Genomic DNA, 115,343 nt, shown 5'->3' on the forward strand with positions numbered 1-115,343 from the left:
AATTTAACGATTCCTAAGGCACATGCTACTGTCTGTAAAGACGCTCTTCAAGCGGGAAAACACGTTTATGTTGAGAAGCCGCTAGCTGTTACCTGCGAGGAAGGTCAGGAAATTTTAGAACTTGCTAGTGAGAAAGGGCTACGAGTGGCAAGCGCACCAGAAACCTTTCTCGGGGGCGGCATTCAAACATGTCGAAAGCTTATTGATGAGGGAGAGATTGGCACTCCGGTTTCTGTTACCGGTTTAATGCTGTGCGGCGGCCATGAACATTGGCATCCAGATCCGGAATTTTATTATGAGTTAGGCGGTGGTCCGATGTTTGATATGGGACCTTATTATTTGACGGCATTTGTTACGCTTCTCGGTCCCATTCGCCGTGTGACGGCATCAGCAGCTATTTCATACCCAGAGCGCACCATTACAAGTGAAAAGAAGTATGGAAAGAAAATATCGGTTGAAATACCTACGCATATCGCTGGAGTAATCGATTTTGAAAGCGGTGCGGTCGGTACCCTTATTACCAGCTTCGATGCAATGGCGGGTACCGTACTGCCCAACATTGAGATTCATGGCAGCAAGGGCACACTTCTTGTACCTGATCCAAATTATTTTGGGGGCACAGTTAAGCTTCGCCGTGTAGGAAGCAACGTATGGGAGGAAATTCCACTTACGCACGGATATACCGATAATAACCGAGGAATCGGCGTTGCGGACCTCGCACGAGCCATTACAGAAGGTGATGATCATAGAGCTCATGGAGATATGGCGTATCATGTTTTGGAAGCGATGCAAGGTTTCCATAATGCATCTCTTGAAAGTAAACATTATTTAATGCAAAGTACATGCAGACGCCCTGCAGCAATGCCGCGACAAAATGTAGAGATTAAGGGAGTTCGATGACAGCCTACATTGAAGAGATACTGTATTTTAATGAAGCGGCGATTAGGGCAGGAAATGAGTATCTGGAGATAGTTCTGGTACCTAAATGGGGAAGTAACCTTATTTCTTTAAAATGGAAAAAGGAAAACTGAGAACTATAAAGAACTCCCTCCACAAAAGAGGAATACACTTTCGCCAACATTAACTGGATTTAAGGTATTGTCCCAGGAGAACGTTTAACGTTTAAAAGCAAAATTTCAATATCAAAAAAGAGCTCAGGAGTTCATAGTGCATGACTCTGATATATCCTTGAACTTAATAACAATACCACCTTTCCTTCTCATCCGTTGGAAAGGTTTTTGTGTTGTTACCATCCAACATGAACCGCCATATGTAGATGGAAGCGGTGGTACGCTGCGCTATTCACGCCTTCAAAAGATGCGGTAAGCTAATGTTGTTCAGCAAAGAACTTGTTTTAGGCGTTCTCCGTCCTTGATAGCGTTGATTCCATCGACAATAATAAGAAGAACATCACGTTCCTTAATGGTTAGGATAAAAGAAACGATTTTTGGAATGCATTCCACCCTGAACGACTCTCCGTTTTTTTTATATAGGTAAATGTCACTATCAATTGCTTTGGATAGTCGATAAAAGTCTACAATTTTCAAGATCGTAAATGCAGAAGCGGATACCTTGAAAGATAAAATGTTCATAATTCCTACTCTCCCTTCTCCTGAAGACTACACTGTTCTCTTGATTTCATTGTTGCACAATACAGTTATACCAAGTAGAGGGTTATTTTGTCATAAAACCACTTGTTTTGTTGAAGGAAAATAATAGATTTTTTCTACTCACCATTTTGACTATCCAGGCGGCATGAAATCGATAGCTTCTGTTTTTTTCTTACAATTCTGAATAAAATTCATGTATCCTTACCATTCATGTAATAAACCACTTGTATACTTTAATGGAATACATACAAAGGAGAATGTTTATGTTGTCCTATTAAGTTCTGTCATCGCTATTTGCTCTTTTCTTATGAGTGATTTTAGAGCGGCAGCAAATGAAAACCCGCAAAAAGCAACGGTGCTGAATTCTAATCGCATAAAATAAGTCCAGTTGTGAATCAATACGGAGATCGCGCTGGTGTTGCGAGACTTAAAACAGTTATTGATCGTGTTCGAGAAGAGAACCAAAAGACAATTGTGACATTCGGCGGAGATCTCGGGGGCGGAACGGTATTTTGCGGTGTGTTTCAAGGGTTTCCAATGGTACGAGCTTTTTATTGCGTAAATATATAAATATGAGAGGGGAATCATCAATGTCAATAAAACCAGGAAAACCAGGCATGGCACAAAAAATCGTTACAAAGACGAGGGGCGAAGAGGATTGAGAATAATAGCTTATATAAGTTATTGACACTTCGAAATTAATCAAGACAGGGCAGGTCACCAAGACCTGTTTTTTAATTTGCTCAGTGATACGTCTGAACGAAGTAACATAAACTCTGATGTCCAAAGTGGAACCGATTGTTTGGAAATGGCAAAACATGGGTTTGCTTTTTATCTTAGAAATGGGGATTTCATTCCTTGCAGTATTCTTGATTTTCAATTAATGGGTATAGCACTTTACAGGTTAAGAGAACCGTCTCCTTAATAAGACGGTTTTCTCATTACTGGAGAATCTTGTTCTCTATGAAACTAAACTGTTTTATAACAGATAATACCCTGCTCACCTTTTCACGGCAAACAGGGTATCAGGAGTTGCATAAATTATTCATGGACGATCACCTATGCTTCATGTTGTCCCATGCATCTCTCACATTCATAAACGTATGACTCATGCTGTTCCTCAATCGTTTTTCCGCATTCCCGGCATTGCTTCTTTGGCAAATTACGATAAAATTCCAACGTCAACATTCAGCATTACCTCCTGTTTTTTAATTAAATTCATTGTATTATAACAGATGAGAATCGTCAACAACTGTTATAGAATTATTTTAAAATACTACTAAACTCCTAGATTTTCCTTAAACGCTTATTTGTAAGTTCTGTTTTATATAGGCCAGCAAGTGCTAATTTGAATTAAAGGGCAGATCTAACTTAAGGAAGTAATGACCGAACGTGAAGGAACACTTGAGAATATACGCTCACAAAAAGAGTTTGTCATTAACGTGGTATCATCTGAATTAGGTAATCAAATGCAGAAAACAGCTGAAAATTCTACCCGTCATGTTAATGAATTTGAGGAGGCGCAGTTAACTCCCATTCTTAGTGACTTAGTGAAGCCCTTGTGTGTAAAGGAAGCTCCGATCGAGATGGAAAGCCTGCTAGAGAATTTAAAAACAAGAAAAAACACCAGGGGATGAAGCGTTTAAGGGACTATAATAATTTTTTTGCAAATTTGATCAGAAAGTGACAAAATTGCAGGAATATCCACCTTTCTTATCGAAATAGAAAGTCTTACAAGCTAAAATTACTTTAGTGGAGTTGCAGTGTCTCATGAGTTTTGGAGAGAATCTGCCAGCTATCCTGTCACTTTTTTGATCGAAGGGCCAAAAAGGCAAGGTAAATATTTTTAATAGAAAAGGATGGACTTCATGAATATTAATCGATTAGGCGGATTTGTCTATTGGATAACCGAATGGATCATGAGACTTGCCTATGTCCAATTCCTCTGGATTGTTTTTATAATCCTTGGTTTAGGAGTCTTTGGTTTTTTTCCCTCAACAGCCGCTATGTTTTCTGTAACTCGTAAATGGGTGTCGGGGGAAGGAGATATCCCCATTTTTATAACATTTTGGCAGAGTTATAAGAAGGAATTTTTTAAGGTTAATACTCTAGGCTGGATCCTTCTAGCAATGGCTTATTTCTTATATTCTGACTTTAAGTTCTTTACATTTGGTGAGAGTACCATTTTTTCAATCTTCAAAATTATTATTTCCATTGTATTTTATTTATTTTTGACAATGTGTATTTACTTTTTCCCGATATATGTCCACTTCCAGTATAAGTTTTTAAACTATATTAAATACAGCTTTCTCTATAGTTTCGTTTCGCCAATGAAGACAGTGGGCTTATTCCTTGTAACGATTGGTATGTATTACTTATTTCTTAAAATGCCTGTTTTATTTTTATTTTTCAGTGGAAGCACGATTAGTTTTGTTTGGATGTCTGTTGTTTACAAGGTGTTGGAAAAGGGGACAGCGAAAAGTGAACTTTCAAAAAATTCAAAATCGATTGACAAAGTATAATAACCAGGATAATATAAAACAAGAATTAAATATTCTATAATGATTTGGGAACGGTCCCGATTCTAAAAGGAATTTCTGTCGAAAGGGATTGAAACCATAGGTCTTCATCAAAGTTCTTTTATGCTAAAAGGCTATGGTTTAGTCAATTTTGAAAACGTTCCCACTTTCTTTTTTGGGAACGGTCCCGATTTTTCAAGGAGATGTGTGAAATAAATGAACCCAACCATTCGAGATGTAGCTAAATTAGCAAACACGTCAAAAAGTACAGTTTCCCGTTTTTTGAATGGCCAGAAAATAAAAAAAGAAACAGAAGAGGCGCTGAAGCAAGCGATCAAAGATTTAAACTATCATCGGAATGAAAATGCTCGAAGGTTAGTCATGAATAAAACGCAGACGATAGGCGTAGTTGTTGATAACATTTCGAATGTTTTCTATTCCACAATTTTCGGTGGTATTGAAAAAGTGGCAATGGAAAAAGGCTTTAATTGTGTGTTCTACAGTTCCACTTCCAATTTTTATACTGAAGGTTCGTTCCTTGACCTTTTTTATGAAGGACAGGTTGATGGGATTATTCTTGTTAGCTTCAGCAAAAGAATGGAAGCCGATCTGAAAAGAATAGCCGAAGTGAATTACCCAATTGTACTGGTCGGTGATTCTGGAAATACAGCAGGTATATGTTCGGTTGATGTCGATAATTTTTTTGGTATATCAGAAACCGTTAAGTATTTACATAGAATTGGCCATGAAAACATTGCGTATATTTCCGGACCGGAAAATGCATCAGCAACAGGTTACAGACTAAATGGATATCTGCAAACGATGAGGGAATTAGGTCTAGAAATTAGGGGCGATTTACTCGTTCATTCTGATTGGTCGAATCATGGCGGATATAATGCGATGAACCAATTGCTAAACGTCAGTGACTTCACAGCTGTGATTGCTTCCAATGATGAAACTGCAATTGGGGCATTAAGGGCGATTCATGAGCGTGGTTATGATGTACCGAATCATCTGTCTATTACAGGTTTTGATGATATTGCACTAGCTAGTTGGGTTTATCCATCATTAACGACGGTGAAACAACCCTTTATGGAAATGGGAGAAAAAGCAGCAGGAGAATTATTTGCAAGGTTAGAGAGTGGGAATGAAAGTTCAAATTTCCTGAAACGGCATCTGCTAAAACCTAAACTCGTCATCCGGGATTCATGCAGAAAAAGGAGCCGTTCCCAAACGCAATAAGACGTAAAGAAATGACAATAATTTAGTGATTTGTAATCGCTTACGTATTTTAGAGTTTTGAAAATAAAAACTGTAAAAGGCTGTGACAATATGAGGAACGCTATTAATAAATCACGCTATGGCTATTATTTCGTTGCCCCGTTTTTCATCACCTTTCTTATCTTTGGTCTCGCACCGATCATCTATTCACTTTACTTAAGCTTCACCAATTGGGATGGCTTTACTGACCCTGTAAATATTGGATTTGCCAATTATGAACGTCTCATTCACGATTCATTTTTTTTCAAATCGATCTTCAATACATTCATTATCTGGATACTTTCAGTTATCCCTCAAGTCTCTCTTGCACTGGCTTTAGCCATTATCCTGAATGAGCGATTTATACGTGGCAAACACTTTTTTAGAGCAGTCTTCTATTTCCCGCATATTGTAACGCCGGTGACTTTAGGGGTGTTATTCTTTTTAATCTTTGATTGGCAGACCGGGAGTGTTAATAAAGTATTAATGGAATTGGGAATTATCCATGCTCCCGTAAACTGGTTTAACAGTCCCTGGCTTTCAAGAATTATTGTCGCCATGGTTACCATGTGGCAGTACTTTGGTTTAAACATGCTCATCTTTATTGCAGGCCTTCAAGCCATCCCAAATGAATTATATGAAGCGGCTGAAATCGATGGTGCTTCCCGATGGAAAATCATCACCAAAATTACGCTTCCATTATTGAAGCCGGTATTAATGTTCACGTTTATTACTTCGATTATCGGAGGTCTGCAATTATTTGATGGACCACTAATGATCGGAAATGGTCCCGATAATTCAACCACCACAATGGTTATGTATCTCTATCAAACCGCATTTAAGAACTTTAACTATGGATATGGTGCGGCTGTCGCCTATGCGATATTTTTCATCATCTTGATTTTCTCCTTGATCTCTATAAAATTTTCAAAACTGAACAAAGTTGAACAATAATTTTGAAAAGGGGTACTTCTATGGAAATTCAAGGTAACAAGCAATTGACGTTACACATGAATGGAAGACGGAAAATCTTTAAGTTCAAACCAACGCTCGGCAAAATATTAATCTATTTCATTCTTATCTTGATCGCCGTTATTTGTTTATTACCGTTCTACAGTATGATGATAACATCTACCCATACAAATTCCGAGATTTCCAGAAAGCTATTGCTTACACCGGGAACGGAATTTATGAACAACTATGAACGATTAATACACACTGTTCCTATATGGAGAGGTTTTATTAATAGTTTGTTTATTACGATTACATCTACTGCGTTAAACCTGTATTTCTCTGCCCTTGCAGGATACGGATTTTCTAAGTTCGATTTCAAGGGGAGAAACATTCTCTTCCTATGTGTCCTCGGCACGATGATGATTCCCAGCCAATTAGGAATCATTGGATTTTTTAAACTGATGAATAGCTTCCATATGCTTAACACGTACTGGCCTATCATTCTACCATCGATTTCAAATGCATTTGGTATTTTCTTTATGAAACAAATGGCAGATTCCAGTGTGCCAAAAGAAATTCTTGAAGCTGGAAGAATCGATGGGTGCAGCGAAGTCGGAATCTTTCATAAATTAGTCCTTCCTATGTTAATGCCTGCAGTCGCAACGCTTGGAATCTTTTCCTTCATTGGAAAATGGAATGATTTTTTAACCCCGATGATTATCTTGTTTGATAACGATTTGCAACCGCTTCCGGTTATGATTGCGAGCGTCAAATCTCAATTTTCAACTGACTTTGGCGCCATGTATGTGGGGATCGTGATTTCTGTCATTCCTATATTAATCTTTTTCTCTATTATCTCGAAAAAGATTATTAGCGGGGTTACCACTGGTGCTCTTAAAGGCTGATGCTTCTAAAGTTAAAATGGGGGGATGCCTAAAACAGCAACGGTATGTGCAAGGGAATTCTGTTTTAATCACATATAAAAAGGAGTTGTTCTCATGAAAAAGTGGTTGGCTATGATCCTTTCGGTAATTCTCATGGTTGGTGTAATTTCGGGCTGTTCCAGTAATGAATCAACATCAAGTAATGCTAACAAAGGAAACAAGGAAGTAGAAGGTAAATTAGTGATCTGGACGTTCTTTGGACAAGTGAAAGACATGGCGAAGGAGTTTGAAAAAAAATACCCTAAGGCAAAAGTTGAGGTAAAAGTATTTCCTGGAGACCAATATAAAACAAAATTGCTTACTGCCTTACAGTCAGGTCAAAACGTCCCAGATATATTCGATCTAGAAAGAGGCTATATTGGTCAATTTGTAAATTCTAATTTTGCAGCCAATCTTTCCGACATGGGCGGAGAAAAATTGGTTAAAGATTATGTGCCTTACGTTCAAGAATTAGGAAGAGATCAAAAAGGGGATTTAAAAGCGATTTCTGATCATTCCTCGCCTGGCGGTTTCTGGTACATAAAATCAAATGCAAAAAAATGGCTAGGCACGGATGACCCGGAGAAAATTGGTGAAATGGTGAACTCCTGGGATAAAATTATCGATTTAGGCAAGAAGGTTTCAAAAGAGAGCAACGGTAAAACACATCTAATCTCAAGCTATGGCGATGTTTATAATATCGAAGCATATCATATGGACCCATGGGTTAAAGATGGGAAATTGAATATCGACCCTAGATGGAAAAAAGCATATAAGACTCAAAAAGAAATCTTCAACAACAATGTAGACGCGAAACTTGATTTCTTCTCAGCTGGCTGGGGAAATGCAATCAACGATGGAAGTGTAGTCTTAACAGCAATGCCGGCTTGGGCTGGGTTTATGGTTGACAATAAAGGTAATAAATCCAATGGGAAATATGGAATCGCTAAGACACCCACAGGTTTATACATGGGAGGTACGTATCGCGCGATTTATGAAAAATCACCCAATAAAGACCTGGCAAATCAATTCATTAAGTTTATTGCAAGTAAAGAGTGGCAAGAGCACAACCTGAAAACAACAGGCAACATGCCGGCTTTAGAGACGGTATATAAAGATAACTTAGACAGTTATACATCTCCGTTATTTGGAAATCAAAACATCTTAAAACCTTATTATGACTTAGTAAAAGACATTCCAGCTCAAAAAGCAGACAAATACGGTGAAGAAATTCTTTCATTATGGAGAAAAGTCGCCGGCCAAGGCATCAAGGATAATGCCAATGTCGATAAAGTCATTTCAAAATTTAAGAAGGAAGTTAAAAACGCCTTCCCAGAACTTCAAGTTGATTAACGGATGAAAAGAAAAAATGCGATTGTCTTGAGAACGGTCGCATTTTTCTTTGGAAGGAGCAGTAGGATGTACGATATTCATGAAGCAATCGATAGGATTCGAATCATAGATGGCCACGAGCATTTGGATATGCATGGTATTAGAAAAAAAAATAAAGTGGATTTTTTTGGGCTCCTTCACTATTTGGATTCTGATCTGATAAGTGCCGGGATGGAGAGGGAAGTATTGAGTCGATCTTCCCCTATAAGTGATGAAGAAAAGGCGGAACAGTTTGTATCATTCTGGAATAAAACAAAGAACACAACATATGCGCGTATGTTAAAAATCTCAGTATCCGATTTATATGGAATGGATGATTGGTCCGTTCATGGAATATTGCAGTTGAATGAGAAAGTTAAAGCCGCCACAAATGATGATCAATGGTATACGAAAGTGTTAAAAGAAAAATCAGGCATCGATATGGTTTTTACTTTAGTCCAAAACATGAACGTTGATTTTTCACTTTTTCGACCCATTATGTTCTTAGACTATTCGTTTAAATTACGGACACGCAAGGATATACAGCCTGTCGAAAAGCAATCAGGCGTTTCCATACATACCTTCCAGCATTATTTGGACGCCATTGATGCTATAATAACTAAATTTGCTGAAGGAGGGATGGTTGCAACCAAGCTAGGGCATGCGTACTGGAGAACTCTCAAAACGGCAAAACCCACCTTTTTTGAAGCGGAACAATGTTTTAATCGACTTTTATCATCGTTTTTAGAGGAACCTATGTCCCAACCGGAATCGGTCGTCTTGCAAGATTATTTAATCCATCATGTTATCCAATGTTCAATAAAGAACGAGCTGCCGATTCAGATTCATACAGGCCATCATGAAACGAGTGTTTCGAGCAGCGGTAATATGATTACAAATTCGAAAGTAACCGATTTACTGCCACTTTTAGCGGAGTATCAAGATGCCAACTTTGTCCTTTTACATTGTGGTTTCCCTTATCATCAAGAATATTTGTCTATTTTGAAGAATTACTCCAATGCTTATGCAGATTTTACCTGGATTTATATCCTTTCACCAACTATCGCAAAACAGCTGATGCATCAAATGATCGAAATGGTTCCGCAGAATAAAATCTTTGGTTTTGGCGGGGATTACAACTTTATTGAAGGCACCTATGCTCATCAAAAACTTGCTCGTAAACTAGTAAGTGATGTTCTAGTAGAGAAAGTCCAACACCATATGCTTACAGAAAATGAAGCGGTTGAGTTTGCCCAACGAATATTCAGAGATAACTTAATTGATTTCTACAAACTAAAGGTGTGAGGCATTTGAGTACATTTATCAAACCGAAAGAAAAAGATACGAATTCCCACGAAATACAAATTTATTCTTCAGACCGTAAAAGTCGAAATGCCTATTTACGATTGACTTCACTACTTCATGTGTACAACGAGAATGGAAGCATAGAGGAAATACCAATCGATGAGTTACTCGAAACAGAGGGTAGTTTAAGAGCAGCTGGGAGAGGAGATCTATTTTCTGTTCATTCAGAGTGGAATTCGATTCATGATCAGTGTGACTATATTCAGGTTGATTTAGAGGTCAGTTATAACCAAGAAGCTTCTGGAGAATTCGGCTTTGAATTTAATTGTGCTCTTATTGGCAACGGGAAGCCGACATGGATGATTCCCGGAGCCTTTTATAAGGAAAACCGGTTTGAACATAATGAGCGCAAATATCCTCGTTATGATTTTAATGATGGTAATCATGATGAAATGGTATCAGACCATTGGGCATTTCGTTCTGACAGGGCAGCGCTTCCTGCCGTGTTCGCATGGAACGACGAGATAAGCGGAGCCTTATGTGTTGAAGAAATGTCGGACGTCGGCTTGACCGGGATCGGTTTTAGGGGGAACCGCTCACATTCAGAAATATGGGTAAACTTCCCCTACAGAGAAGAGCCTGTAACCTTTGTAGGAGATCCGACCCCGCAGTCTGCAGATATTTCATTATATTCGTTTGAAGCAGGTGAAAAGGTTCATTTACAATTAAAAATTTATACTTCATCGCCTGATCTTCATTCTTATAACCCGTTCGTACGGCAAATGTACAGGCTTCATCAGCAGGAACATCCTCTAAATCCATGGATGGGACTTGATGAAGCTGCTGAATTAACCGCTGACGGGTTATACCGTTGGCATTATATGCCCGAGCACCGAATTTTAAGTGAAACCGCTGCATTCGATAGAGAATTAAACAACAATGTGAAAGGGCTAGGCGACCGTCCCCATATGCATGTCGGCTGGGTAAGCGGCGTCCCATATGCCTACGCCCTGTTAACGTACGGCAGAAAAAAAGGCATACAACCATATGTGGATGCGGCGATTAATGTGCTGGATCATATTGCTTCCGCCCTTGCTCCAAACGGAACATTTTGGGCTTCCTGGGTTTTAGGCAAGGGCTGGGGGACAGGCTGGAATCCTAAATCCACTTGGCTTCAAGCAAGGACCATATCGGAAGCCACCTTGTTTTTAATACGTGCCTTATCTTTCGAGAAAAAAGAAGGGTTCCTTCACCGTAATTGGGAAAAAGCCGTCTTATCGAATTTGAATTTTGCTGTCAGCCGCCAACGTTCTGATGGGAATTTGGGATCTTATTACCATTGTGAAACAGGTAACGTTCAAGAATGGGATGGAGCTGGCGGTGTTTTATGGACCGCTTCCCTTATAGAGGGAGGTGCGTTTTTTAAAGAGGAAAAAGAGGTGTTTCAGGAAACTGCCATTAAAGCGGGTCACTATTACGAGCGGTTTGTCTTAGACGAGTACATATACGGAGCACCTGAAGACGTCCATTTGACACCTACTTCAGAAGATGCATATAACGCGGTGGTTTCGTACGTTTTGTTATATGAGCACGATCAAAATGACAAATGGCTGCAGCTGGCAAAACGGTCGGCAGACTGGTTAATGACATTCCGCTGGACTTATAATATTGCTTTTCCAGAGCACACATTTTTACACCAATACGATTTCCGTTCTCGTGGTGCTGATCAAGCATCACCGTCCAATCAGCACTTGCATAATTATGGACTGTTTTGTGTTCCAGAGATGCTGAGGTTATGGACCTATACGGGTGATCAATACTACCTGGATCGTACCAGGGACCATATCTCATGCTTTCTTCAATTCATAGCGAGAAAAGATGGAGATTTTAACGCATATAAAGGAATGGTGACAGAGCGGTATTACAATACGAACTGCTTCCAGCCGAAAGGGATGATGTTGACCCTTTCTCATTCCTGGTGTGTCGGTCTTATTCTCTATGCCACCCAAGAAGCTTTATCCTATGGTGAGGTTTTAAAGCTGAACGGATAAAAAAGGAAACGGAAGTTTATGAAGGAGGAAACGGATAGTGAAAAAGAAGCTTGCCATTATTCATACGACACCTGTTACCATTGAGCCGCTAAAAGAATTAGCGTTAAACCTTATCGATGATTGTGAAATTATGAATTTTATGGATGACACCATTTTACCTCAATTAATGAATAATGGCGGGGACATTGAAGAGGTTGCCCACCGCTGGGCCAACTACGCGCGAACCGCAGAACAACTTGGAGCCGACTGTATCTTAAGTGGATGCTCTTCGGTCGGAGGGCTTGTTCCGATGGTTCAGCCTCAGGTGAATATACCGATTATAAGAATCGATGAAGCGATGGCCGAGTATGCGGTTCATTCAGCAGAACGAATTGGAGTCGCTGCCACAATGGAAACGACCTTAAAACCGACGATTGACCTGTTAAAACAAAAAGCCGCCGAAAACCGGAGGACTGTACAGATTGAATCGATTCTCGTAGCTTCTGCCTATGAAAAATTGATGGCAAACGATAAACAAGGACACGATCATGATTTATCTGCAGCGTTGCGTAACTTGGTCAAGAAAACAGATCTCGTGGTTCTTGCCCAGGCTTCTATGGCTCGAGTGATCGCTACATTCTCTCCCGAAGAACAAAGACCTTTTGTAACAAGCCCGCAGTTAGGTATGGAATGTGTAAAAAAGACATTCCAAACGACTACAAGATAAAGGGGATGACAAAATGCCGCAAAAAACGAAACGCCCGAACGTTATTACACTGAAAAAAATCTTGGAGATGTCCGAAAAGCATAAGTATGCAACTGGATCATTTTCACCACGATATACACCCATGATTGTGCCTGTCCTATTAGCAGGGCAAAAAACTTCCTCGCCTCTTATTGTACAAATCTCGCAAAAAGAATTAGAGCGTTATGGCATAACACCCTATGAGTTTGCTGATGAATTTTACAGACAGATTGAAGAGTTATCGATCACCGTTCCTGTCGTTTTGCATCTGGATCATACGAAAACGTTGAAAACCATTCACGAAGCCATCGATGCCGGGTTTACTTCCGTCATGATTGATGCTTCTGAAAAGTCCTTTGAAGAAAATGTGAAAATCACGAAACAAGTGGTGGAATTTGCCCATGCCAATGGGGTGTCGGTCGAAGCGGAGCTAGGCATGATCGGCACAACGGATTTTATTGAAACAGATAAAGACGAGGAATTATATACGGATCCAAACGAGGCAGAAGCATTTGTTAAACAAACAGGTGTTGATGCTCTTGCTGTATCTTGTGGAACGGCACATGGTGTTTACATGGTACGCGAACCGAAAATTGACTATCAGAGATTAGCTGCGATCCGTGAATTAACCAACGTCCATTTAGTGCTTCATGGCGGCTCTGGTGTACCCATTGAAATGATGCAGAACGCCTTCCAATTGCCTGGGGGCGGAGTAAGCAAGGTGAACATTGCTACGGACCTCGAACTTTCTTTGCTACACGCCATTGGCCGGGAAGAAAGTATGACGGACATTGAATGTAAAGGTTTGTCGGCAGAAGTAATCCAAGAAGGCAGAGTTGCGGTTGAGAGGACCGTAACAGAAAAAATCACACAATTTTTGCTAAGTGATCATAAAGCAAACCACTTTCAGGTAAGTGCACAAGAATAATGACAAGGGGTGGAAAGCAGTGAAGACCGAAACATTTCATATGATCGGCAATGCTCATTTAGATCCCGTCTGGCTTTGGCAATGGCAGGAAGGTTTTCAAGAAACAAAAGCAACGTTTCGTTCGGTTTTGGACCGTATGAACGAATATGATGATTTTATTTTTACGTCTAGTTCAGCTGCCATGTATGAATGGGTGGAAGAGAACAACCCTGAAATGTTTGAAGAAATTAGGCAGCGAATCAAGGAAGGACGTTGGCGAATTGTCGGTGGCTGGTGGATTCAGCCGGATTGCAATATTCCGGGCGGAGAATCATTTGTTCGCCAGGGACTGTATGGACAGCGATACTTCCAAGAAAAGTTTGGAGTTACTGCCAAAGTTGGATATAACGTTGACAGTTTTGGGCACCACGGGATGCTGCCGCAGATCTTAAAGAAAAGCGGAATGGACGCGTATGTATTTATGCGGCCGATGCCGAATGAAAAAGGGCTGCCTGGCAGACTGTTCTGGTGGGAATCCGATGATGGAAGCAGAGTATTGGCTTTCAGGATTATGTATGAATATTTGTCATGGGGAAAAGAATTAGAGCGATATGTGCAAAGGTGCAAAAGTGAATTTAAGGGATCCGTTGATGAATTAATGCTTTTCTATGGGGTTGGAAACCATGGCGGCGGACCAACAAAGGAAAACATTGAAAGTATTTATAAATTAAAACAAGATCCAAACATTGCTGATTTAGTTTTTTCAACACCTGAAACGTATTTTGAAAAAATGAAAGACAAAGAGAACCTGCCAGTCGTGCATGATGATCTCCAACATCATGCCAGCGGATGCTATGCGGCCCATTCGAGCGTGAAGCAATGGAATCGTCAAGCAGAAAATCGGCTTATTGCCGCTGAAAAATATTCTGCGCTTGCGTCCTGGGTCACAGGACAGCCTTATCCGGCTGATTTTAACCGTGCCTGGAAAGACGTTTTATTTAACCAATTCCATGATATTTTAGCAGGCACAAGCATTGAGCCGGCCTATGAAGATGCAAGAAATCTTTATGGGGAAGCGCTGACCATTGCTGACCGGGCGTTAAATCATGCGGTTCAATCCATCTCATGGAACATTGATATCGAACAAGATGAAAGAATGAAACCCATCGTCGTCTTTAATCCGCATGCTTGGGAAAGCAGAGTAAATGTAGAAGTGGAGATTGGCGGGATTAAGGATACGTCTGTTCTTGTTGATGAAAACAGACAAGCCATTCCATTCCAGACCGTACAGTCTCAAGCAACAGCTAACGGGCGATTCAGATTGAGTTTCATGGCAGAGTTGCCGCCGATGGGATACCGAGTTTATAAGCTGTATTCTGAACTAAATAGTGTTAAGCGCGTCGGACAGCCCATAAAAGCCACCCAGCTGACCATGGAAAATGACCGATTCAGAATTGAGTTCAACGCAGAGACAGGCTGGATCAATAGTTTGTACGATAAACATGCGGAGCATGAAGTCTTCTCAAATCAAGCAGCAAAACCGATTGTGATAAACGATAAAACCGATACCTGGAGCCATGAAGTCCTTCATTTTAATGAAGTGGTCGGAACCTTTAAAGCGAAGAAGGTGTATCTTGCCGAACACGGACCTGTGAAATCGGTGATTAGAGTTGTAAGTGAATACGGCAAATCTACCCTTGTCCAAGATTTTATGATGTACCCGGGAAGTGACCAGATTGATGTCAAGGTTTCTGTTGACTGGCGAGAAACGTTTAAAATGTTAAAACTTTTATTTCCTGTAAACGCGATCTTTACAAAACAGACGTATGAAATTCCTTATGGGACTATTGAACGGGAACATAACGGTGAGGAGGAACCCGGTCAAAGCTGGGTCGATGTAACCGGCCTGATGCCAAACCATAAAGTGGTTTACGGTGTTAGCCTAATGAATGACGCAAAATACAGTTACAGTATTCATAATAAAGAGCTTGCATTGACCGTGTTGCGCAGTCCCATTTATGCACATCACGACCCGCTTGTTCCAGATGAAGATTGTGATTATACGTTTATCGATCAAGGAATCCAGCGTTTTCACTATTCGCTGCTACCACATGAGGGCAGCTGGGAAGAGGCTGGGACGACGAAACGTGCAGCTGAGTTAAACTGTATGCCCATTTCAATCATAGAAACGTATCATAAAGGTCCATTACCGCAAATCGACTCCTATGTCAAAGTTGACGCGGAGAATATCATCGTCAGTGCTCTTAAAAAAGCGGAGGATAATGATGACCTCATTATTCGCCTTTACGAGACAAATAGAATAGAAACGGAAGTTGAAATTCACTTGCCAAAACTGGGTCGTTCGTTTAGAACAAGATTTAAATCATGTGAAATTAAGACCTTCCGAATTCCAAAAGACTCAAACGTAGACGTTAAGGAAACCAACTTAATTGAATGGGATGAAGAATAATGTCATCTAAACGGCATGAATTAAAACGACAATTACAAGAAACAGGCAAGTACATGATGGACAATGGCTTAGCTTGGGGTAACTCAGGAAACATTAGTGCCCGAACGGAAGAGAACACTTTTCTAATCACCGCAAGCGGCACCTATTTAGGAGATTTAGGCGAAGAAGACTTTTCGGAATGTTCTGTCTATGGTGATTTGAAAGCTACTATTGGTAAAAAACCTTCGAAAGAAGTTCCTATGCATCGGGCAATCTATGAATCTCGTCCGGAAATTGGAGCGGTTCTGCACGCTTCCCCTATATATAGCACCATCATTGCATGTTCAACAGCAGAGGTGCCATCTGGATGGTTTGTTGAAAGCATGTACTATCTCGAACGAATCGAACGGGTTCCATATGCTCATCCGGGTTCAATCGAACTCGGTGATCGGGTGAGGGAAAACGCAAAGAAAACAAACATTTTACTCTTAGAGAATCACGGAGTTCTCGTCTATGATACGACTTTAAAGGAAGCGAAGATGGCGCTTCAAACTTTAGAAACCGCTTGTCAAATGGTCCTGCTCTCTCGGAACACTGGAATGACCCTTCACACATTACCTGAAAAAACCGTTTCAGACTTCCTTTTAAACTCAGGCTATAAAGAACGAAGGAAGTGGGAGAAATGATCGGAATCATCGCAGACGATATAACCGGTGCAAATGATATAGGCATCATGTACGCAAAGCATGACTGGCCAACCGACGTGTATCCATATCCGTTTGAATATTCTTTCGATAAAGGCGCTTTACCTGATGCTTTGATCATAGACACTAATTCTAGGCTTGATTCGGGTCAAACGGCCTATGAAAAGGTATTTAACAGTGTCAAAACTTTAGATTCAATCGGGTGTGATCAATTTTTTAATAAAACATGTTCTGTATTTAGAGGGAATATTGGCGCCGAATTTGATGCGATGCTTGATGCGCTGAGCAGCGAGTTTGCCATCGTGGTGCTGGGCTTCCCTAAGAATGGCAGAACGACAATGCATGGCCATCATTATGTTCATGGCAAAAAACTGGAGGAGTCTGAGTTTTATTCTGATCCAGTACACCCAATGAAGCGATCGGATTTAGCAGGAATCTTACAATCTCAGACCAACCGGACAGTAGATTCATTGGACATTGATGTGATCGAACAAGGCAGTGAAAAAATAAAAGAGGCGATTGAGAGCAAGAGAGAGCATTGTAACTACTTGATACTCGACGTAAAGGATCAATCCTCATTAAAGGCGATCGCTGTGGCCATCAAGACCGAGAAAATCATCTGCGGGGCATCAGGAATCGCGGAAGAGTTAGCTTGCGTACAAAGACAGCAATCGAGCCATGGTCGGGATTTATCGATACCGCCATCCAGCACAGGGGTATTGTGTGCCGCAGGAAGTCTGATGCCCCAAACTTACAACCAAATTAAAGAAATCCAGAAACGGCAGGTTCCAGTAGTTGAAATGAAGTCGCTTCTGTTGTTTTCCCCTGAAAAAGAAGAACATTTGAAAGATGTAATCGAGCAAACCATTACAACATTACGATCCGGTGCCGATGTACTTGTATATTCTTCAAACGAACCAGCAATTGTTAAGGAAACAAAAAGCAGAGGTAGAGAATTCGGTTATACAAATACTCAAATCTCAAGGCTGGTATCGGAGACGTTAGCTTTCGTCGTGAGTGAGGTTGTCAGGAAATCAGGCGTTAATCGCCTCCTTTTGGCAGGGGGCGAAACCTCAGCTTCCATCTGTAAGAAGATTGGAATCAAGGGTCTATCTGTATGGAAAGAGATTGAACCAGGGCTTCCTTCTTGTATTAGTTTGGATCCACATGCAAGAAAGCTTGTGCTCAAATCAGGAAGCTTTGGAAGTGATGATTTTTTTGTAAAAGCTATCCAACATTTGAAAGAGTAAATCTATTCATAATAGGAGTTGACACTCGTGAGTTCAATCGCTGTGAATGCCATTTCACAAAACCTGGTCCAAAAATATCCGGAATTAGTAGAATGTCAATCAAGCATTGAAGAATGCTTTGAGGTATTAAAACGATCATTTGAATCCGGTGGAAAACTGCTCCTTGCTGGAAATGGAGGAAGTGCATCAGACTGTGAGCACGTCGTTGGTGAATTGATGAAAGGGTTTATGCGTCAACGAGCACTGCCAGCAGAAATGAAGAAGAAAATAAAGGAAGTGGCCGGCGGAGATGATTACATTGCCGATCATTTACAAGGAGCCCTTCCGGCCATTTCGCTTGTAAGCCAGACCTCCCTTATGACAGCTTTTGCGAATGATATTGCAGCAGACATGATTTTTGCCCAGCAAGTGTTTGGATACGGAAAAGCGAACGATGTGTTTATCGGTTTCAGTACGTCTGGTCATTCAAAAAATATTATTCATGCGGCACAAGTGGCAAGAGCATTGGATATGGTAACTATTGGTTTCACAGGGAGAGACGGTGGAGCCCTCAAAACAATATGTGATATAACCATTTCTGTACCCTTTGATGCGACGCCAGATATTCAAGAAAGACATCTTCCTGTCTATCATGCCCTTTGCATGATGCTTGAGGAGGTTTTCTTTTTATGATACCGGTTTTAGCTGGTTTAGACATAGGGGGAACAAAGTGTGCAGTTGTGCTTGCAAAGGAGAATGGTGAAGACTTAGAGTTAATCGCCAAAGAAAGCTTTCCTACCCCGGGTACACCGGAGGAGGCGATGTCACAAATGACCGAAACGTTAGCAGAATTATTGTTGATTGAAAGTAACCTGTCCCTGCAAGCGATCGGTATTAGCTGCGGAGGTCCTCTCGACAGTAAAAGGGGACTTATCTTATCACCGCCAAATTTACCGAATTGGGACCATATTGACGTCATTACTCCTGTACAGGAATGTTTCAACGTTCCTGTTGCGGTTCAAAACGATGCTAATGCCTGTGCATTAGCTGAATGGAAGTGGGGAGCGGGCAGGGGAACGAACAATATGATTTTTCTAACCTTCGGGACAGGCATGGGTGCTGGTTTCATTTTGAACGGCAGCCTGTACACCGGGACAAATGATTTTGCCGGTGAAGTAGGGCATGTCAGGCTCGAAAACGATGGACCGATCGGTTTTCATAAGGCCGGTTCCTTTGAAGGTTTTTGCAGCGGGGGAGGAATAGCCCAATTGGCTCAAAGTATGGCTAAGGATTGGTTATCTCAGGGGAATACAACCTCCATTTGTACATCATTGGATCATCTATCAAGTATTACCGCAAAGAAAGTAGGACAGGAAGCGCAGTTGGGAGATGAACTAGCGATACAAATATATAAGGTTGTTGGAACAAAACTTGGACGAGGGCTGGCGATGCTTATAGATATTCTTAATCCGGAGAAAATCGTCATTGGGAGTATTTATTTACGTCAAGAGAAGCTATTGAAGCCATTTGTTATGGATGAATTGCAAAAAGAAGCACTTTCTTATGCGCTGGAGGTTTGTTCGGTGGTGCCGTCCGGATTAAAGGAAAATGTCGGTGATTTCGCATCTCTTTCCGTAGCAAACTATGCATTGGAAAATAAATAGAGGCAAAGGAGCACAAATGTTTCAATTTCAGTTCAAACAAGATCAATTCCAATGTTTCTCCAACGGTGAGGCACTTATGTCTGGCATTCAAGTGTCAATCAACGTTGATTCAGAAAGGGATCAACGTTTGCCTTTTACAAAAATGGAAGAGGTAACTGGGGAAGATCATCTCGGTGAGTTTCACGAGTACCATTGTTTTTTTAATGAAGAAACATTGGCCGTTCAGGCAGTTCTCAGATTTCGAGCATATCCTTCATTTGTCCTGGCATTTGTAGATGCAACGATCGAAAATGAGCAAACCTTCAAGAAACAGACTTACTTTTCAGCAAAGGATGCCATAAAAATTACAATGGAGGAATGGCCGGAAAAATACAAATTAATGGCCAATTACCAGCATAAAGATTGGTGGACGAGACCCTATTTTGGTACTGATATCCGAAAATTACCTGATCGGACACAATCATTATTGCTAAAAAGCGCTCAAAGGTATTATCATATGCTGCCGGTATGTGATGACGTTTGCCGTACAGATCTTCAGGGAGCGGAACAAGGGCTTAAAGTCATCGTCTCACCGTTTCAAGGCGGATTCGATCGTATCCATGCGTTCGCCTTTATTTTAGGGACAGGCGATGATCCCTTTAAACTAGCTGAAGACCTTGCGGTGACAGCATTAACGGTTTGCGGGCAGCATGCACTGCCAAGACTTCAAAAGAAATATCCAGAAATATTAGACTACTTGGGATGGTGCAGCTGGGACGCTTTTTACCATGGCGTGAATGAAAAAGGGATCCTAACGAAAGCAGAAGAGCTGCAGCATCAAGGAGTTCCGGTTAAGTGGATGATGATTGATGATGGATGGTCAGAAGTTAGTAATAATCGACTGCAAGCCTTTCATGCAGACAAACAGAAATTCCCAAATGGTTTACGGAATGCCGTACGAGCACTAAAAGAAGACTATAATGTTAAATGGGTAGGTGTCTGGCATACGATTGCCGGTTACTGGGAAGGAATTGCGCCAAACAGCCAGCTTGCTGACTCATTTAATCAATATCTATACAAAACCAAAAACGGCAGCCTGATCCCCTCACCAAATGCAGAGGAAGGATTTGGCTTTTGGAATGCCTGGCACTCCCAATTAAGGCAAGAAGGAATTGATTTTGTCAAAGTCGACAGCCAGAGTGCCATCAACAATTTTATGGCGAATCATCAGCCGGTTGGCGAAGCTGCAAGAGGGGTGCATACTGCCCTTGAAGCCTCAACCTCGCTGTACTTTGGAAACTGCGTGATTAATTGCATGGGGATGGCCCAGGAGAATATTTGGCACCGGCCACAATCCGCCATCTCGCGAAATAGTGACGATTTTGTCCCTCAAGAAAAAGGCAGCTTCAGAGAGCATGCCTTGCAAAACGTCTATAACTCAATTTACCATGGCGCCTTCTATTGGGGCGATTGGGATATGTATTGGACGAACAATCACGATGATATGCAAAATATAGTATTGCGGGCGGTCTCGGGTGGTCCTATTTATTTTAGTGACCCGGTGAACGAAACGAACCCAGAAAAGATTTGGCCGCTCATTTATAAAAATGGCCGTATTATTCGCTGTGAGCAGCCAGGTTTGCCAACAGAGGACAGTCTGTTCGTTGATCCGATGAAAACTCCTCATCTGCTTAAGATCTGGAATAGAAGTAAAGGGGCAGGCGTAATCGCAGCTTTTAATATATATGAAGGAAATAAAACGGTAGTGGGTGACATCAGTCCGATGGATGTACCCGGTTTACAGGGTGATTCATTTCTTGTTTACGATGTGATAGGCAAAAACGTTTGGAAAGTGAACAAGGATGAACGCATTCATATCGAATCAGCGATAAACGATGTTTCATTATTTATCATTGTTCCGATTCAGTACACAGTTGTTCCTATTGGATTAATCAATAAACTGATTACTTATGATGGAATCCAGCAGATTTGGAAAAGTGAACAAGGCATAAAATTGACGGTAAAAGAAGGGGGAGTGTTGGCATTCTATTCAGAACACGAACCGGTTAAGGCAGTTGTTAATGGCAGACCGGTATCCATACAGCAAGCTTCAGTATATGATTCACTTTATACAATTGACTGTAATGATGTATCCGGTGAAGTGTTGGTTGAAGTAGAGGTTAGATCTAAATCATAGCGAAGTAGAAAAGGGAGGCCGCCATTTGCGTATTGAACAACTGCCAGCTCAAGCCATTCCTGTTTTGGATGAAGTGGACGCCGTGATTTTCGGCGGTACATTTGCGGGTATGCTGAGTTGTTCCATCCCACTGAAGAGGATTTTAAAGGTCCATGCTTGGGGATTTTCTACTATGTCCATGCGGTTTGCATTGGTGCTGAACGTCTGGGGGCACGGGAGGCCATCCCTGTTTTAGAGCGTATACACCAAAATCCATATTTACACAAAACTGCAAGAGGCAAGCACGCAAAACTTTAGAAAGCAAAAGGAACGTTGGCTGAATGGCTGGCACATGAAAACAAATGCTTTACAGCCATGCCCACATAAAGAACGTCCGATCTGGTTTATGATAACGAAACCGTTTTAAGAAAGAGGGTACCTCGTGAAAATATCTTTTATCGGTGATACAGAAGATCTTAGTCAAGGGTTGGATATTCTTTGTCAGGAAATGAACATTGTTCGAAGCGATGATGGTTTTCCGATAAATGTGAAGCAAGCAACGGGACCGATTGAAGTAAGCTGCGGCCTGGGTGCCGGAAAAATCCGTTTTGATCAAAAATTTCATTTTTTTAGGGCCTTAGGCTTATGGATTCAAGAGTTTGAGAAGCATAAAGAGTTTCAGCTGCGGGAAGAACCGCAATTTACGATGAACGGCGTCATGCTTGATACCTCTCGCAACGCTGTAATGAAAGTAGAGGGCATTCAAACCTTACTCCGGACTCCGGAAAATGGCACTAAGGGGATTAAACGTCCTGATGATGTATACCGAAGATACGTTTACGGTCGAAAAATATCCCTATTTCGGCTATATGCGCGGAAGATATAGTGAAGAGGAATTACGGTTATGCGACAGGTATGCCGATCATCTCGGGATCGAAATGTTTCCTTGTATTCAAACACTGGCTCATCTAACCGAGGCATTGAAATGGAATTTTGCTGCAAATATAAGAGATACGGCCGATATTTTGCTGGCAGGCAGAGATGAAACGTATGAGTTTATTGAAGAGTTACTGAAGGCTGCAACACGTCCTTATCGTTCCGATCGGATTCATATTGGCATGGATGAAGCTCACCAGCTTGGATTAGGAAAATATTTAGAGCTTAACGGGTATCACAAACGCTTCGACATTATGAACCAGCATTTGCAAAAGGTCGCTTCCATTGCTGAAAAGCTACATTTAAAACCGATGTTATGGAGTGATATGTATTTTAGGCTCGGTTCGGAAACGGGCAGTTACTACGATTTAGAAGCCGATATTCCTGAAGATGTGATGGAGGCCATGCCAAAAAATGTTCAGCTTGTTTACTGGGATTATTACCATTCAGATGAGAATTTTTATCGGGAAATGATTCAAAAACATAAAACGTTTGGGTCTGATCCAATATTTGCAGGAGGAGTTTGGACGTGGAATGGGATTGCGCCAAACTATGGCAAGACCTTTGTGACGACGGATGCAGCACTAACCGTGTGTAAAGAAGAAGGGCTCCATGAAGTATTTGCCACCATGTGGGGTGATAACGGAGCTGAAACCCACCCGTTTTCTGGTTTAGCCGGTTTGCAGCTGTTTGCTGAACATGGATACGCCAAAGAGGTAGATCGGGAGCGGTTAGCTGAGCGATTCTCATTTTGCGTAGGAGGCAGGTTAGATGATTTTCTGCTGCTCACTGAATTGGACGAGACGCCTGGTGTTTCAAAAAACAATTTAAATGAAACACACCCTTCTAAATTCCTGTTATGGCAGGACGTATTGATGGGCTTGTACGATGAAAATATCCGTTCATTGCCTATGAATAAACATTATTTAAAACTGGTTGGGCCACTTGAGCAGGCGAAGAAACGAAACAGTCAGTGGGCCGATTTGTTTGGTTTTTATGTGCAACTGGCCCTTGTTTTAAGTGTAAAAGCAGAATTTGGCCTGAATTTAAAAGCTGCTTACGATCGAAACGACAAACCCGAAATCCTCAGCTTGAAACAGCAGCTGCCAGGTCTGTATGCAAATATTGATAAACTTCGTAAAAGGCATCGGACAATATGGCTTTCGACGAATAAGCCGTTTGGCTGGGAAGTGCTTGATATTCGGTATGGGGGCATTCTTTCCAGGCTTGAATCGGCTGAACATCGCTTACAGGAATGGATTGACGGAAAGATAGACAGGATAGAGGAATTACAAGAAGCGCGTCTTTATCATGATGCTCCTTGGCCGATGCCTAATGGGGCATTAGGAAGAAATTCTTATCACCGGATTGTTACAGCAGGTGCCTTTTCTGGATAAGGAGTGAACCAGCATGATCATAGCTATTGATATTGGTACTACCAATCTTAAAGTTGGACTTTATGGGGAGGATGGTTCGATGGTGACATCATTGATCTCACCGATGAAACCATTCCTTCACAAAGACCAATTTACCTATTTTGACCCTGAAGTACTGTGGAAAAAGACTGCAGACCAAATCCTTGAGGTCGTCCGGCAAGCCGGGGACACCACTGTATACGCAATAGGAATTACGAGCATGGCGGAAAGCGGATTACTAGTAAACCGTAAGACAGGTAAACCTTGCTCGTATATTATTCCCTGGTTTGAATCATGCTCGCTCCAACAGGCTAATTTTATTCAAGACAATATTGATCCTAAAGAGCACTTTTATAAAACGGGTCTTCATTTGTCGTATAAATTTGGAATGTCAAAACTTCTCTGGCTGAGGGAAAGAGAACCTGAAATCATCGATGAACATGTGGTTTGGATGTCGGTTTCCTCTTATATCGCGTATTGCTTAACAGGTAAAATCGCAGAAGAACGTACGCTCGCTGCCCGTACATTTGCCTACCGCATGGATAAACAGGAATGGGACAACCCCTTTTTACGAAATTTTGGTTTGCGTTCTGAATTATTCCCGCAGGTAACTCATTGTCTGGAACCAGTGGGGTCAGTTACAACGGAAGTTTCCAATCTGGGGATTCACCAAAATATAAATGTATACCTTGCCGGGCATGATCACATATGTGCATCTCTAGCAGCCGGAGTAGCAGCCTCGGGTAAAGTATACAATTCTATGGGTACAGCGGAAACATTAGTGGGTACGTTCGAACAGCGACGGTTACAACCATTAGACTATGATTCTAAGTTGTCGTTTGGCTTGCATCCTATCGACCGTTTATATTTCTGGATGGGCGGACATTCGGCATCAGGCGGTTCTGTTGAGTGGATGCGGCAAATCCTTGGAGAGGGAAAGCTAACCTATGAAGAGGTCAATAGCCTATTAAAAAAAGCTCCTAATGATCCCACCGGTATTATTTATTTTCCTTATTTATCGGGCAGCGGTGCGCCATATCCGAATCCAGATATGACAGCCGCTTTTATAGGCCTAATGAGGAAACATAACAAGTCTGATCTTTTAAAAGCGGTGTTAGAAGGCAATGCCTATCAAATGGAGATGATCCGTGAGGCAGCTGAAATCGCGACGGAAACACTGGTGAATGAAATGGTTGTGATTGGCGGTGGAGTTCATAATTCTCACTGGATTCAAGTGAAAGCGGATATATCAGGGATCGGCCTTATCCTTCCTGAGATACCTGAAGCGGCAATGAGGGGAGCAGCTTTGGTAGCGGCTACTGGGGAAGGGATTTATTCCTCATTAGAAGATGCGGTGTCACAAGCAAGGACTGACTTAAAACGTACCATCCAGCCCAATGATACACAGCATCTCATTTATGGCGCCCTTTATGAAAACAAATATAAGCCGTTGCGGAGAATGTTAGAAAACGGTTGAATTCCAGGATCCAACTATCGTTTTAAGAGGAAAGGACTCTACGAAAGTTTCTTGCCATTTAATTACCGAAATGCAAGGGTGGGCAGTGGCAATCCCCTATGAGAGGGGTTGATATTGTCTGTCTTATTTAGGTTAGCTCAATATTAGAACTATTTTTTGTTATACAAACAGTTGCGTTTATTAAATAAGCGAATAAAACAGGAAGAATAAAAAACGGACCAAAATCTCGAACAAAATAATTTAAAAAGATATGAAATATTTTAAAAACCAATAAAGTAAAAAAGTCGATTTAATAGTATTTCATACATATTTTAATAAAGACAAAAAGGATGAGATATGTTCCGCACACATGTCCAACAACGAGAATGAAAATAAATGAGCAGCAAATATTTATGGCTGCTCATATTTATGTTATTTGATTAGATCATAAACTGACCTTTTTGAATTATAGTTTTTGATATGAGTTTTGGAAAACAAATTATATAAAACTAAATGAAAAAGAAACTATCATTTTTCGTTTCTTATGAACGGTGGTTTTTGGTAGAAACTGCTGTTAAATCACGTCTTTTTCTGCTTTTATAGAGTTCTCTTGTAAATAGCTGGATGACGTGGAAGGGATCGGCTGCCATCTTTGTATTCGGGCCAGACTACCCTGAGCCTTGGAATATACAAGAACATTTGTAGCTGAACCACTATTAAACCCCATAAAAATTAATACCCAGCGGTTCAGTATCATAAAGAGTTGTTAAAGAAATAATCTGTTTTGTTTGTATCCTGGTCTTTTAGATCAGGTTTTTTGCGCTCTATAGGACAAATGGGATAGGTGAAATGATGCGTGCAAATTTAACAAGCATAAAATAACAGTTGTCCTTAATGAAAAGTATAGAAAGTGCTAATGAAGGTAAAAAATCTCCAGAGACTAATAATTGTCAGAAAATTATAATAGATACCAGTTGGAAAGTTTTCATTCTTAATCACGTATTGAAAAGAGGGATCATTCCATGCAGCGTTCAAAACGATTTGAAATCTTGGAACAAAGACCTGTGAATAATGATGGATTTGTTACAGAATGGCCCGAGATGGGGTTTGTTGCGATGTCCAGCCCAAATGATCCAAAGCCTTCAGTGAAAGTAATGAATGGCAGGATTGTAGAGTTGGATGGGAAACAGCGTGAAGAGTTCGATATGCTGGACCAATTTATCGCTGATTACACGATTGATGCGAGTGTGACTGAAAAAGTTGTGGCTATGGATAGTGTAGAAATTGCCCGTAAGCTTGTCGACATCAATGTGTCCCGGGGAGAGGTTCTGGATTTGACCAGGGGAATGAGCCCTGCAAAAGTGCTCGAAGTTCTCAACCATATGAATGTTGTGGAAATGATGATGGCCCTGCAGAAAATGAGGGCAAGGAAAACACCAGCAAATCAATGCCATGTAACCAATGTAAGGGATAACCCTGTCCTGATGGCCGCAGATGCGGCGGAAGCGGGGATTTATGGATTTGATGAGCAGGAAACAACAGTCGGGGTTGTAAGGTACGCACCGTTTAATGCTTTGGCTCTGCTTGTAGGATCTCAAACTGCCAGGATGGGAATCTTAACCCAGGATTCATTGGAGGAAGCGACGGAGCTGAGACTGGCAATGCTTGGGCTGACTTCGTACGCGGAAACGATTTCTATTTACGGCACAGAGCCTGTTTTCATTGACGGAGATGATACACCGTGGTCTAAATCATTTTTAGCATCTGCATACGCATCCCGCGGAGCCAAGATGCGGTTTACCTCCGGAACCGGGTCAGAGGTGCAGATGGCCGGGGCTGAAGGAAAGTCCATGCTTTACTTGGAAATTCGCTGCATCATGATGGCAAAAGGGGCAGGCGTTCAGGGACTGCAAAACGGTTCCATCAGCTGTATCGGAATTCCGGCGTCCGTGCCGAGCGGGCTTCGCGCGGTTTTGGCGGAAAATCTTGCTACGACCTTGTTTGACATGGAAGTTGCTTCCGGGAATGACCAAACCTTTTCACATTCAGAAATCAGGCGGAGTGCAAAAATGCTTACGCAAATGCTGCCTGGTACAGATTTTATTTTCTCCGGATTTAGTGCCGTGCCAAATAACGAAGATATGTTTGCGGGATCGAATATGGATTCCAGCGACCTCGATGATTATTTGATTATTCAGCGGGACATGATGGTCGACGGCGGCTTAAAGCCGGTGGATGAAGAAACCGTTATCGAAGCACGTTATCAGGCAGCCAAAGCGATGCAGGCCATTTTTGAAGAATTGGGATTCCCCGTGATTACAGATGAAGAGGTTGAAGCGGCTACTTATGCAAATAGCAGTGATGATATGCCGCAGCGGAATGTGGTGGAAGATTTAAAGGCTGCCGAACGGATCATACGCGATGGCATTTCCGGTTTTGATGTCGCAATGATTTTGGCCAAACGTGGATACCGCCAGACGTCTGAACGGATCTTTAATATGCTGAAGCAACGGGTGGCAGGTGATTATTTGCATACATCCGCCATAATAAACGGTGACAATGAAGTGATAAGCGCGGTAAATGATGAGAACGATTACATGGGACCTGGCACAGGCTACCGGTTAAGCGAAAAAAGATGGGAAGAAATTAAAGGAATCCGCCAAGCCATCAGCCCGAAGGATTTTGATTAGAGGAGAGGAGTCCATATGACGACAGCAGCTTTTTCAATAGAAATGAAACTGGCAGAAATCGGTCCCGCCACAAAAGGAACGAATCCAAGAGAAGTGGTTGTGGCCATAGCTCCTGCTTTTGGAAAAGAAATGAACAAAACGATTGTAAAGGTGGATCACGCCTTGGTCCTTCGCGAAATCCTTTCCGGAATTGAAGAGCAGGGAGCCGTCCCACGGGTCATCCGAAGCTTGCGCACGGCAGATTTGGCATTCATGGCCCATGGGGCAGCCAAAATGAGCGGGTCAGGAATCGGTATTGGCCTCCAGTCCAGGGGAACGACAGTCATCCATCAAAGGGATTTGGATCCATTGAGTAATCTGGAGCTATTTCCCCAATCCCCGTTAATTACTTTGGAAACATACCGGGCGATTGGAAGGAATGCTGCGATGTACGCCCTGGGAGAAAGCCCGAGCCCAGTACCTGTAGTAAATGATCAAATGGCCAGGCCGAAATACCAGGCTGCTGCGGCGCTGCTTTATTTGAAGGAGTGCCAGTCGCGTGTGGCGGAGGCGAAGCCGGTCGAACTGAAAGCAGAATTTATCATAAAAGACTAGGAGGGTAAAACCGATGGAAAAGTCGATTCAAGAAAGGAAATTAACCAAAAAAGATTATCCGCTTGGTTCAAAGAGTCCTGATTTATTGTATACTCCTACCCAGAAGTCTTATAACAACTTAACATTGGATGCTGCTTTAAATGGAGAAGTGACCGGGGCAGATTTACGGATTAGCCCCAAAACCCTTGAAATGCATGCCGATATCAGTGAAAGCCTGGGAAGAAATCAATTATCGAAAAACTTCCGCCGCGCAGCTGAAATGATCAACATCTCGGATGCTCGCATTTTGGAAATCTACAACGCGCTCCGCCCGAACCGTTCCACGAAGGATGAGCTTTTGGCGATAGCCGATGAATTGGAAAACGAGTATGGCGCAACAGAGAATGCCGGTCTGATTCGGGAAGCTGCGGATGTATATGAACGGCGCGGTAGATTGAAACAAATTGAGGAATGAAAATGGCAACCAAAATTCTGGCTGGAGTGGACATAGGCAATTCATCGACCGAGGTAGCGATTGCTAAAGTTGTAGATGAGAAGGCAAACTTTCTGTCCGAGCATTTAGTAAAAACAACAGGCATAAAAGGGACGGTTGATAATGTCAAGGGAATCGGAATGGCATTGAGGGAAGCCGCCAAAAAAGCGGACATCCAGATACTGGATATAGACATCATCAGATTGAATGACGCCGTCCCGGTTATCGGCGACCTGGCAATGGATTTAATCAGCGAAACGATCATTACCGAGTCTTCAATGATCGGACATAATCCCGATACACCGGGAGGAGCAGGGTTAGGTGTCGGCATTACCGTTTTAGTCGATCAAATGTTTGATGCAGCTGTCCGTGGGCTGGATTATATTGTCGTAATCCCTAAACCATTCGATTATGAGTGGGCTGCCCACTGGATCAATAAGGCTGAAAAGGATGGAATATCGATTACCGGCGCAATTGTGCAAAAAGATGATGGTGTGTTGATTCATAACCGCCTGCACAAACCAATCCCCATTGTCGATGAGGTTTCTTTAATTGAAAAAGTCCCTCTCGGTAAAATGGCCGCGATTGAAGTCGCTTTACCGGGGCATGTCATTCGAACCCTTAGCAATCCATACGGCCTGTCCACCGTATTTCAACTAAATCCTGAACAGACCAAACAAATTGCCCTGGTAGCGAAGGCATTGGTCGGCAATCGTTCAGCCGTTGTGATCCGGACACCGCAGGGAGAGGTTGTTGAACGGAAAATTGAAGCCGGCCGGATTAAATTGGCAGGAACCAATAACAAGCAGCTCGAAGTTTCCATTAATGATGGAGCAGGAGAGATTATGAGGACCTATGATAATTTGGGGGATCTTCTTGACGTGAAAGGGGAAACAGGCACGAATGTCGGGGGTATGTTTAACGGGCTGCGCCATGATTTAGCCGAGCTTACAGGCCAATCGCCAAATGAAATAAAAATCTCTGATTTTTTGGCTGTTGACGCCATTATACCAACCTCCATAAGCGGGTCGATGGCTGGTGAGCTTTCCATGGAAAGCGGGGTAGCCTTGGCTTCCATGGTGAAAACAAATAAAGTCCCGGTTCAGAAAGTCGCCGCTTTATTGGAACAGGAACTTGGCGTGCGGGTTGAGATTGGTGGAATTGAAGCGGAAATGGCGATCCTCGGCTCCCTGACAACTCCTGGTACGAGAAAGCCAATCGTCATTCTCGATATGGGCGGTGGTTCAACCGATGCGGCAATGATGAATGAAACGGGAAAAATCACCTCCAGCCATTTAGCGGGAGCCGGGGACATGGTAACGATGCTGATCAATTCAGAGCTTGCGTTAGGGGACAAGGAACTCGCGGAAAGAATAAAAAAGAATCCCCTGGGGAAAGTGATGAGTTTATTTCATATGCAGTTGGAGGATGGAACCATTTTATTTTCTGAAACACCTTTCCCTCCTCATACTTTTGGGAAGGTAGTCATCCGGGAAGAAAGCGGTTTAACCCCTTTAACCATCAAAGCGTCCATGGACAAAATCAGGGATATCCGCCGCAGTGCCAAGCGAAGGGTATTTGTTACAAATGTGCTTCGGGCGCTTAAGCGCGTAGTTCCAACAGGCAATTTAAAACACTTATCCTTTGTTGTTATGGTGGGAGGTTCAGCTCTTGACTTTGAAATCCCGCAAATGCTCACTGAAGAACTTGGCAAATACGGAATTGTCGCCGGTTTTGCCAATATCCGTGGAACGGAAGGGCCAAGAAATGCAGTGGCCACCGGGCTGGTCCTGTCTTCGGTAAAAGAAGAGGTTTTAAAATGAGTATACGGGCCATTTACATTCCGATTTTATATAACAGCCATCTTGACCCTATAAAGCTTAGGGTCGTTTGCTGCGGGTTGGAAGAAGAAGGGGTCCCATTTTTACTTCAAGGGAGGGAAGATCAGAAAAACTATATTGAATTGGGTGCAGATGCAGCGGCCATGTCCCCGTTACAGGTTGGAATTGGCATTGATCAAGAAGGAAAGGTGTGTGTTCATCACGAAAAGTTAAAACAAGAAACGCCGTATTTGGAGGATACTCTACAAAACGCCAGGAGTATGGGCCAGAATGCAGCCCGGTTGGTAAAAGGATTGCCGTTATCTTTATAAATGGAAGGGATGGACGAGATGGGGAAAATCAATTTGGAATTAGCGAAAACTCTGATTGAAAGTGCCGAAAAGAAAGCCAGGGAAATCCAAGTGCCTATGGTCATCAGCATCGTCGATAAAGGCGGGAATTTCGTTGCATGCCACAGAATGGACGAGGCCTTGCTGGTTAGTGTGGATATCGCCCAAAACAAAGCTTGGACATCGGTTGCCATGAAAATGCCAACCGCCAATCTGGCGGAAGCGGCAGGGGTCGGAAAAAGCCTTTATGGAATTAATACCACGAATAATGGCCGGGTGGTCGTGTTTGGCGGGGGAATCCCTTTGCGCCAAAACGGGGAAATCATTGGCGCAATCGGAGTAAGCGGCGGTTCGGTTAAAGAAGATATCCAAGTGGCCCAGGCAGGTGTTGACAGTTTAGTAAATTCAGCATTAACCGTAAGCAATACTTGAAGAAATTCATAGAGTTGAAACACTAACTATCCCTTGGTACCAGACTTTAATTGTTAAAGGGTTCCAGGGGGTTCTATTTTAAAAAAAGAATACAATTCCCACAATTGAAATTTGATGATTTTCTACGATGGTCCTTTCTGGTTCAAAAGACAGGCTGTTTTTCGATAAGGGAATCGGCTATAATATTCAAATAAAACTGAAATTTTAAGGGACGGAGGGAAACATGACTATATTTACTTTGCGTAATATAGTAAATGTTACTGTTTTACAGGAAATCCAGGAACGATTTTCAGAGGCTACAGGCTTTGCGGTCATCATCGCTGATGAGCTGGGTATACCTGTCACGAAACCCTCTAATTTCACCAGCTTTTGCACAAACATCCGTTCATCCGAACAGGGTTCCAAATGCTGCATCTTGTCTGACCGGAAAGTGGGGCAACTGGCGGCACAACATGGGAAACCAATTGTCCATCATTGCCATGCCGGACTGGTGGATATTGCAGCACCCCTCGTCCTTGATGGCAGGCACTTGGGATCCGTTTTATGCGGACAAGTTTTAGTGGACGGACACGATGAACAGAGAATCGAACACATTCGTGACAATTTTAAGCAATTGCTGATTGATCAGGATTTTCTTCAGAAATATTTTGATGAAATCAAGTTTGTCAGTAAGAGGCGGATTGAAGCTGCAGCGGAAATGCTTCAGCTGGTTGCCAATTACATTATTGAAATAGGTGCCAATCATATGGCCGAACAAGAGCTGAATGAAAGAAACCTGAAGCTGGCCCAGGAGCAGCAACTTCGGACGCAATTGGAAAAACTCCTGCAGGAAACACAACTAAAGGTCTTGCAATCACAGATCAATCCCCATTTTTTATTCAATACACTAAACACCATTTCCCGCCTTGCTTACCTTGAAAATGCAGAACAAACCCAGAATGTTACCTACTCCCTGGCAAAAATCATGAGGTATAGCTTACGCAATAACGATCAGATGGTCACATTGAAAGAAGAATTGGACTATATCCAAAACTACGTAAACATACAACAATCCCGTTTCCGCAATCGAATCCATTATCATGAAAACATTGAAGTGAATGCCGAAGAAATCAGAATTCCTATTTTTACAATTCAACCCATAATTGAAAACGCTATCATTCACGGGTTTGAATCCCATGAAAATGATATTGTGATTACTCTTCATTGTTTTCTAAAGGATCATCAGGTCCAAATTGATATATATGATACGGGGATAGGAATGTCTGAAGAAACATTAGCTTCATTATTTTCAAGACAAGGCAGGGAAAGGAACAGCCACACGACAGGGATTGGAATGAATAACGTCCAAAAACGGCTGCAATATTATTTCGGGGAAGACAATGGTATTACAGGTGTTGAAAGCAAAATTGGGGCAGGTACAATTGTCCGGATTTCCATTCCCCATCCTGGAGGTGTTATAATTTGAAGCTCATGATTGTAGATGATGAACCTCTTGAAAGGGAAGTCTTGATAATGATCATTAGAAAAGAACAACTTGGTGTAACCCAATTATTTGAGGCCCAAAACGGTTTGGACGCTGTAACGATTGCCAAGCAAAAACAAACGGATATCGTTCTAATGGATATAAAAATGCCGGTAATGGATGGAATGGAAGCTGCCGGTATCATAAAAAATGAGGTCCCGGATTGCCGGGTCATTTTTCTTACTGCCTATGATGAACAGGAACTGTACGGTCGGAATTTAACATCGCGGGCGGATGATTATTTATTAAAACCTGCTCATCCAAATGAAATTAAACAAACATTAGTTAAATATATACCAGAAGTAAAAAATTCAAATCCGGGTACTTTGGAAACCATAGAAGTCTCTGGGAATGAAGATATTGATAAGGTGATGAAGTATATTAGGAACCATCTTCATTTGGATTTACATTTGGATACTTTGGCTGAACTGGTGTATTTAAGCGGGCAATATCTCAGCCGGCTTTTTAAGCAGAAGACAGGATACACGATCACGCAGTACATAACAGCCTGCCGATTGGAAAGGGCTAAGCATTTCCTGATTTACAGCCAAAAAAATGTGATGGAAATCAGTGAAGAATGCGGTTTCTACGATTCGAATTATTTCGCCCGGGTATTTAAAAAATATGAAGGAATTTCGCCGACACAATTTCAACAGCAATCCCTCCTGTCAAAAAAGAAAAGAATGAACACATTTAGTAATTTTGTCATGTAAAGTCCCAGCAATTCCTCCTTGTGGTTCTTTACACCTTTATTAACTATGAAGGACGTATATCCAGAACTGATATAAACAAATACGTATCAACAGGATTATGTGAGTAGAAAAAAGTTCTTGCTGCCGGCAAGAACTTTTTTGACAGATTGATGGTTAGCTGGTTGTATAATTAAATGGAACTAGGAAGTAAGAACAAAAATTAGTGAAAAGCGATTGAATAAGGCGGATCCGTAGTTCCACATTCATACCGTGACGAACGAGTAAATAGGTTTTTAGATCATTCATTGAAGGAGGTGCAACGGCTACAATGTCTTTTTTTCCACCTTTCTGAGAACATGAATCCGGTTATCCTCAAAAACCAAGTCAAGAAGCCTTAAATTTGATAATTCTTTTACTCGGATTCCAAACTATGTTCTAGGCTATAAATTATTTTATGGAGGGTTAGATTCATTATTTACATAGCGTGAGCTTCGCAAGATCTGAGATAAGTAAGCTTTTCTTTCCTAAAAAAGGGGAAAGTGTATCCTTTTAAAAAGACAGCGGGACAGAACGAGACAAAAAGAGACAACCGTCTCGTTTTGTCTCTTTTTTTTGTTTTTCAAATCAACAAATGCCCTTTTCTCAGGTTTTATAGGTTGGCATGAATCTTGCTACATAATAAAGTGCAGTTTTTAAAACAAGAAAAGACAGGAGGATGACTTATGGAAGCGACGCAAAGTCAAAACAAAGAGTCATTGACACGGGACAAAGCGCAGTGGATTTATCAAAAGATGCTGGAGATCCGAAAGTTTGAAGACAGGGTACATGAATTGTTCTCGCTCGGGAAATTGCCTGGATTCGTTCACCTTTATGCCGGGGAGGAAGCGGTGGCAGCGGGTGTTTGTGCGCACCTGTCAGACCATGACAGCATTACGAGTACACACCGGGGGCACGGCCATTGTATTGCCAAGGAATGCGGATTAAACGGCATGATGGCTGAGATTTTTGGAAAAGTAACTGGGCTCTGCAAAGGAAAGGGCGGATCCATGCATATTGCTGATTTTGATAAGGGCATGCTTGGAGCCAATGGAATTGTTGGCGGTGGCTTTCCATTAGCCTGCGGAGCAGCTCTGACAGCCAAGTACAAAAAGACCAATAATGTAAGCGTTTGCTTTTTCGGTGATGGGGCCAACAACCAGGGAACGTTTCATGAGGGCATTAATTTAGCCGCAGTCTGGAAACTGCCGGTCGTTTTTGTGGCAGAAAACAATGGCTATGGTGAAGCCACACCCTTCTCCTATGCCTCAAGCTGCAAAACCATCGCAGACCGTGCGGCAGGCTACAACATTCCTGGTATTACCGTGGATGGAAAAGATGTTCTGGCTGTATACAAAGCGGCAGAAGAAGCAGTGGAACGGGCGCGGCGTGGCGAGGGACCAACATTAATTGAGTGTGTGACCTACCGCAATTATGGCCACTTTGAAGGAGATGCACAAACCTACAAGATCGAGCAGGACAAGAAAGAACACAAAGAAACAAAAGATGCGATTGTCCAATTTAGAAAACATGTGCTGGAAAACGGCTTGTTTGCTGAAAATGAGCTGGCGGAAATGGAGAATGCGGTGGATCTGGCGATTGAAGAAGCGGTAAATTTCAGCGAAGGCAGTGAATACCCGGATGCATCCGATTTATTGAATGATGTATACGTAAGCTATTAAACAAAAAGGAGGCGACGAGAATGGGAAGAACAATCAGTATGTCCGATGCAATTAATGAGGCGATGAAACTCGCGATGAGAAAAGATGAAAATGTACTGCTGCTTGGAGAAGACGTTGCCGGCGGTGCACAAGTAGACCATCTGCAGGATGATGAAGCCTGGGGCGGTGTGCTTGGAGTAACCAAAGGGCTCGTACAGGAATTTGGAAGAGAGCGGGTGCTGGATACACCGATTACAGAGGCCGGCTATGTCGGTGCAGCGATGGCTGCCGCATCGACTGGCCTTCGTCCGATTGCCGAGCTGATGTTTAACGACTTTATCGGCACATGCCTGGATCAGGTGCTCAATCAGGGGGCGAAGTTCCGCTACATGTTTGGCGGGAAAGCAAAGGTACCGATTACCATACGGACGACACACGGAGCAGGCTTTCGGGCAGCAGCCCAGCATTCCCAAAGCCTGTATGCGTTGTTTACAGCCATTCCCGGTATTAAAGTGGTGGTTCCTTCCACTCCTTATGATGCGAAAGGACTGCTCCTGAAGGCCATTGAAGATGATGATCCGGTCATCTTTTTTGAAGACAAGACGCTTTATAACATGACAGGAGACGTGCCGGAAGATTACTATACCATTCCATTCGGTGAGGCGGATATTAAACGAGAAGGAACCGACCTTACCATTGTGGCGATCGGCAAAATGGTTCAGGTCGCGCTGACAGCAGCTGACCAACTGGCATCAAAAGGAATACAGGCTGAGGTTGTGGATCCAAGGAGTCTATCGCCTCTTGATGAAAACACTATACTCGGATCCGTAGCCAAAACAAACCGCTTGGTGGTCATTGATGAAGCGAATCCGCGCTGCAGCATGGCAACAGACATTGCGGCACTCATTGCCGATAAAGGATTTGATTCACTGGATGCTCCGATCAAGCGTGTCACGGCTCCTCATACACCGGTTCCATTTTCCCCTCCGCTGGAAGACCTTTACCTTCCGACACCGGAAAAAGTGGTGGCAGTGGTATCAGAATTACTGGGAGAAAACGCACTCAGCGTGTAACGATCAAGGAAGGGAGAGGAACGAACATGGCCATAAATGTTATCATGCCAAAGCTCGGTATGGCGATGAAAGAAGGAACCGTTTCCGTCTGGAACAAAAAAGTAGGCGATTCGGTACAAAAAGGAGAATTGATCGCCAGCATCAATTCTGAAAAAATAGAAAAGGAAATTGAGTCGCCTGGAGAAGGAGTCCTTCTGGAGATTGCGGTAGAAGAGGGACAGGGCGTGCCACCTGGAACTCCGATCGCCTATATCGGGCAGCCGAATGAAACGATCGTAAAAAAAGAGGCCAGGGAAGAGGCCGCAGCCAGTATCTCCGCAGAGCCAAAGAGGCAAAACCCGGAGATAAAGCGGCAAGAAAAGGCAGATTCTCCTGCCACGTTACCCGCTGCCGTTGAAAAGGTCAGAATTTCGCCTGTTGCCAGAAAAATGGCTGCCCAGGCCAATCTGGACATTCAAAACCTGACGGGAACAGGGCCGGGAGGAAGGATTACAAAAGAAGATGTGCAAAAGGCACTGGAGACAAAATCGCAAATTTCGCGCCAAGAGCCGGCTGTTCTTACACAATACGAATCGCCAGCTTTGACGGAACAGCCATCAAGGCCATTGTCGGGTATGCGCAAGGTCATTGCCGAACGGATGCACAGAAGTCTTCTGAATACTGCCCAGCTGACCATCAACATGAAGGCGGATATTACCGAATTGAAAACGCTCCAGGCTCAAAGCGCTCAATCTGTGCAACGCAGGATTGGAGCGAAACTCACGTTGACTGATTTTATTGCCCGGGCGGTTGTATTATCGTTGCAAGAACACCCGGTGATGAATAGCACTTTACTGGAAAATTCCATCCGCGAAAGTGAAAACGTCCATCTTGGCATGGCGGTAGCACTTGAAAATGGTCTCGTTGTTCCGGTGATTAAACATGCGGAGTCACTTTCTCTGTCGCAGTTGTCCGCAGCCATCCGGACGGTGGCAGACCGAGCAAGAGAAGGGAAGCTCAGCAGTGAAGAGATGAAAGGTTCAACCTTTACGGTAACCAACCTTGGAGCGTATGGAGTAGAGCATTTTACCCCAATCCTGAACCCTCCGGAAAGCGGGATTCTAGGCATTGGAGCTACGGAAGACCAGCCAGTGTATAAAGGAGAACAGCTTGAACGCCGCACCATTCTGCCGCTGAGCCTGACTTTTGATCACCGAATTGTGGATGGAGCGCCTGCTGCCGCTTTTTTAAAGACAATTAAACAGTATTTGGAAGATCCGTTTGCAATTCTTGTATAGAAAGAAGGTGGACTTGATGGAAACAATCGCAGTGATCGGAGGCGGGCCTGCCGGGTACGTTGCTGCAATCACCGCAGCACAGCAGGGGAAAGAGGTTATTCTGATCGATCAAGCAGCCTTGGGAGGTACCTGCTTAAATAAAGGCTGCATGCCAACAAAAACACTCCTGCAAAGCGCGGAAGTACTTGGGAAAATTCAGCATGCGGAAGAATTTGGCGTTTCAGTTTCCTCTGCAGAACCTGTGATTAACTGGGAGAAGGTACAGCAGCGCAAGAACTCGATTAAAGATCAACTAGTTTCGGGCATTCAATATTTGATGAAAAAGAACCAGGTGACCGTGATTTCTGGAAATGCCAGGTTTCTAACAGCGAACACGCTGCGGATCGATGAAAACAGCGGCTCTGAACGATTCATAGACTTTGAATCTTGCATCATAGCCGCAGGGGCGGAGCCAGCGGAGCTTCCTTTTGCGCAGTTTGATGGGGAATGGTTGCTTCACAGCGGCCAGGCGATGGAGCTCAAAACTATTCCCAAAACGCTCCTCATTGTTGGCGGGGGAGTGATAGGCTGCGAGTTTGCCAGCATTTACAGTCGGTTTGGAACAAAGGTAACGATGATCGAGATGGCAGATCAGCTGCTGCCAGGTGAAGACACAGACATTGCCGCTGTTCTTGAGGAACGGCTGAGAACGGACGGTGTAGAAGTACATACGTCTGCCTCCTTAAAAAAGCTTGAGGCACATACGAAGACCGCCATTTATGAGGTTGATGGACAGCGGGTCGACATGAGTCCTGAAAAAGTGTTGGTTTCTGTGGGAAGGAAACCTCGTGTAACCGGTCTGGGCCTTGATGATATAGGCATAGTCACTGAAAAAGCCCGAATTCAGGCCAATGAGTACATGCAGACGAACCTGCCGCACATTTTTGCTGCAGGAGACGTAACAGGAGGAATTCAGCTTGCTCATGTGGCCTTTCATGAAGGGAAAGTGGCTGCATTGAATGCCTGCGGTCGTAACAGGAAAGTGAATTACAAAGCGGCACCACGATGTATTTATACCTCTCCGGAAATTGCCAGTGTCGGCTTGACACAGAGACAGGCAGAACAACAGTACGGGGACGTGCTAACAGGGGAGTTCTCTTTTGGTGCCAACGGAAAAGCACTGATTCTCAATGAGCCATTCGGAAAGGTAAAAGTAGTGATTGATCCGCAGTACAATGAAGTGCTCGGCATTTCCATTGTCGGTCCGCGGGCGACTGAACTGATTGGGCAGGGAACGCTCATGCTTCACGGCGAGTTAACCGTGGACGTTCTTGAGGATTTTATCGCTGCCCATCCCACTCTGTCTGAGGCCATTTCAGAGGCGATTGCCAGTACGGTTGGCCAGGCGGTTCATGCTTGATTTAAAACGGAAGAGAGGAAGAAAAGCATGAAGGAATTAAAAACAGCGATCGTTACAGGATCCGGCCAGGGCATTGGGCGAGCCATTGCATTACGTCTGGCAAGTGACGGGTTTAACGTAGTAATCAATGATGTTGACCAGGTGAAGGCAGAAAGCGTCTCAGGGGAAATTGAGCGTCTTGGGAGAAAAAGTCTCGCCGTTAAAGCGGATGTCAGCAACAGGGACGAAGTATTCGAAATCGTATCACAGGCTCAAGAGGCGTTCGGCAGTGTGGATGTCATGGTTTCTAATGCAGGGATCGCCCAGGTCAAGCCCCTGCTCGAGGTAACCAAAGAAGATTTGGAGCGCATTTTTAATGTGAATGTGTTTGGTGTGCTGTACGGATTGCAGGCAGCCGCAGAGCAGATGAAAAAACAACAGAGCGGCAAAATTATCAGCGCCTGCAGCATCGCCGGTTATAAAGGGTTTAGCCTCCTCGGTGTGTATTCAGCCACCAAATTTGCGGTCAGGGGACTGACACAAGCGGCTGCTCAAGAACTGGCACAGTTTGGGATTACGGTAAACGCGTATTGTCCCGGCATTGTCGGAACACAGATGTGGGAACATATTGATGAACGTATGGCAGAGTATATGGATTTAAAAAGAGGGGAAGCGTTCAGGCAGTTTTCTGAGGGAATTGCCCTGGGCCGTCCAGAAAAACCGGAGGATGTCGCACAATTTGTCTCTTATCTGGCCTCCGATGATTCCAACTACATGACCGGCCAATCCATCATGATTGATGGCGGTGTCGTTTTTTCCTGAAAGAAACACAAAGGATCATCAGCTTCGCTTACGGGCACGGCATTTGCGTGCCTTTTTTTATGCGGATTGTAAGCGTTTTAAATCTCCGATATAATAAGAAAAAACAGACAGAAAATTCTAAAATATGATGTTGGTTGTTGGACAAGCTTTGTTTTCCACACTCTTAATAGGATAGAGGAGGTCAAAATGCTTGCGTCTAACTGTTATTTGAGCACATGGAAGCGGTTTGTACATGAAGGAGTTCTCGATCCATCCCGGTTGAGTAAACGCATTCAGGAATCCTGGCACCGGTGCAAAGAGGTCAAAGTGGATCCTTATTTGACCAAGGGGCGCCATATTTTATCACAGGAGGAGCTGCTCCACCAAAAAAAGAAAAGTTCTTTCTTCTTAGAAGCGGCCCAGCCTCATATCGCACGAATGAAAGAGGCCATTCATGAGCTAGGAATGATGGCGCTTTTAATTGATTCCGAAGGCTATGTTTTGTCACTGACCGGCAGCCGGAAGATAGTTGCTGATGCCTCGAAAATCAATTTTGTCGAAGGGGTCAAATGGACCGAAGAAGAAGTGGGTACCAATGCTATCGGTACGGCCCTTCAAACCAAAGAGGCTGTGCTCGTCAGCGGGACAGAGCACTATTCGATCGCATCACATCAATGGAGCTGTTCTGCCGTTCCTGTGCATGATCCTGAAGGCAGAATCCTCGGTGTTCTGGATGTTTCCTGCCCGATAGATTCAGCTCATCCGTATATGCTCGGTGTTGTGGCTTCGGTTTCACAGGCCATTGAACAGGAACTGAGAGTCCAGACCTGTCAGATGGAGATGGAACTCATCCAGCTGTCCATGGACATGATTGAAGCCCATCCCCACCTGGCGATCTGCAGCCCTTCCGGTAAGATTTTAGCTATGGGGCAAGCCCTTCGCCGAAGATGTACGGATTTGGCTGGAATGAAAATCAAAGACGCCATTCACTTTGGTCTGATCAAGGAAACCCAAGTACCATTATATAATGACCACAAAAGCATCATTGGTTATTGTGTCCGTTTGGTGCCCGATCAGCAGAGTCCGCAAATACAAGTCCAGAAAACAGTCGGCAGTTCTACTTTTTCGTTCCCTGGCGAAAAGGGCAGTAGTCCTGCCTTTCAACAAACGATCGAAGGGATCAAACGGGTTGCCCCCCGTTCTCTGAGTGTCTATATTTCAGGAGAAACCGGAACAGGAAAAGAGCTGGTCGCTCGTGCAATTCATGAAAACAGTCCAAGAAAAAAAGGACCGTTCATTGCCGTAAACTGTGGAGCGCTTTCGGCAGAACTGATGGAGAGTGAACTATTCGGTTATGCACCGGGTGCATTTACAGGCGCTAAAAAACAAGGGGCCGAAGGGAAATTTAAGCAGGCGGACGGAGGAACCATCTTTCTGGATGAAATCGGGGAAATTTCACCGGCCATGCAGGTGGCTCTACTAAGAGTGCTCCAGGAGAAAAAAGTGACCCCTGTCGGAGGAACGAAGGAAATCCCGGTTGATTTCCGGGTGATCTGTGCCACTCATCAGGATCTGGGACAGCTCGTTCAGAAAGGGTCGTTTAGGAAAGATTTATTTTATCGGCTCCACGTTTATCCGCTGGTGGTTCCTGCACTCCGCGAGAGAAAGGAAGACATTCCCGATCTTATCCGGTATTATTGCGAGATAAGCGGGATTGTTCCAAACTGGCCGGATCATTTAATGGAAAAAATGATGGCCTACCACTGGCCCGGCAATATCAGAGAGCTATTTAATGTGATCGAACGGCTGCATATTTTGCCGCCGGCCACAATGGACACTGATCAACTGAACCGTCTTCTGCTGCCATTGGAACATCAGGAAGCAGAACACCAATTACCCTTAAAAGAGGAGCCATCCCTTTCCTTTCGGGATAAAGTACAGCGTGATGTGATAATGGACGCACTGAAGAAAACAAAAGGAAACGTGACGCTTGCTGCAAAACTGTGCGAAATCCCGCGAAGCACATTTTATAAAAAAATTCAAAAATTCGGGCTCTGAATAGTATTTGCAAGGATAGAAAAGAGTAAGGACCATTAACACCAGTTTTAAAGGAGGAAGTATGGCTTGAACAAATCAAAGCAAAGGCATCCATAGTTTATTTCGGATGCCTTTTTCCATTAGTTTACTTATAGTCTCATCACTGCTAAGTGTATTGATTCATCTCTCCAATAACTAGGTGTTCCTGCAGAACTATTTGTCGATTTATCTCTTCAATGGTATCTAGGGATACTGGGACTACTGAGGAAGAAAATTATCATTGAAACTGGTTGGACTGCTTGAGAGAAAAAGCCTTGCTCGACATTATTGAGAAAACGAGTGAGTCTCTTGAAAAAATAAATGATACTCAAGAAAAGATACTTTTCCGGATTGAGAACTTAGAATCCGGGTTTAACCTGATGAGAGATATTCGCGATAGATTACCGGCTTCCATCATGTCGATATTTCCTTACATTATGTCCCTTTACTAGAAGCACTAATACCGGCCGTTTGGCCCGCCTTTTAGTTTTTTACTGATTCCGATGTATTAGAAACCACAAGGTGGAATTGAAAATGGGTACCTAAGTGGCAATGAGGATAATTACCATTGATGAACTAAAGAAAATGTTAAAAGGAAAAATATAAGTACGCTCAGGTCATACGAATCAGCCTGATCACTCAGACTTCAGCTGGTCCAAAAACTTTGGCCATGCTGGCTGAAATTTTGAAAAAGAAAAAGGTAACGACCAATCCACTTCCAAAACCAAAGGTCACACCTAAACCAAAGAAGACGATTCACCGAGTGATTGGGGATAGAGAACAGATTAATGCATTTGGCGATACAGGACATCTGCTGGCTTCCGTTGAGGATTAGATCAAATCCGACGCTGAAAAAATAGAAATCGAGAGGGTGTAAGAAATGATCAATTGGAAGGCTCGTTTTAAAAATTGGTTGTGGTTGTCCCCTTTTCTGTCGCAACTTATGATTATTCTGCAGTTGCTGCTTGTTGCATGGATTGCAACTGGAGTGACAGAGTCCAATTAACTGAAGAGATTAGGGGATAGGTGTTGGCATTAAGCTAACGCTATTTTTATTGCCCTTTCAATGTAAGGTTTTGTTCACGACCCCACGTGGAGGGGATTAAAAGCCAAAGGGAGAGATCAATAGTGGTTACACATGATAATCAGGCGTTTGTTAGAACTGCAGAAAATTACGACGCGGCTGCCATTAATGATCAACTGAATGATCAACAGAGGATTACTGTGTAATTGGAGATATCGTTATGTATCGTTCAAATGTGAAGTTGATTGTGCCAGATAGCAAATAACCCTGCAGATAGGGGATGAGATGCAGGGTTATCAGCAGCATGAAATACATGATACTCCCTTATCTATATGCAACAAGAAATGGAAGGTGAAAGAGAAAAAGCCTGTCTCTTCGGAGACGGCTGTTTTTATGTTGCTTAAATAAAGAAAAACTCTGTGAATGGCCAATTTCACAGAGCGTCCATTCGAATGGAAGTCTTTGACTCGAGGAATGGCATCCTCAAAATAATATATGTAAGTAGCTATATTAAGGATTGGACGTAAAGCCTATCTCTTCGGATATAGAGATATATTTAAAGAAACATCTAAGGCAGCAATTAAAATGAGAATACAGTCTGCTTACGAACAACCAGCAGAGGTTATTGAAGAAACATATATAGATTGGATCGAACAACAATTGATGTAGTTTACCCCGGCTACCTAAAGAATAAACCATAAAAAATAAGCTAACCAGATAAACTGGTTAAGCTTATAATACGAGCGCGATTGTTAAAGAAAAAAACATCATTATGTTAACGAATTGCTTACTTGCGTTTTTTCATTGAACTCGAAGTCCCTATTGGACCCATTACATATATTAAAGTAATCCGAATAAAACTCTTTCCTTTGAACCCCGGTCATATCTGATCGGGTGCCTCTGTGTGTAAGGGAGATCATTTTAAATTATAATTTGGATCTCATAAAAGCCAAGAGACTTAAAAATGTCATTTTATAAGAAAGATATTTTTGTATCCATTTCATATAAAATATGGTAAAATTAAACTAATCTGTTTGAAAGAAAGGAACTTCAGTGACCTGTATGCCAACATCTAATCTGTAATGGATACAACTGGATTGCTTCTCAACCGTTAAAAAACATCTCGTTTTTGACCACGGGAGAAGTCTGTCTACATCCCATTACAGAGGAAATACAGCGAACTGCAGTCCGTTAAACTTTTAATTATGCGTTCTTTGCTCTCCTTGTTAAAGGGTTTTGCGTCCTGCAAGATTTTCAAATAGAAGTTGTATTCCCTCGCTATTATTTCGAGGTGAAAAAAATGCAAACAGAGCAATACTCTTTAGTGCTTCGTAAAAAACAGAAAGCCGATACAGTGAGAAAGCAATGCAAAATGTGCGGGAAAGTAACGATTTTTACAGACACTACGATTCGAAGACATAACGCGAACGGTAAAAACATCTATCAGTTTGCCATCTATAAATGTCCGAAGAATCATTCGTGGAACAAGAAGCTAGATATCTATAAATCGTTTTCTGAACATGTTGACCCAGCCAATCTTGTCGAAACAGAATTCAATCTAATCCAGGATGGTGAGAAAATTTCCCTTTTTAAATCAACTGAAACATTCTATGAAATTAACATATCTTCAGCTGAAGGCAGCTTCCGTTTAGACCGTACACTTGCAGACTATATTGAAGATTGGAGTCGAACTGAAATCGTTCAAAAGATAAAAAACGGCGAGATTCTTTTAAACAATCGTTTTACGAAACCAAGCCAAAAGCTGTCTATTCATGATAAAATTTTAATAGTTGTAAAATAATTAAATGACTTCTGAAGCCAAGAGACATAAAAAAGTCTCTTGGCTTTTATTTAAAAATTAAAATGTCGGTGCTATAACCTTCGGTTGGATTTGTTTGTTTTTCTGGTTGTTCTTGATTTTTCACTTTGTTCCTTTCTTTTGAATCTTTTTGTCGCTCATTTTGCTTCTCCTATTGTCGTTTGTTTTTTTAGATCTTGGTGCAGGGTTCTTGCTGTAGACCGCAAAGTAATCTGTCAGAAGGGAAAAATTGCTCTATAAAAGGAGACCATCACATGCCTATCAAGCTAAGAAAACAGGTCACCCCAAAACGATAAATGTTACAAAAAGTCGTTTTTGGGGGTGCATAAAATTTTAACTTGATGGGGTACCGCCAACATTTCGGAAATTTTTACGCTTGGCAAATTTCCACATAAATATAGCCAAATACCTGTATGTTAAGGGATTTGGCTTAAGTTATAGAATACACCTTTAAGATGGGAATATTAATCTTCCTGAAGAATATAAATTTGATTCAAATAGATTACCAGCTAATTCACTAAGACCTTTAAATAAAAGATGTGGGGAAGTAATTCTTCTTTTTATTAAATTCTTTTATTGCTTCACTCAAATACACAGTGTTCCAGAGCTTATTGCATTGATTAATATATTTAATGCACTAGTTCTTTGTAGTGGTCTTGTTTACCGCGCCTAATACATTTTGTTAAAAACCTTTACTAAAGGTTGAAAAGGGAGTACACTGGTAGTGACCACATTACCAATAGAGGTGAGACATGACACGAATTGATAAGACCAGCAGAATCCCCCTTTATATCCAGTTGATGGATATATTAGTTAATAAAATGGAAGATGAAATAGGAGAAAATGGGCAGTTACCGTCTGAGAGGGAAATATGCCAACAGTATGATTTATCTCGGACAACAGTTCGGCAGGCGATAAACGAACTCGAGAAAGATGGATATATCTATAAAGTGCATGGAAAAGGTACTTTTGTCTCGCCAAAAAAAGTTAATCAAGAACTGGTTAAATTTTATTCCTTCACAGAAGAGATGAAAAAGTTGGGTAAGGTTCCTGTCTCGAAAGTTTTATCGTTTGATGTTATTGAAGCCGATCGAAAGATTAGTAATAAGATTATAGTTGCTGAGGGCACTAAAATATATTGTTTTTCGAGATTACGTATTGCTGATGATATACCAATGATGCTTGAAACTTCTTTTGTACCCTATGATTTATTTCCGGGTATAACAAAAAAAGATCTAGAAAATACAGCTTTATACGATATTTTCAGAAATCGTTTTGAAACAGAAATCACAATGGCAGATGAGTTGTTTATGCCAGTAATGACAAATGAAAAAGAGGCAAAGTTGCTACAAATGCCTCCATCCCTGCCATGTTTACGTATTGAACGAATAACACATGGAATAAACCGGGTCATTGAATATACCAATACGATCGCCAGGGGTGATAAGTTTAAATACCATGTCCGCCTAGAAAATTAATCTAGGTGTACCTCGTCTGGTAGTGACGTACCTACAACCTACATGATTATGTCCTGTTGGCCGAAAGTCTGATTGATATTTCCAAATTCAAATTTGATTGGGATTTTCTCCATAGCAACCTTTCAACATTTGGAATGTTAAACAGGGTTGTGCAGGAGTTAGTATATCTCCTTTTCATCAAAAAAATGGGGGGCTAATTTCATGCCGAATAGTTTGCTAACAGCGAATCGACAAACGTTTAGGCCTTCAATCATCTGTAAAACTGATCGCTGGGGATTAATCCAATGTGGAATACGTGGATTTTCTTGAAGACGATTCGACAGGCGATCTTGAGAGAAAGCTGCTTGAGGCTTTATCAAGATTATAAGAATGTGAATCTATCGTATTCTTATGTGATTTAGCTGGTGGTTCCCCGTTTAAAACGGCCGTATCACTTACGGATGAGGAGGAGTGGTTGGCGGAACAAATCTTGCTGTGGTCATCGAAGCTGCGTTACTAAAAGACAGCCTTCAGATCAATACTGGCAAACAATCGGGAGCGCCCAAGAGTCAAAGGGCCGGGTATTTGATTTGTTGCATACACGCCTCGTTAAAGTCTTTCCTGAAAAACATATAATGTGATCGGGTATGTTCGCATTATATGTTTTTTGTATTAACGATTCAGGTAGGAAAATGAATTTGTTTACTTGTACCAACAATCCAACTTTGTATAATGCATGTAATAAATTTGTTGAGGAAAACTCGTCTTCTCAATGCAGCAATTTTTACAGCAGAATACACAAAACTGCTAGTAGAGGAGCGTGAATATGAATAAGGCAATTGGAATTGATATTGGCGGGACAAAGATTGCTGCTGGAATCATTTCGGAAACAGGGGAATTGCTGAATCGTGCGGAGACAAAAAGTGATCCCTCTAACAGAGAAAAGATGTTTACTAGAGTCGTAAAAGCGGTAGAACAAGTTCTTGAAGATTCATCTTTTACAATTGCAGATATGTATGGTATTGGTGTCGGTGTACCGGGCAAGGTAGATCGTGAACAAGGGATTGCGGTTTTTCAAAATAATTTACCATGGACCAAGTTTCCCCTTACTTCCCGTTTACGAGACCAATTCGGACTCCAGCGGATTACGATCGACAATGATGTTTACATGGCTGCCTTTGGCGAGTGGAAAGAGACCCAGGCAGAAAGCGATGAAACGTTTGTTTATGTGACAATCAGTACAGGCATTTCCTGTTCCATTATTCAAAACGGTTCATTTTTCCGGGGAGCTGGATTTGCCGGAGAACTCGGCTTGATTCCAGTCTTTTCAAAGACTGCCAAGAAATTAGAGCGACTGGAACAAGCGTCTGCGGGACCTGCGATTGAAAAATTAGCACAAAAGGAATTGCAGATGGCGGAACTATCAACTAAGGATGTCTTTGAACGCTACAAAGGCGGGGCACGTGAGTATCAGAACATCATAAACGAGGTGACAGACAATTGGGTACAAGCGCTCTATTCCATTTCCTGCTTACTGGACCCGCATAAAGTAGTTTTTGGTGGAAGTGTCATTACTAACAACCCTTTTTTGCTTGAAATTATAGTAGAAAAAATGAAATTGTACCAAATCCCTGAACAACAGCATTTATTAAGCCACATGTCGATTAGCACGATTAAGGAGAACAACGGCGTCGTTGGTGCGGGATTACGGGTATTCGAAGGGAACTAAATATTAGACGAGGAGTGTCAAAGATGTTTACGTTAAGTCGGGAAAATTTAATGCCACTAGGGGCTTCAATTACAACAGCGGAGATCAAACAACAGCCTGAATTATGGGGCGAAACATTTGCATTGTACACTAAGAAGAGTTCAAAGATTGAAGCATTTTTGAGAAATATGACGGAAAAACATGATCGTATCCGGGTTATTTTTACGGGAGCAGGAACTTCCGCTTATGTCGGTGACACTGTAACTCCATTTATTAAAGGAAAAGTGAATGAGAAACAGTGGGACTTGATGAGCGTTCCAACAACGACAATCGTATCAAACCCGTATCAATTCTTAAAAGCGGATATCCCGACATTATTAATATCTTTTGCACGAAGCGGAAACAGCCCAGAAAGTGTTGCCACTGTGGAGTTAGCAGAACAAGTGGTAACAAATATTTATCAAATTACAATCACCTGCTCTAAGGATGGGAAGTTGGCACAACGGGCAAAAGGGGATGAAAATAACCTCTTATTATTGATGCCTGAAAGATCCAATGATCAAGGCTTTGCGATGACTGGAAGCTACACCTGTATGGCCCTGACTGCACTACTCATTTTTGATACGCTATCGATCGAAGAAAAATTGAACATTGTCGAAACGATCCGCCGCATGGGTCAAAGCGTTATTAGCAGAGAAGCTGATATTAAAAAAATGATTTCTTCCGGCTTTGAACGAATTATTTATCTTGGCTCAGGCTGCTTTGAGGGCTTGGCAAGAGAGGCTCAATTAAAAATTTTGGAGTTAACTGCTGGTAAAATTGCCACTTCTTTTGATTCATCACTCGGATTCCGCCACGGTCCTAAATCATTTGTAAATGAAAAAGCAGTGGTGTTTATGTTTGTTTCCAACCATCCGTATACCCGTTGTTACGACCTCGATATGTTAAATGAATTGAGACAGGATCAAATCGCCAGTGCTATTTGTGCCATCGCAGTGGACGGGGGCAAGAATTATGTCGGTGATACGTTCTTATTCGACGATGACGCTCGTACCTTACCGGATGCTTACCTGACATTGCCTTTCCTCATGGTTGGACAAACGATCGCACTGCTGGCTTCGATTAATGTCGGGAATAAACCTGATACTCCTTCGCCAAGTGGAGCGGTTAATCGTGTCGTTAAAGGTGTAACCATCCATGAATATAAGTAAATTTCGTGAAAGGTTGCTTGGCAGCTACTTTTTCTAAACAGAGGTGCAGTGAAGGCCGCTATCAACTTGGAGAATTTCCTGTCGAAGTGAAGAACGGGGCAGCTTGATTGAAGAACGGAAGTTTAGCAGGCAGTATTTTGCAATTAAAAGACGCTGTAAAAAATTCCGTTGATTGGGGAATTACCACCCCGGAGGAAGCCATCTATATGGCAAGTACAGCACCTGCGAGAAGTATTGGAATTGATGGGGAATGCGGCATGATTTCAGCCGGTCATGATGCTGATTTTATCGTATTGACGCCGGAGCTTGATTTAAATGCGACGTATCTTGTTGGTGTTTGCCTGTTTCAAGCGAAAGATTCCATTGAGGAAGAGGGAGTACGATGATTTTAGCTGTTACGATGAATCCATCCGTTGATATATCGTATCCGATTCAGGATTTAAAACTGGATCATGTGAACCGTGTAGAAAATGTTTATAAAACAGCTGGCGGTAAAGGGTTAAATGTCGCTCGGATCGTCAAGCAAATGGGCGAAGACGTTATGGCGACAGGTGTGCTTGGCGGAACTATCGGCGATTTCATTATTCAGGAATTGAAGAAAAGCGATATTGGAAATAACTTTTTCAAAATTAATCAAGAATCAAGAAATTGTATCGCCATTCTTCATGATGGCAAGCAAACAGAAATCTTAGAATCCGGCCCGACTTTATCGGCGGAAGAAGGGGCAGCCTTTTTAGAAAAATATCGGGAACTGCTTTTTGAAATTACCCTTGTGACCATTTCGGGTAGTTTACCAAAAGGATTAGAGTCTGGATTTTACCAGATGATGGTAGAAATTGGACAGGAGAAGGGAATTCCCGTGATTGTTGATACCTCAGGAAAATCGTTAAAACAGGTTTTGAACCATAAGGTGAAACCATTTGCCATCAAGCCGAATATTGCGGAGCTGTCCCAGCTTTTTGGCATAGAAGTGGAAAGGAGTAACAGCAGCCTGAAACGAGTGTTAATCAATGAAATGTTTGATGGGATTGAATGGGTTGTCGTTTCACTGGGAGAGTCCGGTGCTTTCGTCAAACATGGTGGAGATTATTATAGAGTTACTATCCCTGCTATCGACGTGGTGAATCCTGTCGGATCCGGTGATGCCACTGTTGCCGGATTAGCGGTTGCTCTGAAACGAAAACAGTCTGTTTCAGACGTACTGAAAACCGCGATGACAACAGGCTTGCTTAATACGATAGAAGCAGGAACAGGATATATTGACATTGCGAAGTTCGGTCCATTTTTTGAATTGGTAGAGATTAAAAAAATAGATTAGCAGAGGTGATTATCGATGTTAACGAAAAATAAATTATCGGCTCTAAAACGTTTATCCGATGAGAATGGGATTATCGGAGCTTTGGCAATTGATCAGCGCGGTTCATTAAAGAAAATGATTGCTGCAGGAAGTTCAAATTTTGTCGGAGATGAGGGGATCGTCCGTTTTAAAGAATTAGTTTCAGAAGAGTTGACACCGTATGCAACATCGATTCTATTGGATCCGGAATATGGTCTGCCGGCTGCAAAAGTCCGCCATTCAGACGCAGGTTTACTTGTGGCCTATGAAAAAACAGGCTATGATGCAGCAGCGGTGGGCCGTTTGCCTGATTTATTGACAGAGTGGTCTGTTAGACGCCTGAAGGAAGCTGGTGCAGATGCGATTAAATTTTTACTGTACTACGATGTCGATGAAGATGAAAAAATTAATGACTATAAGCATGTTTATATGGAACGGGTCGGGTCTGAATGCGCAGCGGAAGACATTCCATTTTTTTTAGAGATTGTGACTTACGATGCCAAGTATGATGATGTGGCAAGCATGGAATATGCCAAAGCAAAGCCTCATAAAGTCATTGAAGCAATGAGGGAATTCTCTAAACCGCAATACAAGGTGGATGTTTTAAAGGTAGAAGTTCCAGTGGATATGAATTTTGTGGGGGGCTTCACTCAAGGCGAGACAGCCTATAGTCAGGAAGCAGCAGCAGCGTATTTTAAAGAGCAGTCTGAAGCAACGAAATTGCCATTTATCTTTTTAAGCGCTGGCGTAAGTGCAGAACTGTTCCAACAAACCTTAGCATTTGCGAAGAAATCAGGCTCTGCCTTCAACGGTGTTCTCTGCGGCCGGGCAACATGGAAAAATGGTGTTGCTCCATTTGCTGAAAATGGTGAAGAAGTAGGACGTGCTTGGTTAAAAGATACTGGTAAAAAAAATATTCAAGCGCTAAACCTTGTCTTGAAGGAAACAGCTACCTCATGGTTTAACAAGGTAACTGGATCAGCCGATGAACGGTTCTTATGTTTCAGAGATTAATGGATTATTAGAAGTAGGATCGGATATTTAAATGATTATTTGGAAAGCTTTCCAGAACTATTATATATAGCCGCGTCCTTTCCAATGTGATCCGGTTTTCCACCGAAAAAATCCCTTTTGATAAAAAGGCAAAGATCAAGCCCACGGTTCTTTGCCGAGGGCTTGATGGTTAAAATTAAGAGGAAAGATGAAATTTTTCGATTTCGCGTCAAACTCCTTACTACTTTGTTTGTACCAAAGGGTGGACGTATTGATGTCTAGATTTAATACGCTTTTCGATCTGTTCAAGAACTTTTTTATCTTCAAGCAATTCCCTTTTATTTTCAACTACTGATTCTTTAACGGAGATACTTTCTTTTTCCTCATTATAAACTGAATTTTTATAATACTCGGACATAAATATTACAATTTTCTGAAGATCGCCTCCCGAATCTTGTTGAATCTGGGCTAATGGATAAAGGCAAATAGGATTGTTCTTTTTCAAAAACGTGATAGATTAAATCAGTCCAAGATCCACCCGAAAATGTAACTCCAAGTGGCAAAGCATTGAGGAAATAATGCCTTCCTTTTTTGAGTTGTCTACTTAGGAATTTCTTTTATAAGAGTTGATACAAGGAATATGATACTTAGGTGGAACTACAAAGAGGGCCAAACTACACCATGTAATGAAAAGTATGCAGAAGATTGTTTTTATAAGTCAATGCGGAACGATTGAAGTTACATTTGCTCCATGAATATGGAGTGGTATGATGGCGATTAATGCAACTGACTTAATAGTAGCCTTCTCGTGCTTAAAGATCGAAAAGTGATTCCACGAACGATCGAGAAGGAATAAAAAACGAACATTTAATAAACTCTCAATAAAAAACATTCGTAAATAGATTGACGAATTCTGTGCCAATTTGTATAATTCCATTTAAACAGTATAAAAGTCACAGTTTTAAAAGCGTACTGGCTTTTAGCGCTGAGGCGTTAATCATTTCGTATAAATTCGGGGATATGGCCCGAAAGTTTCTACCAGGCTGCCGTAAATGGCCTGACTACGGAGGTACATGGAACATCATTTGAATTCAGTTTGTGCACATACTGACATTTTGTGATGTCTATTTCCCTGTAAGTTAGCTCAAGGTAGAGAGACCTTGAGCCTTTTTGTTTTTCCGTATTATATCGTAAGGGGATGATGATGAACACGGTACAACCTGCCGAAAATAATTTATTGCTGGGTTGACGACATCTTGTCAATTCTTACTTTGTAAATATTTTTCTTTTAGGGGATGAATGATAATGAATATCACAAATTTTTCAAATTCATTAAAGTCAGCTGAAATTGTAGAGCAAGCATGTGGTTTATATGAAGAGGCTGTGAGATTAAGAAGAATGATCCATGAAAATCCCGAGCTAGGGTTTGAAGAGTATAAAACTGCTGAAATAATTGCAAATTATTTAAAAGAGCTTGGAATTGAAGTAACAACCGAAGTAGCTAAGACAGGGGTTATTGGTATTCTTCATGGAGAAAAGGAAGGGCCTGTGCTAGCTTTTCGGGCTGATATTGATGCATTACCTATTCAGGAGAAAACAGATGTAAACTATAAATCTAAAATGCCTGGGGTTATGCATGCATGCGGACATGATATGCATACCGCAATGTTACTAGCTGCGGCTAAAGTTTTGTCTCAAAATAAGCATTATCTTTCGGGTACGATCAAATTCATTTTTCAACCTGCTGAAGAGATGAAGGGTGGAGGAAAAATGATGATTGAAGAGGGTGTATTAAGTAACCCGAACGTTGACCATGTTTTTGCTTTTCATGTTTGGCCTGAGTTACCAACTGGAATATATGGATTTAGAAATGGTGAAATTATGGCAAGTATGGATTCTTTTGATGTGGTATTAAAAGGTAAGCAAGGTCACGGGGCAGCACCTCATCAAGGAGTAGATGCTATTGTGGGTGCTGCTCAGGTTATAACGGCTCTACAAACAATTGTTAGCAGAGAAATTGATCCAGTAGATTCTGTTGTTATTACAATCGGAACAATTGAAGCGGGAGATGGCTACAATATCATTCCCGAAAAAGCTAGTTTTAAAGGAACTGTACGAACCCTAAATGCGAACACACGTACGGAAGCGAGGCAAAGTATTAAACGAATTATCCAGGGGGTCGCTTCAGCTCTTAAATTAGAAGTTGATATAAAGTTTAATTTTTCAGTTGGGTATCCGGTAACTATAAATGACCCGAAATTTAATGAACATGCCGCTGCTATTGCTTCTGATTTATTTGGAGAAAACTCAGTTCAGTGGTTGAATAAACCAAGTATGGCAAGTGAAGATTTTGCCTTCTATTTAGAAAAAGTCCCGGGTACTTTTGTTTTCTTGGGAGTAGGAGAAAACACAGAGGAACCCATCAAGCTGCATAGTGATGTCTTTCTGCCAGATGAAAAAGCGATGATTCAAGGTATTTCACTAATCGTTGCACTAGCTATAAATACTACTCAAAAAATCCAATAAGCATCAGTACTATTTTAAAAGGAGGACGAAAACGTGATAGAAAATTCTCTGCGGAATAATTGGAAAATTCATTTATTTGTTTTGATACTAGTCGGTGTAGCAGAATTTATCGGAGTAAAAAACTTTAACATTGGGATTGGAACCATTGCCTTGTTTCCAATGTTGTATGCATTAATTATTGGAGCCATTATTAGTTTACCTTCATTCAATATAGTAAAAATGAAGGAAATGAATTTGGCGGCCAATATTTTAGGTATTTCATTCATGCTTTTTGTAGCTAAATTAGGAATGCTAATGGGCCCATCATTGCCGAAGATATTTGAGGCGGGAATTTCTTTAGGATTACAAGAAGCAGGACATTTTGCAGGGACAATCCTTTTAGGTTTACCAATTGCTTTACTACTTGGAATGAAAAGAGAAGCAGTTGGAGCTACCTTTTCCATTGATAGAGAACCTAACTTAGCAATTATTGCTGAAAAGTATGGCTCTGATTCACCAGAAGGACGTGGAGCAATAGGAGTATATGTATGCGGTACCTTGTTTGGGGCTTTATATTTGTCAGTATTAGCGAGTTTTATGGCTCAGACGGGATGGTTTCACCCGATTTCACTCGCTATGGGAGCCGGAGTAGGGTCAGGGAGTATGATGGCTGCGATGTCTGGAGCATTAGCCGTTATATTTCCAGAATCCGCAAAGGATATTGCAGTTTTCGCGGGAGCTGCTAACATAATTACAACCATTTTGGGTACGTATATTTGTGTATTTTTTTCTCTTCCTTTTACAAATTATTTATACAAAAAACTGGAGCCTATTTTGGGTCGAAAGTCAAAAAAAGATCAAAATGAAACGACTAATATTGGCGGCGCTTAAGAACATAAAGGGGGAGGTACTATATGAAAGATAAAATATTTACTTTTATCACTATTGGATTAATAGCCCTTATAGGAAATTGGGTTGGATACGATGTTACACCTATTGAAGCATTACCAGGCATGATAATTATTGTTGCTGTTACGATATTGGGGTTCCTTTTCGCAAAAATCATTCCTATTAAACTGCCGATTGTTGTTTGGGTTTCTATGTTAGCTTTATTGGTTACAACTCCGATTTTTCCTGGAAATGCATCAATTGCTAAAGTAACAGAACAAGTGAATTTTATGGCTTTAGCAACACCTATATTGGCTTATGCCGGTTTATCTTTTGGAAAGGATTTGAAAGATTTTAAAAAATTAGGCTGGCGTATAGTTATGGTTTCTCTAGTCGTATATACAGGAACATTTGTACTATCAACGCTAGTTGCAGAAATCGGTTTTAGAATAACTGGTCAATTTCATTAAGTTTCATACTCAGAAAAACGGCAAAGGGACGAAAGTGATCCGAAATGAGCGACCTCAAAGCTGTCGCAGGGGAAGCGATTTACCGAGGTTTTGGCCGAAGAAGGGCATAAAATTCAAAAGCAATGGCTGCAAACAAAGGTCGTTTGCAATAAAAAGGATTCTGTTGCCTACCGATTTTGGGGAGCAGTGTCTCTGCATTGAACGATGATGATGTCCCGTATATCCTATTTACGCATTATTTAACGATGCGAATGGAAGATGCCGAACTTGCAGATTTAAATGTTGAATCACTCTACGATTTAATTGAAGAGAAAGGAGTTTCTTTAGAAAAGTTTCGTGATGAGTTTGCAGTTTCCATTGCACCTTCCGATGTAGAGGATCGGCTGACGCAAATAAAGGAACACCTCTATTAAAGCGTTCCGTTATTCCTATGATGAAACGGGTCATGTGATCGAGTACAGTGAAGGATTCTATAACACGGGGATGCAGCAATATGTTGTTAATTATGGATGGATAATTGTTAAGAAAGTCCAGCTCCCCATCGATTATATTTATTATCAGTGCCGGTGGAGGATTTAAACAAATTTTGATCGATAGCGGTGTAGGAACATCGATTGCGCAAATGTCCGATCATTTATTTCTTTCTCCGATCGTGTTAGCCTTTATGGTAGCCGGGTTGATCCGAATTGCAACAGGTTCGGCGACAGTCGCGCTTACAACGGCAGCTGGTATTGTGTCGCCAATTATTCAGCACATGTCCGGTGTGAACTTGGAACTCCTTGTTATCGCGGGGCGGGATTTCTCATGTTCTCACACGTTAATGATGCAGGTTTCTGGTTAGTTAAAGAATATCTCGGATTAACGGTTAAAGAAACGTTTAAAACATGGACGGTCTTGGAGACATTGCTTTCATTTATCGCGTTCTTTGCTGTTTTATTGATCGATATGTTTGTTTAAATAGGAGAACTCCTTCTATGTTTTGTAGAAGGAGTTTATGCTGTTTATGAAAAATATGTCCGCAGTTTTCCTAGGTAGGAGGCAAGGATTATTATGTTTGCTTAAAATACTGATTTTACGAATTAATAACTTCGGTAATAAAAACAGCACATATGCTAAATCAAAATCGAGGGAAAAATGAAAAAGACAGTACGAATTAATTACAGTTTTTTATATCTTTGCCAATTTGATTACCGTCCGAAAAAAGCAGGCTTTTTATATATGGTGGGTATTTCTTTTGTCAGAAATCATATCAAGTTCGATTTTTGCATAATAGAAATGGTAATGGGAGAAGCTGTTTTACGAAGTTTGGCACGTTCTGCAATTTTACAACATTCTTAGTTTGAATTTTCGTCTTCATTGTAAACTCATAAACTTTGATCCTATTATTGTTGTTGTTTTAATTTCTCATATTGGGCGGATAATTCAAGAAATAAAGCTTTATCTTTTGCATCTAGGGCAGCATCAATTTTCATCTCAAGAAGCTCTAGTTTTCGATTTAACAGTGCTTTTTCCAAGACACTTTCCATATACGTATCAACAATGGATAACGTTTTGTTCCTATATTTACCTTTTTCATTTTCTTCTTTCTTCAGTGAACGGTTGTGCATGGATTTCAAGATTTCATTATACGATCTCGATCTATACGGACGTGGTCGATTATTTTTCATACAGATCACCTCTGAACGTTTTTAATAATATATGACCAACATTCACAGCAATACCAACACCCACATTGTTCACTCGTTCAATATTACTGAAGGTATGAGAAGAATTCCCTGTACTGCCTCTGTCTTTTCTTCCCCCATTCAATGTTTTTGTCTTTTTCTTCTTCTCAAACATAGGATAAATACGTCTAATGTTTTACTTTTATTGGAGTTAGCAGCCAATTCCCAACGAAAAGCAAAAATGAAAAAGTTTACACAATGGTTAGATTTAACATTTTGAAAAGATCCTGAGAATCCGTTTTTTATTAGTGAGACATCAGGTTCTTTTCGCATTCAAATAGAAATTCAAGTGTAGAAAATAGCGGTGAAGTAATGAGAAAATATAAAAGTTCATTCTGTATGTCTTGTTTAAAGAGTAGGCTTAAGGTACCGCAGCATGAAGATCGCTCATAAAGCAGCAGACACAAACGATTTTCAAAGACACACGAAAATTGGCGGAGCAGGCAGTGAACATGGCAGTAGCTCTACTGAATGGCATAATGCTGGTTGATCTCCATGTCGGTCAGCAGCCTCGTACAAGGAATTTCTCCAATTGGAGTGGAAGATCTCTTTTAACAGAAGTTGAAACTGGAAGGGAAGTAGCTACAGCAGTGCAGGAATATACGCATGGAGTGATGGACAGCCATCTTCCGAATGGTACTAAGCTTGGAGAAGATTGGGCGCTGCAGCATCCAGGAGATTATATGGAAGTTTTGCAGATTACTATCCCGCAGGTCTTAAAGGAAGCTAATGTTTCCGCTGAGGATGTAATAGGAATCGGGATTGACTGGCAACAGGGTATTAAAGGATTTTTTTTACTTGCAGCTGTAGCACTGGATATATATAACAAAAACAAAGCGGCATGATTCATGAACAATACTCGCCATCTAAACTCAATAGCAAACAGTAAGGGCACTTTACACGGTACACAATTCATTTTTCAACCCAGCTTAGGCTGGGTTTTTTTACATGCTTACGAAAGTCTGGATTACGATGTATGCGATCAAGAACGTTTTAAAAGACGAAGATATATGAAAAGCTCCCGATAAAGCCGAGCTTTTCATAGGGAAGGCAATTTTTTAATTCATTCAGTTTTATTCGGGACTTTTTTTGATGAAATAAATAATTTCAGGCACCACCGGATGAAGTTTTTTAAAAATTCTGTCTTGTTTCATCTCTATGAAAGCGTTATAAAGTCCAAAAGAGAACCTCTAAACAAATTAGAGGTTCTCTTTTGTGACGTTTGTCAGTTTTAAAAGCTATGAATCCATTGAAAGTTAATGTAATTGAAACAAGATATTGCTTAAATAGTTAATTCGACACTGGAAACTTAGTAGTTAGGGTGCGGATAAAATCTTGTATAAACGCTTGATAATTGAAACCGATGACAATTCGATCAAGAGTTTCTTTGGGTTCTTCCGTCGGCTTCGCACGGAAATCAGCTACTGTCCTGCCTCTTGACAGAAGTGAAAACTCAACCCTGACTCTCCGTAATAAATATTCAAACTGTTCGGGAGCAATAACAGCAAACAGCGTCAGAACATCGTGCAGGGGGGCTCCATTAATACCTGGAACCAATTTCTTATAGGCGTTAAAATAATAATCAAAAATAGGCTTAATTAAAAACGAGAAAGGATTGGTTTGCTGCTGAGTGATCCTGTCTATTATTTCCGGTGTAACGATGGAAAAGTTAGTCACATTAAGAGGGAGTATCGTAATGTTGGATCCATTTTCAAGGACTAAATCGGAGGCAACAGGGTCACCATGAAAGTTCGCTTCAGCAACAGCTGTAACATTACCAGGAAAGTTAAAGGCTCCCCCCATCACGTAAATTTCCCGTACAGACTTCATCGACTGTTCTCCGTCAAGAAGAAATGCAATAGCCAAGGATGTGGATCGTCCTACATCCACGATCGTTAAATGATTCTTATATCTTTTGATGATTGAAAATATTTCTTGAAAGGGTTTGTGATTACCGGGGATATTTTCTGGAGGCCGAATAGGACCAAGTCCCTCTGGGCCGTGTATTTCTGGATAAAATGTGACTAACTCACCAGAAAAAGGACCCTGTGCTCCATCGATTACTGGGATATCACTTCTTCCTGCTAATTGCAATAAATAGGCAGCGTTATCGGTTGCTTGTTCTGCCGAAACATTTCCATACCCTGTCACAATACCGACTATCTCTATTTGAGGATGTAATAATGCATAAATAATGGCTAATGCATCATCAATTCCTGGATCACTAAACAACAGGACATACTTCAACTTAACCACCCCGATTAACATAGCAATTGGTGTTTTTAATAACGCAAAGTTCATTGTGTGATTAATAATATATGTAAAATTAATGAGTAGGTTCTTTATAAAAGCAGTACTGCTGCCTGCCGAAGGAAACTGGTTGTTCCATAGAGCAGCGCAGCGTAGAAGTAAACGAGATCATTGTGAGGATGAAATATTCCCGTATTTTAGTTGAGGTTGCGCTTTATGCAGAAGATGGGGCGAACCTTATGATTAATCATGGCTGGTTGGAGGAGCCCCTTCAATCCCTGACCGCCAACAATTAACCAGGAAAGAGTAAGTCAGCCCTCCATACTCACGACCGTTACAACAATGAAGTCACGAAAGAAAGGGTAGGGTATTGGGAATGATAAATGGGAACGGCTCCTTTGGAGCATTGCTTTGCCGGGAGTCGGCCAACTTTTAAACAAGGACTATACTAAATGTTTTTTATTTCTCCTTTTGGAAATGATCATTAAACCTACAGGCAAACTTTAACCAGATAATTCTTCTGAATTTTCATGGAAGAATTGAGGAAGCGATATCCGCACCCAATTTAATTGGTTGATGATTTATCCATGTTTTTATTTTTTTACCTTGTGGGATGTTTATAAAAATGCAGACCCTGCACCTTCCAAGTTTGCCTTTTTACCGATAGTATTCGTTGATTTTTCTGTACCATCGGATTAATTTATTCCCCGGTTTTAAATGTGTTTGGCGAACTGTGGGGACCGGTTTGGCTTCCTATGGTTTTTCTGCTTCCCGGCCCTGGGATTGGGTTTATCTTTCGAAGCCTCGCCTGTTGGTATATGTAAAAAAAGGAGTAAGAGCCTGAGGCTTTTACTCCTCTTATTCTGTTATCCCAGACTGTACCACTTTAATCTTTACGTTAATGTCTATTGGTACGTCGGCATACGCTTTATTCCAGCGGGAAAAATTAAAGTGGGGGGTTACATTGTTTACTTTGTGGCCCAAGCCTAAGGGATCTACGTTTAAATCCTGAAATGTATGAACAAGATTTTTCGCTTCACGGGTGATTGTCCGATCCGCCTGTTTTTCAACGGATTTTATTAATTGGTTTCCAATCAATTCTGTACTTTGAAATTCGCTGATTTTCCCTTGCAAATTAACATTTATTGTGATGTGAGGCTGATTTCCCCTATACTGCACGTCATAATCAACTTTAGAAGCAAGGTTCTCAATAGCCACATGATTTTCTTTTTTTAGCTTAAATTCATAAATTCCGCTTTTGAAATTTTCGAAAAGCAGCTTCATGATAAAACTTTTTCGATAAGGTATATAGCCTACGTATCGGTCTCCTTTAAACAATGCCATTCCTTTTATTTTAATTTCATTTCCTTTTTTTTTCAGCAAAGGCATAAAGGGATCTGCACCTTTTCCATAATACCGAAACAAAAAATCATGGATATTCGTTTTGGGGATATTTTGTAATTCGTTCTGCTCCAATAATTGTTCCATATACTTTGTGGTTACTTCAGCCCACGGATAATGAAAACTTAATAGAGGTTCCACTTTTCCATCTACTACGGCAAGCGTGAGATCACGGCCTAACTCCGGATCTCTTTGAAGAGTATTTATTAAGCTCAAAATTCCATGCTCAGCCAATGTTTTACTATAGAGAACAACAGTAGTCCTGCCGATATATAATGGTTTCGGAGATCGTGACTGCAGGATCTGACGGATATTTTTACTCGTATGCCCTATTGCAGTCAGTACCTGGTTTCCCGGAGGGGCATTCTCCACCACCGGGGTAATAGGCATGTTTATCGTTGCCTTTATTTTATCCTTTCCAGCATAATCATAACCGAACGAAGTGACCAACTGTATATCTTCTAAAATCCTTGGTTGAATACTGCAACCATTTAAAATGGATAAAAAAATAATTACAAATGCCTTTTTTATATTGTTCATTGATTTTTCCTCACTCTGTAAATCATCCATTGAATAACAAATAATAAAGGGATATAGAAGTAAATAGTGTAATATCCTAACCGTCCAACCCCAACATTTAAGAGATCAATTTGCTGCCGATTTTTAAAGATAGGTGTAAGGACGTAAAGAATGGTTAACGTGATCCATAAACTTGTTCTTTGCCGAATGGAAAAAGATTGTTTAAGCAAACGTCCTGCAGACCATACGGTAAGGCACAGGTTAGGAATCACCACGAAAACCCATATCGCTATCCCTACATATTCAAATCGTTCGATAAAAGGCAGATCGACAATTTTCCATAATGTAAGAGTTGCCCAGATCGTGTGAGTCAGTTGTTCTTTGCTAAAGTAAAAAAACGTAACAAGTGCCGTTGTGAGGTAGAGGAGAATACTGAAGATTACTCCAAAATGTGCCCATTTCTGGGATGTTTCTGCGTTTTTTATAAAAGGATAAAATAAGAATAACGGTTCAAAGCCGAGAAACCCCAGGCTCATCGTTTTCGAACCCTTTAGCAATTCCGTCAAATTATGATCTATTTTTAAAAATACGTTGGAAAAATCCGCTTGTTGTAACGGAAACCAAAAAAGCAGTATTAAAGGTAAGCCATATATGACAGATAAGAAGGAAAGACCAGTCACCACCCGGAATCCGCCAACGATGAAAGAATACATTAAAAGCAAGAAAACAGGGGTAAAGGTCCAAAGGTTCAGTTGAGGGAACACCCAGACTTGGATGACTTCCAGGTATGTTCGAAGTATGGTTATAGCAAACAGAGTGAAATAAACTACAAAGTACAAATTCATCAATCTTCCTACCGTTTTTCCGAATAAATCCATGTGTATGGCTGCCAGATCATTTTTACCTTTGTTTAAAATTTGATAAATGATCCAAATCAGCATGTTTATGGACACACCAGAGATAATGATCGAAATCCAAGCATCATAACCAGCATCTTTTGCAATATATCTCTCGAATCCAAGTATACTGACACCAATTTGTGTAGAATGAATTAAATAAAATACAAAATATGGGGATACTTTTTGATTTTCTCTAGGCAAAGGAAGCATTTAAAGATCACCCGCTTAGGATAGTTATTCATCAATATCTTGCTTTTTTTCAGCTCTTGTTTTATTAAATCGAATAGGGTCTTCAGGGAGAAGCTGCATCGGTCTTCTGCTTAGTTTTTCAAAAGGCAGCCGGTACAGAGAGTCTTTTAGATCTTTTAAGCGCAATGGGTATACAGGACCGACATAGGGCCGTCCTAACGAAGTCAGTTTCAATAAGTGGGAAAGAAAGAAACCAAAACACATGCTCACCCCTACAATGCCCCAAAACTGAGCCGCCAATAAAAAAGGAAAGCGGATAATACGAATCGTATTACTCATTTGGTAGACAGGGGTTGTAAAGGAAGCGAGTGCAGCTAAAGCTACAATGATAAGGAGGACATTACTGGTCAGTCCTGCTTCCACAGCCGCGGTTCCAATAACAATACCTCCGACGATACCAATCGTTTGTCCTACTTTTGTAGGAAGCCGGGCACCTGCCTCCCTTAAGAGCTCGATGGTTAACTCCAATATGATCGCTTCCATTATTGGCGGAAAGGGGATTCCGCTGCGTGAGGCAATTAATGGACTTAAAAGGTCTTTGGGTATCATTTGATAATGGTAGGTCAGTACTGCTACATAAATCGGTGAAGACAAGACAGAAAACATAACTGAAAACAATCGCAGCAAACGAAAGAAAGATGCAATATGCCAGGTAGTAAAATAATCCTCAAACGCCGAGAAAAATTCCGGCAATGTAGTTGGTCCTGTTAACACCTGTGGAGATCCATCCACGAATATAGCAATTTTACCCTCAGAAAGTACACTCGCTGTCCGGTCTGGACGCTCCGTATCGATCAATTGCGGAAAAGGAGAATTGTGGTTATCCGACATCAATTGTGTAATAAAGGAGCTGTCGATGATTTGATCAAATTCAATGTCTTTTATCCGTTGTAATACCGTGCTGATATTATCTTCGTTTGCAATACCTTGTATGTACATAACGACAACACGAGTTTTAGATAACTTACCGACCAAAATTTCTTTTGCATAAAGCTCTGGCAGCGGGAGCCGTTTACGGACCATATTTATATTTACATCGATGGCTTCAACAAAGGACTCTTTTGGTCCAACCACGCTGAACTCGGTTTCTGGAATGGTTACTTGTCTCTTTTCCACTGCTATGGCAGGAATGAGTGCGCACCTAGCGCTGGTTTCATTTTCATGTACTAGAATAAACCCGGATAATAATTTATCTTGTATGTCCTTGACGTCATCCGTAATCGTAACGTTTTCGACAGGTATCAGGTTTTTTAACTCATCCAGCGACTGGATCGGATGCTTCGTTATAGGAGATAACAAATCACGGTGTATAAAATCGGGATTGACTAAAGTCTTATAATAAGAGATATAAAATGAAAAAGATTTTCCCTGCCGGAACGAAATAAAATCCTTCGATTCTTTGCATTTTTCCAGAAGCTCAGAAAAGGTTGGTTCATTTTTGTCTTTATTGGACTGGCCGCCCTTTTGTCGCCTAAACCATTTCCCCAAGGATGCACATCTCCCTTATCCATTTTCCAAGATAGTGTCCCCTTAGCTTACTTGCCTTATTCAATGTGAGGAAGTAATGGAAGAAACAAAAGTTTGTTAGTCGTTTAACTGTATATGTTCGGGAACAATCAAAGTCAAGCATCATGCAGGGGGCTCCATTTAATGCCACTAATTAATTGCAGGTAGTCATAACGCCGTCAATTGATACGATTATAGCGAACCTCGAAACATGAAGAAGCTACCCGTACATCTAATTTAATTTAATAAACAACCAGCGAAATGCCATAATCCGGTGTCTTTTTTTACGTTCAAAATCCCCAAGGGAAGGAGGTTCAAAAGGTTTTGTTAATAAAAACAGCAGAAGGTTTATACTTGCGATTGAGATGAGTAATAAATTTTTATTTGCTGTACTTTTTAGGTTTATTTGCATTAATTTATTTTTCAGCAACAAATCCTTCTGGAACCTTAGAAGAAAAAATCTGTGCAAGAGTATCAGCACAATATGGGGATTGCAAAAAAATTCTTTTAAATGATACGAGTTCAGATCTAGTTTTTGCCGAAAGTGATTCTGGAATTATTCCTGTTATCATAAGTAAAGATCATTCGGAAATAAAACAGATTGTTCGTCCATTGGATTTCCAAGAGTACTCCAATTTGCACTTCCGCTTACTGTACAAAAATTAAGTTAATTTCAGTAATACTCAAAACGTATTCCTTTACACTAGGTTGTTGTTTTTATATAATTTGCATTATTCACATAAAATTGAAGTGTTTAAGGGAGGAAAAAACATGGCTCAAGCTTCAACATTGGTTAAAGTATCCGCTACCGGCAAGTGGGAATCCGGCGTTAAAACAAATCATACTGTTCGGCAATTTTCCCCTTTTTCGATGGACGAACCTGTAGAATTAGGAGGTACTGATACCTCGCCAAATCCGATTGAATATGTGGCTGCAGCTCTCAATGGTTGCAATGGTGTAATGATTCCGTTAGTAGCCCAAGAAATGGGCTTTACTTTCACTGGAATTGACTTCAAAACGAGCGGAATTTTAGATACACGAGGACTCATGGGAGAAGAAGGAGTATCACCGCATTTTCAAAAAATTCGTTTTCAACTAAATTTACAAACAGAGGAAAGCGAAGAGAGAGTTCAACAATTGAAACAAGAGGTAGAGCGCAGATGCCCGGTTTATAATCTCTTTGTAGATGCTAACATTGACATCCATACCGTTTGGAAGAAGAATTAGAATTTACAAACGTAAGGTTGATAATAGACAGTAATAAAAAACTCTTAGGTGGAACATGGCTCCGGTTTAGTTTAGGCTGGGGTCATTTTTTATTGCTGAGGCCATGTTATCTAAGGAGGTGAATACATATGGCAAATCGCAGTGGAAGTAATCGTAACCGCACGTTGGTACCGGGTGCCCAACAAGCGCTTGATCAAATGAAATATGAAGTCGCTACCGAATTCGGTGTTCAGCTGGGGCTGACACATCCCGAGCAAACGGATCAGTAGGTGGTGAAATTACTAAACGCCTTGTAGCACAAGCTCAATCCCAACTTTCTGGAATGGGTGGGGCAATGCAACCTAGATAAACAACGAATTCATCTAATTTGACTGAAGCTACCTCTTATTGTGGTTAGTTTCAGTCTTTATTTTTTTGTCTTAGTACAACTAACGCAAATTGGAGAGACCTTTCTCTTTTCTTGCATTTCTCTACCTTAGCAGTCAATTCGAGAAAGATAAACTTATAAGGAAGAGCACGTGTCATCTTAAACATGGAAGATGCTGAACGAGAAGATAGAGACATATTAGTCACCTCCTTTACGGACCCTAGCTGGACACCATTGTTTGTATCCATTAAAGGCCTAGTCACTGAAGTTGGTGGACTGATGACCCATGGAGCAGTTATCGCACGTGAATATGGCTTACCAGCAGTTCTCGGAGTGGAAAATGCTACGAATTTGATCAAGGATGGACAAAGGATCAGGGTGAATGGAGAAGAAGGGTATATAGAAATACTATAATTCATTACATTTAAATCAGAAAAGAAGAGCATTCGAATTAGGAGAAACATTGACATCTATTGTAAGAAACCAGTCACTAGGACATTTAAGGGGGGCAGTAACTGAAGATCGATATTGATGTCTGTTAAGATTATCTTGAACTTGAGTCTTCTGTTAAAGGGCGCGATTGCTGGATAAAAGTTTTCCAATAAAAAGGAGAAAACATATTAGAATGTTTATTATGTCTTCTCCTTTATTTTTTATGGCATTTGTAATTTAGGTCTTGATAACTTAATCCTGCTATATACCCTTCAAAGCATCGGGAGCAAGGCTATGGCACCACCAATAAGTCTAATACTAATTTCTTTCGTAAGTACTCTCTTACTGTTTATAACCTCCTATTTTTTAATAGGACGATAGATTGGCACTTTTTTGCCGTATTTACGGTTGGATTTGCCGTTTTTTTGGCACCAGGAAAGATTCAGAAGTTAATATTAATAAATGAAAGCGTTTTATAAGTTGGTATGGTTTTTGCATGTAAATATAGTGAATTTAAAAATTGAGAGGAGATGTTTTACATGTGTACAAACAATAAGAGAAACAGAATGATGAAAGCAGCGGTGGTGAATGAGTTTAAACAGCAATTAGAAATCAAGGAAGTCCCAGTGCCAGAATTAGAATATGGAGAAATTCTTGTCAAAATAAAAGCTTGCGGTGTTTGTCATACAGACCTCCATGCTGCTCATGGGGACTGGCCGGTAAAGCCAAATCTTCCGCTTATTCCAGGCCATGAAGGCGTTGGGATCGTTGAAGAAGTTGGTGAAGGTGTTACTTCAATAAATGCAGGAGATCGCGTTGGTATTCCATGGCTTTATTCGGCCTGTGGCGAATGTGAATACTGCTTAACAGGCCGTGAAACGTTATGTCCAGATCAATTGAATGCAGGTTATTCAGTGGATGGAGGATATGCAGAATATTGTAAAGCTCCTTCCAACTATGTTGTTAAAATTCCAGAAGGCCTTGATTTTGCTGAAGTATCTCCGATTTTCTGCGCAGGCGTTACCACATATAAAGCATTAAAAATAGCAGAAGCAAAGCCGGGAGACTGGGTAGCGATTTATGGAATCGGCGGTCTGGGGCATGTCGCGCTTCAGTATGCTAAAGCAATGGGATTTAATATCATTGCTGTTGATATTCAGGATGACAAACTTGAGTTAGCAAAGCAATTGGGTGCTGACATCACTATTAATGGATTAAAAGTAGATCCTGTTCAAGAAATTAAAGAGAGAGTAGGCGGAGTGCAATCGGCTGTGAGCGTTGCCGTAACGAAAAAAGCGTTTGAACAAGCTTACGATTCAGTAAAAAGAGGCGGCACATTAGTTGTTGTAGGTCTTCCGAATGCTGAATTGCCTATTCCCATTTTTGACACTGTGTTAAATGGTGTAACAGTAAAAGGTTCTATTGTTGGTACAAGAAAGGATTTACAGGAAGCACTTGAATTTGCGGCACAAGGAAAAGTGCGTACAAATATAGAAATTCAACCTCTTGATCGTATTAACGACGTATTTGACCGCATGGAGACAGGAAAAATTAATGGGCGTGTTGTCTTAACAATGTAATAAATTGCATCAAGGCCAATGAGAGGAACAATTGTCATTATTCCTCCTATTTAAAGACATGGGTGTAAGAACAAGTATATAAATAGATTGGGGGAGTTTTAGGATCTTGAAGAGTGTTTGGGTGAATATGAACTAAGTCGCAAATCTTATTTCAATATGAAGAGAGGCGTGTATAACGGATTGTGTAACAACGTTCCGTACACGTCTTTTTTTGTTTTAGATAAGAAATACTGGATGTCCTACTAAAGGAGTTGTATTAAACGTATCACAGGGATTTGAATAATAGATATAACGCGTATAGGTAAGGAATCAAAAACCCTATTCTAATACACACGAGATTTTTTTATAAAATTCTCTATAATAAAACAGGAATTTTTATATTTTGCAGAAAAATAATATAATATAAAACTTATGTAGGTGAAAATCATGTATATAAATAAATTTGTAACACCTGAAATTATTTTTGGTAAAAACGCAATAAAACAGGTCGGGGACGCCTGCCTGCGGCTTGGAGCGAAGAAAGTGTTGATCGTAAGTGATTGTGGCGTTGCAAAAGCTGGATGGCTGGAAAAAGTTATTGATATCTGTAAAGAATCTCACCTTCCTTTTGCAACGTTCATTAATGTAACAACGAACCCAAAAGATACAGAAGTTGTTTATGGGTGCCGTACTTTTATCGAACATGAATGCGATGCCATTATCGGCGTTGGAGGCGGCAGCGCATTAGATGCAGCCAAAGCCATCGCTATACTTGCTACTAACGGTGGAAAGATCAGTGATTATGAAGGTGTAGATAAAATCGAAAAACCCCTTCCTCCAATGATTATGATCATGACAACTGCCGGTTCAGGCTCTGAAGTATCTCAATTTTCTGTCATTGTTGACTCTAACAGAAAAAAGAAAATGACCATTATTTCTAAGACACTGGTACCTGATATTGCCATTATCGATCCTTACACACTTATTACAAAAGACAGTAGTTTAACTGCAGCAACTGGCATGGATGTTCTTACACATTCTGTTGAAGCTTATGTAAGCATCGCCGCTACACCGCTTACTGATGTCCAGGCTAAAAATGCCCTTTCCCTTGTCTCCTCCTATTTGCGTCCGTCGGTAGCTTCTAAAACAAATGAGGAGGCGAAAGAGGCAATGGCAATGGCTAGTTTGCAGGCTGGACTTGCTTTTTCAAATGCTATTTTAGGTGCTGCCCATGCGATTTCACATGCGATTGGAGGAAAGTTTCTATTGTCCCATGGAGAAATCAATGCCATTCTGCTACCTTATGTAATGGACTTTAACTTTATTGCTTCTCCCCAACGGTATACAGAAATGGCTGAATTTATGGGAATTGATACAAGAGGAATGACACAACGGGAAGCCGGAAATGCGGCAATTCAATTTGTAAAAGAATTATCACTTGATATTGGAACACCACAACGGTTGAGTGACGTAGGAATTACAGAAGAGATGATAGATTTCACAAGTCAAACAGCGCTTGAAGATACATGTATGATTACCAACCCCCGCGACATGACTCTTGAACAGGTAAAAAACTTACTAAAAAACGCATTATAAGGTGGTGAATGATCATGCTGGAGGACAAACACGAGATGATTGCGCTGTTAACCGGTGTGAAATCTTCTAAAAAAAGTTATTATACAGAATTAAAGAAAACAGTTGAGCAATTGAAAAAGAAAAACATGCAGTTAGAAATCATTAATGAAGTGATGAAAAGTATTAAGATTGATATGTCGCTGGGAGATATTTTAAATAATGTGGTGGATAAATTAAGAGTACTCGTTCACTTTGATCGTCTGAGTCTATTATCGTTACATAACGATAACCTTACTTTAACGAATATTTATCCCGAAGACAGTCATTATATTAAAATAGGTTCTGCTATACCCAACGAACATTCTCTCTACTGGTCAGCATTAAAAAATAGACAAATCATCTTCCAACGATTAAATGACTCTTATTCCAGCTTTTATGAAAAGGAATATCTGACCGTCCTTCATCTAAGAACCATTTTAGTATTGCCTATTTATAGTAAAAACAAAGGAATTGGAGTTCTAAGTATTGGCCGTCATAATGAATCCGAATGGGGTATGGATGATCTTGCTTTTCTGGAACAACTTACTGATCATCTAGCAGTTAGTATTGAAAATGCCCAATTATATAATGAAGTATTACGGGGAAAACAAGAATGGGAGGATACATTTAAAGCAGTTGATGATATGATTCTTGTTTTTGATAAAGATCTAAATGTGGTTCAATTTAATGATTCCGTAAAAGCCTTTGTTAATATTAATGAACAATCCTCTGACCTTCCCATACTGGAAGAGTCCTGCAAAAGTCTTGTTAGAGAAACGTTTTACTCCAAAAAGCCAGGATATAAAGAGATATATTTCCAAAATAATTCTACTTGTGAACTATATACATATCCAGTATATAACAATGAGCAACAGGTTTATGGGGTTATCGCCTATATCAAGGATGTAACAGAAAAAAGAAAAATGGAAGTGCAGTTGCTTCATTCAGGAAAACTGGCGGCTATAGGAGAAATGGCAGCCGGTATAGCCCATGAATTAAATAGTCCTTTAACTGCTATTTTAGGAAATTCTCAACTGTTATTAAGAAATATAACAAGTAGTGATCCATCGTTTACACTTCTAAATGACATAAAAAATTGCGGAAATCGCTGTAAACAAATTATTAAAAGTTTACTCACCTTTTCTCGACAGGATGAGTACGTTTTTGATTCTTGTTCTTTAAACGAAGCAGTAGAACAAGTGCTTAATTTACTAAAGTATCAATTAGAAAAAAAACAAATCGTAATAAAGTGCCTACTTCAAGAAAATTTACCTTTTATTGACGGAAGCCAGCCACAGATTGAGCAAATCATTATTAATTTTCTCTTAAATGCAAGGGATGCTCTTGAACTTTCATCAAGAAAAAATAAGGAAATCATAATAACAACATCATCTCTTCAATCAAATGAAGTCCACTTATCAGTTAAGGATAATGGCATTGGAATTGAAGAAAATAGATTATCTGAAATCTTTCACCCTTTTCATACGACAAAAGAAACAGAAAAAGGTACCGGATTGGGTTTATCTGTAAGTATTGGTATTGCGAAAACACACAGGGGAACAATTGAAGTTAGCAGCAAACTTAATAAAGGCAGCACTTTTACATTAAAACTGCCTCTTCAACAATCAAAAAATCGTTGAGGTGACGTAATGACAAATATATTAATTGTTGATGATGAAAAGGAAATTGGCACTTTTCTATCCCACCTTTTTACATCTAAAGGATACCGTGTCACTGTTGTGAACAGCGGTAATAATTTTTCAGCTATCGACTTTAATAAACAATGTTTCCATGCTGCAATGATTGATTTAAAGCTACCTGACATAGACGGTCTTTCCTTATTGAAACATTTAAAAAAATTGCAGCCAAGATGTAAAGCTATCATTATGACAGGATACAGTACAATTAAAACAGCCGTTGACGCTATAAAGCTAGGAGCGAGTGATTATATCGAAAAACCATTTGATGACATTGATTTACTAGAAAAACAGGTTGATAATCTATTAAATTCAAATGTTACCTCCACCCAGCAACACATTAAAGACTTGGCTAGTAAAGTCGGGCTTATCGTTGGACAAAATGAAAAGATGAATCAATTGATCCAAACTGCCTATAAAGTGGCAAAGAAAAATGTAAATGTTTTAATTGAGGGTGAAACCGGAACTGGAAAAGAAGTGTTGTCACGCTTTATTCATCAGGCAAGTCAACGCAGTGATGAATCTTTTATTGGAGTAAATTGTGGAGCAATCTCTGAATCTCTTCTAGAAAGTGAACTGTTTGGCCATGAAAAAGGAGCATTTACAGGAGCAACCCAACCACGAAAAGGTTTATTTGAAATCGCTAGCAAGGGAACTCTGTTCCTTGATGAAATCGCAGAAGCTTCACATTCCATTCAAGTAAAGCTGCTTCGTGTACTGGAAACACGTGAATTCATGCGTGTCGGAAGTGGAAGCATTTTACGTACAGATACTCGTTTAGTAGCTGCAACAAATGAAAACCTTCAAGAAGCGATTCAACAAAAGAAATTTCGAGAAGATTTATTTTATCGCTTGAATGTAGTTCACTTAAACATTCCTCCTCTTCGTGATAGAAAAGAAGATATACCTTTATTAATTGATTACTGCTTACGTTGGAATCCAAACATAGATATATCCTTTTCTGATAACGCAATCGAAGTACTACAAAACTATGATTGGCCAGGGAATATCCGTGAATTATCTAACTTTATTACAAGAATTGATACTTTAGCCGATTCAAATCATACGGTCTTTACTGCCGACGATTTACCGTTCTCCGATAACGGTGTAGCAACGTCTGTTCCTGTAAAAAAAATAAAACAATTCAATACAAAAAATCAGGAAAGTCAACTTGAAAGTTACTTGCAAAAATGGATCAATGAAATTCTTACAGCCTTCGAACAAAAAGATGAAATCAATTTAGAAGAGGTTCTTGCACAGGTTAAACAATTAGAGTTACAAGTTGGGAAAGCATTTATTTTAGAAACATTAAAAGATACGCTTGGAAATCGAAAAGAAGCAGCAAAAAGATTGCAAATTACGATGAGAAAACTTCGTTATCTCTTAAATGAAAAAAGTTTCTGTCTCGAAGATTCTGGTACAAAAAGTGTTCACTAGCAATAAAGCCATGCATTGTTCATCCCTGTCTATGTAAGCACAGAAACCTGCATAGGCTCTGACCGCGGAGAACAATGGGGATCGGGTACTATAGTTGATTTTATGTTAAGGACCGCTATGAAAGCTAAACAATCCTAGAAATAGAAACAAATCAAAAACCACCGGATAGCTTTATTTTTTCACTTAAACAAATAAGGCTTACTTTTAGATTAACCAATAGAAAAAACGTTCCTATTAAACGCGAAAGGAATAGGAACGTTTTTCTTCTAGCCCGTAATTTTGTTTGGTGGATTCAGGGTCATAATAGGTTTCGGTATTTGTTATCAAAAAGTGGCCATACAATGGTCACATTAAACTAGAAGTGGTTAGGATGTTGTTGATGGTACCTTAATCTGATGGGGTGAAGTCAAAACAAGAGATAGCTTAAACAAGATTTCTTGGCAATATAAATGAAAATAATAAGAATGAGATGATCGAAAGGGTGGAACCAAAAAGGGTCCACTTGTACTCGGGCAGCATTATGACTTCAGGGATTAATATGTTTTTCAAACGGGTGAAAGCATTTAGGGCGTACTCATCACTCTTTTATCGCACACTATCTTAACAAGATATTTAGAAAGCATTGGAATAAGTTGGGATGGGAGGAAAAATTGGACTGATCGCTGACAGAAGGATACATTCCACCTCTAATATATGTAGTCAGCTATTGCATGGGCTCCATGAAGTAATATATCTGCCGCTTTTTATCAATGGTAGGCGCAACTCTATTTCCATTGACCGTGTCAATCCCATGAAGGTTCGATTTTACTCTTCCTAGATATACCGTATACTTTTGTTTGGTCAGTGATTCTACCTTGAAATGAACAGATGGTGAGGTGTTGTTTTTCTTGTTCTTTATCTGAATCTCATTGGAAGAACGATACCAAGTATATTTTCCATTCTTTTTGCCAATATTGACGACACCTACAGCATCTCCATCGCTGACCTTCTTTTCGTAAAAGATAAAAACATCTCCTGCAATTTCAGTTCTTCCTATTATTTCATCTACCGTTATTCCTTCTTCTTTCGCTCCTTTATGGATGGCATCATTGGAAGTATCATGCCAAGTGAGATTCTCTTTCCCATTCGTGAATAAAGAACACCCTGTAAGGAGTAGTATCCCTAAAGTAACCCATAACGTTTTTGTTTTCATTCCATCTTCTCCCGTTCTTTGCTATAAAAACAAATTCGAGATGTGAGTGGAAAACACCTTGCTAATGATTTCTATTTAGTGGAAGAAAAAATACTGTAATCCCTGTTTTTAGGCAGTAACACCCAACGACACATTATTGGAGCCGTAATGTTCGATGCGTCTATGACGATTCCACAACCAGTTAGTTAAAGATTATAAATGCCTCTTTTTTATTGATGCGAATTATTCCCCGTAGCTTTCAATCAGGTTGGCCATATGGGCATAAGCACCACCTGCCAACAGAGCAGCTGCAACTAAAATAGCTTCTGATAGCTCTTCTTTTGTTGATCCTGCTCGTTGGGCAGATTTTGTATGAACGTCAATGCAGTACGGGCATTCTGTGGTATGGGCTATTGAAACTGCTATTAATTCTTTTAACTTTGCATTTAATTTTCCTTCTTTGGTTGCTTCAGTGTTGAAACGGGAATATGCCCTAAAACCATTAGGGATTAATTGATTCAAATTGGCTAACTTTTTAAGATTGGATCGGCGATAGAGGGTATCATTGGCATCTTGATCAAGGGCATTTTGCATATGAGTGCTATGAGTAACTGCTCCTCCGGCTTCAAGTGCAGCTGTTACAAACACTGCTTCTACCAATTCTTCGAGGGATGCACCCGATTTTTTAGCATTACGGGTATGCACATCAATACAATAAGGACACTCAGTTGCGTGCGCCACAGCGACAGCAATAATTTCTTTATCCTTTTTTGTAAGAACGCCTTCTTGCATTACGGTTCTACTAAAATTTTCGTACGCTTGCTGTTGGGCAGGAGCTAATTCGCCCAGCTTAGCAAGATGACGTAAGTTTTCCCTTTGATATAAGTTATTTGCCATCATTCATATTCCTCTCTATAAAACTGATTTTTTTAAATTCAAAGTCCTTCCTTTATTACTTCCTCAGATTCACCTTGGCCTGTTCCATTTTTTATACTATCCATTTTGAATAAGAGTATTCAAAGCTTGTCAAGCCGTATTTTACAAATTAAAAATCAGCAGGGCATTTTCTTGGACACAGAACCGCCTGCTTTTTCCTGCCTGGTAAGCAGCTGATACCGGTTTACAAAACTTTGCGAACAACAAAGAAAACCCCAGGTGAAAAGTGCAATTATAGGTAAACCCTTACCACACCATTTAATATAAAAATAGGAAACATTTTAGAAATTATTGCATAAAAAATAGTTTAAATTGAGATGTTATGTAAAAAAGGAGGTGAGTACATAATGGCAAATCGTAGTGGTGGTAATCGTAATCAAGTATTAGTACAAGGTGCACGACAAGCACTTGATCAAATGAAATATGAAATCGCAACTGAATTTGGTGTGCAACTTGGAGCTGACACAGCTTCTCGTGCGAACGGTTCAGTAGGTGGTGAGATAACAAAACGTCTTGTTGCTCAAGCACAATCGCAACTTTCCGGAGGTTTTGGTGGAGCATCTCGTTAATTGTAGGTAATAATGTATAAGTTTTACTTCTCTCAAACAAAACATAAATGGATCAGGCTGCCTAAAAATAGGTAGCCTTTCCGTATTTCGATTCAAAACTAGATCACTTTTTTTAAAAGAGCTAAGGGATAACACAGAGGTGGTCTACAATGGCCAAGCAGACTGATTGTTATCCCAATAATCATTAACATCAACAAAAGGATAAAAAAATATCCATTTTTTGTGTTAAATAAATGTAAATTTACTACATAACAATCGTTGGTTTGAACAAAAAATTTTAAAACTGGATTTATAAATACCGAAAAGCCTCGTCACAACTGGCATCGAGCGACCAAACAATTACTGTGGTTGGTAAGGCTCACGACAGTCGGGAATTTAGATGTACGACGATCAATTAGAATAACAACATTAAAAGACGAAGATAAAAGCAAAGCTCCCAATAGAGAAAGCTTTTTCAATGGGATCAACTAATTTTAAAATTATTTTCTGTTTCCCACAAATAATGGGCATGTGTGTCATCTACAAATGACCCGTCAAGCACAATCAAACAATTTGATGGAACCAGTGTTTTGCATTGGCGGTGTTAACCGAGCTATCCAACACCAGACTGGTTATGCTTGTGACGATGTTGAATGTTCAACTTTCCCTTTAATCTGAATTTCCATTCTAATAAAGAAGGTTATTGATGATTGAAAGCGCTTCTTATAAAATTTAGGTAGACACAAATCTATAATAAAGGCGTATCCCCCAATATTCAAGAAGGGACTTTATCACCACATATCAAAAAAAATTATATTTTTACACAAGAATCTATTATATTGGCTTGTACTAAAGAATATACAAAGAAGAGAATACCATCTTTAAGAGTTAATATCACAGTGGAATGTATGACAAAATCTGGTTGTAATAACGATTTGGATGGTATCAGAGGTACAAGAACATACAAAATCGGTAGTTAAACATAGTGGTACCAAAAAAAAACAGTAAAATGAAATTTATGGAATTAAGGAGAAAAGAGGGAAATCATGAACATAGAAATTGTTTTAAGGGAACTGATAAAGGACTTTGAGGAAAAACTTAAAAGGGAGTTACACCCAAAAGAAGTCGATTTCTTAAAAGACATTCTCTCCTATGAACGAGATGACGAAACATCCAGTTAAATCTTTTGTAATTCCTTTTTTATATTTCTTTTTTTTAATTCTTTAGCGAGTAAGTCAATAAAATCCTGGGCTAACATTAGATTTTTTGCTTCAATGTAAGCCTTCATTAGAGACTTGTTAGACATCTTGTCTAAAGTCATCTGTACCATTCCTTTCTAACCGATCAGACACTTTATGTACAATTATAATAACGTTTTTAACAAAAATTAACCCTTATTTTGTCCTATTGTTTCGACAATTTCTTTATTTTTGTTCATTTTGAACAATCACCGATTGATCGTTGTAGAAAAGCGGATACACGACGTGGTGAAAAGCTTATGTGGGTGAGATTGCAAAAAATAGAGCACGAACAGAATGAGGAAAAATTTAACTACGTATGGTAAAAATAATGATAGTGTCCTTGTTTTCTCTCATTCAAAAGGTTATTTTTTGTTTCACGTTGTAAGAATAGTTCAATCATATTAAGATAAAGAGAGTGAGTGGAAGAGGAGGGATGTTATGAACAAGTGTAACATGGATCACTCAAAAGATGATGTCAAACGTAAATACGAGGCACGGAAGGAAGAACTTCCAGAAGATATTTGTGGGTTGTTTGATGATTTTTTAAACAGGAATAACTCACAACCCACCTTAAATGAGATGTTTCATCTTCTCAAAAAATATGATTTAGCGGATGAATTGGAAAGATTAGAACGAAATAGAAAAATGAGATCGTTACTTCTTAAATAGGGATGTAATAAGCCTTCTTATTACAGGAGTGCTGACAATTCAATAGGCATTTTAGAACTTGTGTCGATCTTTCGACATAAGTTCTTTTTGATGGGGAATTTTTATGATAGGAAGAATAGAAGAAACGGTCTAAATCGTTTTTCGGAATATGCCCCTTTAAATGACTATAATTTCACGTACCTTAATTTTATCAAAAAAAAGATGAATTTTCTTTTTACTTTCTATACCCGCCCATTGTTATTAAGCGAAGGAACTGACTGCCTGCAAAAGAATGCCCTTGTGTGAGGTGAAAACGCTCACTGTGTTTCTTTTATTTTGTTTAATTCGCAATGTGAAAAGGGATGGCTGCTTGTTTGTTTTAGCTTCATGGTCCATCGTTCAGCTTTACGGCGTTTTAGAAAAGGGACATTAACACCATTATACATTCCTGGATTTGTTTTAAATTTTAAAACAGCTAGTTCTGCAGCATCTTATCTTTCACCGAATTAGTAACATAAGATTCAACTCATTACCTAAGATTCCCTGAAAACAGGTTTGAAATAGGTATGAATGCCTGTTTCATATCTAGCTCTTAATTAAAAAACCAAAGGTCGGGAGGAATTGGACATTAACCAGAAATATTTGGTCATCTTAGATATAGTTGAATCCTCTCCAACAAATAAGAAAATTCAACAAAACAAAGCTAGAAATTACATTGGAGTAAGGAGATGCTTAATTGCTTTTGCTTGCTGGTACAGTTACATCACAAGTTAGACGGGTATATGAAGTTAACCTCTTAGTCCTCCAAATTCGATTTATACACGGACTTAGGCGGCCATAAGGATGGACAAGAATGGGCTATGCGTTTATGTAAGCATTACTTTCCAGGAGGTGTTAAGGTATGGCAAAGTCAGTAGACGTAATAGTATCAATACCTAAAGGTTACACTGTAAGAAAGGTGAGTGATAAAATGCTGCGTCATGATATTGAAAAATTTGAAGATAACTTTCCAGAGGTGTTTACACACTTCCAAAGGATCCTAAGAAGGCGCGCCTAAAGGTAAAAGCTTTGGCAGAGTATTGCATGAAAAAAGGGAAGAGTCCGAAGAGCTTACAGAAGAAGAACGACAGCAGTTTCTGGAGCATTAATATGGACCAACGAAAGAAAGATCTCCTAAAAGAGATCGAGACTTTTGAAGCTGTTTTTCCAGATGGAGTTTATGCGGTTCCTCCTAAACAAGGTCAGCCAAGAATTAAGGTGCGAAATGTTTAAATACTGCAGGCAGAACGGTAAGGAATCTGAAGAGCTAACTGAGAAAGGGAACAATTCTATGATTATGAGAAGCAGCAGGGAAACCTGCCGCTTTTAATACTTCAAAAAAACTTAGGTATTGGCGTTTGATCCAAAAACTTGGAAACTTATTTACCTAAGGTTTTGTTAATAAATAAGCAGCTCCTTTTGTAAAATAGGGCTGCTTATTGCTATGTAGTATGTTGTTAATTTATTGGTGCGGAGCGTTCATGACCCCTCTGTTATAAATTCTTCTGCGTTTTACATTTCTTAATGTATGGTTATTTTTTCTTCTTCAAATCCCAGGGGTAAATAGCTGAAGATTGGCACTCCCAGTCTTAGAAAACATGGTGATGCCATCCCGGCTCCAATAACAAACAATACAATACAATTTTCTACTTTATATTGAACAATGAGTAAAAGGCAACGTATAAGCAATACTATGAAGGAAGTTTTTGAATAAAGGAGGGAATGTAATGACAAGTCGCAATGGCAGCAAAGGAAGCCAAAATCAAGGTTCACCACAAGCACAAAACAATCTAGAATTTAGCAGTGAGTTTGTGAGTGGGGATGATAATAAAGGAAAAGAATATCGTTCTAAAAAGGGTAGTAAATCAAAGAGTGATCCAAAGGAAAGCGGAGCATAAAAAATCGTGAGGTAAACGCCTCACGATTTTTAACATCATCGTCTTTGCGATTGGCGGGTGCGCAGCAGATGAAACACCTGCAGAATTCATGAGTATTCAGCGTGATTCTAAAAAGAGTGATGAAGTTCGCTATAAAAGGGGATTAAGAAAAAAAGCCCAAGTTTGCCTGCTGGAATGTAAAGCTGAAGATCCAGCCTTTTCTGGTGGTGCTGGAGGTAAGCCAATACGAGGCGGAATAATTTAACTGATTTCGCAGTTTATTGTCATAAGTTTGTGACTTATGCAAAAAGGCCAATGTGGTGTGAAATCTGCATACAGCTTTGAAAAACGCCCGTTAGTAACGCGTTTTTTAATCATACACACAAACTAAAATTGAAGGTTATTGTGACAATAGCATTCAGGCATCCAAATCAGGTGGCCTGTTTATTTTTTTGTATAAAAAGGTTTGATTACAAAGGAGAATGGGAATATTTTTATAGTTAATTTAAAAACTCTTCAAAAATAAAGGAAATTTAAAATAGGAAAAGAGATAATTTTTTTACCACTGGAAGGAGAACAGCAAATGGACAGAGTACAGCAAAGAGAAATTATTGAGTTTATCATCAGTCGGAGAGAAGAGTTTCAAAATAAGCTGTTATCCGAAGCTGTAGAAGTCGCGCCTAAAATAAATGATATTTTACAATCAGGGAATATTGATCTTTTGAAAAACGCTGAGAAGATGGTAACGTATGTGGTGGAAAGGAAAGAGAACGAACTCATTTCCTTTGCCAAGCAAGAAGGGATAGCCTGGGCAGAGCATTCTTTAACTCTTACTCTTAAGCTGGAGTGGGTACATGCGATTAGAAGGACGGTCTGGCACTACCTGTTTAAATACGATCAACTGAATACCCATGTAGTCAGTATTTCAGACTACAGAGCAATGATTTATGAGATGGAGACGCAGATCAATGACGGCATCGATAATTTTCTTAATAGCTTTTTCATTAGTTATTCATCTTATAAAGATGAATTAATCAGCTCTCAGCGAAAAATAGTTGAGCATTTATCCGCGCCAATTATACCGATCAGTCCTCATATAGCCGTCCTTCCTTTAATCGGTTTAATTGATGTGTACCGTATGGATACCATTGAGGAAAAAATATTGATGGATATTTCAAATTTAAAAATCCGAACGTTAATCATGGATCTATCAGGCATTACAGATATGGATATTGAGGTAATACACCAGTTTCAAAGAGTGATGAGCGGGGTTTCCTTGATGGGATGTGAAGCGGTCATTACCGGTCTGCGTGCAGAACTTGTCAGGAAAATGATTAATTTGGATATTTCGTTTGATGAGTATGCATCAACTAAAGGTACGCTTCAGCAAACATTAGCCGATTATTTAGATGCAAATCTGATTTAATACAGGAATGGTCAACACATTCCGTTTTTACTTTCTTTTTTGAGGGAAAGGAATACTCCTCAAAACTTATTGAACTAATAAATGGGTTTAAGAAAAAGCGATTTTTTCCGTCAAGTCAGGAAAAAAATTTTACTTTAATAAAAAATTTAGGTTTAATTTTGATAATCAACAAAGGCGGAGCATCCAAATTGGGTGCTCTTTATGATAAAGGAATATCCTGGCTTCTTGTCCAATTATTAAAGCGGAAGGAGGTTATAAAATGGATTACAGTCCTTTGTTGAATAGATTAAAAAACGCCAGTCAAAACGGTGAAACATTTACAATTTTTATAAATACAATTAGTGATAAAGAAGATGATCAAGTAATGAGGACAGCGAAGAATCTCCAAAGTGAATTGTTTATACATTTAAGAGTTTGTGAAAAACAAAAAGATGGCGTGTTGCTCTCAGGAATGATTGAGCAGCTATAAATTTTTTAGGCATCCTTTAGAGGGTGTTTTTTTGTTGCTGCTTATAGAGAAGACTTTGAGGCCATACCAGGCACTTAATGATCGGGGTGGTCGAATCAATTTGTATCCATTAATAGAAATCTCGAATTGTTGGTGTTTATGCCAAATCATTCAGGGTAAACACTATAAAAACAATAGAGCGGAGAATGAGATATGATAAGAAAACCAGAGGAATATAGACATGAACTCATTGCAGGTAATAAGAAGATTTTTTCAGGAACTGGTGAACAACTTTTGTTATTGCTATCTAATAATAAACCCATTATATCAATCGGTGACACAATTAAACTGCACGGAAATAAATTTTTTGTAAGGCGAGGTATGTTTATAAATAAAAAAAATCAAAAAAATCTTATTAGGTATTATTTAGAAACAGCCTTATAAAAATGGATGAATAAATAACGGGTCACCATAGAGTAATCTTTTTCGTAGCTATATCCCATATTAAAATTAAAAACCTTTTGTTAAGGCATGCAAAAGAAGCCTTTTAAACAGGTATTTTTAACATAATGAAAATCTATCGTTTTTTTCTTGGATCTACCCTTAATTTTATTGCAGTTTTTTCTTGATTATCGATTAAAATAGGTATAAAACCAGGAACAAAGACCAAATCAAGACCAGCGGGAGCTACGAATCCTCTTGCAATCGCAATGGCTTTAATCGCTTGATTTAATGCACCGGCTCCCAACACTTGAATTTCTACAGTACCTGTCTCCCTAACAACGCCTGCTATTGCGCCCGCAACTGAACTCGGCTTTGATTTTGATGATACTTTTAATAGATTATCCATATAGCTGGGTCCCCCTGTTATTTGATCGCATTGATTTCATTACTAGAAGGAATATATATTCATATCTAAATCAAACAGAAACTATTAAAGCGTAATACTCATGGAATGTAAGGTCATTAAAGGGCTAATTGATTTAAAAACCTTTCGCGATTTCTGTGAACAGCTGAATCTAGTTTCTTTCATTATACATCTTGTTTCTATAGAAACTATCTTTTTCGATTTGTTCTGTATATTAATAGTACTGGAATGACTTTGAACTCATCATAAAGATGATCATTTACTGTTCTTCCTTCTTTCATGTTTAATCTTTGTATCAAAGGCAAGAATAGTGCTAAAGACAAGGAGTGAATCCATTGGAACCTAATTTATCAGCAAAAGAAGTGATCATGCAGATTCAGGAGCTTGAAAACAGGGGAAATTCATTAAGCAAAAAACAAGTGAAACAAACTCATCCTGAGCTCATGCGTAGCGCTTTATATTACTATCCGAGTTGGCAACATGCACTTGATGTAAGTAGCATAAGTTGACGAGAGCCCTGTCCAACGACAGGGCTCTCGGCCGGATAAGGTGCTACGAACAAACCACCTCCACTCCAATTCATATAAATAATTCAAAAGGACTTTATTTAATGCCCTGTAATCCATCTTAGAAATTATGGTGTTGTTGCTATTTAGCAGTAGCATGATACTTTTGAGTAACCTTTTTGACTGTTAATAATTAGGACAAACTGAAGTGAATCATATGCTAACCGTCTGGAAAAGTACACGCATTTATGATGAGCTTAATAAACACTATCTAGAGCTTCATTGTTTAATTTTTGGCTATGTTAAATTACAATGTTGATATTTGATAAATTCGAACGTTTGTTCTATAACTAAGGTAACACTATCGTTCGGAGATGATTTTCCTATGGACCTAAAGGATTTGAAAAAGCGTGCTGATGTTTTAGACAACAGCGGCAAGCTGGAACTCTTCCACTTTTTGCAATCTCGTATCACGGGAATGACTACTCCTATACGTGCGATCGATGAAATCCAGGAGCTAAAAGCATAAAGCTGGTCTTGTCTGCCCACATTGCGATAGCCTCTCGGTTGTGCAATTTGGAAAATACGTGATTAAAACCCGTACTGGGGAGGTTAGACGGCAACGTTATCGCTGTAAATCCTGCCGTCAAACGTTTAACGATCTCACGAATACTCCACTTCAATGCACCAGAAGACCTCACCTTTGGGTTCGATTCATTGAATTTATGATTGAGTGTTTTTCGCTGAGGAAATGTGCCGAGTTGTTGCATGATGAGGTAACTCATGTAACCCCTATTATTGGCGGTATAAAATTCTTTCTACTCTGAAACAAATTTCAACGGAATCATTCCAAGGTATCATCGAGATGGATGAGACCTATTTCCTCTACTCTGAAAAGGGGAAAAGAAACATCTCTGAACGCAAGTCCCGTAAACGCGGCGGCAAAGCTAAATATCGGGGCATCAGCAACGACCAAATATGTGTATTGGTCGCCCGTGATCGTCAGAAGATGACTTTCTCCGGCGTTCTTGGACGTGGGCGTATTCGGACTACGAAATTGGATGAGGCTATGGCGGTCATTTATCAGAGTCGAATGTACTTTGTACCGATTCATGGCGTGCATTCAGTTCCTACGCCAATTCGAAAGGTTTAACCCATTACCGCTTCAAGTCCGACTGGAAACAGCGTGTGAAAGGGGTTTACCACACTCAGAATGTAAACAGCTACCATAGCCGTTTGAAGCGTTGGATTGACCGCTTTAATGGCGTTGCAACAAAATATTTGCAACATTATTTGGCTTGGTTTCGTTACTTAGATAGCAAGGAATAGGAGAATACTGCGTCGAATAAGAAAAATATGTTAATCACTTCTTGCCTGTTCACTGTAACAGAGACAAATACTAATCTTCGAAGGTCAGCTTTGAAAGAATACTTCAATATAACTGTCTAAATTAATCTGTGGTTTGAAAAAAATTTTACTTGAATGAGGTGTAATGTGGAAATCGTGTTGTTGCGTGACGTAATCGAAGATGACCTATTGATTTTTTTTGAACAGCAGTTGGACACGACAGCCAATTTTATGGCTGCCTTTACTTCTAAGGACCCGTCGGATAAGATTGCTTTTAAGGCACATTGGGAAAAGATTTTAAACAATGAGACGATAATAAAAAAGACGGTAATTTATAGTGGAAATGTGGCAGGACATGTCTCATGCTTTGAACAGTTCGGTGAACGGGAAGTCAGCTACTGGATCGGACGTGAATACTGGGGGAAAGGTGTCACGACCGAAGCACTCTCTCAATTTCTGGATTGTATAACCATTCGCCCCCTTTATGCTCGTGCGGCGAAGGATAACATTGCTTCCATTCGCGTATTAGAAAAGTGTGGCTTTGAGATAAAAGGAGAAGACAAGGGATACTCCAATTCACGAGCTGAGGACGTTGAAGAATATATCCTGAAGTTATCTCTATAAAAAGTCAATGTTGACTCAACTAACAAGGACACTCAGAAGGCGGTTAGCTTTATTCCCAGAATCAACACTAAAGCTTAACATAGCCTAATTTTTAAAAACAGTGTATGCTTTATTTAGATTTATATCTTGGATTTCAGTTATTATTGACTTAATGGTTTTCGAAAGTCCAGACTTATTACTAAGAAAAAGGAATGAATCCTCATGACTTTGGAAGAAGAAATCAAACTAGAGCCACTTGGTGAATTACCAACTTATTTACCATTGCGAGAGGTTGTTTATCAAACTATCAAAAAGGCAATATTAGACGGAAAGTTAAAGCCTGGGCAACAATTGAGTGAGAATTCAATTGCAAACATGCTATCAGTAAGCCGTACCCCGGTTCGTGAAGCTTTTCGAAGTTTGGAAAATGAAAACTTGGTTTCCGTACTTCCAGGCCGCAAAGTAATTGTTTCGATTCCTACATTAGAGGAAATTCAGGAAATCTATGAAATTCGAATGATTGTAGAGATGGAGGCACTCCGTAGGATCTTACCAGATAATTATACGATTATTAATCGACTTGAGGCTTATGTAAAAAAGGCAGAATTACTTCTCGAAGAGGAAAATGTTGAAGAGCTTAACCATATAAACTCTGAGTTTCATCTTACCATTATATCAGCATTACAGAATAACAAATTACAACAGTTTATTCATTCACTGCAGGATACGATATCTAGATATCGTATCTATTCTTTAAAAAACTCTAAATGGGCAAAAGGTTCTGAACAGGAGCATGTCCAGATTTTAAATCACTTAAAACAAGGGGAAACCGAATTAGCTGTTGGTATTCTAAGAAAGCATCTATTAACAGCAAAGGAAGTATTAAGAGACATGTTGTAAATAAACAATCATTTCCACAGTTTAAAAGCTTAAATTGAGTTCGGTCATTCTGATTACTTTCAGGTGGCTTTTTTTTATGCTATGAATGGATATTAAATTTTGAATATTTACAATTATATGAAAACATTTTATAATACATGTATACAAGGATACAAAGATTCGAAAAAAGGAGGAAAATTTATGTATGAAATGGATTGTGATGTATTAGTAATTGGGGGCGGGGTAACTGGAGTGGCGGCTGCTACTGCTGCAGCTAGGAATGGAGCCAAAACGATTCTAATAGAATCAAAACCTTTTGTTGGAGGAAATGCTACTACTGGACTTTGTTTGCATAACTTTATAACAAAATTGGGGCGACAGGTGGTTTTTGGGATTGCCCAAGAAATGGTTGATCGATTAGTTATGATGGGTGGAGCTGTAGGTCATATTCCATACGGAACCTTTGTACATTCCGTCACTCCTGTTGATGGAGAACTGTTTCGAGTCCTATCTACTGAATTATTAGATGAAGCAGGAGTAATCGTTTTGTTAGGCTCTAATGTTGTTGGAACTGAGTCAGAGAGAGGGAATATTAAAGGAGTTAAAGTTGCTGTAAAGGGCGGGATTCGTACTATCAGGGCGAAAGCATATATCGATGCCAGTGGAGATGCCGATGTAGCTGTTTCTGCAGGAGCGAATTATACAAAAGGTGATCAAAGTACTGGTAAAATGCAACCGGTTTCAATGGTGCTTCGTTCTTACGGAACAAATAATCAAGAAATCGCTGATGCCATAGCTGTCTCAAAACCTGCGATGGCAACTCGCTCTGATCATCCAGAGCCGTTTCCAGTATATTTTAATGGTACGTTCAGTAAGTGGAATGACATCATTCTTGAAAATAATATCTTCCCTAATAAAGATCACAAGGTCTTTTTCAATACCGTATGGCCGAACCACATTAATGTGAACACTTCAGCTGTGATAGGTGTTGATGGTACGGACCCCCTCGCATTATCCAGAGCCACCGTAGAATTAACAAAGCAAATGTACCGAATTAGCCAATTCCTAAAAGATAACGTTCCCGGATTCCAGAATGCTTATTTTGTTCCATCTGCATTTGCTGGTGTAAGAGAAACCAGGAGAATTGAAGGACTTTATGAGATCAGTGATGAAGACTGTATTGCAGGACGTAAATTTGAAGATACAATTGGGCAGGTTTGTTTCCCTGTTGACATTCACGATCCAGACACCGGTCAGGCACATTTTTATGAAATTGGAGACGATGGTGCTTTCGATATTCCTTTCCGTGCAATGGTTCCGAAGTATGTGGACAATGTTATAGTAGCAGGCAGATGTATCTCAACCACTTCCTTTGCACTGGGGGCAACTCGGAATATGGCACCATGTTTAGTAATGGGGCAGAGTGCCGGAGTTGCAGCAGCAATCGCGGCACACAACAATGAGCTTATAACTGAACTCGATATTCAGAAGCTTCAGGGCAAATTAGAGGAACAAGGTGTATTTTTAGGTGATAGCAAAAAAAAGGTGACGAATTCACCCCATTAAAGAAAATGACATCATGTGGGCTTAGAATCCAACTTAAGCCCTTGGGGAATTACAGACAATTCCTCAAGGGCAATCGTTGATTTTCAAGACTTGAGGATTGAAGGCAAAGCAACTTAATAGGAATAACAAATACCTTTTTAGAGGAGCGAGCTTTCCTTAAGTAGAAATAGTTGCTTCATAGTTTGCAAAAACAAATGCTAGTTTTTTATAAAGGGGAGGAGTAACAGATGTCATTACCCGTTCAAAAAACAGTACAGCAAAAGCGACCACAATTAGCCCGCATTCCCTCCAACTTCAAGGAATATATGATTTCGTTTGGACCAGGAATAGTAATGGTTCTAAGCTGGTTGGGCGCAGGAGATCTTGTCGATATGTCCGTTTCAGGTGCCCATTATGGTTATAATCTTATGTGGGGATTGGTTATAGCCTTACTTCTAAGATATATCTTAGTGAATGTAATTTCCAAATACGCCTTATGTAATGTCCATGGGGAAACAATTATTCAAGGTTATAATCGAATAAATAAATTTTTGCCCATGTTTTTCGGTATAGCCAGTCTTTTGCTCGCGCATTTTTATGCAGCTTATCTTGTTAAAGGTGCCGGAGAAGCATTAGTGAAACTTACTTCAGTGGGAAACACATTCATCTGGTCAATTGCCGTTGTTGTCGTGGCTCTTGTTTTAGTTGGAAATGGTATTTATAACTATGTTGAGATAACAATTAAAGGCGTTCTTATAGTAATGGTTATCAGTCTAGTGGGAAGCGCATTATGGGTCGGTCCTAACGTTGCCGATATCGCAAAAGGGACGATCGCATTTAGTGTCCCGGATAATGTGGGTGGGTTAGACACTTTGGTTTTTGTCTTTTCTTTAATCGGTGCTGTGGCCGGTTCAATGTCAAATTTGATTTATCCCTATCTGTTTAAGGAAAAGGGCTGGGAGGGTCCATCCTATCTAAAACTTCAACGCTATGATCTCTTGTTTGGGATTGCAATGATTATTCTAATCGATCTAGCAGTTTGGACACTCGGCGCTGAAATTCTCCATCCAAGGGGTTTAACAGTTGAGAGTGTGGGAGATATGGCTCAAATGTTAACTTTAACACTCGGTATACTTGGAGGTATCCTTTTCTATCTCGGGGTTTTAGGTGCTTGTGTTAAGACCGTCATCGTTTATGCACTTGGCTTTGGAACTCTTTTTGTAGATGCTATTCATACTACCTTCCCTGAAAGAGCGAAAAAATATAATCGTGAGTATACTAAAGATCCTGTTTACAAAGCCACTCTTCTTGTTACAGTAATCTCTCCCCTTATTTGGGCACTACCATCAATGCCTGGATTTGTATACTTAACTATTGTTGTTAACGCATTTCAAATCATTCTTTTACCTGCAGTTGCCATAGGATTAATGGTGTTAACGAACCGGAAAGAGCTTTTAGGTCAGTATGCCAATAATTGGTGGGAAAACATGCTATTACTATGCTTGATTGGTTTGACTCTTTGGTCAACATGGCATTTAATCGTAAGCTTATTCTAATTTGAAAAGAATAGCACCTATCTGAAATCTTCATTTTCAATTATATTGTTTGTAAGCGGTTGCATTAACGAGCTGAGTTTAGTATTGATCTTCGAGCACAAACGAATAGGGCGATGGAAGCTTTAACACAGAGTGTAATGAGAGCGGTTCAATATGCAGGAGAAGGCAATGGCGCCGAAGTACAACTTGAAATTCGGGCACAAATGGTAGCAGCAGAGAAGAACCCCCTTTTGGAATAAATCGGGATAGGCGGTTCGAGAGATGCTTGGTGTAAGGACCCTCGTCCATCCTCCGGTTACTCCAGGAGGCGAAGATTTTCATTTCTATACAATCGAAAGACCTAATATTCAAGCAACGATGGTAGGGCTAGGTACAGGCTTAGAACCTGGTCTTCATCACCCAAAGATGAAAAGTAACTTAGAAGTATGCGGAATGGCGTAGCGATTTTATTTTGACATAAAAAAGCATCATAATGATGATCATTAGCATGCAGACTCTAAAAAAAGAGTCTGCTCTTTGTTTGGTTAAAGCATGTATGCCATTACGGCCGAGACGAAGCTAAGTATCATACTTTAAAGAAATAATACCTCTGTCATCTTTCGAACTTTGTTGCATTTTGTGTAATCACTCCGACCTCATCACAGATTCCTGTGAAACAGCATAAGTTTTAAATTACAAGAAAGAATGGGCTTTAATATCATCAGCGGTACAGGATGTACCCAAGTTTAAGACACATTAGGCCCGTTGCCATGCATCTGGAAGTTTGCTTCTTCGTAAGCGAACCTTCACAAGTTTGCGTCTATCATTGCTTCCTTATTAAACAAAGAAAGGCATGTAAATTCATTTAACAATATTGACAGAATAGAGTAAGAATCTTAGAATTTAATTTGTTAACCATTTTTTTATTTTGGTTTACATTAAGGGATAGTGCGTTTGAAAATGGAATTTCAGATTAATTTTGATTTTTTTGTTTTCATTACAGAAAATCCATTAAAAACCATTGGGTTGGTAGACCGTTAATTATTGCGCGGTACAAGGATATTAAAAATGACTACGCACTTTCACTAACAAGATGTTGAAGCAAATTCTAGGGGGGAGAATAAAAGGATGCAAGAGGGAAAGTTTTATAGCGTTAGAATGAGAGCTGCAAAAAATGGATCTCATGAACAGGGTGGAAAGCATATTTCTGGTGGGGAAAAACTTTCAACTTTAAGCCATATGAAACATGCTGTGAATGCCTTATTGGAAAAGGGCTTAACTCATTCAAGGGGTACACCAGATTTTATGCAGATTCAGTTTGACTCTCTTGACGAGCCTATAAAACTAATTAAGCCTTTACAAATTGAGACAAATGAAGTGGAATCAGTTGAAATAGGACAAGCATTGTCTTGGAATCTGTTAGAAAAGGTTGGTATTTCTAGACAAATCATTGAAAAAGCGTATACATATATGACTCAATATTCAGGAATCAGAGGCGCTATATTGATTGACATACATTTAGGCGAACGAATTGATTATAAGAACGAAAAGGGTGTGCGTGTTTCCAGAATGGACTGGATGAACACTAATTTTGAAAAATGGGCTGACTACTACAAGGTTCCTAAAAATTCCAGAGTTAAAGAGGCGCTTGTACTTGCAACAAAGGTGTGTGAGCATCCGGCAACTGTCGCAGAATTATGCTGGTCAGATGATCCTGAATACATAACAGGTTATGTTGCAAGTAAAAAGCTAGGCTATCAACGTATTTCTAAGCTGAAAGAATACGGAGATGAACGAGGCTGTCGAATCTTCTTTGTTGATAGCTCAAAAGACGAAGATCTAAATTCATATATACAATATTTGGAAAAACAGCCTGTTATCATCCAATGGGGGGAAGAGAATGACTCAAGAATGGATTGAAAAAAGTAAAAAGTACCTTTGGCTACCTTTTACACAAATGAAAGATTATGATGAAAACTCTTTGCCTGTGGACATGAAAGTGTGCAACCAGATTTGATGGCAGCTGGGAAGGGGATTTCAGGAGGCTATTTACCAGTAGCTGCAACATTTACAACTGAAGAAATCTACATGACATTCTATGATGACTACGAAAAGTTAAAAACCTTGTTCCACTGCCATTCTTATACGGGAAATCAGCTCGGATGTGCGGTTGAGATCGAAAATTTACGTTTGTTTGAATCTGAAAAAATCGTAGAACAGGTAGCCCAAAAAGCAGAGGACCTAGATTTACTCCTTAATGAGCTACAATCACTCCCTCACGTGGGAGATATCAGGCAGCTTGGTTTTATGTGTGGAGTAGAGCTTGTTCACTCAAAGGAAACAAAAGTGGCCTATCCTTCTAAAAAACGAGTAGGCTATCAGGTTTCCTTAAAGATGAGAGAGCTCGGTATGCTAACGAGACCATTGGGCGATGTCATTGTCTTTATGCCTTCACTTGCCAGTACAAGGGAAGAACTAAAAGCAATGGTAACGATCATGAAAGAGGCAATTATTGAGGAAACAAATGAGGTAACAAGTGTTGAAGTTTGATGGATGGTTAAACCGACGATTAGACAAGACGAAAGAGGTTGGCTTGTATCGAAAGTTACGAACAATGAATACAGCTCCTCGACCTGTAATGTCTATAGATGGTCAGAGACAAATCGTCTTTTCATCAAATAATTATTTAGGGCTGGCGAATGATAAACGATTGGTCAACGCAGCAGGAACGATACTACATGATTTTGGAGTAGGAAGTAGTGGCTCAAGGTTAACTACAGGGAATTCTGAATGGCATGAAAAGCTCGAAGAACGAATCGCAAGCTTTAAGCAAACGGAAGCAGCCCTTCTGCTTTCAAGTGGTTATTTAGCTAATGTCGGTGTACTGTCATCTTTACCTGAAAAAGGGGACGTAATATTAAGCGATCAATTAAATCATGCGAGTATTATTGATGGCTGCCATCTATCAAAAGCTGACACAGTCATTTATAACCATGTTGATATGGATGATCTTGAAGAAAAGCTGAAAGAAACAGAATCTTATCAGCGACGTTTTATTGTAACAGATGGAGTATTTAGTATGGATGGTACGATTGCGCCGCTTGATATGATTATGTCACTTGCTAAACATTATCATGCTTTCGTTATCGTTGACGATGCACATGCAACCGGTGTTTTAGGAGATGACGGCAGGGGCACTAGTGAATATTTTGCTGTTTTTCCTGATGTAGTGATTGGGACTCTAAGCAAAGCCATTGGAACGGAAGGTGGTTTTGTAGCTGGTTCGAAGGTGTTAATTGATTTTCTGCTAAACCATGCTAGAACTTTTATTTTTCAAACAGCTATCCCACCATCCATCTGTGCTGCTTCGTATGCAGCCTTGGAGATTATTGAACATAGTAAAGAAAAGCGCAAACTGTTGGTTTCAAAAGTAAAACAGATAAAAACTAGTCTAGAAGAAATGGGTTATACCGTGAAGGGGGACTATACACCAATTATTCCAGTGATTATTGGGGATACCGAAATGGCTGTAATATTTTCGAACAGACTACAGGAAAAAGGAATATACGCACCTGCTATTCGTCCACCAACAGTACCAATAGGAGAAAGTCGCATTCGGTTGACTGTCACCTCTGACCATAGTTTTAAAGAAGTAGATTACTTGTTAGAGTCATTTAATTTAATTGGAAAAGAGTTGAACTTGATTAATTGAAGGGTTTATTTGTAACAGGAACTGATACTGGAGTAGGGAAAACAATTATATCTTGTGGACTTGCAGCAGTATTAAACGAGAATAAAGATCGATGTTGGAGTATTTAATCCATTGTTAAGTGGCATTTGTAACCGTCAAGAACAATTGAACACTTTTGATGAATTCGTTCTATTCCGATCAACATCGAATCCTGCTTTCTCAAATATCTCCCTGGGCCGTTTCCCATTATCATAATGATCGGATAAAACTACGCTTGAACTCATCCATATAGGTAATTCCTTTTGGGCTTACTGATTTAACGTGAGGAGTCTTCAAATCATCCCCGATTTTTCTTCAATATACAGAAAAGCACCCTATAGGTAGACTTTTTAGTGTCTATTCTATAGGGTACATATTATGATGGGTTTAATCTTTTAAAGCTACCTTCGATAACCCGTTCATTACTTGCTTAAGGCACCTTCACCATTTACCGTTATAGGATTATTAATATAAAAGTCTTTAACGTGATTAAACTGGGCCATACATCAGTGGTTGTGCATATGGAATTTTTTAATTTTCTTCACAAGGGTTGAATGGTCTACTCCTAAATAGGCCGCAGCTTTCCTAATAGAGGGCTTCCTCTGTAGTGCATCTTCAATCAATCTTTTTTCAAAGAGTTTGACCCGCTGTTTCAAAGGAAGAATGGATTCAGGATGATTCTGAATCCTGAAGTGAGGCGGGAGGTCAACTGGTTCAATCGTAAGGGAAGGAACCGAAACAATCATGCTTTCCACTAAATTTCTTAATTCTCTAACATTCCCTGGCCAATGATAATTTTCCAATATGTGCAGCGTATCTTGTGAGATATGCTTCTCCACATTATATAATTTACAGAAATGAGCAAAAAAGTGCTGCAGCAGGACATGGATGTCTTCTGGACGCTCACGCAAAGGCGGAACGTTCAATTCTACAACCTGCAAACGATAAAAAAGGTCTTCCCGGAATTTACCTACTCTAACCAATTCCTTTAAATTTTGATTGGTAGCCGAGATAATTCGAATGTCCAATTGCTTCGTTTTGGTGCCTCCAACTCGCTGGACTTGCTTCTCTTGGAGTACACGGAGCAATTTGACCTGCAGCGGTAGCGGCAGTTCACCTATTTCATCAAGAAGAACGGTCCCTTTATCTGCCAGTTCCAACAACCCGATTTTTCCTTCCCGGCGTGCTCCAGTGAACGCGCCCTCTACATGGCCAAACAACTCTGATTCTAACAATGGTTCAGGAATGGCCCCGCAGTTCACTTTAATAAAAGGCTTATCTTTCCGGTCACTTAATTGATGAAGTAAATCGGCGATGACTTCTTTTCCTGATCCGGAAGGGCCTAACAATAAAATACTTGTAGGGAAGGATGCCACCTGCTCTACTTTTTGAATAACTTCTTTCATTCGGACACTTTGGAAGATCACTTGTTCATCCGAGCCATCTGTCATAAACGTGTAACGGTTTTGGCTCATTTCTGAAAAACTTTTCGCCTTTGTTAACTCTTTAGTCATCCTATTTAATTGAGTAATATCGCGGACACTCGTCACCACCATCTGAATCTCACCAGATTCATTGAATACGGGATTTCCGGTGACGATGACATCTTTTTGTTGTTGCCCGATTTTCTGCAAAATGGAAATCCTCTTTTTGGCATCCAATACGAGTAGAGAGACAGACTGATCAAAATATCCTTTCTCCATTAATTCACTCATGTGCTTGCCAACTAGCTCCTCTCGTTGGAACCCAGTCATTTCCTCATAAGCCGAATTAACAAGCAATGTCTTGCCTTCTTTATTAACCACATAGATACCGTCGGTGGAAAATTCTAGTATCTTCTCTAATTTATCCATGATAAAAACCCTTCCTTGTACAAAATACGGTGAAAATCGTCACCGATGGTGAAAATCGTCACCGTCTATATTATATAACCATTCGTTCATAATACGGTTTTTGTGGTGAATTTTATCACCACATGATAATCAACAAAGCCGTGCCATCGTAATCAACACAGGCTTTTTTATTTTGGCATGGATCTTGCAAGCATATGAAGAAGTGAAAGGAGGGAAGTCCATTATGAATATCAAAGGTTTATTTATCAATGGAAAACCAGTAATCAAGCAAAGAACCTACGATCTCCGGTCTCCCTATCACGGAGGAACCATCGCCACAATTAGTATGGCGGATCAAGAAGATGTAAATCGGGCAATCGACGGGGCTCAGGCGGCTTTTGAAGTAATGAAAGAGATGCATGCCTATCAACGCTCTGAGATCTTGTTAAGGGTTGTGCGAATCTTTGAGGAAAGGAAGGAGGAGTTAGCTCGTGTGTTGGTACAGGAAGCCGGCAAACCTATTCGCAACGCACGGGGAGAAATCGATCGAACCATTGCCACCTACCAGCTTGCTGCAGAGGAGGCAAAAAGGATTTATGGGGAGACGATTCCGATGGATGCGGCCCCAGGCGGTGAAAATCGAATCGGGTTTACATGGAGAGAACCATTAGGCGTTGTGGTCGCCATTAGCCCTTTTAACTTTCCGTTTAATTTGGTCGCCCACAAATTGGGTCCGGCCATCGCTGCAGGAAACACGGTTGTTTTAAAACCTGCTGAACAAACCCCATTAAGTGCATATCTTACCGCTGAAATTTTTCAGCAGGCTGGACTTCCGGATGGAGCTGTTCAGGTAGTTTCAGGTAGCGGCAGAGAACTCAGTGATGCTTTAATCCTGGATCCAAGAGTCAAAAAGATAACTTTCACAGGCAGTTCTCAAGTAGGTAAAGCAATTAAAGCAAAAGCGGGATTAAGAAAAGTAACATTGGAACTTGGTTCAAATTCCGGGTTAATTGTCGAACCGGATGTACCTTTGGAAAAAGTGATTCAGAGATGTGTGGAAGGGGCATTTTCCTTTGCTGGCCAAGTTTGTATTTCACTGCAGCGCATTTATGTCCACGAATCGATTTATGAGGATTTTAGTAAGCGTTTTATAGAACGCACAAAACAATTAAAAGTCGGTGACCCGTCGGAAGAAACTACGGATATAAGTGCCATGATCACCCCCCGGGAGTTGGAGCGGATCGAATCGTGGGTAACTGAGGCCGTAAAGCAGGGTGCCAAAATTGGCATCGGTGGGGCAAGGAATGGAACTATTTTTCCACCAACCGTTTTGCTGAACGTCACACGAGATATGGCAGTTTCATGTCAGGAAACGTTTGCTCCCGTGGTGTCAATCGTGCCCTATAAAGAACAGGATGAAGCGATTAACATGGTGAACGATTCGGTGTATGGACTCAATGTGGGGATTTATACCCAAAACATTATGAACGCCTTGCATGCCGCACGTAAGTTGGAGTCGGGCGGCGTGATAATCAATGATATCCCAACCTTCAGGCTCGATCATATGCCTTATGGCGGTGTGAAAGAAAGCGGTTACGGCCGTGAAGGAATTAAATACGCGGTTGAAGAAATGACCGAATTAAAATTCGTTACAATGAAAACGACTTTTTAAGGGGGAGTAATTCATGACAAACATTATAAAGCCTAATCCTAAACTTTATGTACTGGATAACGGTCGGATGAAGATGGATAAAAATTGGATGATCGCCATGCATAACCCGGCAACCATTGACAAACCAAATGTGCAAACCGAATTTGTTGAGTTCCCCGTTTATACCGTTCTCATTGATCATCCAGAGGGTAAAATCCTTTTTGATACCGCTTGCAACCCCAATTCAATGGGTCCTGATGGCCGGTGGGGACAAGCAACTCAAGCCATGTTTCCGATTTCCATGGGGGAAGAATGCTACCTTCATAACCGTTTGGAACAGCTGAATGTACGGCCGGAAGATATAAAGTATGTAGTCGCTTCCCACCTTCATTTAGACCATGCGGGTTGTTTGGAACTATTTACGAATGCAACGATTATCGTTCATGAAGACGAGTTGAACGGTACACTCCAATCCTACGCACGCAATCAAAAGGAAGGGGCATATATTTGGGTTGATATTGATGCTTGGATCAAAAATAATCTTCAGTGGCGAACAGTAAAACGGGGTGATGACAATCTCCAATTGGCAGAAGGCATTAAGATTTTAAATTTTGGAAGTGGCCATGCCTGGGGCATGATTGGACTTCACATCGATATGCCGGAATTGGGCGGAATCATCCTTGCTTCAGATGCGGTCTATACGTCGGAAAGCTTTGGTCCACCGATCAAGCCGCCCGGCATCATCTACGATTCACTGGGCTATGCAAACGCGGTTGAAAAAATACGCAGAATAGCTCAGGAAACAAACTCTCAGGTCTGGTTTGGGCATGATCCTAATCAATTTAAAGAATTTCGCAAATCCACTGAAGGCTATTATGAGTAAGGGGGAATCTTAAATGAGTTTTGATAAGTTAGTTTTTGCCCCATTAAGTTATACCGGATGGGGTGCTTTGGAACAACTATTGCCCGAAGTCGAAAAATACGCGCCTAAGAAAATACTGGTGGTAACGGATCCCACGCTTGAAAAAATAGGGTTAGTCGAGCGGGTGACTACTCCCCTAAAAAAGGGGGGGTATCATGTTACGATATATACGGATGTGGTACCTGAACCACCTATAGAAACAGGTGAGAAGCTAGTTTCCTTTGCTCGAACAGGCCAATTTGAAATGGTGGTTGGCCTCGGTGGAGGTAGTGCATTGGATTTAGCGAAATTAGCAGCCGTTCTGGCGGAGCATGAAGGATCAGTAGCCGACTATTTAAACCTCACCGGAACAAAGAAAGTGGAAAAGAAAGGATTGCCAAAAATCCTTATCCCGACAACTTCTGGTACGGGTTCGGAAGTGACAAATATATCCGTCTTGTCCTTAAAATCAACAAAAGACGTCGTTACCCACGATTATCTTTTAGCAGATGCAGCCATTTTGGATCCTGAATTAACGGTTTCTGTTCCAGCGAAAGTCACAGCAGCCACAGGAATTGATGCATTAACCCATGCGGTGGAAGCCTATATTTCGGTTAATGCAAGCCCAGTGACCGATGGTTTAGCCCTTCAAGCCATTCGTCTCATTGGCCGTTCATTACGAAAGGCCGTCCATAATGGCAATGATAAAAAGGCCCGGATCGATATGAGTAATGGGAGCTTTATCGCAGGACTAGCGTTCTTTAATGCAGGGGTGGCGGGAGTTCATGCGTTAGCCTATCCATTAGGCGGTCAATTCCATATTTCCCATGGTGAATCAAACGCCGTATTGCTGCCTTATGTCATGGGTTATATCCGAAAAAGCTGCACGGCAAAAATGGCGGATATTTTAAACGCGCTAGGGGGCAACTCCAGCTATTTATCTGAGGAAGACGCTTCTTACAAGTGCGTTGAGGAACTGGAGAGGCTTGTAAAAGATGTTGGAATTCCGTCAACTTTAGCAGAGTTTGATATACCTGAATCCGCTTTGGAACGCCTCACTCAAGACGGAGTCCAGCAAAGGCGGATACTGGCCAGAAGCCCTTACCCATTATTGGAGGATGACATTAGGAACATTTATCAATCTGCTTTTAACGGTGTTGTCACTGAGCCAACGAGGCGGTAAATGAATTCTATTCCACATCAAAAGCCACTGTATGCATAAAAAACTCCTTGAGGACACTCTCCTCAAGGAGTTTTTTATTGCTATTCCAAATCTCAGGGCGGGATCTCCTAATTCATCATCCCTTTTTCCAATTATGTCAAATGGTGAATGATCGAAGGGGGATTAAAAATCCATGTATAACGTAATTGTAAATCGCAATGCATAATTGATACTGGAGATTGCTCTAGCACGAACTAAAGGGTTCATTTAAATGCCCTGAATAAAAATTTGCTGCATTAAAAGGACTTGAATCTTTTTTTAATAATTCAATCTGAGAATAATAACTTCTATTAATAATATGCGTGTGGGATCTGAAACATTTTCGAGATCAGATTTTTGTTTCAATTTTTATGTTGTCTCAATATCATCAGTAAACTTAACATTTGAAACAAATTTCATTCGCTCTCGCATAGCTTCCTAGAATATATATTATGTTAACTAAGAAAAAACGTAAACGTACCATAACTTCAATCCCTCACGTTCCGATAATATCTTATATTAGGAACTTCCTCCCTCTAAGTTTACGATAAAAACGTGTATCGACCTGATAACTGTTGGAACCGTTCCATAATTCTCAGGGTCGTCCCATAATTTATGGGTACGTCCTTATAATAAAATTTTACGGAGGTCGTTACATGGATTTAAAACAAGCAACTGATGATTTTTTAATGTATTTACAGGTAGAAAAAAATTACTCCAAAAATACGCTTAAAAGCTATGCCTTTGATTTAAAGTTATATGCTTCATTTTTGACCAAACACGATCGCTCGCTGAATTTAGATGATTTAACAGCAGCTACAACCCGTAGATTCATTCAGGAGCAAGTGTTGGAATACCAAATCAAGCCCAGAACATTACAACGCCGTATATCCGCCTTAAAGTCGTTTTGCGTCTATTGTATAAAAGAAAATTATCTAAAGCACAATTTTATGCTGGGCGTTCAGGCTCCTAAATCAGATAAAAAATTACCAGTATATATGACACTCCAAGAACTACTAAAATTATTTACGTATTTAGAAAACTCTACGGATCGGTTTGCTACACGCAATCATGTAATGTTTAAATTACTTGCGACAACTGGGATGAGACGACAGGAATTAGTGGATTTAACATGGGAGCAAATCGATATGTATAACCAAACGATTCGTATCTTTGGGAAAGGAAAAAAGGAGCGTCTCCTCCCTCTTCATCCCATTCTTATCCCTTTACTAAAGGAATATATTGAACAGCAAGAACACTATCAGCTGTATCCAACTGAACCCGTATTTTTAAATAAAAATAAAATGAAGATGGATCCTAGAGGTTTACACAAAGTTTTTAAAGATATCTTACCTAAAGCAGGATTGCCTCCTAAACGGTACTCTTTGCACCATTTACGCCATACGTTTGCAACTTTGCTTCTTCAAAATAAAAATAATAAAGTGGATATACGAATCTTACAAGAATTATTAGGTCATGAAAGTTTATCCACCACAGCAATGTATACCCATGTGAATTTAGAGCAAAAAAAAGCATGCAATTCATTCATTTATGCAGTAATGAAAAAACGCTTAGGAATCTTTCCTAAGCGTTTAATTTAATTTTGGGTTTTTTTAATCTAACACTACCCGATAATTGAAGAACAACAGTTACACAACAAATAACACCGCAAGCTCATCAACGGAAGGTTGATAATTAGATTGCCACTAAATTTTAATTATACTGCTCATTTTTTTTAAAGCTCCCATATATCGTCTTTAAAGTATCAGTATCCAGTTCTATGTTATTTTCATAAGCGTATTTAATTGCATACCCTAACGCTAAAGTCATTCCTCCAGCTACGCTTGCTCCCGCAATGGAACCTGCTCCAGGAACAAACTTTACAACTTGCCTAAATAGACTTTTTCCAACATTTCAGTTAAAGATGCTATGGTTAATTCCTTTGTCCTGTCCTTTGTAATTGGCTTTTCATAAAGTGTAGCCAACCTTACTAATAATCCAACTTGAATACCTGTAATGGGGAAAATATCTGATCCAGGAATTGGCGAAGCTCCAACTACGACGGAAGAACTTGCGGCTGCTAATATCCATTTATTTGCGGTTGAAGATTTTTCTTTTATAAACTTCGCGAATAGAATATCTTTTTTTTCTTTTTTACAGTATCAAGGATTATACTCCTCAAGGTATCTATATTTTCTCCAGTTTTCGATGATATGGGTACTACTTTAAAGTTATTTTTCGTATTGTCTTCTATATACTTAACAAGATATGGAATGTTTTCCGCGGCATCTATTTTGTTTAGAACAAATATAATATTTTCATTCACTTTACTAAGTTTTTCGAAATTCTTTCTTTCCCCGTCAGATAATACTGTTCCCGCAGCATTCAAAAAGAAAAGAATTATATCTGCTTCAGTGTAAAATTTCATGGTTTCTTGGGAATTTTGATGTTTTATGCAATATAATCCCATGTGTAATTATTAAAATTACCTACGTCGTTGAAAGACTTGCCGCAGTCACGATATAAATATAAAGAAAAAAGTTTATTATTATTGCTTCCACAGTTCTTCTGTCTTAATCACTTTATAATCTGAATTTCGAATCGTATATCTCATGGTAGGATGATTGGGATAGCCTGCGTTTCCATCAAAGAAGGTGATCACTGTGGTTCTATCATTTTTAACAAATTGATTGTAGCTTCCCCCAGCCCCGCCGATATTCGTCCAGTGTAACGTTATCGTATGATCTGAAGTTCCTTCCTTTACCAAATCCCACAAATCCCTTCGGTAATTATCCCATATCATTTCTTTAGAAATCTCATTATTCGTATTCTTATAGGTGTTTTCATAAAAATCAATAGCTTCGTCCATACTTCCCCAGGCATTTTTTTGGAAGGCAAATTCGATAATCTGTCCTTTTGGAACTGTACCATTAGCCAAATATTTGTTATAAGCTTCCCCCTCAACAGTTAAACCTTCAAAATTACTGTTCCCGTTTCTTTTCAATAACAAAGCATGTTGCCGCTTGACTTTGCTATTTTTTATCGTTACCACAGTATACCCATGAGGATCTTTATTTTTAGCGATTACATAAGAAAAATGGTACATGTAATTGACAATTAATCGTCCGTTGCTAAAGTACCAAGTGCTATTTACACCATCCTGTTTTCCCGTTGCCAGCCAAACACCAGTGATATTCCCACCAGCGTGTGATACTTCTGAAGATGTAGAACTTTTAAAAGGTGATTTCTTTACCGCTGGTTTAGTTTTTTGTTCCGAACTGCTACATCCAGAAAGAACTACCCCAAGAACGACTACCCAAACAACTATTATCTTATTCATTTATTACTCCCCTTTTTATATAGAAGCTTTATTTAATTTTCTATAAAAACTCTTATTGACGTGCCATAAGACATGACAATACTCGGAATTAAAAACCAAGAGTAGTTTTTTTTCACTTTACTCCCCCGCACATTTTAGTTATTCCGATCATATCAATAAATGTAATATATCAGGAATGTTATTCGCGAAAAGTCTCAATAAGAGTAGGTTTTGTATTAAAAAAAACGAGAAGCTACGAATTAATTTCGATACGAACAACCACATCAATATTAAAGGGTTCCGTTCCGTTACACAGGCAAAATTGTTCATTGCACAAGCGGCCCACGTACCGAGAAATCATCGTAGATTCCTACCTACTGGCCGAGAAAGAAAAATCGATGTATTCGGTTTTTTAATTGTTTGGACTAGCAGGTATTAAAATGCCTATACTTCTGCTTGTCTTTAAGTGGACATCAATAATGCCACAATCGGTCGGGAGATAGGGAAGTGATATATTTTACCGTAAAAAGGAAGAAAAACAGGACCTAGTACACAAAAAACATAAAAAAACATTGGTACTTCCGCTCTTTTGGTTAAACTAACCTGCCCTTTTGGTCGATAAGAAAATCTTTTAAATGATGTCACTTTTTGTATTTTGAAAATTAAAGTGGTAAGGTGATTGGTATGGTAAAGTAAGGGAAAAGGAGTTGATTCTATGCCAAGCAAAATTGTTAGGTTCTCCCTTATAAAAGAAAATATATCATTTACTGAAAAACAAAAAGATGATATCAAGTCAGTGATCCAAACCTATAACTGGGATAATTTTAAGGATTTAATCTCTGTTGAGTTTTATGATATAGGAAACGATTATTTTGAGATTAAAGTTCAGGACACTGGACACGCTTGGTTTAGTAATTTCTCTCAAGTAGTTTGCAATAAAGCAATACTCGTAGGATTACGAGTAATAAAGCATGATAATTATAGGCTATTTGATGCAAAAGAACAGGTAATAAAATAAATTAAAAACCAGTAAGTAGACGAACTCATCAGTTCGTCTTTTTTGTTTCTAATTTAACTAACGGCGTTCGTTAGTAGAATAAGGTAATTGGTAATAAAAGAAATGATCCTAAAGCATGCAACCTATTTGGATTTTTGCCAATGTTGTTTAATAAGATTAATTAGCTTCGTTATTTCTTCTTTGGAATGAATTTTTATATCTGGTTGAGGATCCATAGAATTTCCTATATCAAATTGATTGGTTGCAAGAATTTCTCTAGATAAATGTGAAAATATTACAATATGTATGTGATCATGTTTTCGCCGAGGTGCAGCACTTAACAATCTTCTCCTTTTTTTAGCGTTGTAGTAATAAACCATTACACCGTACTCTCTCCCCTTATCTGGTACAGGACTTTCACCAATTAGCTCAACCAATCCAGCACTAGATAATTCATACTCCAAACTCTCCATTAAAACTTCTGAATTACTTGTAGCTTGGTAGATTTTTTTTGTTTGAGAATCATTCCATGTGGTGTTATAAATCAACGATTTTCCACGCCCTTTATTAGTTAATCTCAATATTTTATGGTAGCTTTCCTAATCATCCAATTGTAAAAAGAACCATCATACCAACGCTTCCTAACGTTTTGTTTTTAAACTTTCTTGCTTCATCGATACAGCTTCTATATCTGTTGTAAAATAATATGTCACCCCATTATGAACTATATGGTTTGTCAAACCATATTCCATTGTTTATAGCCGACCAGTTATAGCGTAGTTGTTTTGTATTTGTTTTCAACCACCTTGCAGCAGCTTGGATACTGGGACATTCTTTTGCTAAATATTGTCCGTGGTATATTCACTGGAATTTCATTGCCGTTTTTAATTTTTGGTCTAATTCTCTCCATTTAATTGTCTCCTGTCTAAGAAATGACTTGAATTTTTTTGTTTTAACAGCTTCTACCTTAGTGGAGCACGGTAGCCAGCCTCTTCTGCTTCTTCTGTTGAACAAAACTATACTACAACGCGTGGTTTTACTGTAATAAGTGCTTTTTGGCACATGGTATATCCCATCCTCCCTAATCTACCAATAATAGTTAATTAAGGGAATCTTTTTTATTATTTATGTATAGAAAATTTTCAATAAATGGGTTAGAATTACATTTGGATTTACATACACATGAGAGGAAGAATGAATTGAATAAAACAAAGAGACAATTGGTTAGTTTTATTCCCTCTTATATAAACACCCTTCCGCTAACATACTACAATGGTTATCCCTCCCCGTTGACTGAATGTTCAGACTAGTCTTTTTATATTTCCTAACCCTTTTTCCTCTAGGCTCTTCTCGCAAAGTTTGTTCCTATAAAAGACATCTAGTTAGATGCCTTTGTTCAACTAAAGCACCCCTTAGTTCAATGAGAAAATAGCTTATATTTCAATCTGTTTAATTACTTTGGCTGGATTGCCGCCCACTACAACATTATCTGGTACATCCTTAGTAACGACCGCACCTGATGCAATTACAACATTGTCCCCTACTGTTACTCCTAGGTTAATTACTGCACTTCCGCCAATCCATACATTATTTCCAAAGGTAATCGGTTTTGCGTATTCATTACCAGAATTGCGTTCAGTTGGGTTAATTGGATGTGTTGCAGTATAGATTTGTACACCAGGTGCAAGCATACAATTATCACCAAATCGCACTTCACAAATATCTAAGATGGTACAGTCGAAGTTTGCAAAAAAGTTTTCACCAACGTGTGTATTATAGCCATAGTCAAAACGTATATTTGGTTCCATATATACATTTTCTCCAGTGGAACCGAGTAATTCCTTTAATAACTTTGAACGTTTTTCTACTTCAGTTTCTAATGTTTGATTATAAATTCTAACTTTTCGTCTCGCTTCCTCACGTTCCTTTAATAATAATGGGTCAGCAGGGTTGTACATTTCCCCAGCTAACATCTTCTCTTTTTCTGTTCTCATAAATACTTCTCCTTACTAAATTTATATATTCAATTATATCAGTTAGCTTGTTGATGTAACCTGCCCTTTAGTTGCATAAGAATAGGAGCTGCTGATCAGCTCCTGGTAATGAAGTAAAGCACTCGTTAGTTTAAGTACGTTTTTTCACAAACATATATCATAGCACTTAGCACACCAAAAATTATTTCTGTAACATTATAAAAATAGCACCAACAATTAGACCTACTCCTAAAAAAAATAAGAAAATTCTTCTTATAATAGTGGGGAAAATCTTATAAATAATCATTATAAATAGTTCACCAAAATCCGTTGGTATGCCAGGACCGAATTGTTTAATATCCTTTTTTTACCGAAAATAGACATCAATATAGTGAATATTCCCAGTAATATCATAAATAGCGAAAATAAGACTAACCCCATTTTTCGTTCTCATTCCCCTTCAATAAAAATAAATACCTTCACTTGCCTAAAGTTTATAATAGCTTTACTTTATCATACGACCCTAGATTATTTGTACTTATTTATTGAACTAACCTACCAGTTAGTTGTACAAGAAAAGCTACAATTATTGCTAAAACAGCCTAAAAAAAGAGAGGATTCTAACTTCAAGTGCACAGCACGTTATCTGTAAAAACGGAGAAAAGGTAATGAAGAAAATTAAGGGGATTATTGACCGCTTTGAAGGCGAGTATGCTGTCATCGAGATTGGCAATGAAACCGAAGATATTCTTAAATCATCACTTCGCAAACAGGCAAAGGTCGGTGACGTCATCTATTTTAAGGGTGATCAGATTGTCGTTGATAAAGAGGAAACAAAGAAATTGAGAAAAGAAATCGAAGACCTGATGGATGAGGTCTGGGATGATTAAAAAAACAGCAGCTATGGCAGCTGTTTTTTTATTTGCTTCTTCAACAAACGCAACCCGTTAGTTAAACAACAGAAGGTTTCTTAGTCAAGAACCGCTCCAATCATATTACGGGTATTAAATTACATATCATAAGGTTCAAGCTTCAAAATAAATTCTTCAACATCCTTGCCTCTTGCGTTGGAAAAACCCTTATCTTCAGAGATGATTTTAAACCCGCATTTTTCCAATACCCTGATGGAGGCGAGGTTATCTTTAGCGGCACGTGCATAGAGCGGGCGTACCTTAATATGCTCCAGAAACTCTGACAACGCTTTAGTTGCAATACCTTGACCCCAATATTCCGTCCCAATCCAGTAGCTTACTTCGGGTTCGCCGAACTGTTCAAAGTTCGAAACGTGCCCAGTGACAATGCCATTGAATAATATAGTCTTAATTGTGATGGTCTCGTCAGCGATAATTTTTGTCCAATGGTCAAAAAATGCATCCTTATCAGTGGGGTCTTTAGCTGTAAAGGCAGCCATATAGTTCGCCGTTGAATCTAGTTGTTGTTCGAAAAAGATAGGAAGATCTTCCTCTGTGATATCTCGTAGATTCACTTCGCTTTTGCTAATGGATTCCATATAATTCACAAGCTCCTTAACATATTTTTGAGTATAAATTCTTCCAAGTTTAGAGAAATTTCTTCTTCAACTATCCTGCCCCTTTAGCTTAATAAGAAATTCAACAAAAAAGTTGTTTATCTTCCTTGGATCAATACACCCATTAATATTTGAAGTGTTAAATAAATTTCAATGTGTTAATGAATGATAAATTGTATAGTCCACTTCACCAGAAATGTTTTTCAACCCATCTTTATACAACTCCATTGCCATTAAATTCTCCTTGGATGGCGGTAAGTTTTTCTTGGACGCATAAATACCGAACTCAGTTGATGTTTTAAATCCAAAGCGTCGATAATATCTAAAATCTCCTTCAACAATAATTCCTTTATATCCTCTTTCAGAAGCTAATTTAATACCTTCCTGCAACATAAACGTACCAACACCTTGTCGTTGCTTTTCAATTGCCACAGAGACGGGGGATAACATTAAAATTTCGTTTTCATATTTATTACTTATTGGAAGTTTTGAAAGTATAAAGTGTCCTATAATTTCCCTTTTCTCCTCAGCAACTAAATCTAATTGTGGGATGTAATATTGTTTTTCCCGAATCTCTCTTACAAGAGATTTTTCAACTACACCATCTGAATAGCTCGTATTCTTGAATATTTCATAAACAAAATCTTCGATAAAACTATTTTCTTCTTGTTTAACAGCTCTAATTATCATCATAATAGCCCCTCCATTACCCAAGAAAGTTCAACCTCATTTACTAAATTCTTTAACTAATCTGCCCTTTAAAGACAGCTCCGTTTTCTTCAACTAACGAACCCGTTACTTTAAGTACATCTTTTCACAAACTACTCCCAAATTTCATCTAATTTATTCGAGTAGAAATAACCTGAAATTTCATCGTCTGTTGTTGTATCTGTTAAGCATTTTAATAATAACTCCATCGCTTTACTATGTTCGTTCAAATTATATAAGGGCATCGAATAGAAGATTTGAATTGCTTTATTGTTTGGAAATGATTCAATTCCCTTTAGAAATGTACTTTTGGACTTTTCATATTCTCCTAATGTTCTATATGTACTCCCTAATCCCAATAAGGCTCCCTCCAGGTTCTTTGAAGACAACCCTAATTTAATTGCATTTTCGTAAAAGGGGACTGCTTTCGATTCTTCCCCTAATAAATCAAAACTCCATGCACATTGATAGTTTATCGATGCATCATCAGGAAACTCCTGTACCAGTTTCATAAGTAATTTGTTGGATTCTTTATGGTTTCCACCTTTCCGTAATTCAATTGCTTTGTATAGCTCTTTTTCCATCATCTTCAACCCCTATACTTTATCTGTTTATACCACTAAACTGTTTTACGTTAGTTTAAGAAAAAGTGCCACCTCCAGCCTTGAAAACTTAAATCTGTCGAAAGCCTTCTTTTTTCTGTCATATAACTTGTTCCATGTTTCCTCTGTTGGGTATTCCGCATAATCCAAATAATGTGAGCCATAGCCATTCCTCCAATTACAACATATTTCCATTATAAAATACTTCATCTTGGCAACGTATTTAAAAATAAATCCTTGTAAACAATGGTTTATTTCAAGAATAACAGAACCTCGAGTGTCCCTTTATCTATACCACTAGTCCTTTTAATTTTATCGATCGTTAATGGAATTCAACCAAATTTAACAATTCCCTCTTCGCCTAACCTTTCGTTAATTATGGCAGGAGATAGCAGCCTAAATTAATCTCCTTAAATTTACCAGTTCAACAAGAACGTATATTCGCATATAATAAAGAGAAACGTACGTTCGGGAGGGTGTTAATCATGGATTTCAAAAGAGAAAGCATATTATGTATTGATTTAAAGAGCTTTTATGCTTCATGTTCGTGTATAAAAAGAGGCTTAGATCCGTTAACCACCTACTTAGTTGTTGTTGGAGCTACCGATCGCCAAGGGAGTGTCGTTTTAGCGTCAACCCCCCTTTATGAAAAAAAAATATCGTATCAAAACAGGAAGCCGCTTGTTTGAGATACCCAAACATAAAGAGATCCACATCGTAAATGCGGAAATGAAGTATTACCTTGATATGTCTATGGAAGTAACCAAAATTCTCCATCGTTATGCAGCTAGAGAAGATATACACGTTTATTCCATTGATGAAGCCTTCATACGAGTAAATCCTGTTGAACGTATTTTTGGTGACAAATGGTCAATCGCAAGAAGGATAAAAAAGGAGATATTTGAAGAGTTAGGACTCACAGTAGCGATCGGAATCGGTGAGAACATGTTGCTCAGTAAACTATGTTTGGACCTCGATGCTAAAAAAACAACAGAAGGGATCGCCGAGTGGACATATGAATCAGTCCCTCAAAAATTATGGCCTGTTACCCCACTGTCTGAAATGTGGGGTATCGGTTCAAGACTACAAAATACATTAAACCGAATGGGTATCGTTAAAGTGGGTGACTTAGCCCACTACCCCTTAGAACTATTGGAAAAGAAGTTTGGAATCATGGGAAACCAGCTTTATTATCACGCTCACGGTATCGACCATAGTGATCTTGGTGCACCTATTATACTGGGCCAAATCAGTTTTGGAAAAAGCCAAATTCTATTGAGGGACTACACAGACAAAGAAGAAGTAAAGCATGTGATCTTAGAAATCTGCGAAGAAGTGGCCAGGCGAACAAGGTCTGCACACAAAGCGGGAAGAACGATTAGTTTAGGTATCGGTTACTCCAAAGATTCCTTCGGCGGCGGATTCCATTGAGCAAAAACAATCGATCATCCGACCAATATCACGATGGATGTCTATAAGGTTTGTCTTGAATTGTTTGAGAAGTTTTATAATGGCGACGTGGTGAGAAGTATAGATGTTAGGATTTCTAATGTTGTGGATGATTCCGAAATACAGTTATCGTTGTTTGATTTAGATAATCCTAAAAGAAATCGACTAGGTTATACGATGGATGAAATAAGAAGAAAACATGGTCCTGCATCTTTATTAAGAGCCGTCTCGTACACTCATGCAGGTACAGCTCTCCATAGAAGTAAGTTAATAGGTGGCCATAAAGGATAAAGAGCTTGGTGTTCGCCAAGCTCTTTTGACCCTTTTATTGAAAAAGTTTCGGGATTTTATGTTTTTAATTTCTTACCTTACCTCACTTTGATAAAGAAAACGTGACTCGCACTACCTTGTTTCCAGATACCGTGTGTATTAACCGCATAGACACCCTGATCACGAGGTGCTAAAAAGACACCACCCGCCATCGGCAACGCTTCTTCTGGTTCCGATTTATTTTTTGTCCAAAGAGTTACACTCTTTGATTCTTTAATTGGTTTTCGATTATAGGTAATCCTGATTTCTTCCTTAGGTTTTACATGTATAATTTTTTTATCACTCATCATAAAAGGTTCAACCATATCAACACATTCACCGCTCAAAAATCCGTCCCAACAATAACTTCCTTGTTTGACTGGAATATTGATACTTCCTTCTGCTATCACTTTTGGCATTGGTGGCTTAGCGTTCTTATAGTTGTATACAAAAAAACTTGATAATAGCAAAAGAGCAATAATAAGGACAGGTAACCATTTTCCTTTCATGTAAATCCCCCTTCTTTTTTACATTTTATCCCTATGTATAGTTAGTCGTTAAAATTAGTTATTAGTTTCACTATGTCTTTTCCAACGATCAAGCTCGTTAATTGAATAAAATGCAGGCAGGTGTTCAATGATTTTTTATGGAATATTTATACAAATACTTTTAGGAGGTAAAGATGAAATATTTCGTTCTGTATACGCTTGAGGACAATTATATCCATGAATCATATCTTAAAGGTAAGTCATACAAATATGTATTTGAAAAGATACAACATTATTCGAACGGTATACTTTCAACTGATAAAGAGACATTAATCACTAGTAACATAAGTCATGGATATCTTCGGGAAGTGGATAACGAATATCCTGCTTTAACGAATCGTGACTACTTTTATATAGATGAAGCGAACAGTTTTTCATCATTAGATATTTCACATTAATAAAGTAAAAAAGCCAGCAGGCAGCTGGCTTTTTTCTTTTGTGTAACTGGAGTATGTGGGATTTTATAAATGGAAGGATTAATTCTTTGCTCATGCCAAATCTCGTTTCATGCATTTACCACAGTCTTTAAATGAAAAACCTTTATACTCAGAATCATAAGAGCTTATCGCTTCTTCTTTAGAGGTAAATTTAATCCATCCACCATCCTCAAGTAAGTGATCAATACCTTTCCTTTTAGTTCCTTCTAAAAGAATAGTATGACAATTTAAAAAATGCAGAGTACAAGACTTAGTTGGTTTATCGATATTCAATAAATACATAATATCTCCACCTTTATTTCAAATATTTCTCTTTTGACCTAATGACTCTTGCAGGATTAGAAATAAAGCTATTGTCAGACCTTGGAATCTTACCGTAATATTTCTCATCCTTCTTTGCAAAATCCTCTTTTGACCCTACACCTGCCGTTAAATCATCAAAGTATGATAAATGCTCGTCAACGGACTGAATGGTTCTTGATTGTAAAATCTGATTAGCACTATATAGTTTTTCAGCATATATTCTTGTAACCTTTTTTACTTGTTTTTTATCTTTTCCTCTAATATCGTCTCTGTATCTATCAAGGATTATAGAAAAAATCTCATTTTCAGTTTCCGTCCATTGTTTTCTCATAATATTTGCACTCCTAAATAATTAGTGATGGTATGGACGTTTTTACCTTTCCAATGAAAAAAGGTATATGCGATGAAATGTGTTCTCCTCCTGGGACAAACACCCAGTGGAGATCTTGTGAAGCAGGTGGAGAAAATGCTTTCCATTCTTCAATGGAGTTAATGCTTTTTCCAGACAAACTTTTAATTAACATACAAACCCTCCTTTATCCCAATAAGCAGAAATCCTTTTCTTTATTATCCATTATTTGTATTTAAATGAACACAAAAAGATTACAAGCGACTTCGCTTGTAATCTTCTTATGTTATAAATACTTCCGATGCACAGTCTTCCCATCAAAAGTGAACAGAACAGGCTTCTGTTCAATCTTCGTCTCCATATGAACATGACGACCCCAGAGGTGATGAACATGGGGCAGCACTTTCTCCAGGTACTTCACATCAAGTTCCATATCTTCATAGCTATGAACGAAGTATAACTCACCATTTTTCATGTAATCCGCATCGTTAACTGTAATGTAAGGAAAGCCTCCATTTACTCGCATACCGACAAGCTGATCGCGGACTTGCTCCCACTGTTTATCAACGATCTTGTATTCTTTCCCCTGCTTTTGAAACAGATACATATCTTCCCGTTGTGCCAGGTCCTTAGTTAAATAGTTTCGGATAAAGGATATGTCTGATTCAAGTTCACGAACCTCAAATATCTTCTCACGTCCCGATTCAGGCTTCACTCCTTGTCGCAGCAATTCTTCATCTGGGTTATGATAGCGTTCTTCGATGTCTTTAAATATTTGAAGACCTAAGTAGTAAGGATTTATTGATGTCGTCGAAGGCTGTACAACGCCCGCGTTTAATTTAGCGAACTCGATTGTCTCATGAGAGGTTAAGTCCATTTCTTGTAGAATTTTGGCGTTCCAATAAGATGCCCAGCCTTCGATCTCCTAAGGATTTTCATTTATTTTTTTAATAAACATTAAAGCAAGTATTTCATATTATCCTAAGTTTATTACTTACTTACAGCATCATACTCTAAATTAAATTCTTCAATCTGATTTACTTCCAGGCGGTTCGACTAGAACGGATCAAGCAGCTTTCTCACACTCAGCCTGTCCAATTTGTGGTCTTCGATATTTTAATGTATAAAGAGACCTCCGCCCTCTCCCACTCCTGGAGCGTAAGAAAATTCTCCAAGAAGCGGGTGATCTCTCCTTCTTCATCGAATATGTAACATTGATACAATGAAAAGGTGGAATGTCTATGAACTCTCTTTCTTCTCCTATTGCCTGTAAGGTAAACAATGTTTTCATCCATGTTAGTAACCTAGAAAAATCAGCAGAATGGTACAGTGATTTACTTGCGATCCCATTCAATAAGGATGACGTTGCATCACCTGTATATAACATACCCATTACTTCTGAGACTGGACTTACTTTGGACGATCATACTTTTGATCCAGGATTTACATTAAGTCCTTCAGAACATGTTCTATTTAATTTCTTCGTCGAGGATATTGATGAAGCCTATAAATTTGTTAAAAACAAAGAAAGTACAATCGTTAGGGAAATAGAACGTATTGATCATTTTGCCTATTTTAACTTTAAAGATTTAGATGGAAATGTGTTAATGATTTGTAATTGTTAAGGTTTTGTGCCCTGATTTATAACCAGGGTGCCATTCTTTTATGATCCGTTCCCGTTGTTCCTCTGTTTGATTTTTATGAGCGATAATATGTACGATTTGTTGCGTAAAAAAGAGATGCCGATTTGGCATCTCACTAAAACGTGGGCATGTCTTTGTACGATTCATAGAATGATTCGGGGAACACATGATTCAATTCTGGTTCTTGTTTTCTCAACAGTTCAGTCATTAAGTCCCCTATAAACCGTTGGAAATCAGCATCAGTAAAGGGGATATTCTGTTTTTTCAAAGCTAGGCGGTTTTCAGCGAGGCTGCTGAAAATCCCGAGATTGCCCTCCATTTTAATGGAAAAGAGGGCGATTTGTTCCGAATCGGAAATCAAAACAACAGAATATCCCGTATCTTCCGTCGTTTTTGGTAAAAGAATGAGCTGGAGATGATGACCAGCGTACAAATCTACAACAAAAACTTGCAGGTCTTTTTTTAGGATGGGATGCTGCCCGAAAATCTTAATCGCGGGTTCCTCTGCCATCACAACTGCAGGTTCATAAAACCCTATGTTCTCCATATGTTTAGAATGGTTGAGCATATCAAGATCGATGTTGAACCTTTGTTTGACGTCATTTTTTATATGGTTCAAAACCGGTTCAACTTTTGTTTTCGCTCGGATGGTGTGATGCAACAAGAGGTCAATGTCCGAACCCTTTTTTTCAGTTCCAACAGCGACCGACCCGAAAAGGGACACGGTTTCAATGAACCAAAGGGAAGCCAAATGCTGACTGATCTCTCGTGCCCTCTGAAAGAGAGCACCTTCTATATTTGGTTTCGCCTTTTCTTCCGTGATTTTCCCTTGTTTCTTTAACTGATGAAACCATTTCACCAGCTTTTTCGCTTTTGGTTGGATTCGTTTCTGGATCTTCTTCAGTTCCGATTCCCAAGAAGTGATCGCTTCTGTTTTGGTCTCTCTTGCGTGCGGATAATAACTATAATAGAGTTCCATGTCGTCCAGGATAACAAATACGGTCCGAAACTCAGGGAAGTCCTCCAAATACTGAGTGAGGACGGTTCGTTGATTGGCATATTCTTTAAAAAGTTCCATCGGGAGTATCCGAGAAAATTGCATCAGCAGTATGCGTTCTTTTTTAGGTATCGATAGGAATAATTCAAGTTGCATCACCACCCCCCCCTATGGATTAAGTTGCCCAAGAATCCGACATGGTATGAACAAAAAAGGGATTCCGAGCTCACTCCTTTCTGTTGTCCCTAATTATTTAATTTTGTCATGCGGCCATCAATCGTTGGGTTTACCTCCCTTTTGGATTGAATAAAATGGATCAAGGCATCGAGGTCGGGTATATCAACCAATTGGTTTTTTCCATCCTCCAACGTGGTAAATCCATCTCCCCCACTAGCCATAAAGCTGTTGACAGTAACAGTATAAGTTTTGGAAGAATGAATTGCCGTACCGTCAGGAAGAGTTATTTCAACAATTCGGCCGCCTGCAGGGCGAGAGTCATCGTATTTTACTTTTAATCCCGAAATCTGAAGGATCTTTGTTCTTTCAGGATCTGCCCATTGCTGATTCAACAACTGTTTCACTTGATCCCCCGTTAACTCCATTTTCACAAGATCATTGCCAAATGGCTGAGCTGTAAATAGTTCCTTCCACAATATTTCGCCCTCATCAATGTCCGCGCGTATTCCACCAGGATTCATAAATGCGAAATCTGTATGAGTTTGAGCTCTCATGGCATCCGCAATCATGCTTCCTAACTCAGACTCTCCGTTCGAATTTTGTTGTTTGCTGATTGGAGCAGAGGCCGTTCCAATCCTTTGATTTAGAATTGGCGCTACATCTGACGAATACGCATCCACCATCTTTTTTATTTTTGCATCCGGTTTGATTTTGTCACGGTAGGCAGTTACAATTTCTGCTTTCTTTTTCACAATATCTTTCGTTACGGGATTAATCACTAGATCAACATCAGAAAACGCAGTACCGTAAGAGTAAGATTCTACAAGTAATTTGTTGTCAACCGTGGTATTCGTTAGTGCATGATTATGGCCGCCAAAAAGCACGTCTACTTCATCATCGGCTCCTTTAGCAATATCTACTAATTCTCCAGAAGCCTTTGAACCATCTTCTTTAGAAGCAGCCGGATTATGAGCTAGCACGACAATGGATTTGATTCCGTTCGCTTTTAATTTTTTTGCATATTTATTGATGGCTTTCGTCTCATCTGTAAATCGAACACCATCTGTGCCGCTTGGCATTACCACACTTGGTGTATCAGACAACGCAATCCCAATAAAGCCGATGGGAACTCCCTCTACTTTTTTGATGGCGTACGGGTCGAGCAATGGCTTATTGGTTTTATTATCAATCACATTGGCGGCTACATAAGGAAAGTCCGCACCTTCAAACTTGCCGTATTTCTCGACTGTTTTAGGGTGGCTGCCTCCATTTATAAGACGGAGCATTTCTTTTACTCCTTCATCAAATTCATGGTTTCCAGCCGTGCCTACATCAAAGCCCATTTTATTTAGGAACTTAATCGTTGGTTCGTCCTCAAGCAAAGCCGACACTGGAGAACTTGCGCCTACTGCATCGCCGGCATGAACCATAAGGGTGTTTTTAGGGTTGGCAGCTTTCCTTTTTTTAAGATAGGCTGCAAGATATTCCGCACCGCCAGCGTTACGTTTTTTATCATACGTATCAAGCTGTCCATGAAAATCATTAATACCAAGCAATTGAACGTTCACATTCTTTTGCTTGAGCGTTTGATCATCTGCGAATGCTTTTACGGCGTCTACTGCCCAAGGTATGGCAAGTACAAATAATGCCAAGGATGCGGCTAAAATCATCGATCTTAATTTAGTGAATGGCTGTTTCCGCATGAACAAATCCCCCCTAGAATCTAGTTGACAGCCCAATTATAATTTTTAAACATTAAGCTAAATGGGGGTAGTCGTAAAAATTAAGTAAATTCAAAAAATGGAAGACCTGGAAGGATGGTTTTCTTCCCACCATTCCAGGTCGTCCTCTTGCAAGTTAGTAATGCTACCTTACGTATTGAAATCAACTGTCATTTTGGCATTGCTTCCATTCCTCTTGAGACAGGATCTTTATTGCTTTCTTAACATTGGATACATTCATAATTATGAAATCGTTTTCTCCGATGTAAAATGATTTAACTTCTAAACTTACACCATAGGCTGCCGAACAATGTGCTGAAAACGCCTGGAATGCCCGCGGGAATGTTAGAGATAGCGATGATTGTTTCCTCTTGAAAAGAAATATTAAGAGATTGCAGTGTTTCTCTAACGATACGGAGACCATGGTTACTCTCAGATTCAGATGTACCAGCTACAAACCTGACAAAATTATTCTTTTGGCGGCCTTTCGTTAAGAAAAAACCCGAAATATTAACAGAATTCGAAGCAATATTTTTCAAAATACACGCCAAGG

The 115,343-nt window shown here is 39.8% G+C and carries 106 protein-coding genes, 9 pseudogenes and 1 riboswitch (2 of these 116 cut by a window edge); of the genes and pseudogenes, 86 read left to right on the top strand and 29 right to left on the bottom strand.

The window, feature by feature from the left end; translation table 11 throughout:
* A protein-coding gene (locus QYF49_RS08110; RefSeq protein WP_290399134.1) for a Gfo/Idh/MocA family protein crosses the window boundary here: on the top strand, positions 1–900 show its 3' portion. 207 nt of this gene lie to the left of the window's left edge; the window shows 900 of its 1,107 coding nt (coding positions 208–1,107); the start codon falls outside the window, past its left edge; its stop codon occupies positions 898–900.
* 437 nt (positions 901–1,337) lie between these two features.
* Here QYF49_RS08110 and QYF49_RS08115 read toward each other — a convergent pair whose 3' ends face one another.
* Positions 1,338–1,592 (bottom strand): hypothetical protein, encoded by a 255-nt coding sequence (locus tag QYF49_RS08115; RefSeq protein WP_290399135.1) that lies wholly within the window; start codon positions 1,590–1,592, stop codon positions 1,338–1,340.
* A gap of 1,077 nt (positions 1,593–2,669) precedes the next feature.
* Positions 2,670–2,798, bottom strand: coding sequence for a protein YhfH (gene yhfH, locus QYF49_RS08120; protein ID WP_074440588.1), 129 nt, complete (start codon positions 2,796–2,798; stop codon positions 2,670–2,672).
* 194 nt (positions 2,799–2,992) lie between these two features.
* Here yhfH and QYF49_RS08125 point away from each other — a divergent pair, with 194 nt between their 5' ends.
* The 42 genes and pseudogenes from QYF49_RS08125 to lacD all read left to right on the top strand — a co-directional run bounded on the left by QYF49_RS08125 (position 2,993) and on the right by lacD (position 52,075).
* A complete protein-coding gene (locus QYF49_RS08125) occupies positions 2,993–3,247 on the top strand; it encodes a flavin reductase (protein WP_290399136.1) in 255 nt (84 codons plus the stop codon).
* Between the two features lie 231 nt (positions 3,248–3,478).
* A complete protein-coding gene (locus QYF49_RS08130) occupies positions 3,479–4,132 on the top strand; it encodes a YesL family protein (RefSeq protein ID WP_290399137.1) in 654 nt (217 codons plus the stop codon).
* A 213-nt stretch (positions 4,133–4,345) separates the two neighbouring features.
* Complete coding sequence (locus QYF49_RS08135; protein ID WP_290399138.1) at positions 4,346–5,371, top strand: LacI family DNA-binding transcriptional regulator; 1,026 nt, start codon at positions 4,346–4,348, stop codon at positions 5,369–5,371.
* A 90-nt stretch (positions 5,372–5,461) separates the two neighbouring features.
* Entirely contained in the window at positions 5,462–6,343 is an 882-nt protein-coding gene (locus QYF49_RS08140) for a carbohydrate ABC transporter permease (RefSeq protein ID WP_290399139.1), read from the top strand.
* 20 nt (positions 6,344–6,363) lie between these two features.
* The gene (locus QYF49_RS08145; RefSeq protein ID WP_290399140.1) at positions 6,364–7,248 is read left to right on the top strand and encodes a carbohydrate ABC transporter permease; all 885 of its coding nucleotides are present in this window, start codon (positions 6,364–6,366) and stop codon (positions 7,246–7,248) included.
* A gap of 93 nt (positions 7,249–7,341) precedes the next feature.
* The gene (locus QYF49_RS08150) at positions 7,342–8,619 is read left to right on the top strand and encodes an extracellular solute-binding protein (RefSeq protein ID WP_290399141.1); all 1,278 of its coding nucleotides are present in this window, start codon (positions 7,342–7,344) and stop codon (positions 8,617–8,619) included.
* A 66-nt stretch (positions 8,620–8,685) separates the two neighbouring features.
* Complete coding sequence (locus tag QYF49_RS08155; protein WP_290399142.1) at positions 8,686–9,942, top strand: amidohydrolase family protein; 1,257 nt, start codon at positions 8,686–8,688, stop codon at positions 9,940–9,942.
* 5 nt (positions 9,943–9,947) lie between these two features.
* On the top strand, positions 9,948–11,993 hold the full coding sequence (locus tag QYF49_RS08160; RefSeq protein ID WP_290399143.1) for a hypothetical protein: 2,046 nt from the start codon (positions 9,948–9,950) through the stop codon (positions 11,991–11,993).
* Between the two features lie 37 nt (positions 11,994–12,030).
* A complete protein-coding gene (locus QYF49_RS08165; protein ID WP_290399144.1) occupies positions 12,031–12,699 on the top strand; it encodes an aspartate/glutamate racemase family protein in 669 nt (222 codons plus the stop codon).
* A gap of 13 nt (positions 12,700–12,712) precedes the next feature.
* Positions 12,713–13,645 carry a class II fructose-bisphosphate aldolase gene (locus QYF49_RS08170; RefSeq protein ID WP_290399145.1) on the top strand — a complete coding sequence of 311 codons (933 nt, stop codon included), beginning with the start codon at positions 12,713–12,715 and terminating at the stop codon, positions 13,643–13,645.
* Positions 13,646–13,664: 19 nt separating this feature from the next.
* Positions 13,665–16,094, top strand: coding sequence for an alpha-mannosidase (locus tag QYF49_RS08175; protein ID WP_290399146.1), 2,430 nt, complete (start codon positions 13,665–13,667; stop codon positions 16,092–16,094).
* Positions 16,094–16,759 (top strand): class II aldolase/adducin family protein, encoded by a 666-nt coding sequence (locus QYF49_RS08180; RefSeq protein WP_290399147.1) that lies wholly within the window; start codon positions 16,094–16,096, stop codon positions 16,757–16,759. The genes QYF49_RS08175 and QYF49_RS08180 overlap by 1 nt, the downstream gene beginning before the upstream one ends.
* Complete coding sequence (locus tag QYF49_RS08185) at positions 16,756–18,027, top strand: four-carbon acid sugar kinase family protein (RefSeq protein WP_290399148.1); 1,272 nt, start codon at positions 16,756–16,758, stop codon at positions 18,025–18,027. Before QYF49_RS08180 ends, QYF49_RS08185 begins: the two co-directional genes overlap by 4 nt.
* A 27-nt stretch (positions 18,028–18,054) precedes the next feature.
* Positions 18,055–18,699, top strand: coding sequence for a D-sedoheptulose-7-phosphate isomerase (locus tag QYF49_RS08190; RefSeq protein WP_290399149.1), 645 nt, complete (start codon positions 18,055–18,057; stop codon positions 18,697–18,699).
* Entirely contained in the window at positions 18,696–19,670 is a 975-nt protein-coding gene (locus QYF49_RS08195; RefSeq protein WP_290399150.1) for an ROK family protein, read from the top strand. Before QYF49_RS08190 ends, QYF49_RS08195 begins: the two co-directional genes overlap by 4 nt.
* Positions 19,671–19,686: 16 nt before the next feature.
* Entirely contained in the window at positions 19,687–21,846 is a 2,160-nt protein-coding gene (locus tag QYF49_RS08200; protein ID WP_290399151.1) for a Sip1-related alpha-galactosidase, read from the top strand.
* A gap of 25 nt (positions 21,847–21,871) precedes the next feature.
* Positions 21,872–22,081 (top strand): hypothetical protein, encoded by a 210-nt coding sequence (locus QYF49_RS08205; RefSeq protein ID WP_290399152.1) that lies wholly within the window; start codon positions 21,872–21,874, stop codon positions 22,079–22,081.
* Positions 22,082–22,267: 186 nt separating this feature from the next.
* Positions 22,268–22,711, top strand: a complete 444-nt coding sequence (locus tag QYF49_RS08210; protein ID WP_290399153.1) for a hypothetical protein — start codon at positions 22,268–22,270, stop codon at positions 22,709–22,711.
* The gene (locus QYF49_RS08215) at positions 22,641–24,158 is read left to right on the top strand and encodes a beta-N-acetylhexosaminidase (protein WP_290399154.1); all 1,518 of its coding nucleotides are present in this window, start codon (positions 22,641–22,643) and stop codon (positions 24,156–24,158) included. The genes QYF49_RS08210 and QYF49_RS08215 overlap by 71 nt, the downstream gene beginning before the upstream one ends.
* Before the next feature lie 13 nt (positions 24,159–24,171).
* Positions 24,172–25,653, top strand: a complete 1,482-nt coding sequence (locus QYF49_RS08220) for an FGGY-family carbohydrate kinase (protein WP_290399155.1) — start codon at positions 24,172–24,174, stop codon at positions 25,651–25,653.
* Positions 25,654–26,654: 1,001 nt separating this feature from the next.
* Positions 26,655–28,322 (top strand): propanediol/glycerol family dehydratase large subunit, encoded by a 1,668-nt coding sequence (locus tag QYF49_RS08225; protein WP_290399156.1) that lies wholly within the window; start codon positions 26,655–26,657, stop codon positions 28,320–28,322.
* Positions 28,323–28,337: 15 nt separating this feature from the next.
* On the top strand, positions 28,338–28,916 hold the full coding sequence (locus QYF49_RS08230; protein WP_354005815.1) for a propanediol/glycerol family dehydratase medium subunit: 579 nt from the start codon (positions 28,338–28,340) through the stop codon (positions 28,914–28,916).
* A gap of 13 nt (positions 28,917–28,929) precedes the next feature.
* Positions 28,930–29,370: a diol dehydratase small subunit gene (locus QYF49_RS08235; RefSeq protein ID WP_290399157.1), complete on the top strand. Its 441-nt coding sequence runs from the start codon at positions 28,930–28,932 to the stop codon at positions 29,368–29,370.
* Positions 29,371–29,372: 2 nt separating this feature from the next.
* Positions 29,373–31,211, top strand: coding sequence for a diol dehydratase reactivase subunit alpha (locus QYF49_RS08240; RefSeq protein WP_290399158.1), 1,839 nt, complete (start codon positions 29,373–29,375; stop codon positions 31,209–31,211).
* Positions 31,208–31,540 carry a glycerol dehydratase reactivase beta/small subunit family protein gene (locus QYF49_RS08245; RefSeq protein WP_290399159.1) on the top strand — a complete coding sequence of 111 codons (333 nt, stop codon included), beginning with the start codon at positions 31,208–31,210 and terminating at the stop codon, positions 31,538–31,540. The genes QYF49_RS08240 and QYF49_RS08245 overlap by 4 nt, the downstream gene beginning before the upstream one ends.
* Before the next feature lie 18 nt (positions 31,541–31,558).
* On the top strand, positions 31,559–31,990 hold the full coding sequence (locus QYF49_RS08250) for a GlcG/HbpS family heme-binding protein (protein WP_290399160.1): 432 nt from the start codon (positions 31,559–31,561) through the stop codon (positions 31,988–31,990).
* Between the two features lie 223 nt (positions 31,991–32,213).
* Positions 32,214–33,455, top strand: a complete 1,242-nt coding sequence (locus QYF49_RS08255) for a sensor histidine kinase (RefSeq protein WP_290399161.1) — start codon at positions 32,214–32,216, stop codon at positions 33,453–33,455.
* Between the two features lie 5 nt (positions 33,456–33,460).
* Positions 33,461–34,225 carry a response regulator transcription factor gene (locus QYF49_RS08260; protein ID WP_290400399.1) on the top strand — a complete coding sequence of 255 codons (765 nt, stop codon included), beginning with the start codon at positions 33,461–33,463 and terminating at the stop codon, positions 34,223–34,225.
* 701 nt (positions 34,226–34,926) lie between these two features.
* Complete coding sequence (locus QYF49_RS08265) at positions 34,927–35,922, top strand: thiamine pyrophosphate-dependent dehydrogenase E1 component subunit alpha (RefSeq protein WP_290399162.1); 996 nt, start codon at positions 34,927–34,929, stop codon at positions 35,920–35,922.
* Positions 35,923–35,942: 20 nt separating this feature from the next.
* Entirely contained in the window at positions 35,943–36,974 is a 1,032-nt protein-coding gene (locus QYF49_RS08270; RefSeq protein ID WP_290399163.1) for an alpha-ketoacid dehydrogenase subunit beta, read from the top strand.
* Between the two features lie 26 nt (positions 36,975–37,000).
* Entirely contained in the window at positions 37,001–38,251 is a 1,251-nt protein-coding gene (locus tag QYF49_RS08275; protein ID WP_290399164.1) for a dihydrolipoamide acetyltransferase family protein, read from the top strand.
* A gap of 16 nt (positions 38,252–38,267) precedes the next feature.
* Positions 38,268–39,650 carry a dihydrolipoyl dehydrogenase gene (gene lpdA / locus QYF49_RS08280; RefSeq protein WP_290399165.1) on the top strand — a complete coding sequence of 461 codons (1,383 nt, stop codon included), beginning with the start codon at positions 38,268–38,270 and terminating at the stop codon, positions 39,648–39,650.
* Positions 39,651–39,677: 27 nt separating this feature from the next.
* Positions 39,678–40,451, top strand: a complete 774-nt coding sequence (locus QYF49_RS08285; RefSeq protein ID WP_290399166.1) for an acetoin reductase — start codon at positions 39,678–39,680, stop codon at positions 40,449–40,451.
* A gap of 186 nt (positions 40,452–40,637) precedes the next feature.
* Positions 40,638–42,488 carry a sigma-54-dependent Fis family transcriptional regulator gene (locus QYF49_RS08290; RefSeq protein ID WP_290399167.1) on the top strand — a complete coding sequence of 617 codons (1,851 nt, stop codon included), beginning with the start codon at positions 40,638–40,640 and terminating at the stop codon, positions 42,486–42,488.
* A 703-nt stretch (positions 42,489–43,191) separates the two neighbouring features.
* Entirely contained in the window at positions 43,192–43,341 is a 150-nt protein-coding gene (locus QYF49_RS08295) for a hypothetical protein (protein WP_290399168.1), read from the top strand.
* A 1,489-nt stretch (positions 43,342–44,830) separates the two neighbouring features.
* The gene (locus QYF49_RS08300) at positions 44,831–45,331 is read left to right on the top strand and encodes a cytoplasmic protein (protein WP_290399169.1); all 501 of its coding nucleotides are present in this window, start codon (positions 44,831–44,833) and stop codon (positions 45,329–45,331) included.
* 770 nt (positions 45,332–46,101) lie between these two features.
* A complete protein-coding gene (locus QYF49_RS08305; RefSeq protein ID WP_290399170.1) occupies positions 46,102–46,827 on the top strand; it encodes a GntR family transcriptional regulator in 726 nt (241 codons plus the stop codon).
* An 805-nt stretch (positions 46,828–47,632) separates the two neighbouring features.
* On the top strand, positions 47,633–48,535 hold the full coding sequence (locus QYF49_RS08310; RefSeq protein ID WP_290399171.1) for an ROK family protein: 903 nt from the start codon (positions 47,633–47,635) through the stop codon (positions 48,533–48,535).
* A 23-nt stretch (positions 48,536–48,558) separates the two neighbouring features.
* Entirely contained in the window at positions 48,559–49,725 is a 1,167-nt protein-coding gene (locus QYF49_RS08315) for an SIS domain-containing protein (protein ID WP_290399172.1), read from the top strand.
* Between the two features lie 50 nt (positions 49,726–49,775).
* Positions 49,776–50,111, top strand: a pseudogene (locus QYF49_RS08320) (amidohydrolase family protein); the annotation flags it as partial.
* Positions 50,108–51,043 (top strand): tagatose-6-phosphate kinase, encoded by a 936-nt coding sequence (gene lacC, locus QYF49_RS08325; protein WP_290399174.1) that lies wholly within the window; start codon positions 50,108–50,110, stop codon positions 51,041–51,043. The pseudogene QYF49_RS08320 and the gene lacC, both read left to right, overlap by 4 nt.
* Positions 51,044–51,058: 15 nt before the next feature.
* Entirely contained in the window at positions 51,059–52,075 is a 1,017-nt protein-coding gene (gene lacD / locus QYF49_RS08330; protein WP_290399175.1) for a tagatose-bisphosphate aldolase, read from the top strand.
* A 220-nt stretch (positions 52,076–52,295) separates the two neighbouring features.
* Here lacD and QYF49_RS08335 read toward each other — a convergent pair whose 3' ends face one another.
* A complete protein-coding gene (locus QYF49_RS08335) occupies positions 52,296–52,472 on the bottom strand; it encodes an FbpB family small basic protein (RefSeq protein ID WP_290399176.1) in 177 nt (58 codons plus the stop codon).
* A gap of 564 nt (positions 52,473–53,036) precedes the next feature.
* Positions 53,037–53,138, top strand: a riboswitch (purine riboswitch).
* Between the two features lie 221 nt (positions 53,139–53,359).
* Between QYF49_RS08335 and QYF49_RS08340 the strand changes: the two genes are divergently transcribed.
* The 5 genes and pseudogenes from QYF49_RS08340 (at position 53,360) to QYF49_RS08360 (ending at position 56,874) form a co-directional block, all read left to right on the top strand.
* A complete protein-coding gene (locus tag QYF49_RS08340) occupies positions 53,360–54,580 on the top strand; it encodes a M20 metallopeptidase family protein (RefSeq protein WP_290399177.1) in 1,221 nt (406 codons plus the stop codon).
* A 33-nt stretch (positions 54,581–54,613) separates the two neighbouring features.
* Complete coding sequence (locus QYF49_RS08345; protein ID WP_290399178.1) at positions 54,614–55,450, top strand: DUF3100 domain-containing protein; 837 nt, start codon at positions 54,614–54,616, stop codon at positions 55,448–55,450.
* A 23-nt stretch (positions 55,451–55,473) separates the two neighbouring features.
* The gene (locus QYF49_RS08350) at positions 55,474–55,917 is read left to right on the top strand and encodes a hypothetical protein (protein WP_290399179.1); all 444 of its coding nucleotides are present in this window, start codon (positions 55,474–55,476) and stop codon (positions 55,915–55,917) included.
* A 197-nt stretch (positions 55,918–56,114) separates the two neighbouring features.
* Complete coding sequence (locus tag QYF49_RS08355) at positions 56,115–56,330, top strand: UTRA domain-containing protein (RefSeq protein ID WP_290399180.1); 216 nt, start codon at positions 56,115–56,117, stop codon at positions 56,328–56,330.
* A 173-nt stretch (positions 56,331–56,503) separates the two neighbouring features.
* A pseudogene (locus tag QYF49_RS08360) lies at positions 56,504–56,874 on the top strand (GntT/GntP/DsdX family permease).
* A 425-nt stretch (positions 56,875–57,299) separates the two neighbouring features.
* Here the strand turns inward: QYF49_RS08360 and QYF49_RS08365 are convergent.
* Positions 57,300–57,584 carry an IDEAL domain-containing protein gene (locus QYF49_RS08365; RefSeq protein WP_290399181.1) on the bottom strand — a complete coding sequence of 95 codons (285 nt, stop codon included), beginning with the start codon at positions 57,582–57,584 and terminating at the stop codon, positions 57,300–57,302.
* A 509-nt stretch (positions 57,585–58,093) separates the two neighbouring features.
* On the opposite strand from QYF49_RS08365, the gene QYF49_RS08370 reads away from it, so the two are divergent.
* A complete protein-coding gene (locus QYF49_RS08370; RefSeq protein WP_425589558.1) occupies positions 58,094–58,486 on the top strand; it encodes a hypothetical protein in 393 nt (130 codons plus the stop codon).
* A 445-nt stretch (positions 58,487–58,931) separates the two neighbouring features.
* On the opposite strand, the gene QYF49_RS08375 is transcribed toward QYF49_RS08370, so the two are convergent.
* From QYF49_RS08375 to QYF49_RS08395, 4 genes are all read right to left on the bottom strand, one after another.
* Entirely contained in the window at positions 58,932–59,909 is a 978-nt protein-coding gene (locus tag QYF49_RS08375; RefSeq protein WP_425589581.1) for a nucleoside hydrolase, read from the bottom strand.
* An 840-nt stretch (positions 59,910–60,749) separates the two neighbouring features.
* Positions 60,750–61,832, bottom strand: a complete 1,083-nt coding sequence (locus QYF49_RS08385) for a Ger(x)C family spore germination protein (protein WP_290399183.1) — start codon at positions 61,830–61,832, stop codon at positions 60,750–60,752.
* The gene (locus QYF49_RS08390; RefSeq protein ID WP_290399184.1) at positions 61,829–62,920 is read right to left on the bottom strand and encodes a GerAB/ArcD/ProY family transporter; all 1,092 of its coding nucleotides are present in this window, start codon (positions 62,918–62,920) and stop codon (positions 61,829–61,831) included. The genes QYF49_RS08385 and QYF49_RS08390 overlap by 4 nt, the downstream gene beginning before the upstream one ends.
* 24 nt (positions 62,921–62,944) lie before the next feature.
* Positions 62,945–64,447 (bottom strand): spore germination protein, encoded by a 1,503-nt coding sequence (locus tag QYF49_RS08395; protein ID WP_290399185.1) that lies wholly within the window; start codon positions 64,445–64,447, stop codon positions 62,945–62,947.
* Positions 64,448–65,236: 789 nt separating this feature from the next.
* On the opposite strand from QYF49_RS08395, the gene QYF49_RS08400 reads away from it, so the two are divergent.
* From QYF49_RS08400 to QYF49_RS08430, 7 genes and pseudogenes are all read left to right on the top strand, one after another.
* Positions 65,237–65,692, top strand: a complete 456-nt coding sequence (locus QYF49_RS08400) for an OsmC family protein (RefSeq protein WP_290399186.1) — start codon at positions 65,237–65,239, stop codon at positions 65,690–65,692.
* Between the two features lie 128 nt (positions 65,693–65,820).
* Positions 65,821–66,041, top strand: a pseudogene (locus QYF49_RS08405) (alpha/beta-type small acid-soluble spore protein).
* Between the two features lie 159 nt (positions 66,042–66,200).
* Positions 66,201–66,473: pseudogene (locus QYF49_RS08410) on the top strand (PEP-utilizing enzyme); the annotation flags it as partial.
* A 587-nt stretch (positions 66,474–67,060) separates the two neighbouring features.
* On the top strand, positions 67,061–68,071 hold the full coding sequence (adhP, locus tag QYF49_RS08415; RefSeq protein WP_290400400.1) for an alcohol dehydrogenase AdhP: 1,011 nt from the start codon (positions 67,061–67,063) through the stop codon (positions 68,069–68,071).
* A 426-nt stretch (positions 68,072–68,497) separates the two neighbouring features.
* Positions 68,498–69,646 (top strand): iron-containing alcohol dehydrogenase, encoded by a 1,149-nt coding sequence (locus QYF49_RS08420; protein ID WP_290399187.1) that lies wholly within the window; start codon positions 68,498–68,500, stop codon positions 69,644–69,646.
* Positions 69,647–69,660: 14 nt separating this feature from the next.
* Positions 69,661–71,304, top strand: coding sequence for a GAF domain-containing sensor histidine kinase (locus QYF49_RS08425; protein ID WP_290399188.1), 1,644 nt, complete (start codon positions 69,661–69,663; stop codon positions 71,302–71,304).
* A gap of 9 nt (positions 71,305–71,313) precedes the next feature.
* On the top strand, positions 71,314–72,798 hold the full coding sequence (locus QYF49_RS08430; protein WP_290399189.1) for a sigma-54-dependent transcriptional regulator: 1,485 nt from the start codon (positions 71,314–71,316) through the stop codon (positions 72,796–72,798).
* A 703-nt stretch (positions 72,799–73,501) separates the two neighbouring features.
* Here the strand turns inward: QYF49_RS08430 and QYF49_RS08435 are convergent.
* Together QYF49_RS08435 and QYF49_RS08440 are read right to left on the bottom strand one after the other, a co-directional pair.
* Complete coding sequence (locus tag QYF49_RS08435; protein WP_290399190.1) at positions 73,502–73,990, bottom strand: hypothetical protein; 489 nt, start codon at positions 73,988–73,990, stop codon at positions 73,502–73,504.
* A 222-nt stretch (positions 73,991–74,212) separates the two neighbouring features.
* Positions 74,213–74,869 (bottom strand): carboxymuconolactone decarboxylase family protein, encoded by a 657-nt coding sequence (locus tag QYF49_RS08440; protein ID WP_290399191.1) that lies wholly within the window; start codon positions 74,867–74,869, stop codon positions 74,213–74,215.
* A gap of 383 nt (positions 74,870–75,252) precedes the next feature.
* Here QYF49_RS08440 and QYF49_RS08445 point away from each other — a divergent pair, with 383 nt between their 5' ends.
* On the top strand, positions 75,253–75,474 hold the full coding sequence (locus QYF49_RS08445) for an alpha/beta-type small acid-soluble spore protein (RefSeq protein ID WP_290399192.1): 222 nt from the start codon (positions 75,253–75,255) through the stop codon (positions 75,472–75,474).
* A gap of 1,025 nt (positions 75,475–76,499) precedes the next feature.
* Positions 76,500–76,634 carry a hypothetical protein gene (locus QYF49_RS08450; protein WP_290399193.1) on the top strand — a complete coding sequence of 45 codons (135 nt, stop codon included), beginning with the start codon at positions 76,500–76,502 and terminating at the stop codon, positions 76,632–76,634.
* Here QYF49_RS08450 and sda read toward each other — a convergent pair.
* The gene (sda, locus tag QYF49_RS25725; RefSeq protein ID WP_354005816.1) at positions 76,631–76,783 is read right to left on the bottom strand and encodes a sporulation histidine kinase inhibitor Sda; all 153 of its coding nucleotides are present in this window, start codon (positions 76,781–76,783) and stop codon (positions 76,631–76,633) included. The two genes, QYF49_RS08450 and sda, sit on opposite strands and share 4 nt — an antisense overlap.
* Positions 76,784–77,132: 349 nt before the next feature.
* On the opposite strand from sda, the gene QYF49_RS08455 reads away from it, so the two are divergent.
* The 8 genes from QYF49_RS08455 to QYF49_RS08490 all read left to right on the top strand — a co-directional run bounded on the left by QYF49_RS08455 (position 77,133) and on the right by QYF49_RS08490 (position 81,576).
* A complete protein-coding gene (locus tag QYF49_RS08455) occupies positions 77,133–77,363 on the top strand; it encodes a hypothetical protein (RefSeq protein WP_290399194.1) in 231 nt (76 codons plus the stop codon).
* 880 nt (positions 77,364–78,243) lie between these two features.
* Entirely contained in the window at positions 78,244–78,399 is a 156-nt protein-coding gene (locus tag QYF49_RS08460) for a hypothetical protein (RefSeq protein WP_290399195.1), read from the top strand.
* A 26-nt stretch (positions 78,400–78,425) separates the two neighbouring features.
* On the top strand, positions 78,426–78,614 hold the full coding sequence (locus tag QYF49_RS08465) for a hypothetical protein (RefSeq protein WP_290399196.1): 189 nt from the start codon (positions 78,426–78,428) through the stop codon (positions 78,612–78,614).
* A 494-nt stretch (positions 78,615–79,108) separates the two neighbouring features.
* On the top strand, positions 79,109–79,279 hold the full coding sequence (locus QYF49_RS08470) for an imidazoleglycerol-phosphate dehydratase (RefSeq protein WP_290399197.1): 171 nt from the start codon (positions 79,109–79,111) through the stop codon (positions 79,277–79,279).
* 88 nt (positions 79,280–79,367) lie between these two features.
* Positions 79,368–79,523: a hypothetical protein gene (locus QYF49_RS08475; RefSeq protein ID WP_290399198.1), complete on the top strand. Its 156-nt coding sequence runs from the start codon at positions 79,368–79,370 to the stop codon at positions 79,521–79,523.
* Between the two features lie 318 nt (positions 79,524–79,841).
* Positions 79,842–80,684, top strand: a complete 843-nt coding sequence (locus QYF49_RS08480; protein ID WP_290399199.1) for an STAS domain-containing protein — start codon at positions 79,842–79,844, stop codon at positions 80,682–80,684.
* Between the two features lie 259 nt (positions 80,685–80,943).
* On the top strand, positions 80,944–81,153 hold the full coding sequence (locus tag QYF49_RS08485) for a hypothetical protein (protein ID WP_290399200.1): 210 nt from the start codon (positions 80,944–80,946) through the stop codon (positions 81,151–81,153).
* 192 nt (positions 81,154–81,345) lie between these two features.
* On the top strand, positions 81,346–81,576 hold the full coding sequence (locus QYF49_RS08490; RefSeq protein ID WP_290399201.1) for a hypothetical protein: 231 nt from the start codon (positions 81,346–81,348) through the stop codon (positions 81,574–81,576).
* 133 nt (positions 81,577–81,709) lie between these two features.
* Here the strand turns inward: QYF49_RS08490 and QYF49_RS08495 are convergent, their stop codons facing one another.
* Positions 81,710–81,982 (bottom strand): stage V sporulation protein S, encoded by a 273-nt coding sequence (locus QYF49_RS08495; RefSeq protein WP_290399202.1) that lies wholly within the window; start codon positions 81,980–81,982, stop codon positions 81,710–81,712.
* Between the two features lie 353 nt (positions 81,983–82,335).
* Here QYF49_RS08495 and QYF49_RS08500 point away from each other — a divergent pair, with 353 nt between their 5' ends.
* From QYF49_RS08500 to QYF49_RS08555, 12 genes and pseudogenes are all read left to right on the top strand, one after another.
* The gene (locus tag QYF49_RS08500) at positions 82,336–82,509 is read left to right on the top strand and encodes a hypothetical protein (protein ID WP_175501783.1); all 174 of its coding nucleotides are present in this window, start codon (positions 82,336–82,338) and stop codon (positions 82,507–82,509) included.
* 382 nt (positions 82,510–82,891) lie between these two features.
* A pseudogene (locus QYF49_RS08505) lies at positions 82,892–83,955 on the top strand (IS1595 family transposase).
* A gap of 33 nt (positions 83,956–83,988) precedes the next feature.
* Positions 83,989–84,477, top strand: a complete 489-nt coding sequence (locus QYF49_RS08510) for a GNAT family N-acetyltransferase (RefSeq protein ID WP_290399203.1) — start codon at positions 83,989–83,991, stop codon at positions 84,475–84,477.
* A gap of 201 nt (positions 84,478–84,678) precedes the next feature.
* Positions 84,679–85,356 (top strand): GntR family transcriptional regulator, encoded by a 678-nt coding sequence (locus tag QYF49_RS08515; protein ID WP_290399204.1) that lies wholly within the window; start codon positions 84,679–84,681, stop codon positions 85,354–85,356.
* Between the two features lie 180 nt (positions 85,357–85,536).
* Positions 85,537–86,901, top strand: coding sequence for an FAD-dependent oxidoreductase (locus tag QYF49_RS08520; RefSeq protein ID WP_290399205.1), 1,365 nt, complete (start codon positions 85,537–85,539; stop codon positions 86,899–86,901).
* Between the two features lie 227 nt (positions 86,902–87,128).
* Positions 87,129–88,436: an Nramp family divalent metal transporter gene (locus tag QYF49_RS08525; RefSeq protein ID WP_290399206.1), complete on the top strand. Its 1,308-nt coding sequence runs from the start codon at positions 87,129–87,131 to the stop codon at positions 88,434–88,436.
* Positions 88,437–88,549: 113 nt separating this feature from the next.
* Positions 88,550–88,675 (top strand): hypothetical protein, encoded by a 126-nt coding sequence (locus QYF49_RS08530; RefSeq protein ID WP_290399207.1) that lies wholly within the window; start codon positions 88,550–88,552, stop codon positions 88,673–88,675.
* 22 nt (positions 88,676–88,697) lie between these two features.
* Complete coding sequence (locus QYF49_RS08535) at positions 88,698–88,877, top strand: hypothetical protein (RefSeq protein WP_290399208.1); 180 nt, start codon at positions 88,698–88,700, stop codon at positions 88,875–88,877.
* Between the two features lie 666 nt (positions 88,878–89,543).
* The gene (bioW, locus tag QYF49_RS08540; RefSeq protein ID WP_290399209.1) at positions 89,544–90,335 is read left to right on the top strand and encodes a 6-carboxyhexanoate--CoA ligase; all 792 of its coding nucleotides are present in this window, start codon (positions 89,544–89,546) and stop codon (positions 90,333–90,335) included.
* 54 nt (positions 90,336–90,389) lie between these two features.
* Positions 90,390–90,965, top strand: a pseudogene (locus QYF49_RS08545) (aminotransferase class III-fold pyridoxal phosphate-dependent enzyme); the annotation flags it as partial.
* Positions 90,955–92,127, top strand: coding sequence for an 8-amino-7-oxononanoate synthase (gene bioF / locus QYF49_RS08550; protein WP_290399210.1), 1,173 nt, complete (start codon positions 90,955–90,957; stop codon positions 92,125–92,127). The pseudogene QYF49_RS08545 and the gene bioF, both read left to right, overlap by 11 nt.
* A pseudogene (locus QYF49_RS08555) lies at positions 92,124–92,280 on the top strand (AAA family ATPase); the annotation flags it as partial. The gene bioF and the pseudogene QYF49_RS08555, both read left to right, overlap by 4 nt.
* 371 nt (positions 92,281–92,651) lie before the next feature.
* Here the strand turns inward: QYF49_RS08555 and QYF49_RS08560 are convergent.
* Positions 92,652–93,998: a sigma-54 interaction domain-containing protein gene (locus QYF49_RS08560; protein ID WP_290399211.1), complete on the bottom strand. Its 1,347-nt coding sequence runs from the start codon at positions 93,996–93,998 to the stop codon at positions 92,652–92,654.
* 223 nt (positions 93,999–94,221) lie between these two features.
* Here QYF49_RS08560 and QYF49_RS08565 point away from each other — a divergent pair, with 223 nt between their 5' ends.
* The 4 genes from QYF49_RS08565 (at position 94,222) to QYF49_RS08580 (ending at position 99,331) form a co-directional block, all read left to right on the top strand.
* Positions 94,222–95,649 (top strand): aldehyde dehydrogenase family protein, encoded by a 1,428-nt coding sequence (locus tag QYF49_RS08565; RefSeq protein ID WP_290399212.1) that lies wholly within the window; start codon positions 94,222–94,224, stop codon positions 95,647–95,649.
* Positions 95,650–95,662: 13 nt separating this feature from the next.
* Complete coding sequence (gene ahlS, locus QYF49_RS08570; RefSeq protein ID WP_290399213.1) at positions 95,663–96,511, top strand: AhlS family quorum-quenching N-acyl homoserine lactonase; 849 nt, start codon at positions 95,663–95,665, stop codon at positions 96,509–96,511.
* A gap of 13 nt (positions 96,512–96,524) precedes the next feature.
* The gene (locus tag QYF49_RS08575) at positions 96,525–97,712 is read left to right on the top strand and encodes an iron-containing alcohol dehydrogenase (protein WP_290399214.1); all 1,188 of its coding nucleotides are present in this window, start codon (positions 96,525–96,527) and stop codon (positions 97,710–97,712) included.
* A gap of 674 nt (positions 97,713–98,386) precedes the next feature.
* On the top strand, positions 98,387–99,331 hold the full coding sequence (locus QYF49_RS08580) for a tyrosine-type recombinase/integrase (protein WP_290399215.1): 945 nt from the start codon (positions 98,387–98,389) through the stop codon (positions 99,329–99,331).
* Positions 99,332–99,610: 279 nt separating this feature from the next.
* Here QYF49_RS08580 and QYF49_RS08585 read toward each other — a convergent pair whose 3' ends face one another.
* The 3 genes from QYF49_RS08585 to QYF49_RS08590 all read right to left on the bottom strand — a co-directional run bounded on the left by QYF49_RS08585 (position 99,611) and on the right by QYF49_RS08590 (position 101,070).
* Positions 99,611–99,868 (bottom strand): DUF697 domain-containing protein, encoded by a 258-nt coding sequence (locus QYF49_RS08585; RefSeq protein WP_354005830.1) that lies wholly within the window; start codon positions 99,866–99,868, stop codon positions 99,611–99,613.
* Positions 99,847–100,200, bottom strand: coding sequence for a GTP-binding protein (locus tag QYF49_RS25730; protein ID WP_354005817.1), 354 nt, complete (start codon positions 100,198–100,200; stop codon positions 99,847–99,849). The genes QYF49_RS08585 and QYF49_RS25730 overlap by 22 nt, the downstream gene beginning before the upstream one ends.
* 78 nt (positions 100,201–100,278) lie before the next feature.
* On the bottom strand, positions 100,279–101,070 hold the full coding sequence (locus tag QYF49_RS08590; protein WP_290399216.1) for a hypothetical protein: 792 nt from the start codon (positions 101,068–101,070) through the stop codon (positions 100,279–100,281).
* A 694-nt stretch (positions 101,071–101,764) separates the two neighbouring features.
* Between QYF49_RS08590 and QYF49_RS08595 the strand changes: the two genes are divergently transcribed.
* Positions 101,765–102,067: a hypothetical protein gene (locus QYF49_RS08595; RefSeq protein ID WP_290399217.1), complete on the top strand. Its 303-nt coding sequence runs from the start codon at positions 101,765–101,767 to the stop codon at positions 102,065–102,067.
* Between the two features lie 122 nt (positions 102,068–102,189).
* On the opposite strand, the gene QYF49_RS08600 is transcribed toward QYF49_RS08595, so the two are convergent.
* Together QYF49_RS08600 and QYF49_RS08605 are read right to left on the bottom strand one after the other, a co-directional pair.
* Entirely contained in the window at positions 102,190–102,594 is a 405-nt protein-coding gene (locus tag QYF49_RS08600) for a hypothetical protein (protein ID WP_290399218.1), read from the bottom strand.
* An 885-nt stretch (positions 102,595–103,479) separates the two neighbouring features.
* Positions 103,480–104,040, bottom strand: a complete 561-nt coding sequence (locus tag QYF49_RS08605; protein ID WP_290399219.1) for a sugar O-acetyltransferase — start codon at positions 104,038–104,040, stop codon at positions 103,480–103,482.
* A gap of 647 nt (positions 104,041–104,687) precedes the next feature.
* Here QYF49_RS08605 and QYF49_RS08610 point away from each other — a divergent pair.
* Complete coding sequence (locus tag QYF49_RS08610) at positions 104,688–104,909, top strand: DUF3006 domain-containing protein (RefSeq protein ID WP_290399220.1); 222 nt, start codon at positions 104,688–104,690, stop codon at positions 104,907–104,909.
* A 119-nt stretch (positions 104,910–105,028) separates the two neighbouring features.
* Here the strand turns inward: QYF49_RS08610 and QYF49_RS08615 are convergent, their stop codons facing one another.
* From QYF49_RS08615 to QYF49_RS08625, 3 genes are all read right to left on the bottom strand, one after another.
* Positions 105,029–105,529 (bottom strand): GNAT family N-acetyltransferase, encoded by a 501-nt coding sequence (locus QYF49_RS08615; protein WP_290399221.1) that lies wholly within the window; start codon positions 105,527–105,529, stop codon positions 105,029–105,031.
* 168 nt (positions 105,530–105,697) lie between these two features.
* The gene (locus tag QYF49_RS08620; protein WP_265407428.1) at positions 105,698–106,240 is read right to left on the bottom strand and encodes a GNAT family N-acetyltransferase; all 543 of its coding nucleotides are present in this window, start codon (positions 106,238–106,240) and stop codon (positions 105,698–105,700) included.
* Between the two features lie 128 nt (positions 106,241–106,368).
* Positions 106,369–106,839, bottom strand: coding sequence for a tetratricopeptide repeat protein (locus QYF49_RS08625; RefSeq protein WP_290400402.1), 471 nt, complete (start codon positions 106,837–106,839; stop codon positions 106,369–106,371).
* 503 nt (positions 106,840–107,342) lie between these two features.
* Here QYF49_RS08625 and QYF49_RS08630 point away from each other — a divergent pair.
* Positions 107,343–108,597 (top strand): annotated as a pseudogene (locus QYF49_RS08630) (Y-family DNA polymerase).
* A gap of 77 nt (positions 108,598–108,674) precedes the next feature.
* Here QYF49_RS08630 and QYF49_RS08635 read toward each other — a convergent pair.
* The 5 genes and pseudogenes from QYF49_RS08635 to QYF49_RS08655 all read right to left on the bottom strand — a co-directional run.
* Positions 108,675–109,124 (bottom strand): hypothetical protein, encoded by a 450-nt coding sequence (locus QYF49_RS08635; protein ID WP_290399222.1) that lies wholly within the window; start codon positions 109,122–109,124, stop codon positions 108,675–108,677.
* Positions 109,125–109,651: 527 nt separating this feature from the next.
* Positions 109,652–109,882 (bottom strand): hypothetical protein, encoded by a 231-nt coding sequence (locus QYF49_RS08640; RefSeq protein WP_290399223.1) that lies wholly within the window; start codon positions 109,880–109,882, stop codon positions 109,652–109,654.
* A gap of 13 nt (positions 109,883–109,895) precedes the next feature.
* The gene (locus QYF49_RS08645) at positions 109,896–110,234 is read right to left on the bottom strand and encodes a hypothetical protein (protein ID WP_290399224.1); all 339 of its coding nucleotides are present in this window, start codon (positions 110,232–110,234) and stop codon (positions 109,896–109,898) included.
* Between the two features lie 13 nt (positions 110,235–110,247).
* Positions 110,248–110,427 (bottom strand): hypothetical protein, encoded by a 180-nt coding sequence (locus tag QYF49_RS08650; RefSeq protein WP_290399225.1) that lies wholly within the window; start codon positions 110,425–110,427, stop codon positions 110,248–110,250.
* A gap of 111 nt (positions 110,428–110,538) precedes the next feature.
* Positions 110,539–111,171: pseudogene (locus QYF49_RS08655) on the bottom strand (SpoVR family protein); the annotation flags it as partial.
* 322 nt (positions 111,172–111,493) lie between these two features.
* Between QYF49_RS08655 and QYF49_RS08660 the strand changes: the two are divergent.
* Entirely contained in the window at positions 111,494–111,877 is a 384-nt protein-coding gene (locus QYF49_RS08660) for a VOC family protein (RefSeq protein WP_290399226.1), read from the top strand.
* Between the two features lie 133 nt (positions 111,878–112,010).
* On the opposite strand, the gene QYF49_RS08665 is transcribed toward QYF49_RS08660, so the two are convergent.
* The 3 genes from QYF49_RS08665 to QYF49_RS08675 form a co-directional block, all read right to left on the bottom strand.
* Positions 112,011–113,048, bottom strand: coding sequence for a nucleotidyltransferase domain-containing protein (locus QYF49_RS08665; protein ID WP_290399227.1), 1,038 nt, complete (start codon positions 113,046–113,048; stop codon positions 112,011–112,013).
* An 89-nt stretch (positions 113,049–113,137) separates the two neighbouring features.
* On the bottom strand, positions 113,138–114,772 hold the full coding sequence (locus tag QYF49_RS08670; RefSeq protein WP_290399228.1) for a bifunctional metallophosphatase/5'-nucleotidase: 1,635 nt from the start codon (positions 114,770–114,772) through the stop codon (positions 113,138–113,140).
* Between the two features lie 293 nt (positions 114,773–115,065).
* Positions 115,066–115,343: the 3' portion of a hypothetical protein gene (locus QYF49_RS08675; RefSeq protein ID WP_290399229.1), read on the bottom strand. 85 nt of this gene lie beyond the right edge of the window; only the last 278 of its 363 coding nucleotides appear in the window; its start codon lies off the right edge, out of view; its stop codon occupies positions 115,066–115,068.

This window comes from Fictibacillus terranigra, from assembly GCF_030412265.1.
Lineage (GTDB): Bacteria > Bacillota > Bacilli > Bacillales > Fictibacillaceae > Fictibacillus_C > Fictibacillus_C terrinigri.

Coding starts and splice junctions, on each gene's coding strand:
- QYF49_RS08170 (WP_290399145.1), top strand. CDS start 12,713: ATGCCGCAAAAAACGAAACGCCCGAACGTTATTACACTGAAAAAAATC.
- QYF49_RS08470 (WP_290399197.1), top strand. CDS start 79,109: ATGACAAGTCGCAATGGCAGCAAAGGAAGCCAAAATCAAGGTTCACCA.
- QYF49_RS08610 (WP_290399220.1), top strand. CDS start 104,688: ATGAAGAAAATTAAGGGGATTATTGACCGCTTTGAAGGCGAGTATGCT.
- QYF49_RS08430 (WP_290399189.1), top strand. CDS start 71,314: ATGACAAATATATTAATTGTTGATGATGAAAAGGAAATTGGCACTTTT.
- QYF49_RS08520 (WP_290399205.1), top strand. CDS start 85,537: ATGTATGAAATGGATTGTGATGTATTAGTAATTGGGGGCGGGGTAACT.
- QYF49_RS08435 (WP_290399190.1), bottom strand. CDS start 73,990: ATGAAAACAAAAACGTTATGGGTTACTTTAGGGATACTACTCCTTACA.
- QYF49_RS08620 (WP_265407428.1), bottom strand. CDS start 106,240: ATGATGATAATTAGAGCTGTTAAACAAGAAGAAAATAGTTTTATCGAA.
- QYF49_RS08285 (WP_290399166.1), top strand. CDS start 39,678: ATGAAGGAATTAAAAACAGCGATCGTTACAGGATCCGGCCAGGGCATT.
- QYF49_RS08480 (WP_290399199.1), top strand. CDS start 79,842: ATGGACAGAGTACAGCAAAGAGAAATTATTGAGTTTATCATCAGTCGG.
- QYF49_RS08290 (WP_290399167.1), top strand. CDS start 40,638: ATGCTTGCGTCTAACTGTTATTTGAGCACATGGAAGCGGTTTGTACAT.
- QYF49_RS08575 (WP_290399214.1), top strand. CDS start 96,525: ATGAGTTTTGATAAGTTAGTTTTTGCCCCATTAAGTTATACCGGATGG.
- QYF49_RS08370 (WP_425589558.1), top strand. CDS start 58,094: ATGGCAGTAGCTCTACTGAATGGCATAATGCTGGTTGATCTCCATGTC.
- QYF49_RS08125 (WP_290399136.1), top strand. CDS start 2,993: ATGACCGAACGTGAAGGAACACTTGAGAATATACGCTCACAAAAAGAG.
- QYF49_RS08305 (WP_290399170.1), top strand. CDS start 46,102: ATGACACGAATTGATAAGACCAGCAGAATCCCCCTTTATATCCAGTTG.
- QYF49_RS08260 (WP_290400399.1), top strand. CDS start 33,461: ATGATTGTAGATGATGAACCTCTTGAAAGGGAAGTCTTGATAATGATC.
- QYF49_RS08230 (WP_354005815.1), top strand. CDS start 28,338: ATGACGACAGCAGCTTTTTCAATAGAAATGAAACTGGCAGAAATCGGT.
- bioW (WP_290399209.1), top strand. CDS start 89,544: ATGCAAGAGGGAAAGTTTTATAGCGTTAGAATGAGAGCTGCAAAAAAT.
- QYF49_RS08375 (WP_425589581.1), bottom strand. CDS start 59,909: ATGTTAATCGGGGTGGTTAAGTTGAAGTATGTCCTGTTGTTTAGTGAT.
- QYF49_RS08485 (WP_290399200.1), top strand. CDS start 80,944: ATGGATTACAGTCCTTTGTTGAATAGATTAAAAAACGCCAGTCAAAAC.
- QYF49_RS08225 (WP_290399156.1), top strand. CDS start 26,655: ATGCAGCGTTCAAAACGATTTGAAATCTTGGAACAAAGACCTGTGAAT.
- QYF49_RS08560 (WP_290399211.1), bottom strand. CDS start 93,998: ATGGATAAATTAGAGAAGATACTAGAATTTTCCACCGACGGTATCTAT.
- QYF49_RS08455 (WP_290399194.1), top strand. CDS start 77,133: ATGAACAAGTGTAACATGGATCACTCAAAAGATGATGTCAAACGTAAA.
- QYF49_RS08475 (WP_290399198.1), top strand. CDS start 79,368: ATGAGTATTCAGCGTGATTCTAAAAAGAGTGATGAAGTTCGCTATAAA.
- QYF49_RS08130 (WP_290399137.1), top strand. CDS start 3,479: ATGAATATTAATCGATTAGGCGGATTTGTCTATTGGATAACCGAATGG.
- QYF49_RS08220 (WP_290399155.1), top strand. CDS start 24,172: ATGATCATAGCTATTGATATTGGTACTACCAATCTTAAAGTTGGACTT.
- adhP (WP_290400400.1), top strand. CDS start 67,061: ATGAAAGCAGCGGTGGTGAATGAGTTTAAACAGCAATTAGAAATCAAG.
- QYF49_RS08640 (WP_290399223.1), bottom strand. CDS start 109,882: ATGTATTTATTGAATATCGATAAACCAACTAAGTCTTGTACTCTGCAT.
- QYF49_RS08195 (WP_290399150.1), top strand. CDS start 18,696: ATGATACCGGTTTTAGCTGGTTTAGACATAGGGGGAACAAAGTGTGCA.
- QYF49_RS08200 (WP_290399151.1), top strand. CDS start 19,687: ATGTTTCAATTTCAGTTCAAACAAGATCAATTCCAATGTTTCTCCAAC.
- QYF49_RS08670 (WP_290399228.1), bottom strand. CDS start 114,772: ATGCGGAAACAGCCATTCACTAAATTAAGATCGATGATTTTAGCCGCA.
- QYF49_RS08215 (WP_290399154.1), top strand. CDS start 22,641: ATGATGTATACCGAAGATACGTTTACGGTCGAAAAATATCCCTATTTC.
- QYF49_RS08495 (WP_290399202.1), bottom strand. CDS start 81,982: ATGGATAATCTATTAAAAGTATCATCAAAATCAAAGCCGAGTTCAGTT.
- QYF49_RS08270 (WP_290399163.1), top strand. CDS start 35,943: ATGGGAAGAACAATCAGTATGTCCGATGCAATTAATGAGGCGATGAAA.
- QYF49_RS08400 (WP_290399186.1), top strand. CDS start 65,237: ATGGCTCAAGCTTCAACATTGGTTAAAGTATCCGCTACCGGCAAGTGG.
- QYF49_RS08145 (WP_290399140.1), top strand. CDS start 6,364: ATGGAAATTCAAGGTAACAAGCAATTGACGTTACACATGAATGGAAGA.
- QYF49_RS08335 (WP_290399176.1), bottom strand. CDS start 52,472: ATGTCCGAGTATTATAAAAATTCAGTTTATAATGAGGAAAAAGAAAGT.
- QYF49_RS08425 (WP_290399188.1), top strand. CDS start 69,661: ATGCTGGAGGACAAACACGAGATGATTGCGCTGTTAACCGGTGTGAAA.
- QYF49_RS08135 (WP_290399138.1), top strand. CDS start 4,346: ATGAACCCAACCATTCGAGATGTAGCTAAATTAGCAAACACGTCAAAA.
- QYF49_RS08155 (WP_290399142.1), top strand. CDS start 8,686: ATGTACGATATTCATGAAGCAATCGATAGGATTCGAATCATAGATGGC.
- QYF49_RS08140 (WP_290399139.1), top strand. CDS start 5,462: ATGAGGAACGCTATTAATAAATCACGCTATGGCTATTATTTCGTTGCC.
- QYF49_RS08115 (WP_290399135.1), bottom strand. CDS start 1,592: ATGAACATTTTATCTTTCAAGGTATCCGCTTCTGCATTTACGATCTTG.
- QYF49_RS08385 (WP_290399183.1), bottom strand. CDS start 61,832: ATGAACAATATAAAAAAGGCATTTGTAATTATTTTTTTATCCATTTTA.
- QYF49_RS08515 (WP_290399204.1), top strand. CDS start 84,679: ATGACTTTGGAAGAAGAAATCAAACTAGAGCCACTTGGTGAATTACCA.
- QYF49_RS08240 (WP_290399158.1), top strand. CDS start 29,373: ATGGCAACCAAAATTCTGGCTGGAGTGGACATAGGCAATTCATCGACC.
- yhfH (WP_074440588.1), bottom strand. CDS start 2,798: ATGTTGACGTTGGAATTTTATCGTAATTTGCCAAAGAAGCAATGCCGG.
- QYF49_RS08300 (WP_290399169.1), top strand. CDS start 44,831: ATGCAAACAGAGCAATACTCTTTAGTGCTTCGTAAAAAACAGAAAGCC.
- QYF49_RS08605 (WP_290399219.1), bottom strand. CDS start 104,040: ATGAGAACAGAAAAAGAGAAGATGTTAGCTGGGGAAATGTACAACCCT.
- lpdA (WP_290399165.1), top strand. CDS start 38,268: ATGGAAACAATCGCAGTGATCGGAGGCGGGCCTGCCGGGTACGTTGCT.
- QYF49_RS08635 (WP_290399222.1), bottom strand. CDS start 109,124: ATGAAAGGAAAATGGTTACCTGTCCTTATTATTGCTCTTTTGCTATTA.
- lacD (WP_290399175.1), top strand. CDS start 51,059: ATGTTAACGAAAAATAAATTATCGGCTCTAAAACGTTTATCCGATGAG.
- lacC (WP_290399174.1), top strand. CDS start 50,108: ATGATTTTAGCTGTTACGATGAATCCATCCGTTGATATATCGTATCCG.
- QYF49_RS08315 (WP_290399172.1), top strand. CDS start 48,559: ATGTTTACGTTAAGTCGGGAAAATTTAATGCCACTAGGGGCTTCAATT.
- ahlS (WP_290399213.1), top strand. CDS start 95,663: ATGACAAACATTATAAAGCCTAATCCTAAACTTTATGTACTGGATAAC.
- QYF49_RS08180 (WP_290399147.1), top strand. CDS start 16,094: ATGTCATCTAAACGGCATGAATTAAAACGACAATTACAAGAAACAGGC.
- QYF49_RS08340 (WP_290399177.1), top strand. CDS start 53,360: ATGAATATCACAAATTTTTCAAATTCATTAAAGTCAGCTGAAATTGTA.
- QYF49_RS08450 (WP_290399193.1), top strand. CDS start 76,500: ATGAACATAGAAATTGTTTTAAGGGAACTGATAAAGGACTTTGAGGAA.
- QYF49_RS08595 (WP_290399217.1), top strand. CDS start 101,765: ATGCCAAGCAAAATTGTTAGGTTCTCCCTTATAAAAGAAAATATATCA.
- QYF49_RS08615 (WP_290399221.1), bottom strand. CDS start 105,529: ATGGAATCCATTAGCAAAAGCGAAGTGAATCTACGAGATATCACAGAG.
- QYF49_RS08445 (WP_290399192.1), top strand. CDS start 75,253: ATGGCAAATCGTAGTGGTGGTAATCGTAATCAAGTATTAGTACAAGGT.
- QYF49_RS08350 (WP_290399179.1), top strand. CDS start 55,474: ATGAAAGATAAAATATTTACTTTTATCACTATTGGATTAATAGCCCTT.
- QYF49_RS08665 (WP_290399227.1), bottom strand. CDS start 113,048: ATGCAACTTGAATTATTCCTATCGATACCTAAAAAAGAACGCATACTG.
- QYF49_RS08535 (WP_290399208.1), top strand. CDS start 88,698: ATGCTTGGTGTAAGGACCCTCGTCCATCCTCCGGTTACTCCAGGAGGC.
- QYF49_RS08460 (WP_290399195.1), top strand. CDS start 78,244: ATGGCAAAGTCAGTAGACGTAATAGTATCAATACCTAAAGGTTACACT.
- QYF49_RS08390 (WP_290399184.1), bottom strand. CDS start 62,920: ATGCTTCCTTTGCCTAGAGAAAATCAAAAAGTATCCCCATATTTTGTA.
- QYF49_RS08250 (WP_290399160.1), top strand. CDS start 31,559: ATGGGGAAAATCAATTTGGAATTAGCGAAAACTCTGATTGAAAGTGCC.
- sda (WP_354005816.1), bottom strand. CDS start 76,783: ATGGTACAGATGACTTTAGACAAGATGTCTAACAAGTCTCTAATGAAG.
- QYF49_RS08530 (WP_290399207.1), top strand. CDS start 88,550: ATGGAAGCTTTAACACAGAGTGTAATGAGAGCGGTTCAATATGCAGGA.
- QYF49_RS08645 (WP_290399224.1), bottom strand. CDS start 110,234: ATGAGAAAACAATGGACGGAAACTGAAAATGAGATTTTTTCTATAATC.
- QYF49_RS08590 (WP_290399216.1), bottom strand. CDS start 101,070: ATGAATAAGATAATAGTTGTTTGGGTAGTCGTTCTTGGGGTAGTTCTT.
- QYF49_RS08525 (WP_290399206.1), top strand. CDS start 87,129: ATGTCATTACCCGTTCAAAAAACAGTACAGCAAAAGCGACCACAATTA.
- QYF49_RS08185 (WP_290399148.1), top strand. CDS start 16,756: ATGATCGGAATCATCGCAGACGATATAACCGGTGCAAATGATATAGGC.
- QYF49_RS08365 (WP_290399181.1), bottom strand. CDS start 57,584: ATGAAAAATAATCGACCACGTCCGTATAGATCGAGATCGTATAATGAA.
- QYF49_RS08275 (WP_290399164.1), top strand. CDS start 37,001: ATGGCCATAAATGTTATCATGCCAAAGCTCGGTATGGCGATGAAAGAA.
- QYF49_RS08235 (WP_290399157.1), top strand. CDS start 28,930: ATGGAAAAGTCGATTCAAGAAAGGAAATTAACCAAAAAAGATTATCCG.
- QYF49_RS08510 (WP_290399203.1), top strand. CDS start 83,989: ATGAGGTGTAATGTGGAAATCGTGTTGTTGCGTGACGTAATCGAAGAT.
- QYF49_RS08420 (WP_290399187.1), top strand. CDS start 68,498: ATGTATATAAATAAATTTGTAACACCTGAAATTATTTTTGGTAAAAAC.
- QYF49_RS25730 (WP_354005817.1), bottom strand. CDS start 100,200: ATGGGATTATATTGCATAAAACATCAAAATTCCCAAGAAACCATGAAA.
- QYF49_RS08625 (WP_290400402.1), bottom strand. CDS start 106,839: ATGGAAAAAGAGCTATACAAAGCAATTGAATTACGGAAAGGTGGAAAC.
- QYF49_RS08650 (WP_290399225.1), bottom strand. CDS start 110,427: ATGTTAATTAAAAGTTTGTCTGGAAAAAGCATTAACTCCATTGAAGAA.
- QYF49_RS08150 (WP_290399141.1), top strand. CDS start 7,342: ATGAAAAAGTGGTTGGCTATGATCCTTTCGGTAATTCTCATGGTTGGT.
- QYF49_RS08310 (WP_290399171.1), top strand. CDS start 47,633: ATGAATAAGGCAATTGGAATTGATATTGGCGGGACAAAGATTGCTGCT.
- QYF49_RS08440 (WP_290399191.1), bottom strand. CDS start 74,869: ATGATGGCAAATAACTTATATCAAAGGGAAAACTTACGTCATCTTGCT.
- QYF49_RS08245 (WP_290399159.1), top strand. CDS start 31,208: ATGAGTATACGGGCCATTTACATTCCGATTTTATATAACAGCCATCTT.
- QYF49_RS08465 (WP_290399196.1), top strand. CDS start 78,426: ATGAAAAAAGGGAAGAGTCCGAAGAGCTTACAGAAGAAGAACGACAGC.
- QYF49_RS08255 (WP_290399161.1), top strand. CDS start 32,214: ATGACTATATTTACTTTGCGTAATATAGTAAATGTTACTGTTTTACAG.
- QYF49_RS08660 (WP_290399226.1), top strand. CDS start 111,494: ATGAACTCTCTTTCTTCTCCTATTGCCTGTAAGGTAAACAATGTTTTC.
- QYF49_RS08565 (WP_290399212.1), top strand. CDS start 94,222: ATGAATATCAAAGGTTTATTTATCAATGGAAAACCAGTAATCAAGCAA.
- QYF49_RS08580 (WP_290399215.1), top strand. CDS start 98,387: ATGGATTTAAAACAAGCAACTGATGATTTTTTAATGTATTTACAGGTA.
- QYF49_RS08265 (WP_290399162.1), top strand. CDS start 34,927: ATGGAAGCGACGCAAAGTCAAAACAAAGAGTCATTGACACGGGACAAA.
- QYF49_RS08490 (WP_290399201.1), top strand. CDS start 81,346: ATGATAAGAAAACCAGAGGAATATAGACATGAACTCATTGCAGGTAAT.